Source organism: Micromonospora sp. RL09-050-HVF-A (assembly GCF_019374995.1).
Lineage (GTDB): Bacteria > Actinomycetota > Actinomycetes > Mycobacteriales > Micromonosporaceae > Micromonospora > Micromonospora antibiotica.
On the sequence record NZ_JAGKQP010000002.1, the window covers coordinates 403,701 to 518,228 of the forward strand.

Annotated in this window: 97 protein-coding genes and 8 pseudogenes (2 of these 105 running past the window's edge); 57 read left to right on the top strand and 48 right to left on the bottom strand. The window is 73.3% G+C overall.

All coding sequences use genetic code 11. The features are described from left to right. The 3 genes and pseudogenes from J7462_RS02060 to J7462_RS02070 form a co-directional block, all read left to right on the top strand. Positions 1-1,068: pseudogene (locus tag J7462_RS02060) on the top strand (ATP-binding protein); its annotated part reaches 471 nt to the left of the window's first position; the annotation flags it as partial. A gap of 167 nt (positions 1,069-1,235) precedes the next feature. Then, positions 1,236-3,656, top strand: a complete 2,421-nt coding sequence (locus J7462_RS02065; protein ID WP_374197498.1) for an ArnT family glycosyltransferase — start codon at positions 1,236-1,238, stop codon at positions 3,654-3,656. A gap of 25 nt (positions 3,657-3,681) precedes the next feature. Next, positions 3,682-4,908 carry a glycosyltransferase gene (locus tag J7462_RS02070; RefSeq protein WP_219460979.1) on the top strand — a complete coding sequence of 409 codons (1,227 nt, stop codon included), beginning with the start codon at positions 3,682-3,684 and terminating at the stop codon, positions 4,906-4,908. 184 nt (positions 4,909-5,092) lie between these two features. On the opposite strand, the gene J7462_RS02075 is transcribed toward J7462_RS02070, so the two are convergent. Genes J7462_RS02075 through J7462_RS02120 form a run of 10 tightly spaced genes read right to left on the bottom strand, consistent with a single transcriptional unit; the run spans position 5,093 to position 14,792 of the window. Next, positions 5,093-6,163 (bottom strand): LacI family DNA-binding transcriptional regulator, encoded by a 1,071-nt coding sequence (locus tag J7462_RS02075; RefSeq protein ID WP_219460982.1) that lies wholly within the window; start codon positions 6,161-6,163, stop codon positions 5,093-5,095. Between the two features lie 39 nt (positions 6,164-6,202). Continuing rightward, positions 6,203-6,865 (bottom strand): SDR family NAD(P)-dependent oxidoreductase, encoded by a 663-nt coding sequence (locus J7462_RS02080; protein ID WP_219460985.1) that lies wholly within the window; start codon positions 6,863-6,865, stop codon positions 6,203-6,205. After that, positions 6,862-7,644 (bottom strand): HpcH/HpaI aldolase/citrate lyase family protein, encoded by a 783-nt coding sequence (locus J7462_RS02085; protein WP_208566338.1) that lies wholly within the window; start codon positions 7,642-7,644, stop codon positions 6,862-6,864. Before J7462_RS02085 ends, J7462_RS02080 begins: the two co-directional genes overlap by 4 nt. Continuing rightward, a complete protein-coding gene (locus tag J7462_RS02090) occupies positions 7,644-8,741 on the bottom strand; it encodes an ABC transporter substrate-binding protein (RefSeq protein ID WP_219460988.1) in 1,098 nt (365 codons plus the stop codon). The genes J7462_RS02085 and J7462_RS02090 overlap by 1 nt, the downstream gene beginning before the upstream one ends. Beyond that, a complete protein-coding gene (locus J7462_RS02095; protein WP_208566336.1) occupies positions 8,738-9,598 on the bottom strand; it encodes an ABC transporter permease in 861 nt (286 codons plus the stop codon). Before J7462_RS02095 ends, J7462_RS02090 begins: the two co-directional genes overlap by 4 nt. Beyond that, positions 9,595-10,386 carry an ABC transporter ATP-binding protein gene (locus J7462_RS02100; RefSeq protein ID WP_255597548.1) on the bottom strand — a complete coding sequence of 264 codons (792 nt, stop codon included), beginning with the start codon at positions 10,384-10,386 and terminating at the stop codon, positions 9,595-9,597. The genes J7462_RS02095 and J7462_RS02100 overlap by 4 nt, the downstream gene beginning before the upstream one ends. Positions 10,387-10,388: 2 nt before the next feature. Continuing rightward, positions 10,389-11,327: a polysaccharide deacetylase family protein gene (locus J7462_RS02105; RefSeq protein WP_219460995.1), complete on the bottom strand. Its 939-nt coding sequence runs from the start codon at positions 11,325-11,327 to the stop codon at positions 10,389-10,391. Then, positions 11,321-12,757 carry an MmgE/PrpD family protein gene (locus tag J7462_RS02110; RefSeq protein WP_219460997.1) on the bottom strand — a complete coding sequence of 479 codons (1,437 nt, stop codon included), beginning with the start codon at positions 12,755-12,757 and terminating at the stop codon, positions 11,321-11,323. The genes J7462_RS02105 and J7462_RS02110 overlap by 7 nt, the downstream gene beginning before the upstream one ends. Then, complete coding sequence (locus J7462_RS02115) at positions 12,754-13,785, bottom strand: zinc-binding dehydrogenase (protein WP_219461000.1); 1,032 nt, start codon at positions 13,783-13,785, stop codon at positions 12,754-12,756. The genes J7462_RS02110 and J7462_RS02115 overlap by 4 nt, the downstream gene beginning before the upstream one ends. Then, complete coding sequence (locus tag J7462_RS02120; protein ID WP_219461002.1) at positions 13,782-14,792, bottom strand: asparaginase; 1,011 nt, start codon at positions 14,790-14,792, stop codon at positions 13,782-13,784. Before J7462_RS02120 ends, J7462_RS02115 begins: the two co-directional genes overlap by 4 nt. A 220-nt stretch (positions 14,793-15,012) precedes the next feature. Between J7462_RS02120 and J7462_RS33145 the strand changes: the two are divergent. Then, a pseudogene (locus J7462_RS33145) lies at positions 15,013-15,204 on the top strand (AraC family transcriptional regulator); the annotation flags it as partial. A gap of 194 nt (positions 15,205-15,398) precedes the next feature. Then, positions 15,399-15,677 (top strand): helix-turn-helix domain-containing protein, encoded by a 279-nt coding sequence (locus tag J7462_RS33150; protein WP_308290696.1) that lies wholly within the window; start codon positions 15,399-15,401, stop codon positions 15,675-15,677. A 1,119-nt stretch (positions 15,678-16,796) separates the two neighbouring features. Here the strand turns inward: J7462_RS33150 and J7462_RS02130 are convergent. Further along, positions 16,797-17,195: a VOC family protein gene (locus J7462_RS02130; protein WP_219461008.1), complete on the bottom strand. Its 399-nt coding sequence runs from the start codon at positions 17,193-17,195 to the stop codon at positions 16,797-16,799. Between the two features lie 184 nt (positions 17,196-17,379). Between J7462_RS02130 and J7462_RS02135 the strand changes: the two genes are divergently transcribed. The 4 genes from J7462_RS02135 to J7462_RS02150 all read left to right on the top strand — a co-directional run bounded on the left by J7462_RS02135 (position 17,380) and on the right by J7462_RS02150 (position 22,656). Beyond that, positions 17,380-17,670 (top strand): hypothetical protein, encoded by a 291-nt coding sequence (locus J7462_RS02135; RefSeq protein ID WP_219470885.1) that lies wholly within the window; start codon positions 17,380-17,382, stop codon positions 17,668-17,670. 15 nt (positions 17,671-17,685) lie between these two features. Beyond that, on the top strand, positions 17,686-19,107 hold the full coding sequence (locus J7462_RS02140) for a bifunctional 2-polyprenyl-6-hydroxyphenol methylase/3-demethylubiquinol 3-O-methyltransferase UbiG (RefSeq protein ID WP_219461010.1): 1,422 nt from the start codon (positions 17,686-17,688) through the stop codon (positions 19,105-19,107). Beyond that, on the top strand, positions 19,100-21,148 hold the full coding sequence (locus tag J7462_RS02145) for a sulfatase-like hydrolase/transferase (RefSeq protein WP_219461013.1): 2,049 nt from the start codon (positions 19,100-19,102) through the stop codon (positions 21,146-21,148). The genes J7462_RS02140 and J7462_RS02145 overlap by 8 nt, the downstream gene beginning before the upstream one ends. A gap of 224 nt (positions 21,149-21,372) precedes the next feature. Continuing rightward, positions 21,373-22,656: a citrate synthase gene (locus tag J7462_RS02150; protein ID WP_219461036.1), complete on the top strand. Its 1,284-nt coding sequence runs from the start codon at positions 21,373-21,375 to the stop codon at positions 22,654-22,656. 85 nt (positions 22,657-22,741) lie between these two features. On the opposite strand, the pseudogene J7462_RS02155 reads toward J7462_RS02150, so the two are convergent. Continuing rightward, positions 22,742-24,147, bottom strand: a pseudogene (locus tag J7462_RS02155) (glycosyltransferase family 4 protein). Between the two features lie 325 nt (positions 24,148-24,472). Between J7462_RS02155 and glgX the strand changes: the two are divergent. From glgX to treZ, 3 genes are read left to right on the top strand one after another with little or no spacing between them, the layout of a single operon-like run. Beyond that, positions 24,473-26,593, top strand: a complete 2,121-nt coding sequence (glgX, locus tag J7462_RS02160; protein WP_219461039.1) for a glycogen debranching protein GlgX — start codon at positions 24,473-24,475, stop codon at positions 26,591-26,593. Between the two features lies 1 nt (position 26,594). Then, positions 26,595-28,937: a malto-oligosyltrehalose synthase gene (gene treY / locus J7462_RS02165; protein WP_219461044.1), complete on the top strand. Its 2,343-nt coding sequence runs from the start codon at positions 26,595-26,597 to the stop codon at positions 28,935-28,937. Next, complete coding sequence (treZ, locus tag J7462_RS02170; protein WP_219461048.1) at positions 28,934-30,667, top strand: malto-oligosyltrehalose trehalohydrolase; 1,734 nt, start codon at positions 28,934-28,936, stop codon at positions 30,665-30,667. The genes treY and treZ overlap by 4 nt, the downstream gene beginning before the upstream one ends. 346 nt (positions 30,668-31,013) lie before the next feature. Here treZ and J7462_RS02175 read toward each other — a convergent pair whose 3' ends face one another. Next, complete coding sequence (locus tag J7462_RS02175; protein WP_219461053.1) at positions 31,014-31,250, bottom strand: winged helix-turn-helix domain-containing protein; 237 nt, start codon at positions 31,248-31,250, stop codon at positions 31,014-31,016. 314 nt (positions 31,251-31,564) lie between these two features. Here J7462_RS02175 and J7462_RS02180 point away from each other — a divergent pair, with 314 nt between their 5' ends. Beyond that, positions 31,565-32,746, top strand: coding sequence for a helix-turn-helix transcriptional regulator (locus tag J7462_RS02180; RefSeq protein WP_308290698.1), 1,182 nt, complete (start codon positions 31,565-31,567; stop codon positions 32,744-32,746). Between the two features lie 193 nt (positions 32,747-32,939). On the opposite strand, the gene J7462_RS02185 is transcribed toward J7462_RS02180, so the two are convergent. Beyond that, positions 32,940-34,562, bottom strand: coding sequence for a cellulose-binding domain-containing protein (locus J7462_RS02185; protein WP_219461057.1), 1,623 nt, complete (start codon positions 34,560-34,562; stop codon positions 32,940-32,942). Positions 34,563-34,804: 242 nt separating this feature from the next. On the opposite strand from J7462_RS02185, the gene J7462_RS02190 reads away from it, so the two are divergent. The 5 genes from J7462_RS02190 to J7462_RS02210 all read left to right on the top strand — a co-directional run bounded on the left by J7462_RS02190 (position 34,805) and on the right by J7462_RS02210 (position 39,849). Further along, entirely contained in the window at positions 34,805-35,731 is a 927-nt protein-coding gene (locus J7462_RS02190) for a hypothetical protein (RefSeq protein ID WP_219461060.1), read from the top strand. Continuing rightward, a complete protein-coding gene (locus J7462_RS02195) occupies positions 35,728-36,186 on the top strand; it encodes an ABA4-like family protein (protein WP_219461063.1) in 459 nt (152 codons plus the stop codon). Before J7462_RS02190 ends, J7462_RS02195 begins: the two co-directional genes overlap by 4 nt. A gap of 52 nt (positions 36,187-36,238) precedes the next feature. Continuing rightward, positions 36,239-37,492, top strand: a complete 1,254-nt coding sequence (locus tag J7462_RS02200; RefSeq protein ID WP_255597549.1) for a sensor histidine kinase — start codon at positions 36,239-36,241, stop codon at positions 37,490-37,492. Continuing rightward, a complete protein-coding gene (locus J7462_RS02205) occupies positions 37,489-38,115 on the top strand; it encodes a response regulator transcription factor (RefSeq protein WP_219461069.1) in 627 nt (208 codons plus the stop codon). Before J7462_RS02200 ends, J7462_RS02205 begins: the two co-directional genes overlap by 4 nt. Before the next feature lie 162 nt (positions 38,116-38,277). Beyond that, entirely contained in the window at positions 38,278-39,849 is a 1,572-nt protein-coding gene (locus J7462_RS02210; protein ID WP_219461072.1) for a pentapeptide repeat-containing protein, read from the top strand. A 44-nt stretch (positions 39,850-39,893) separates the two neighbouring features. Here J7462_RS02210 and J7462_RS02215 read toward each other — a convergent pair whose 3' ends face one another. From J7462_RS02215 to J7462_RS02230, 4 genes are all read right to left on the bottom strand, one after another. Continuing rightward, a complete protein-coding gene (locus J7462_RS02215) occupies positions 39,894-40,049 on the bottom strand; it encodes a hypothetical protein (protein ID WP_219461075.1) in 156 nt (51 codons plus the stop codon). Beyond that, entirely contained in the window at positions 40,046-40,267 is a 222-nt protein-coding gene (locus J7462_RS02220) for a helix-turn-helix transcriptional regulator (protein WP_208566316.1), read from the bottom strand. Before J7462_RS02220 ends, J7462_RS02215 begins: the two co-directional genes overlap by 4 nt. Then, on the bottom strand, positions 40,267-40,746 hold the full coding sequence (locus J7462_RS02225) for a DUF2975 domain-containing protein (RefSeq protein WP_219461077.1): 480 nt from the start codon (positions 40,744-40,746) through the stop codon (positions 40,267-40,269). The genes J7462_RS02220 and J7462_RS02225 overlap by 1 nt, the downstream gene beginning before the upstream one ends. 68 nt (positions 40,747-40,814) lie before the next feature. Further along, positions 40,815-42,293: a glutamate--cysteine ligase gene (locus J7462_RS02230; protein WP_208566314.1), complete on the bottom strand. Its 1,479-nt coding sequence runs from the start codon at positions 42,291-42,293 to the stop codon at positions 40,815-40,817. 163 nt (positions 42,294-42,456) lie between these two features. Here J7462_RS02230 and J7462_RS02235 point away from each other — a divergent pair, with 163 nt between their 5' ends. Beyond that, complete coding sequence (locus J7462_RS02235) at positions 42,457-42,792, top strand: DUF3817 domain-containing protein (protein ID WP_219461080.1); 336 nt, start codon at positions 42,457-42,459, stop codon at positions 42,790-42,792. 130 nt (positions 42,793-42,922) lie between these two features. On the opposite strand, the gene J7462_RS02240 is transcribed toward J7462_RS02235, so the two are convergent. After that, a complete protein-coding gene (locus J7462_RS02240; RefSeq protein WP_208566486.1) occupies positions 42,923-43,465 on the bottom strand; it encodes a hypothetical protein in 543 nt (180 codons plus the stop codon). Positions 43,466-43,640: 175 nt separating this feature from the next. On the opposite strand from J7462_RS02240, the gene J7462_RS02245 reads away from it, so the two are divergent. The 4 genes from J7462_RS02245 to J7462_RS02260 all read left to right on the top strand — a co-directional run bounded on the left by J7462_RS02245 (position 43,641) and on the right by J7462_RS02260 (position 49,527). Next, positions 43,641-44,759, top strand: a complete 1,119-nt coding sequence (locus J7462_RS02245; protein ID WP_219461083.1) for a Vms1/Ankzf1 family peptidyl-tRNA hydrolase — start codon at positions 43,641-43,643, stop codon at positions 44,757-44,759. Continuing rightward, positions 44,752-46,515, top strand: a complete 1,764-nt coding sequence (locus J7462_RS02250) for a thiamine pyrophosphate-binding protein (RefSeq protein WP_219461088.1) — start codon at positions 44,752-44,754, stop codon at positions 46,513-46,515. Before J7462_RS02245 ends, J7462_RS02250 begins: the two co-directional genes overlap by 8 nt. A gap of 134 nt (positions 46,516-46,649) precedes the next feature. After that, the gene (locus tag J7462_RS02255; RefSeq protein WP_219469929.1) at positions 46,650-48,053 is read left to right on the top strand and encodes a hypothetical protein; all 1,404 of its coding nucleotides are present in this window, start codon (positions 46,650-46,652) and stop codon (positions 48,051-48,053) included. 334 nt (positions 48,054-48,387) lie between these two features. Continuing rightward, positions 48,388-49,527, top strand: a complete 1,140-nt coding sequence (locus J7462_RS02260) for a SigB/SigF/SigG family RNA polymerase sigma factor (RefSeq protein WP_219461092.1) — start codon at positions 48,388-48,390, stop codon at positions 49,525-49,527. Positions 49,528-49,607: 80 nt separating this feature from the next. Here J7462_RS02260 and ctaD read toward each other — a convergent pair whose 3' ends face one another. The 5 genes and pseudogenes from ctaD to J7462_RS02280 form a co-directional block, all read right to left on the bottom strand. Continuing rightward, entirely contained in the window at positions 49,608-51,614 is a 2,007-nt protein-coding gene (gene ctaD, locus J7462_RS02265) for a cytochrome c oxidase subunit I (protein WP_219461095.1), read from the bottom strand. A gap of 89 nt (positions 51,615-51,703) precedes the next feature. Next, positions 51,704-52,129 (bottom strand): ATP-binding protein, encoded by a 426-nt coding sequence (locus J7462_RS31690; RefSeq protein WP_308290699.1) that lies wholly within the window; start codon positions 52,127-52,129, stop codon positions 51,704-51,706. Positions 52,130-52,233: 104 nt separating this feature from the next. Further along, positions 52,234-52,431 (bottom strand): annotated as a pseudogene (locus tag J7462_RS33545) (STAS domain-containing protein); the annotation flags it as partial. A 112-nt stretch (positions 52,432-52,543) separates the two neighbouring features. Beyond that, complete coding sequence (locus J7462_RS02275; RefSeq protein WP_219461098.1) at positions 52,544-53,701, bottom strand: glycosyltransferase; 1,158 nt, start codon at positions 53,699-53,701, stop codon at positions 52,544-52,546. 100 nt (positions 53,702-53,801) lie between these two features. Next, positions 53,802-54,782: a glucosyl-3-phosphoglycerate synthase gene (locus J7462_RS02280; protein WP_308290700.1), complete on the bottom strand. Its 981-nt coding sequence runs from the start codon at positions 54,780-54,782 to the stop codon at positions 53,802-53,804. Positions 54,783-55,034: 252 nt separating this feature from the next. Between J7462_RS02280 and J7462_RS02285 the strand changes: the two genes are divergently transcribed. Further along, complete coding sequence (locus tag J7462_RS02285) at positions 55,035-56,069, top strand: Gfo/Idh/MocA family protein (RefSeq protein WP_219461104.1); 1,035 nt, start codon at positions 55,035-55,037, stop codon at positions 56,067-56,069. Continuing rightward, positions 56,062-57,150, top strand: coding sequence for a zinc-binding dehydrogenase (locus J7462_RS02290; RefSeq protein ID WP_219461106.1), 1,089 nt, complete (start codon positions 56,062-56,064; stop codon positions 57,148-57,150). The genes J7462_RS02285 and J7462_RS02290 overlap by 8 nt, the downstream gene beginning before the upstream one ends. A 66-nt stretch (positions 57,151-57,216) precedes the next feature. Here the strand turns inward: J7462_RS02290 and J7462_RS02295 are convergent, their stop codons facing one another. Then, positions 57,217-59,103: a KedN5 family methylcobalamin-dependent radical SAM C-methyltransferase gene (locus tag J7462_RS02295; RefSeq protein WP_219461112.1), complete on the bottom strand. Its 1,887-nt coding sequence runs from the start codon at positions 59,101-59,103 to the stop codon at positions 57,217-57,219. A 32-nt stretch (positions 59,104-59,135) separates the two neighbouring features. Continuing rightward, positions 59,136-59,744: a LysE/ArgO family amino acid transporter gene (locus J7462_RS02300; protein ID WP_208566302.1), complete on the bottom strand. Its 609-nt coding sequence runs from the start codon at positions 59,742-59,744 to the stop codon at positions 59,136-59,138. A gap of 648 nt (positions 59,745-60,392) precedes the next feature. Here J7462_RS02300 and secA2 point away from each other — a divergent pair. The 4 genes from secA2 (at position 60,393) to J7462_RS02320 (ending at position 65,183) form a co-directional block, all read left to right on the top strand. Continuing rightward, on the top strand, positions 60,393-62,684 hold the full coding sequence (secA2, locus tag J7462_RS02305) for an accessory Sec system translocase SecA2 (protein ID WP_219461115.1): 2,292 nt from the start codon (positions 60,393-60,395) through the stop codon (positions 62,682-62,684). Positions 62,685-62,860: 176 nt separating this feature from the next. Then, positions 62,861-63,601 (top strand): GAF and ANTAR domain-containing protein, encoded by a 741-nt coding sequence (locus J7462_RS02310; protein ID WP_219461117.1) that lies wholly within the window; start codon positions 62,861-62,863, stop codon positions 63,599-63,601. Between the two features lie 215 nt (positions 63,602-63,816). After that, positions 63,817-64,320 carry a DUF2231 domain-containing protein gene (locus J7462_RS02315; RefSeq protein ID WP_219461121.1) on the top strand — a complete coding sequence of 168 codons (504 nt, stop codon included), beginning with the start codon at positions 63,817-63,819 and terminating at the stop codon, positions 64,318-64,320. Between the two features lie 101 nt (positions 64,321-64,421). Further along, positions 64,422-65,183 (top strand): class I SAM-dependent methyltransferase, encoded by a 762-nt coding sequence (locus J7462_RS02320; protein WP_219461124.1) that lies wholly within the window; start codon positions 64,422-64,424, stop codon positions 65,181-65,183. 160 nt (positions 65,184-65,343) lie between these two features. Here J7462_RS02320 and J7462_RS02325 read toward each other — a convergent pair whose 3' ends face one another. Further along, complete coding sequence (locus J7462_RS02325) at positions 65,344-65,736, bottom strand: ankyrin repeat domain-containing protein (RefSeq protein WP_208566297.1); 393 nt, start codon at positions 65,734-65,736, stop codon at positions 65,344-65,346. 179 nt (positions 65,737-65,915) lie between these two features. Here J7462_RS02325 and J7462_RS02330 point away from each other — a divergent pair, with 179 nt between their 5' ends. The 10 genes from J7462_RS02330 to J7462_RS02375 all read left to right on the top strand — a co-directional run bounded on the left by J7462_RS02330 (position 65,916) and on the right by J7462_RS02375 (position 72,405). After that, positions 65,916-66,368 (top strand): cysteine dioxygenase family protein, encoded by a 453-nt coding sequence (locus J7462_RS02330; RefSeq protein ID WP_219461128.1) that lies wholly within the window; start codon positions 65,916-65,918, stop codon positions 66,366-66,368. A gap of 94 nt (positions 66,369-66,462) precedes the next feature. Next, positions 66,463-66,954, top strand: a complete 492-nt coding sequence (locus tag J7462_RS02335; protein ID WP_208566295.1) for a rhodanese-like domain-containing protein — start codon at positions 66,463-66,465, stop codon at positions 66,952-66,954. Positions 66,955-67,005: 51 nt separating this feature from the next. Continuing rightward, positions 67,006-67,596 carry a winged helix-turn-helix domain-containing protein gene (locus tag J7462_RS02340; protein ID WP_219461132.1) on the top strand — a complete coding sequence of 197 codons (591 nt, stop codon included), beginning with the start codon at positions 67,006-67,008 and terminating at the stop codon, positions 67,594-67,596. A gap of 282 nt (positions 67,597-67,878) precedes the next feature. Beyond that, positions 67,879-68,487 (top strand): winged helix-turn-helix domain-containing protein, encoded by a 609-nt coding sequence (locus J7462_RS02345; RefSeq protein WP_219461137.1) that lies wholly within the window; start codon positions 67,879-67,881, stop codon positions 68,485-68,487. A 24-nt stretch (positions 68,488-68,511) separates the two neighbouring features. Further along, positions 68,512-69,180, top strand: coding sequence for a uridine kinase (locus tag J7462_RS02350; protein ID WP_219461142.1), 669 nt, complete (start codon positions 68,512-68,514; stop codon positions 69,178-69,180). Between the two features lie 174 nt (positions 69,181-69,354). Continuing rightward, the gene (locus J7462_RS02355; RefSeq protein WP_219461145.1) at positions 69,355-69,753 is read left to right on the top strand and encodes a TraR/DksA C4-type zinc finger protein; all 399 of its coding nucleotides are present in this window, start codon (positions 69,355-69,357) and stop codon (positions 69,751-69,753) included. A gap of 291 nt (positions 69,754-70,044) precedes the next feature. Further along, on the top strand, positions 70,045-70,236 hold the full coding sequence (locus tag J7462_RS02360) for a hypothetical protein (RefSeq protein WP_219461148.1): 192 nt from the start codon (positions 70,045-70,047) through the stop codon (positions 70,234-70,236). A gap of 4 nt (positions 70,237-70,240) precedes the next feature. Continuing rightward, complete coding sequence (locus J7462_RS02365; protein WP_208566289.1) at positions 70,241-70,669, top strand: DUF2267 domain-containing protein; 429 nt, start codon at positions 70,241-70,243, stop codon at positions 70,667-70,669. A 153-nt stretch (positions 70,670-70,822) separates the two neighbouring features. Next, a complete protein-coding gene (locus J7462_RS02370) occupies positions 70,823-71,128 on the top strand; it encodes a hypothetical protein (protein ID WP_208566288.1) in 306 nt (101 codons plus the stop codon). Between the two features lie 8 nt (positions 71,129-71,136). Beyond that, positions 71,137-72,405: a JmjC domain-containing protein gene (locus J7462_RS02375; protein WP_219461152.1), complete on the top strand. Its 1,269-nt coding sequence runs from the start codon at positions 71,137-71,139 to the stop codon at positions 72,403-72,405. 67 nt (positions 72,406-72,472) lie between these two features. On the opposite strand, the gene J7462_RS02380 is transcribed toward J7462_RS02375, so the two are convergent. From J7462_RS02380 to J7462_RS02400, 5 genes and pseudogenes are all read right to left on the bottom strand, one after another. Continuing rightward, positions 72,473-73,132, bottom strand: coding sequence for a hypothetical protein (locus J7462_RS02380; RefSeq protein WP_219461155.1), 660 nt, complete (start codon positions 73,130-73,132; stop codon positions 72,473-72,475). Beyond that, positions 73,129-75,812 (bottom strand): annotated as a pseudogene (locus tag J7462_RS02385) (FtsK/SpoIIIE domain-containing protein). Before J7462_RS02385 ends, J7462_RS02380 begins: the two are co-directional and overlap by 4 nt. Next, positions 75,805-76,896: a hypothetical protein gene (locus J7462_RS02390; RefSeq protein WP_308290702.1), complete on the bottom strand. Its 1,092-nt coding sequence runs from the start codon at positions 76,894-76,896 to the stop codon at positions 75,805-75,807. The pseudogene J7462_RS02385 and the gene J7462_RS02390 overlap by 8 nt, the downstream one beginning before the upstream one ends. Before the next feature lie 9 nt (positions 76,897-76,905). Beyond that, positions 76,906-77,166 carry a hypothetical protein gene (locus tag J7462_RS02395; RefSeq protein WP_208566284.1) on the bottom strand — a complete coding sequence of 87 codons (261 nt, stop codon included), beginning with the start codon at positions 77,164-77,166 and terminating at the stop codon, positions 76,906-76,908. Positions 77,167-77,368: 202 nt separating this feature from the next. Further along, on the bottom strand, positions 77,369-77,746 hold the full coding sequence (locus tag J7462_RS02400; protein ID WP_208566283.1) for a hypothetical protein: 378 nt from the start codon (positions 77,744-77,746) through the stop codon (positions 77,369-77,371). A gap of 122 nt (positions 77,747-77,868) precedes the next feature. Between J7462_RS02400 and J7462_RS02405 the strand changes: the two genes are divergently transcribed. The 3 genes from J7462_RS02405 to J7462_RS02415 are packed head-to-tail and all read left to right on the top strand — an operon-like array spanning position 77,869 to position 80,943. After that, the gene (locus tag J7462_RS02405; RefSeq protein ID WP_219461175.1) at positions 77,869-80,421 is read left to right on the top strand and encodes an ATP-dependent Clp protease ATP-binding subunit; all 2,553 of its coding nucleotides are present in this window, start codon (positions 77,869-77,871) and stop codon (positions 80,419-80,421) included. A gap of 13 nt (positions 80,422-80,434) precedes the next feature. Beyond that, positions 80,435-80,599, top strand: coding sequence for a hypothetical protein (locus J7462_RS02410; protein WP_208566281.1), 165 nt, complete (start codon positions 80,435-80,437; stop codon positions 80,597-80,599). Beyond that, a complete protein-coding gene (locus J7462_RS02415; protein WP_219461179.1) occupies positions 80,599-80,943 on the top strand; it encodes a DUF3140 domain-containing protein in 345 nt (114 codons plus the stop codon). The genes J7462_RS02410 and J7462_RS02415 overlap by 1 nt, the downstream gene beginning before the upstream one ends. A gap of 145 nt (positions 80,944-81,088) precedes the next feature. On the opposite strand, the gene J7462_RS02420 is transcribed toward J7462_RS02415, so the two are convergent. The 3 genes and pseudogenes from J7462_RS02420 to J7462_RS02430 all read right to left on the bottom strand — a co-directional run bounded on the left by J7462_RS02420 (position 81,089) and on the right by J7462_RS02430 (position 83,048). Further along, positions 81,089-81,325: a hypothetical protein gene (locus J7462_RS02420; protein ID WP_208566279.1), complete on the bottom strand. Its 237-nt coding sequence runs from the start codon at positions 81,323-81,325 to the stop codon at positions 81,089-81,091. A 19-nt stretch (positions 81,326-81,344) separates the two neighbouring features. Then, positions 81,345-82,342, bottom strand: a pseudogene (locus tag J7462_RS02425) (LysR family transcriptional regulator). An 85-nt stretch (positions 82,343-82,427) separates the two neighbouring features. Continuing rightward, the gene (locus tag J7462_RS02430; RefSeq protein ID WP_208566277.1) at positions 82,428-83,048 is read right to left on the bottom strand and encodes a hemerythrin domain-containing protein; all 621 of its coding nucleotides are present in this window, start codon (positions 83,046-83,048) and stop codon (positions 82,428-82,430) included. Positions 83,049-83,338: 290 nt separating this feature from the next. On the opposite strand from J7462_RS02430, the pseudogene J7462_RS02435 reads away from it, so the two are divergent. Together J7462_RS02435 and J7462_RS02440 are read left to right on the top strand one after the other, a co-directional pair. Next, positions 83,339-84,666, top strand: a pseudogene (locus J7462_RS02435) (M20/M25/M40 family metallo-hydrolase). Between the two features lie 47 nt (positions 84,667-84,713). After that, entirely contained in the window at positions 84,714-85,376 is a 663-nt protein-coding gene (locus J7462_RS02440) for a hypothetical protein (RefSeq protein WP_208566275.1), read from the top strand. A 209-nt stretch (positions 85,377-85,585) separates the two neighbouring features. On the opposite strand, the gene J7462_RS02445 is transcribed toward J7462_RS02440, so the two are convergent. From J7462_RS02445 to J7462_RS02465, 6 genes are all read right to left on the bottom strand, one after another. Further along, positions 85,586-85,777: a DUF5703 family protein gene (locus J7462_RS02445; protein ID WP_088646215.1), complete on the bottom strand. Its 192-nt coding sequence runs from the start codon at positions 85,775-85,777 to the stop codon at positions 85,586-85,588. Between the two features lie 155 nt (positions 85,778-85,932). Beyond that, positions 85,933-86,502: a DUF3105 domain-containing protein gene (locus J7462_RS02450; RefSeq protein WP_219461182.1), complete on the bottom strand. Its 570-nt coding sequence runs from the start codon at positions 86,500-86,502 to the stop codon at positions 85,933-85,935. Further along, entirely contained in the window at positions 86,499-87,707 is a 1,209-nt protein-coding gene (locus J7462_RS02455) for a PqqD family protein (protein WP_208566273.1), read from the bottom strand. Before J7462_RS02455 ends, J7462_RS02450 begins: the two co-directional genes overlap by 4 nt. Beyond that, positions 87,704-88,807, bottom strand: a complete 1,104-nt coding sequence (locus J7462_RS02460) for a ThiF family adenylyltransferase (protein WP_208566272.1) — start codon at positions 88,805-88,807, stop codon at positions 87,704-87,706. Before J7462_RS02460 ends, J7462_RS02455 begins: the two co-directional genes overlap by 4 nt. Positions 88,808-88,877: 70 nt before the next feature. Continuing rightward, positions 88,878-89,000, bottom strand: a complete 123-nt coding sequence (locus J7462_RS31695) for a hypothetical protein (protein ID WP_255470009.1) — start codon at positions 88,998-89,000, stop codon at positions 88,878-88,880. A gap of 540 nt (positions 89,001-89,540) precedes the next feature. Further along, positions 89,541-90,512, bottom strand: coding sequence for an aldo/keto reductase (locus J7462_RS02465; RefSeq protein ID WP_208566271.1), 972 nt, complete (start codon positions 90,510-90,512; stop codon positions 89,541-89,543). Between the two features lie 400 nt (positions 90,513-90,912). Between J7462_RS02465 and J7462_RS02470 the strand changes: the two genes are divergently transcribed. From J7462_RS02470 to mshC, 6 genes are all read left to right on the top strand, one after another. Next, positions 90,913-91,965: an LLM class F420-dependent oxidoreductase gene (locus tag J7462_RS02470; RefSeq protein WP_219461199.1), complete on the top strand. Its 1,053-nt coding sequence runs from the start codon at positions 90,913-90,915 to the stop codon at positions 91,963-91,965. Next, a complete protein-coding gene (locus tag J7462_RS02475; RefSeq protein ID WP_219461202.1) occupies positions 91,962-92,798 on the top strand; it encodes an undecaprenyl-diphosphate phosphatase in 837 nt (278 codons plus the stop codon). The genes J7462_RS02470 and J7462_RS02475 overlap by 4 nt, the downstream gene beginning before the upstream one ends. 90 nt (positions 92,799-92,888) lie before the next feature. Continuing rightward, positions 92,889-93,593, top strand: coding sequence for a histidine phosphatase family protein (locus J7462_RS02480; protein ID WP_208566268.1), 705 nt, complete (start codon positions 92,889-92,891; stop codon positions 93,591-93,593). A gap of 103 nt (positions 93,594-93,696) precedes the next feature. Further along, positions 93,697-94,275, top strand: a complete 579-nt coding sequence (locus J7462_RS02485; protein ID WP_208566267.1) for a DUF3090 domain-containing protein — start codon at positions 93,697-93,699, stop codon at positions 94,273-94,275. Then, positions 94,272-95,087: an SCO1664 family protein gene (locus tag J7462_RS02490; protein ID WP_219461206.1), complete on the top strand. Its 816-nt coding sequence runs from the start codon at positions 94,272-94,274 to the stop codon at positions 95,085-95,087. The genes J7462_RS02485 and J7462_RS02490 overlap by 4 nt, the downstream gene beginning before the upstream one ends. A gap of 67 nt (positions 95,088-95,154) precedes the next feature. Beyond that, the gene (gene mshC, locus J7462_RS02495) at positions 95,155-96,393 is read left to right on the top strand and encodes a cysteine--1-D-myo-inosityl 2-amino-2-deoxy-alpha-D-glucopyranoside ligase (protein WP_219461210.1); all 1,239 of its coding nucleotides are present in this window, start codon (positions 95,155-95,157) and stop codon (positions 96,391-96,393) included. A gap of 175 nt (positions 96,394-96,568) precedes the next feature. Here the strand turns inward: mshC and J7462_RS33550 are convergent. Beyond that, a pseudogene (locus J7462_RS33550) lies at positions 96,569-96,637 on the bottom strand (Lrp/AsnC ligand binding domain-containing protein); the annotation flags it as partial. Here J7462_RS33550 and J7462_RS02500 point away from each other — a divergent pair. Next, positions 96,638-97,444, top strand: coding sequence for a LysE family transporter (locus tag J7462_RS02500; protein WP_308290704.1), 807 nt, complete (start codon positions 96,638-96,640; stop codon positions 97,442-97,444). 142 nt (positions 97,445-97,586) lie between these two features. Here the strand turns inward: J7462_RS02500 and J7462_RS02505 are convergent, their stop codons facing one another. Beyond that, the gene (locus J7462_RS02505) at positions 97,587-98,378 is read right to left on the bottom strand and encodes a GntR family transcriptional regulator (protein WP_219461215.1); all 792 of its coding nucleotides are present in this window, start codon (positions 98,376-98,378) and stop codon (positions 97,587-97,589) included. A 159-nt stretch (positions 98,379-98,537) separates the two neighbouring features. Continuing rightward, positions 98,538-99,407, bottom strand: a complete 870-nt coding sequence (locus tag J7462_RS02510) for a PAC2 family protein (RefSeq protein ID WP_208566261.1) — start codon at positions 99,405-99,407, stop codon at positions 98,538-98,540. A gap of 271 nt (positions 99,408-99,678) precedes the next feature. Between J7462_RS02510 and metH the strand changes: the two genes are divergently transcribed. After that, on the top strand, positions 99,679-103,182 hold the full coding sequence (gene metH, locus J7462_RS02515; protein WP_255598063.1) for a methionine synthase: 3,504 nt from the start codon (positions 99,679-99,681) through the stop codon (positions 103,180-103,182). Positions 103,183-103,238: 56 nt separating this feature from the next. Here metH and J7462_RS02520 read toward each other — a convergent pair whose 3' ends face one another. Together J7462_RS02520 and J7462_RS02525 are read right to left on the bottom strand one after the other, a co-directional pair. Continuing rightward, positions 103,239-103,772: a hypothetical protein gene (locus tag J7462_RS02520; RefSeq protein WP_219461221.1), complete on the bottom strand. Its 534-nt coding sequence runs from the start codon at positions 103,770-103,772 to the stop codon at positions 103,239-103,241. Positions 103,773-104,255: 483 nt separating this feature from the next. Then, positions 104,256-104,630: a helix-turn-helix domain-containing protein gene (locus tag J7462_RS02525; protein WP_219461224.1), complete on the bottom strand. Its 375-nt coding sequence runs from the start codon at positions 104,628-104,630 to the stop codon at positions 104,256-104,258. Positions 104,631-104,701: 71 nt separating this feature from the next. Here J7462_RS02525 and J7462_RS02530 point away from each other — a divergent pair, with 71 nt between their 5' ends. Together J7462_RS02530 and J7462_RS02535 are read left to right on the top strand one after the other, a co-directional pair. Continuing rightward, on the top strand, positions 104,702-105,112 hold the full coding sequence (locus J7462_RS02530) for a RidA family protein (protein ID WP_219461227.1): 411 nt from the start codon (positions 104,702-104,704) through the stop codon (positions 105,110-105,112). Between the two features lie 69 nt (positions 105,113-105,181). Beyond that, positions 105,182-107,560 carry an excinuclease ABC subunit UvrA gene (locus J7462_RS02535; protein WP_219461231.1) on the top strand — a complete coding sequence of 793 codons (2,379 nt, stop codon included), beginning with the start codon at positions 105,182-105,184 and terminating at the stop codon, positions 107,558-107,560. Between the two features lie 250 nt (positions 107,561-107,810). Here the strand turns inward: J7462_RS02535 and J7462_RS02540 are convergent, their stop codons facing one another. Further along, complete coding sequence (locus J7462_RS02540; protein WP_219461234.1) at positions 107,811-108,992, bottom strand: ROK family protein; 1,182 nt, start codon at positions 108,990-108,992, stop codon at positions 107,811-107,813. A 79-nt stretch (positions 108,993-109,071) separates the two neighbouring features. Here J7462_RS02540 and J7462_RS32885 point away from each other — a divergent pair, with 79 nt between their 5' ends. Then, entirely contained in the window at positions 109,072-110,409 is a 1,338-nt protein-coding gene (locus J7462_RS32885; protein ID WP_219461236.1) for a glycoside hydrolase family 43 protein, read from the top strand. 55 nt (positions 110,410-110,464) lie between these two features. Here J7462_RS32885 and J7462_RS02550 read toward each other — a convergent pair whose 3' ends face one another. After that, positions 110,465-111,496 (bottom strand): sigma-70 family RNA polymerase sigma factor, encoded by a 1,032-nt coding sequence (locus J7462_RS02550; RefSeq protein WP_219469930.1) that lies wholly within the window; start codon positions 111,494-111,496, stop codon positions 110,465-110,467. 80 nt (positions 111,497-111,576) lie between these two features. Here J7462_RS02550 and J7462_RS02555 point away from each other — a divergent pair, with 80 nt between their 5' ends. After that, entirely contained in the window at positions 111,577-112,407 is an 831-nt protein-coding gene (locus J7462_RS02555) for an alpha/beta fold hydrolase (RefSeq protein WP_219461240.1), read from the top strand. Positions 112,408-112,535: 128 nt separating this feature from the next. Next, on the top strand, positions 112,536-114,528 hold the 5' portion of the coding sequence (locus J7462_RS02560) for a VWD domain-containing protein (RefSeq protein WP_255597551.1). Its footprint extends 494 nt past the window's final position; only the first 1,993 of its 2,487 coding nucleotides appear in the window; it begins with the start codon at positions 112,536-112,538; its stop codon lies beyond the right edge, outside the window.

Below are 114,528 nucleotides of genomic sequence, written 5' to 3' on the forward strand. Positions count from 1 at the left end.
GTCGCACTCGGCGACCGCGGTGACTACCGGGCGGTGTCCCGCCGGCTCCCCGATGGCGACATCCTGATCTTCGCCATCCCGCTGCAGCTGGTGCAGGAGACGGTGTGGTGGATGGTCGTCGCCCAGGCGGGCGTCGCGGCCGCCGGTCTGCTCGTCGCCGGCAGCCTGGGCGCGTTGATCGTCCGGGCCACACTGCGTCCGCTGCACCGGGTGGCGGCCACCGCCGGACGGGTCGCCGAGCTGCCGCTGGACCGGGGCGAGGTGGCCCTGTCGGTGCGGGTGCCCGACGCCGACACCGATCCGCGTACCGAGGTGGGGCAGGTGGGAGCGGCGCTGAACCGGATGCTCGGTCACGTCGCCGCCGCGCTCGCCGCCCGGCAGGCCAGCGAGACCCGGGTACGCCAGTTCGTCGCCGACGCCTCGCACGAGCTGCGCACCCCGTTGGCCGCGATCCGGGGCTACGCGGAGGTGGCCCGCCGGGGCCGCGACCAGGTGCCGCCGGACGTCGCCCACGCGCTGCGCCGGGTGGAGTCCGCCAGCACCCGGATGACCAGCCTCGTCGACGACCTGCTGCTGCTGGCCCGGCTCGACTCCGGCCGGCCGCTGGCCACCGGGCCGGTCGACCTGACCGCGCTGGTGGTGGACGCGGTCAGCGACGCCCACGTGGCCGGCCCCGAACACCGGTGGCAACTCGACCTGCCCGACGAGGCGGTGGAGGTGCCCGGTGACGCCGTCCGGCTGCACCAGGTGGTGGCGAACCTGCTGGCCAACGCCCGGGTGCACACGCCGCCCGGCAGCACCGTCACCACCCGGCTCGCCCCGATGCCCGGCGCGGTGCAGATCAGCGTCACCGACGATGGCCCCGGGGTGCCGGCGGAGCTGCGCGACGAGGTCTTCGAACGGTTCGCCCGGGGGGACAGCTCGCGGTCCCGGGAACACGGCAGCACCGGCCTCGGCCTGGCCATCGTCGCCGCCGTGGTCGAGGCTCACCACGGCACCGTCGCGTTGGAGAGCCGACCGGGCCGCACCGTCTTCACCGTACGGCTGCCGGACTCCACCGCCCCCGCGCCCCCGGCCTCGGACCCGCCGACACCGGCACGTCCCGCCGCCCCCGCGCCGCAGGTTTCCGTCGCGCCCGCGCGGTCGGACGGCGACGGGCCCGCGTCCCCGGATTCCACAGCGCACGCATAGCCAGGGCACGGGATCGACCCAACCAGCCCGGCCAGGCTGACCGCATGGACAGAACCGAGAGCCTGCTGACGACGCCGGCCAGCCCGCCGGACGCCGCGACCGCACCGCCGTCGGGCCCGCCCGACGCCGCGACCGTACCGCCGGCCCGGTCGGCGACCCTCCACCCGGACGCGGGCGACACGCCCCCACGACGGGACCCGCGCTGGGTCAGACCCGCGCTGGCCGTGCTGCTGCTCGGCACCGCCCTGCTCTACCTGTGGGGCCTGGGGGAGTCCGGCTGGGCGAACTCGTTCTACTCGGCGGCCGTGCAGGCCGGTGCGGAGAGCTGGAAGGCGTTCTTCTACGGCTCCTCCGACGCGGCCAACTCGATCACCGTCGACAAGACGCCAGCCTCGCTGTGGCTGATGGCCCTGTCGGTACGGATCTTCGGGCTGAACAGCTGGGCGATCCTGGTGCCGCAGGCGCTGCTCGGCGTCGCCTCGGTCGGCGTCCTGTTCGCCACCGTCCGCCGCTGGTACGGCCCGGCCGCCGGCCTGATCGCCGGGACGGTCCTGGCGCTCACCCCGGTCGCCACCCTGATGTTCCGGTTCAACAACCCGGACGCGCTGCTGGTGCTGCTGCTCGTGCTCGGCGCGTACGCCACGGTGCGGGCGGTGGAGACGGCCAGCACCCGGTGGATCGTGCTGGTCGGGGTGCTGGTCGGCTTCGGCTTCCTCACCAAGATGCTCCAGGCGTTCCTGGTGGTCCCGGTCTTCGCCGGGGTCTACCTGCTGGCCGCGCCGACCGGTTTCTGGCGGCGGATCCGGCAGCTGCTGCTGGCCGGCGTGGGCCTGGTCGTGGCCGCCGGGTGGTGGGTGGCGACGGTGGAGCTGGTCCCGGCCAGCGCCCGGCCCTACATCGGCGGGTCGCAGGGCAACAGCATCCTGGAGCTGACCCTGGGCTACAACGGCCTCGGCCGGATCACCGGTGACGAGGAGGGCAGCGTCGGTGGCGGCGCCCGGATGGGCGGCGGCGGTGGTCCGTTCTCCGGGCAGACCGGCTGGTTGCGGATGTTCGACACCGAGGTCGGCGGCCAGATCTCCTGGCTGTTGCCGGCCGCGTTGATCCTGCTCGTCGCCGGCCTGGTGCTGGCCGGGCGGGCGGCCCGCACCGACCGCCGACGCGCCGGGCTGCTGCTGTGGGGCGGTTGGCTGCTGGTCACCGGGCTGATCTTCAGCTTCATGTCCGGCATCTTCCACGCGTACTACACGGTGGCCCTGGCCCCGGCGGTCGGCGCGCTGGTCGGCATCGGCACCGTCCTGCTCTGGCGGGAACGCCGGGCCGCCGCCCGATCCGCCACCCCGGTCACCGGTACGGCGACGCCCGCCGCGCCGGTCACCGCGTCGGCTGTCCACCCGGGACCGACGCCGGCGGCCGACCTCGGCCCGGCACAGCCTGTCGCCGGTGCGGCGCAGCCTGTCGCCGGCGCCGTGCCGACTGCCGCCGGTGCCGCGCCGGGGGCCGGTGGTCGGCGGTCCGCCCGGTGGCGGGGGGTGTTCGCCACCGTCGTCCTGGCCGGCACCCTCGCGGTGACCGCCTGGTGGTCCTGGACCCTGCTCGGGCGCAGCCCCGACTTCCACCCCTGGCTGCGCCCGGCCGTGCTGGTGGTCGGCCTCGCCGTGGCGGTGCTGATCCTGGCGGCCCGACTGCTGCCCCGGCGGCTGGTGCCGGTGGCGCTGGCCCTCGGCGCGTCGGCCGCGCTGGCCGGCCCGGCGGCGTACGCGGCGCAGACCACCGGCACCCCGCACACCGGGTCCATCCCGAGCGCCGGCCCGGCCGTGCAGGGCGGCTTCGGCCCGGGGCGTGGCGGACCCGTCGGCCGGATGGGCAACGGTATGGAGTTCCCCGGTGGCGGCTTCCCGGGCGGCAACCGGCCCGGCGGCGCCGGCCAGAACGGTCAGCCTCCGGGCTTCCCCGGTGGTACCGCCGACGGCGGCCCGGGCCAGTTCCCCGGCTTCCCCGGCGGCACCGGCCAGAACGGCGGCCCGGGGCAGGACGGCGGCACCGGCCGCAACGGTGGCACGGGTCAGGACGGTGGGCGTACCGGAGGTGGCCAGGGGCGCACCGGCGGCGGGATGGGCGGGCTGCTCGACTCCCGCGAGCCGAGTGCCGCGCTGAAGGCGCTGCTGACGGCCGACGCCGACGACTACACCTGGGTCGCGGCGGCCGTCGGCTCCAACAACGCCTCCGGATACCAGCTGGCTACCGGTCGTCCGGTGATGGCGGTCGGCGGCTTCAACGGCAGCGACCCGTCGCCCACCCTGGCCCGGTTCCAGGAGTACGTGGCCGCCGGGAAGATCCACTACTTCGTCGGCGGGGGCGGCTTCCGGGCCAACGGGGCAGCTCCGCCTCCCAGGAGATCGCCGCCTGGGTCGCCGAGACCTTCACCGCGCAGACCGTGGACGGGGTCACCGTCTACGACCTGACCAGTGCCGGACAGGAGGCACAGGGATGACCACGATCGGCAGCCCCCGACCCGCCGTCGAGACCCGGACCGACACCCCCACCGCCGTGCTCGACGTGGTGGTGCCGGTCTACAACGAGGAGACCGACCTCGGTCCCTGCGTACGTCGGCTGCACGAGCACCTCAGCGCGCACTTCCCGTACCCGTTCCGGATCACCGTGGCGGACAACGCCAGTGTCGACGGCACCCTCGGGGTGGCCGAGGCGCTCGCCGCCGAACTGCCGCACGTCGAGGTGCGGCACCTGAGCGCCAAGGGTCGGGGCCGCGCGCTGCGGGCCGCCTGGTCGGCCTCGGACGCCCCGGTGCTGGCCTACATGGACGTGGACCTGTCGACCGACCTGGCCGCGTTGCTGCCGCTGGTCGCCCCGCTCATCTCCGGTCACTCGGACCTGGCCATCGGCACCAGACTGGCGCGGACCTCCCGGGTGGTGCGGGGCGCCAAACGGGAGGTGATCTCCCGGGCCTACAACCTGCTGCTACGGGGTGCCCTCGCGGCCCGGTTCTCCGACGCGCAGTGCGGTTTCAAGGCGATCCGCGCCGACGTGGCCCGGGAGTTGCTGCCGTTGGTGCAGGACACCGGATGGTTCTTCGACACCGAGTTGCTGGTGCTCGCCCAGCGGGCCGGGCTGCGCATCCACGAGGTGCCGGTGGACTGGGTCGACGACCCGGACAGCCGGGTGGACATCGTGGCCACCGCCCTGGCCGACCTGCGCGGCATCGGCCGGCTGGGACGGGCCCTGCTCACCGGGGCGTTGCCGCTGGCCACCCTGCGCGCCCAGTGGGGCCGGGCGCCGCTGGCCGGGCAGCCGGCGCGGGTGCCGGTCGGGCTGCCCGGCCAGTTGGCCCGCTTCGCGCTGGTCGGGGTGGTCAGCACCGTGGCGTACCTGGTGCTGTTCGTGGCGACCCGGGGGGTGCTCGGCGCGCAACCGGCGAACCTGGTGGCGCTGCTGGTGACCGCGGTGGGCAACACCGCGGCGAACCGGCGGCTCACCTTCGGCATCACCGGTCGCCGGTCGGTCGGTCGGCACCACCTCCAGGGCCTGCTCGCCTTCGCCCTCGGGCTGGCGTTGACCAGTGGTGCGCTCGCCGCGCTGCACGCCGTCGGCACCCCGGCCCGGCCGGTCGAACTGGCGGTGCTGGTGGCGGCGAACCTGGCCGCCACGGCGCTGCGGTTCCTGCTGCTGCGCCTGGCGATGCACCACCGCCGGCGCTGACCGGCCGGGCGGCGACGCGTCATGGCCGCCGTACCCCGCACGACCGGCCCCCGGCACCGGACCGGGCGGCGCGGGACACGGGCGGATCCGGTCCGGGCGGACCCGGACCGGGCGGCGGGGGCACGGGCGGACCCGGTCTGTGCGGCACGGCGGGTGCCGGCCGACCGGGTCCGCCGGGCGGCCGTCAGTTCGCCGGTGTGCCCACCCGGGACACCGCCGGCAGCGCGGCGGTACCCGCCACCGCCCTCGTCGTGTCGGGGAGGAAATCGGCGGTGGTCGCCCGGACGACCAGCTCCGGGGCCAGCCGCACCGACGTGGTGCTGCCCGAGTCGAGCAGGGTGAGCAGGGCGTGCAGCGCCTGCGAGCCCATGTCCCGCAGCGGGGTACGGATCGAGGTGAGCGGCACCAGGAGCTGGGCGTCCACGTCGATGTCGTTGTACCCGACCACCGCCACCTCCCGACCGACCCGCAGGCCGTGGTCGCGCAGGGTGCCCATCGCGCCGATCGCGGCGAAGTCGTTGACCGCGAAGACCCCGTCGGGACGACCGGAGCCCAGCAGCCCGGCCATCGCCGAGGCCCCACCGGCGACGTCGAAGGTGGACGGTGCGACCCACCGGGGGTCGACCGGGACGCCCTGGGCCTTCGCCGCGGCGAGGAAGCCCGCGACCCGGTCGGCGGAGGTGCTGGCGTGGCCGGGGCCGGCGATCACCGCCAGTCGCCGGCAGCCCACGTCGATCAGGTGCTCGGCGGCGAGCCGCCCACCGAGGCGGTCCCGGCCGGTCACCGACGGGAAACCCCGGGAGGCCCGGCTGACCAGCACGAACGGCACCCCGTCGGCGGCCAGCCGGGCCAGCATCGGGTCGTTGCGGCGGGCGTCACCGATGATCAGCCCGTCCACCCGTTCCCCGATCAACCGCTGGATGCGCAGCGCCCGCGCCTCGTCGTCGTCCCAGCTGCTGCTGACCACCGCCTGGTAGCCGGCGGCGGCAGCGGCGGCGTCGATGCCCTCGAAGACGGTGGCCAGCACGATGTCGGTGATCCGGGGGACCAGCACGCCGATCACCCCGGTCTTGCCGCTGCGCAGGCTGGCCGCCCAGCGGTCCCGGTGGAACCCGAGCTGCTTGGCGGCCTCCACGATCCGGGTCGCGGTCGCCGGGGCGACCCGCACGTCGTCGCCGCGCAGCACCCGGGAGACCGTGGAGACGTGCACCCCGGTGAGGCTGGCGACATCGCGCAGGGTCACCCGTTTGTTCACTGTGCCTCCCGTGCCGGACCGGTACCCGTACCCGGCAACCTAGCTGAGATGACTGCCCCCGTTCACATCGAAGGTCATGCCGGTGACCGTGGCGCAGGAATCGGAGAGCAGGAACAGCACGATGTCGGCGATCTCCTGTGCCGAGGAGACCCGGCCCAGCGGCATCCGGGCCCGCAGACCCGCCTTCTGCTCGGCGGTGAGCCGGTCGTGCATCGGGGTGGCCACCGGGCCGGGCGCGACGGCGTTGACCCGTACCCCCTGCGGTCCGAAGTCGACGGCCAGGTGCCGCATCAGGCCCAGCACCCCCGCCTTCGCCGCCGCGTACGCCGTGCCCGACAGCCGGGTGCCGCCGTCACGGGCGTTGAGGCTGCTCATCAGCACCAGCGACCCGCCGCCGGCCGCCGCCATCCGGGGCACCACGGCCTGGCTGACGACGAACGCGGCGGTGAGGTTGTTGCGCAGGGTGCGTTCCCACTCGGCGAGGCTGGTCTGTTCGATGCCACCGGAGCTGACCACCCCGGCCAGGTGGGCCACCCGGCGCAGGGTGCCGATCGCGTCGACGAACTCGCCCACCGCGACCGGGTCGGCGGCGTCCACGCCGGTTGCGACGTCCAGCACGTGCACCGTCTCGCCCCGGGCCCGGGCGGCGGCGACCACCGCCGCGCCGATGCCGCTGGCCCCGCCGGTCACCAGCAGGCTCACGACGTACCGCCGAGGATCTCGTCGCGGGCCCGCCGGTAGGCGTCGGAGAGCAGCATCTCCGGCTGGGAGTAGACGACGAAGCGGACGCCCCGGTCGATCCAGCGGCGGGCCTCCTCGGCGGAGTAGGCCAGCATGCCGGCGACCCGGCCGGCGGCGACGACCCGCTCGACGAAGTCGACCGCGTGCTTCTCCACCTCCGGGTGTGTGGGCTGGTAGCCCAGGCCCAGCTTGACCGACAGGTCGGCCCGCCCGAGCATCAGCACGTCGAGGTCGGCGGCGAGGATGTCGTCCAGGTTGGCCAGCCCGGCAGGGGTCTCGACCAGGGCGACGACCGTGGTGTTCTGCCCGGCCCAGGTCAGGTAGCGGTCGAAGTCGCCCCGGGCGGTGCCGTGCCCGGCGGCCCGCGCCGCCGAGCACAGCGTCCGGTCACCGACCGGCGGGTAGTGGGTCAGCCGGGCCGCCTCGACGGCCTGCGCGCCGGTCTCCACCAGCGGCAGCACCACCCCACCGGCGCCGCTGTCCAGGGACCAGAGCAGGTCCTTCTCCTCGATCCGGCGCAGCCGGACCAGCGGGGTGGTCCCCGCCGAGCCGGCCGCCCGGACCATCGCCAGCACGCTCTGCTCGTCGGCCGCGGCGTGCTCGGTGTCGACGACCAGGAAGTCGTAGCCGAGGGCGCCGAGGATCTCGCCGATCGCCGGTTCCTGGAGCAGGGTCAGGCTGCCGAGGGCGACGCCACCGTCGCGCAGCACCTCGGCCAGCCGGCTCGGACGGGGATACATCAGGACTCCAGCTTCTGCACGCCGCCGCAGTCGCGGTTGGCCGGCACCTCGCCGACGATCTTCAGGGCGGCGTCGACGACGGAACCGTCGTGCCACTCACCGACCTCCGGCAACTTTTCGATGATCTTGTTGTCGAGCAGCCACTTGCCGTCCTCGGCGGTCACCGTGGCGGTGTCCACCCGACCGTTCGGGTCCATGTACGGCCACTGGTCGGTGCCGTACAGCTTGGTGATCGTCTCCGCCGGCACCTTGGTCCGCTCGGCCACGATCTTGATGACGTCGTCCTTGTTGGCCGGGTCCTGGTAGTAGCGCACGCCCTCCAGCCAGCCGGCCATCCACCGGGCCGCGACCTCGGGCCGCTTGCTGATGAAGTCCTGCGACATGGTGATCAGGCCCTGCTCCTGGTTGGGCGCCACCTCGTTCATCGCCAGCACCCGCTTGGCCTGCCCGTCGGTGATGAGCTGGTACGCCAGCGGCTGCACCACGAAGCCGGCGTCCACCGCGCCGCTCTTGAGCGCGTTGGCCGTGTCCGGGTAGCTCAGGGTGACGATCTGCGCCAGGTCGGACTGCTTCAACCCGACCTCACCCAGCGCCCGGTCCAGCCAGTACTCGGTGGTCGAACCCTTGGCCAGGATGGCGACCTTCTTGCCCTTGAGGTCGGCCACGCTCTTCAGGCCGCCGTCGAAGGCCTGGGTACGGGCCAGCAGGAGGTTGTCCGACGCACACCGGTACTGCTGCCGGTCGGCCACCGCCCGCACCCGCAGGCCCTGGTTGACCGCGTTGAACAGCGCGCCACCGGTGCCCGGGATGTTCACGTCGAGCTTGCCCTGACCCTGCACCGCCAGCCGGGAGTAGATGTCGGCGTTGCTGAACTCCACCTCGACCTGGTGCTTGCCGAAGAAGCCCTTCGCGTCGGCCACCATCATCGGCGCCAGCGAGAGGATCTCCAGCGAGTTGACCGTCACCTTGTCGGTGCCGTCGGCGCCCTTCGACTCCGTGTCGTCACCGCAGGCCGCGGTGCCGAGCAGCAGGCTCGCCCCCAACAGCGCGGCGATGACACCTTTTTGCTTGATCGTCGTGATCCGCTTGATTGTCATGATTGGCCCTCCGTCCAGCTGAAGAAGCGCCGCTGCACGCGCAGCGTCACCGTGGTGAGGAAAAAGCCCATCGCCGCGATCACCGCGAGCGTGGCGTACATGTTGTCGATCTGATAGATCTGCCAGTACCGCCAGGTCATCGACCCGACGCCGTCACTGGCGGCGAGGAACTCACCGGCGATGGTGCCCAGCAGGGCCAGCCCCGCGGCCAGCCGGATGCCGGCGAAGATGGACGGCAGGGCGCCCGGCAGGACGATCTTCCAGAGGATCTGCTGCCGGCCGGCGCCCAGGTTGCGGGCCATCAGGATCAGCCGCTCGTCGACCTGGAGCACCCCGGACATCGCGTTCACCACGGCCGGGAAGAACGAGATGATCCCGGCGAGCACCACGATCGGCCGTCCGCCGGTGCCGAAGATGACCAGCAGCAGCGGCAGGATCGCCACCACCGGGATCGGGTACGTGATGGCGATCAGCGGGTCGATCAGCACCCGAACCCACCGCGACCGTCCCATCGCGATGCCCAGCAGCGTCGCCGGGATCACCCCGAGCAGGAAGCCGAGCAGGATGCGCTGGGCGGTGATCCCGACGTTGGGCAGCAGCTCCCCGGAGGAGAAAAGCTCGACCAGGGCCTGCACGCACTCCGACGGGGCCGGGAAGAAGGTCTTGTCGATCAGCCCGGCCATGCTGCCGCCCTGCCACAGCGCCAGCACCACGACCACCGGCACCATGCTGCCCAGCCCGCTGCTGAGCAGCTTGAATCCGCGACCCGGCGGGCGTTCCGCGCGGGGGTCCACCGCGTAGCGGACCACGGGTTCGTCGGGCGCCCGCTCCCGGGTCGGCACGCTCTGCTCGCTCATCGGTCCCCCTTCGCTTCCGCCCACTCGGCCGCCAGGGTGGCGTCCCGCAACTGCGCCCACAGGTGGCGTTTCAACTCGGTGAACCGCGGGTCCAACTCGACGTCGCGGGTACGCGGCCGGGGAAACGGCGCCCGGATCTCCTCGACCACCCGGGTCGGCCGGGGCCCGAGCACGATGATCCGGTCCGCCAGCAGCAGCGCCTCCTCGATGCTGTGCGTGATGAACAGGACCGTCTTGCGGTGCTTCGACCAGACCTGGAGCAGCTCGTCCTGCAACAGGGTCCGGGTCTGGGCGTCCACCGCCGCGAACGGCTCGTCCATCAGCAGGACCTCGGGGTCGCTGGCCAGGGCCCGGGCGATCCCGGCCCGCTGGCGCATCCCGCCGGACAACTCGTGCGGCTTGTTGTCGGCGAACGCCTCGATGCCCATCATCGTCAGGTGCTCCCGGGCCACCTCGCGCCGCCGGGCGGCGGGCACCCCGCGCAGCTCCAGCCCGAAGCCGACGTTGTCGGCGATGGAGCGCCAGGGGATCAGCGCGTAGTCCTGCCAGACGATCGAGGTGAGCGGGCCGGCGGCGGTGCGCTCGCCGACGAAGCGGATCTCCCCGTCGTCCGGCCGGCGCAGCCCGCCGAGCAGGCCGAGCAGCGTCGACTTGCCGCATCCGCTGGGCCCGATCACGCAGACGAACTCCTGCGCCTCGATCGTGGTGCTGAGGCTGCCGACCACCGACAGTCGGCTCCCGTCGGCCCGGGGATAGCCCTTGGCCACGTTGTCGATCTCGATGCGCATGGTCACTGCCCTCCGTGGGCCGGCAGGTCGGAGTAGTTGTGGTGCCACCAGTCGGCGATGTCGCGCCGCCTGGCGAACCAGACCCCGGGCAGGTCCTGCGCCCAGGCGATCAGGTCACGCAGCGCGGAGGCCCGCCCGGCCTGGCCGATCAGCCGGGCGTGCAGCCCGATCGAGATCATCTTGGGGGAGGTCTCGCCCTCCTCCCACAGGTACTCGATGCCCCGCCGGCAGTTCTCGAAGAAGTCCGTCGGGTTGCCGTAGCCGGGGCTGAAGGCGAACCGGCCGTCGTTGTAGGTGTGGGTGTACGGCACCACCAGGTGCCGCTGGTCGGCCACCTGCACCCAGTACGGCAGGTCGTCGTTGTAGGCGTTGGAGTCGTAGCGGAAGCCACCCTCCTCGACCAGCAGCCGCCGAGTCCGGTCCGACGGGGCGTAGCGGGAGTACCAGCCGACCGGGCGTTCCCCGCACAGCTCGGTGATCGTCGCCACCGCCTGCCGGATCTCCGCGCGTTCCTCGTCCTCGGTCATCCCCGACGGCTCCCGCCAACGCAGGCCGTGCGAGCAGATCTCGTGCCCGGCGTCGACGAACGCCTTGGTCAGCGGCCGGTTACGGGCCAGCGCCTCGGCGCAGCCGTAGACGGTCACCGGGGTCTGCGTGCGGTCGAACAGCCGCAGCAACCGCCACGCCCCGGCCCGGCTGCCGTACTCGTAGACCGACTCCTGGGACAGGTCCCGGTGTTCCGCGCTGGTCGGCGTGTAGGAGATCTCGCCGACCCACTCGTTGACGCTGTCGCCGTCGAGGAGGCTGTGCTCGGCCCCCTCCTCGTAGTTGAGGCACAGGCTCACCGCCACCCGGGCGCCACCGGGCCACTCGACGCGGGGCAGGTCCGCGCCGTAGCCGATGAAGTCCCGCGCGGTGCCGGGTTCGACTCTGATCACCATGACGTCATGTCCTTTCTGCCGGATGGGCCGGGCCCAGCGGGAACCGACGGCGGGCCGCCGTGCGGATTCGGTGCCCCACCCCGGACCAGCGCGGTGAGGTCTCGCAGTCGGGTCGCCCCGGGGGCCCGGGTCAGCCCGTACAGCAGCTCGGCCGCCCCCGCCGGTACGCCCGGCGTACGCAGCAGCGCGGCGTCCACGGCGGCCAGCTCGTCGGCCGTCATCGGGTCCTCCCGGTCGCCGTGGTGGAACCGGGCCCGCCCGGTCAGCCGGGCCCCGCTGCGGGTGGTCACCTCCACCACCGCCGGCCGGCCCGCCGGATATCCCTGGTCCAGCCCGGGGTCGTGGCGTACGGTCACCCGCTCGGCGAGCCGGGCCGCGCGGGCCCGCCGGTCGTCCGCCGGCCCGTCCGGGGCACCCGGGTCGGTGCCGACCAGCCCGCAGGCGACCACCCACGGGATGCTGAACTGGCGGGCCAGCCGGCCGACCGGACGACGCTCGGCGAGCAGGGCCGCGCCCGCGTAGGTGTCCACGGTCACCGTCGCCACCTCGTCGGCCGTCAGGTCCCGGGCCATCGCGCGGGCCACCGTCCACCCGGTCAGGGTGTGCGCGCAGACCCCCACCGGTTTGAAGTAGGCCTCCGGCAGCAGCGGTCGGGATCCCAGCGCACCGTCCACGGGCCGGTCGGTTCCGCCGTGGTGGACGGTCCGGGCGAGGTGCGGCAGCGCCGGACCGGTGGCCGGGAACCCGGCGTCGGCGAGCCGGGCGACGGTCAGCCCGTTGGCGGTGCCGAGGGCGGGCAGCAGGTAGTGGGCGGCGTGTCCCCGCCGGGTGTCGGCTTCGGGCCCGGCCAGCGCCACGGTCAGCGCCAGGTTCACCGTGTCGGTGACCCCGGCGGTGTCCTGACCGGTGACGATCCCGGCGGCGGCCGCCGCCGCGCCGGTGCCCCACCCACCGTGCGGGTGCACCCCGGGGCGGGGTGCGCCGAGGAGCAGACCGAGCCGGGCGCCCACCTCCCAGCCGACCGCCAGCGCCCGCAGGAACACCCGCAGGCTGCGACCGTCGGCTTCGGTGGCGGCCAGCGCGGCGGCGTACGCGTGCAGCCCGGGGTGCCCCCGGGATTCGCGCAGGCCCTCGTCGCACTGGCTAACGGTGATCGCCGTCGCCGTCACCGCCGCCGCCCGTGCCGGCTCGTCCGTCCCGCCCGGGGCGGCCAGCAGGGTGCACCGGCCGTGCGGGTCGCCGGGGGTGTCGAGCCCGGCGGGCAGGTGCCCCCGGGCCGCGACGGCGTTGGCGGTCAGCCGGGCTGCCACCTGCCGGACCAGCACCTGTCCAGCTCCGGTGGCCAGCAGCGTGTCGGCGGCCTCGACGGCACCGGCGACGAGCGTGGCCAGCACGTCGCCGCGGGCATCCCCCCGCCGGTGGTCGGTCACGGTGTGATCACCTGCTTGCCGAGCACCCGCCGGTCGGCGAGCGCCTGGTGGGCCCGGCCGGCGTCGGCCAGCGGGAGGACCGCGTCGACCCGGGGGGTGAGTTGTCCCGCCGCGACCAGGCCCAGCACCCGGGCGATCTCGTCGGGGCGCTGGCTGCGCGACCCGCGCAGCTCGTACTCGTTGCGGAAGGTCTCGATGAGGTCGAGGTGCGGGTGCTCCCCGGCGTGGCCGCCGCCGACGATCAGCCGGCCGGTGGGGGCGAGGGTGCCCAGCGCGGCCTCGAAGACGTCGCCGCCGATGTGTTCGACGATCACGTCGAAGCCCGCACCCCCGGTGATCTTCCGGGCCTCGGTTGCCCAGTCGGGATCGCGGGTGCTCAGCACCGCGTCGGCGCCGAGGGAGGAGACGAAGTCGGCCTTCGCCGGGTCGCCGACCAGGCCGACCACCCGCGCGCCGCCGAGCTTGGCGAGCTGCACCACCGCGTGCCCGAGCCCACCGGCGGCACCCGGGGCGAGGACCCACTCGCCGGGCGCGAGTCGGCCGATGGAGTACAGGGTGCGCCAGGCGGTGCCGAAGGAGATCGGGGTGGAGGCGGCGACCACCGGGTCGAGGTCGCCGATGTCGAGCAGGCCGCGCGCCGGGGCCACCGCGTGCCGGGCGTAGCCGCCCCACCTGGTGATGCCGGGCATGTCGGCGTTCGGGCAGAGGTTGGCCCGGCCGCCCAGGCAACGGGGACAGGTCCCGCAGGGCGTGTTGGGCAGCACCAGCACGCGGTCGCCCGGGGCCCGGTCGGTGACCCGGGAGCCGAGCCGTTCCACCACGCCGACGACCTCCCGGCCGAGCACGTGTGGCAGCCGCAGCGGCATCCGGGACACCCCGCTGCGCAGGTCGGCGTCGAGGTGGTTGACGGCGACCGCGAGCACCCGCAGCAGGACCTCGTCGGGGCCGGGTTCGGGCAGGTCGACCTCGGTGAGGGTGAGCGTCTCGGGGCCGCCGTACCCGTTCATGGTCACTGCTTCGGTCTTCACGCGTGACGTCCTTCCACCATGGTGCGCAGGGCTGCCGGCACGGCGCCGGGTTCTTCGACGGCCAGGGCGAGGGCCAACGCCACCCGGGCCTGGGTGCCGGTGAGGTCACCGGCGAAGAGCGCGCCGGCGCGGGCGAGGGTCGCCCCGCCGCCGGCGTAGACCGGGCGGACCCGGCCCGCCCCGGTCCGGCTGGTGATGACCACGGGTACGCCGCGTCGGCCGGCCTCCGCGACGGCCTCGGCGACCGCGGGTGGGGCGTTGCCCGCGCCGAACGCCTCGACCACGATGCCGGCGGCACCGGCGCGCAGCGACGCGTTCAGGTGGGTGCCGTCCACACCGGCGACGAGCTTGACCAGGTCCACCCGGGGAAGTGCGGTGGGGACCGGTCGGTCGGCGTAGTGGCTGCCCCGGGCGGCGGTGGAGACGCGGAGCACGCCGTCCGGGTCGACCAGGGCCAGCACCCCGGCCGTTCCGCCGGAGAACGCCGACACCGCCGAGGTGTGCACCTTGCGGCTCTCCACCGCGGCGTAGGCGACCCCGCCCATGACCGTCGCCGCGCCGACCGGCTGCGGGGCGGCGACGATCCGGATCGCGTCGGCGAGGTTGCGTCCGGCGTCGGAGTCGGGCTCGTCGGCGCTGCGTTGCGCGCCGGTCAGCACGACGCGGGCGTCGGGGCCGGTGAGCTGCCCGGTCAGGTAGGCGGCTTCCTCCAGCGTGTCGGTGCCGTGGGTGACGACGACGCCGGAGAACCCGTCGGCGAGCTTGGCCCGGACGGCCCGGACGGTGCCGAGCATGTCGTCCAGGGAGAGCGCGAAGCTCGGCCGGCAGGACAGGTCGAAGCCGTGGATTTCCACGCCGGCCGGGACGGTGACGTTCTTCAGCAGGTCCGTGACGGAGTCGGTCACGGCCAGGCCCTCGTCGGGGTCCCACCGCGACGCGATCGTCCCACCGGTTGCCAGAACCGCGATCCGCACCAGCCACACCCCCTTGCGCAAACGATTGCTCAACTGGGTGATGACAGTTGCACAAACGTTCGCCCTGCACAAGAGCTGCGGGAACGCGGAAGCGAGGAAGTTATGCGATGGCGATCTGCCAGGTGACGGCCCGATGTCCGGCCTGTTTCGGTGTCCGTCGTCGTCCGGTTCGGGCCGGTGGCCGGTGGCGTGGCGCGGTCCCCGGCCGGTGGCGTGGCAGGCTGGGTCCGTGTACCGGGAACGGCCTGCCGAGATGATCGTCGGCGCGGTGCTCTGGGCGAGCGAGAGTCGACCGGACGCCGCGCCGACGCGGGTGCTGCCCGATGGCTGCCTGGATCTGCTCTGGTCGAGCCGGGCGGGCCTGCTGGTCGCCGGGCCGGACCGCACGGCCTACCTGAGCCTGTCCCGGCAGGGGGAGCGGTGGCGTGGTGTCCGGCTACCGCCCGGGCTGGGCCCGGCCGTCTTCGGCGTCCCCGCCGACGAGTTGCGCGACCGTCGGGTGCCCCTCGACGCCCTCTGGGGGCGGACCGCCCTCCGGCTCGCCGACCAACTCGGCGCGTCGCCCACCGCCGCCGATCTGGCCACGGTGGCGGCCGACCGGCTCGCCCGGGTGGGCGGCGCGGACCCGCTGGGCCCCGGGTGGCCGCCCTGCTCGCCGCCGGCGCCACGGTCACCGCGACCGCCGCCGAGGTCGGCCTCGGCCCGCGCGCCCTGCACCGACGCAGCCAGGCCCTCTTCGGGTACGGCCCGAAGACCCTCGCCCGCATCCTGCGGCTGCGCCGCGCCCTCACCCTGGCAGGTCGCGGGGTCGGCCTGGCCGAGGTGGCTGCCCGTGCCGGCTACGCCGACCAGGCCCACTTCACCCGCGACGCCCGGGACCTGGCCGGAGTCCCGCCGACCACCCTGCTCGCCCGGTGACCCCGCCCCGTCGGCAGTGGTGCCCCTTGACCCGCGCTGTCCGTTGCCCGGTAGTGCCCGTTGCCAGGGTGTTGCCTGTCGCTGTCCGTTGCCCGGTAGTGCCCGTTGCCGTTACTCGGGGCTGCCCGTCATCGGGTGCCTTGGCAGCCGTGGGCGGCTCCGTCGACATCGGCGCGACGACGGACGGGGCAGTCGGTCGTCAGTCACGTCGTGGTCGCCGTGGGCCGGGTGCTGGGCAAGCGTGGCCGGGCGATGGCCCGGAAGTCCGTTGCGGAAGGGCCGCCAGCGGACGCCGGGCCACGGCGGGCATCGTCGGGCTGATCGAGACGATTCCGGTGCTCCGGCCGGCGCACTGAGCGCCGGGCCGTCGCCCGGGCCATTACCCGGGCCGTCGCCCGGTCGTCGGACAGCCCGGCTGACCATGTGCTGTCCGGGCCCTTTCGAGCTGATGACCCAAACGACTCACCACCCTGCCTCCGCCCCGGTCGTCCGGAGTCCTCGTCGGTCACCACCCTGCTTCCGCCCCGGTCGTCCGGAGTCCTCGTCGGTCACCACCCTGCTTCCGCCCTGGTCGTCCGGAGCCCTCGCCAGTTTCTCCAGGACCTTCCACGCCCGCCGGTCGGCGTCGGAGGGGAGGGCTGATGACGCCACCGACCGACGATGTCGGCTCGGGGATGAGAGGGTGGCGGGCCGGTTCTGTCCTCGTTCTCCCCGCTCCGCCTGCCCGAACCGGCCCGGCAGCGGCGAAGTCGGTGGGCGGGCCGGTCGAGTGAATCGTTGACGTCATCAGCTCGAAAGGACCCGAATAGCACCACGCCTGGTCCCGCTCCCGGCAGGATCCTGCGTCCGGGTGGCATCCCGGGCAGTGTGGCGCGCGGGCGCGGGCTGTGGTGGTGCGGGGGAGTGGCCGCGCGGGCTGTGGTGGTGCGGGCTGTGGTGGTCGCGCGGGCTGTGGTGGTGCGCGGGCTGTGGCGGGGCAGGCGGTGGCCGCGCGTGGCTGTGGCCCCGTGGGGCGGTGGCGCGGGCAGTGGTGGCGTGAGCCGGGTCTTCTCGGTCTCGGTTACCACGCCGTCCCGCCGGCAGCAGGTGGGAATGCCGGCAAATCCGTGGCCGCCGTGGTCAGCTCGGGTCGAGCGGGGCGAAGAGGTCGACACCGTTGCCGTCCGGGTCGTGCAGGACGGCGTACCGCTGGCCCCAGAAGGCGTCCCAGGGGGCGACCTCGCCGTGGAAGCCCGCGTCGGTCAGCGCGGTCCAGTACCGGTCCACCTCGGCCGGGTCGGCGCAGCGGAAGGCGAGGCTGGCGCGCGGGCTGCCGCTGGGTGGCGTCCAGTCGGGGTGGAAGCCGCGCAGCAGCGTCACGGTGTCCCAGGCCAGCCGCAGCCCACCCGGCAGGGCGACCTCGACGTGGTCCTCGTGGTCGGCGTCGGCGGGGATGTCGAGCCCGAGCCGGCGGTAGAAGTCCAGGGTGCGGGCCATGTCGTTGACCGCGGTGCCGATGAGGTCGAAGCGGGGCGTCATGGGTTCAGGCTAGGTCGGTGCCCGACCCGGGGTCTTGAACGGAACGGACCGAGGAAACCATGTGCCCCTCGCGCGGGGACCGGACGACGTACGGTGTCAGGGGAGAAACCCGCCTTTCAGGTTCAAATGCCTCGTAACGGCGTGCCTGTCGGCGGTCCATGACGGCGAGGGAAGGGAGCGGCCGATGATGCACCTGGCCTACCTGGACGCGGGATCCGGCAGTCTGATCGTGCAGGCGGTGGTCGGCGGAACAGCGGGCGCAGCGGTCGCCGCCAAGCTCTACTGGCGGCGGGTGGCGGCCCGCTTCCGGCGCCACCCCACCGAACCCGTCGAGGCCCGCCCACCCGGCCAACCCGCCGGGCAGGCCGAGGCCACCGCGACCGGGCGGCAACCGGTCGCGACCGGGCGGCACCCCTCCGTACCGGCCGAGGCCACCCGGACCGACCGGCAACCGCGACAGCCCGCCGGCAACTGACGGGCCGGCGCACGGATGACCACCGCCGACCTCGGGATCCGGGCCGAACCCGGCTCCTTCCGCGACCCCGCCAATCGGGTCTTCCACCTGGGCGAACAGGTGCTGCGCGGGCTCGGCCCGCAGGGCACCGCCGACTGGCAGGCCCTTGCGGCCAGCGGGTTCTTCGCCGCGCTGCTCGCCGAGGGCAAGGTCTGCGCCACCTCGGCGGTGGACCCGGCGACGCTGCCGGACACCGGGTGGACCACGGTGCTGCGGCACGAGCGCATCCCGTTCGTCTCGCATCCGTACGAGTGGTCGTTCGGCATGTTGCGCGACGCCGCCCTGCTGCACCTGGAGATCCTGCGTCGGGCGCTGGAGGCGGGGTTCACCGTCAAGGACGGCTCGGCCTACAACCTCCAGTGGCGGGGGGCCACCCCGGTCTTCATCGACATCGGCTCGTTCGCGCCGCTGACCGAGGGCGAGCCGTGGGCCGGCTACCGGCAGTTCTGCCAGACCCTGCTCTATCCGCTGCTGCTTCAGGCCCATCTCGGGGTGGACTTCCAGCCCTGGCTGCGGGCCCGGGTCGACGGCATCACCCCCGACCAGCTCCGACCGTTGTTCCGGGGCGTGCGCCGGCTGCTGCCCGGGGTGCCCACGCACGTGCACCTGCACGGCGCGATGCAGGCCCGCAACGCCGACGCCAGCAGCAACGCCGTCGCCGCCCAGCTGCGCGACGCGGGCTACTCCCGCCAGCTGGCCCTGGCCACCGTACGACGGTTGACGCGGCTGGTCAGTCGGCTGGACCGTCGGGTGGCCGGCAGCCACTGGGTCGACTACCCGCGCACCTGCGGCTACACCACGGCGGACCGGGCGGCCAAGGAGAGCTTCGTCGAGGCGGCGGTGGCGGCGGGCGGCACCCCCCGGCTGGCGCTCGACCTGGGCGCCAACGACGGCCGGTACGCCCGGATCGCCGCCCGGCACGCCGCCCAGGTGGTCGCCGTCGAGCAGGACCCGGCCGTGGTCGACGCCCTCTACCGGGCGCTGCGTGCCGAGGGTGACCGGCGGATCCTGCCGCTGGTGATGGACCTGGCCGACCCGTCACCCGGCGGCGGCTGGCGGGGCGTGGAACGGGCCGGGTTCGCCGCCCGGGCCCACGCCGACGTGGTGCTCGCCCTCGCCGTCGTGCACCACCTGGCGATCGGCCACAACGTGCCGCTTCCCGAGGTGGTCGACCAGCTGGTCGGGTACGTCCGACCCGGTGGTCGGCTGGTGGTGGAGTTCGTCGATCCGCAGGACCCGATGGCGCGGCGGCTGCTGGCGAACAAGCCGGCCGGGATCTTCCCCGACTACCGGCGCGACGAGTTCACCCGGCTGCTGACCGCCCACTGCCGGATCGAGCGTCGGTGCGAACTGCCCTCCGGCACCCGGACGCTCTACCAGGTGGTGGTGGGTGACTGAGCCGACCCTCACCCGGACCGAGCCCGTCGCGCCGCCCGCGCCGGATGAGCGGAGCGCGCCGTCCACCCGCCGGGTCGAGCTGCGCCGGGCGGCGGAGCTGGTCGCCCTGGTCGGCCTGGTGGTCACCCAGCCGTTGCTCGACGTGCTCGGGCGCAGCCCCGACTTCTTCCTGTTCCACCGGGCCGGCAGCGGGGACGTGCTCGCGCTGGTGGCGTTGGTCGCGGTGGTGCCCGGCCTCGCCGTGGTACTGCTCGGGGCGGCGACCCGGCTGGCCGGGGCCCGGGTCCGGGCCGGTGCCCACACGGTGCTCGTCGGGCTGCTGCTGGCCGGGCTGGCCGTGCAGGTGGGCCGGCAGGTGACGGCGCTGCGGGGCGTACCGCTGGTGGTGGTGGCGGTGCTGGCCGGGGCAGCCGGGGCGGTGGCACACCGGCGCTGGTCGCTGCCCGGCCGGGTGTTGCGGGTGGCCGCCGTCGGACCGGTCGTCTTCGTCGGGTTGTTCCTGTTCGCATCGCCCGCCTCGGCGGTGGTGCTGCCCCGCGCGCACGAGGGTGCCGCCGGGGTCGCCGGCCCGGGCTCGCACCCGCCGGTCGTCATGATCGTCCTGGACGAGTTGCCGCTGGTGTCGCTGCTCGGTCCGGACGGACGGATCGACGCGGCCCGCTACCCGAACTTCGCCGAGCTGGCCGGCGGCTCCACCTGGTACCGCAACGCCACCGGCGTCAGCGGGTGGACGCCGTACGCGTTGCCGGCGATGTTGACCGGCCGCTACCCGTCGACCCCGGCCGCCCCGCACTACTCGCAGTACCCGGACAACCTGTTCACCGCCCTCGGCGGCCTGTACGACATCCGGGCCCAGGAGAGCATCACCCGGCTCTGCCCGCCCAGCCGCTGTGACCAGCCGGTCGCCCCCGAACAGGGGCTCGGCGTGCTGGTCCGGGAGAGCGGGGCGCTGCTGGGCCGCATCGCCGCCCCGGTGGACAGCCGGGTCGACCCGCAGGAGTCGTACCGGGAGCAGACCGCCGCCGAGGTGGGCCTGGACGCCGCCGAACCGGTCCCGGCCGACCCGAAGTTCCGTTGGGACAGCCTGAACGACAACCAGCCGGCCCGGTTCACCGCTTTCCTGGCCGGGCTGCGCCCGTCCGACCGGCCGACCCTGCACTTCCTGCACCTGCTGATGCCGCACGCCCCGTGGGTGTACCTGCCGTCCGGAGCGCGTTACGACGCACCGGACGACCTGCCCAACGACGGCGCGGGTTGGGCGGAACTGGCCCGGGCCCGGCACCTGGCCCAGTTGCGGTACACCGACCGGCTGGTCGGCGAGACGCTGCGCACCCTGCGCGCCTCCAGCCTGTACGACAGGTCGCTGGTCGTGCTCACCGCCGACCACGGGGTGAGTTTCGCCCCGGACTGGCAGGGGCGGGGGATGGGGGCCATCACGCACGCGCCCGGCGAGGTGGCCTGGGTGCCGCTGTTCGTCAAGGAGCCCGGTCAGCATGCCGGTCGGGTCGACGACCGCAACTGGGAGCACGTGGACCTGCTGCCCACCATCGCCGACGAGGTGCACGTCCGGGTCCCGTGGCGGCTCGACGGCCGGTCCGCGCAGCAGCCGCCCCGGGAGCGTGCCGAGAAGTTCTTCTACGACCAGCCCGGTGAGCGGGTGGTCCTTCCCGGCGGGGTGCCGGCCCGTCCCGCGCCGCCCGTCCCGCATCCGCTGGTCGGCACGACGGTGGGGGAGAAGCCGTCGGGTGGTACCGCCTCGGTGGCGCACCTGGGCGCGTTCGACCACGTCGATGCGGGGGCGGGGGAGCTGCCGGCCCTGGTGTGGGGGACCGTGCCCGGGCAGGTGCCCGACGGCACGCTGCTCGCGGTGGCCGTCAACGGCCGCATCGGCGCGGTCGTCCCGGTGGTGCACCCGGACCGGGGGGGTCGCCGGTTCGCCGCGTTCCTCCCCGACGACCGGCTGTTCCGGGCCGGGGCGAACCGGTTGGACATCTACCGGGTGGGCAGCGGCGGCGATCTGCGTCGATTGACCCTCTCCTAAGCTGTAGTGCAATTTCCTGGCATTTCGCCGCTTTTCTGCGTCCCGTCGCCGGTGTCCGGCTCCGGCCGTACCCCCGGGCCCGGCGGGGTTTCCGCGCCGCTGGGTCGGGAATCGGGTGACGCATACCTCACCGCAGAACCACGGGGGGCGGTATCCCCGCGACCGCGATTACGGTAAAAGCGAAGGCAATTCAACGAAGATTCGCCGGCGAAGCGAGGAACCACATGACGGAAGTCAAGCTCGACCACCCCGGTGGGCAGCTTTCGATGCCGGTGCAGGGCGCGGTCGAGGGCCCTGCGGGCATCGGGGTCAGTAAGTTGCTCAAGGAAACCGGGATGACAACATACGACCCCGGTTTCGTGAACACCGCATCCTGTTCTTCCGCGATCACCTACATCGACGGTGACGCGGGCATCCTGCGGTACCGCGGCTACCCGATCGATCAGCTGGCCGAGAAGTCCTCCTTCCTGGAGGTCTCCTACCTGCTCATCTACGGTGAGCTGCCGACCCAGCAGCAGCTGGGCGAATTCAGCGAGCGGATCCGGCGGCACTCCCTGCTGCACGAGGAGATGCGCCGGTTCTTCGACGGCTTCCCCCGGGACGCCCACCCGATGGCCGTGCTGTCCTCGGCGGTCAGCGCCATCTCCACCTTCTACCAGGACAGCCTGGACCCGTTCGACTCCGAGCACGTGGAGATGTCCACGGTCCGGCTGATGGCGAAGGTCCCCACCATCGCCTCGTACGCCTACAAGAAGTCCATCGGTCAGCCGCTGCTGTACCCGGACAACTCCCTGGGTTACGTGGAGAACTTCCTGCGGATGAACTTCGGCGTGCCCGCCGAGCCGTACGAGGTCGACCCGGTGGTGGCGCGGGTGTTGGACATGCTGTTCGTCCTGCACGCCGACCACGAGCAGAACTGCTCGACCTCCACCGTCCGGCTGGTCGGCTCCAGCAACGCCAACCTCTTCGCCTCGGTCTCGGCCGGGGTGAACGCCCTGTTCGGTCCGCTGCACGGCGGGGCGAACCAGGCCGTGCTGGAGATGCTGGAGAAGATCGAGGCCGACGGCGGTGACGTCGCGTCCTTCGTCCGCAAGGTCAAGGACAAGCAGGACGGCGTCAAGCTGATGGGCTTCGGGCACCGGGTCTACAAGAACTACGACCCCCGGGCCGCCATCGTCAAGAAGGCCGCCCAGGACGTGCTCGGCCGGATGGCCAAGCCGGACCCGCTGCTGGACATCGCGATGCAGCTGGAGGAGATCGCGCTCGCCGACGACTTCTTCGTGTCCCGCCGGCTCTACCCGAACGTGGACTTCTACACCGGGTTGATCTACAAGGCGATGGGCTTCCCGACCAAGATGTTCACGGTGCTGTTCGCGCTGGGCCGGCTGCCCGGCTGGATCGCCCAGTGGCGCGAGATGATCAGCGACCCGGAGACCAAGATCGGCCGGCCCCGGCAGGTCTACACGGGTGCGCCCGAGCGGGAGTTCACCGCGATCTCGCAGCGCTGACCCCGGTCACGACGAAGGCCGCCGACCCCGCTGGGGGTCGGCGGCCTTCTCGCGTACGGGAGACCGGGCGTCGGGGCCCGGTGGATCAGCGCAGGCCGGCGGCGACGAGCAGGTTGCCCGCCGGGATCGGGGCGGTGACCCGGCCGGTGGCCATCCGCTGCTCGGCCCGCTGCGCGGTGAACGCGGCGTCCCCGGCGATCGCCGAGGCGTACGCCGTCGCGGTGCGGGCGGCGATCGCCGACCAGCCGTACTGCTCGTGGACCATGGCGCGGGCCCGGCGGGCGAGCACCCGGGCGCGTTCCCGGTCCGACAGCAGTGCGTGCACGGCCTCGGTGAGGTCGGCCGGGTCCTCCGGGGCGAAGGTCATCCCGGTCACCCCCGGCTCGACGATCTCGGCCAGCCCGCCGGTCTCGGCGACCGCGAGCGGTGCGCCGGCCGCCGCGCCCTCCAGGGCGACCATCCCGAACGGCTCGTAGATGCTGGGCACCGCGAAACAGTCCGAGGCGGCCATCACGGCCGGCAGGTCGGTGCCGCCGAGGAAACCGGGCATGGCGACCGTGCCGCCCAACCCGAGCCGGCGCACCTCGGCCTCCAGCTCCGCCTTGTACGGCCCGTCGCCGACGATCACCGCGCGCAGGCCGGGGTGCCGCTCGCGCAGCCGGGCAGGCCGGCGAGGAGGTGCTGGACGCCCTTCTCGTAGACCAGCCGGCCGGCGAAGGTGACCAGCGGCCCGTCCCCGGCGAACCGGGCGCGGGCCGCGGTGACCGCCGAGGTCGGCACCTTCCACCGGTGCGGCTCGACCCCGTTGGGGACCACGTCGACCCGGGCGGTCGGCACGTCGAACAGCGCGCCCACCTCGTCGCGCATGTACCGGGAGCAGACGATGACCCGACCCGACTCGGCGGCCAGCCACTGCTCGACGCCGTGGATGGTCCGGTTCATCTCCCCCGGCAGCCAGCCCTGGTGCCGGCCGGCCTCGGTGGCGTGGATGGTGGTCACCAGCGGCACGTCCAGGTGGGCGCGCAACGTCATGGCGGTGTGCGCGACCAGCCAGTCGTGGGCGTGGATCACGTCGTACGCGCCGGACTCGGTGGCCCGCAGGGCGGCCCGGGTCAGGGTGTGGTTGAACGCCATCGTCCAGGCCAGCAGCGAGTCGGTGGCCAGCGGGAAGGTGACCGGGTCCTCGGCGGCCCGGACGATCCGCACGCCGTCGGCGTACTCCTCCAGCGCCGCGCCCTCGGTGTGCCGGGTGACGACGGTGACCTCGTGCCCGGCGGCGGCCAGGGCCACCGACAGGGCGTGCACGTGCCGGCCGAGCCCGCCCACCAGCACCGGCGGATACTCCCAGGAGAGCATTAGGATGCGCCGGGTGCGCGGGGGCACGCCGGAGCCGCCGCCCTGCTGGGGGAGCTGGGGCCGGAAGGTGGGGGTGGGCCGGCGGGTCCGGTCCACAGCGGTCGCGAGCTGGTCGCTGACCCGCAGGGTGGTCACATCAATCTCCGTCCATGCGCACGCGATCACGCCGGCAGCGGTGACGGCGGGAGGGGGCGGTGGTGGGTGTGGCCGAGGGCCGAGTGGCGACGTGCCCGCGCGGGCGCGTCGCGTCTAGCAAAGGGCATCGGGCGGCTCGGCGCATCTCGAAAGGGCCTATCGTGACGGACGACACCTGACGGTGGGTGATCCCTCGGACGGGTGGAAATCGGGTGCCGTCCGAACGGGTGGATTGGTCGGCCCGGCCACGGGGCATCAGTGGCGTGCGCATCGGCCGGTCCCCGACTCGGTAGGTGTGCTCATGATCATGGGCCGAAGGAGCGACATGCAGGTCTGGCCGGGTGAGCGTTATCCCCTGGGCGCCACCTACGACGGGATGGGCACCAACTTCGCGATCTTCTCGGAGGTCGCCGAGAAGATCGAGTTGTGCCTGTTCGACGAGTGGGACACCGGCGCGGAGCGCCGGGTCGAGCTGCGTGAGGTCGACGCGTACGTCTGGCACGCGTACATCCCCGGGATCGAGCCGGGCCAGCGGTACGGCTACCGGGTCCACGGCCCGTACGACCCCGCCAACGGTGTCCGGTGCAACCCGCACAAGCTGCTGCTCGACCCGTACGCCAAGGCGGTCGACGGGGAGGTCAGCTGGGACCCGGCGGTCTACGACTACGAGCTGGGCGGTGACCCGGACCGGATGTCGCAGACCGACTCGGCCCCGTTCATGCCCAAGTCGGTGGTGGTGAACCCGTACTTCGACTGGGGCAACGACCGGCCGCCGCGCATCCCCTACCACCACTCGGTGATCTACGAGGCACACGTGCGCGGGCTCACCATGCGCCACCCCGGCATCCCGGAGGAGCTGCGCGGCACCTACGCGGCGATCGCCTCCCCGGTGATGATCGACTACTTCCGGCAGCTCGGGGTGACCGCCATCGAGCTGATGCCGGTGCACGAGTTCGTGCACGACCACCGGCTGGCCGACCTCGGCATGCGCAACTACTGGGGTTACAACAGCATCGGCTTCTTCGCCCCGCACCACGGCTACTCCGCGCTGGGCCGCCTCGGCCAGCAGGTGCAGGAGTTCCGGGGCATGGTCAAGGCGCTGCACGCCGCCGGCATCGAGGTCATCCTCGACGTGGTCTACAACCACACCGCCGAGGGCAACCACCTGGGCCCGACGTTGAGCTTCAAGGGCGTCGACGCCCCCAGCTACTACCGGTTGTCCGAAGAGGACCGCCGGTACTTCGTCGACTACACCGGCACCGGCAACAGCCTCAACGTGCGCAGCCCGCACTCCCTCCAGCTGATCATGGATTCGCTGCGCTACTGGGTGACCGAGATGCACGTCGACGGGTTCCGCTTCGACCTCGCCGCCACCCTGGCCCGCGAGTTCTACGAAGTCGACCGGCTGTCCACGTTCTTCGAGGTGGTGCAGCAGGACCCGGTGGTCAGCCAGGTGAAGCTGATCGCCGAGCCGTGGGACGTCGGCCCCGGCGGCTACCAGGTCGGCAACTTCCCGCCACTGTGGACGGAGTGGAACGGCAAGTACCGCGACACGGTCCGCGACTTCTGGCGCGGCGAGCCGGCCACCCTGGCCGAGTTCGCCTCCCGCATCTCCGGCTCGGCCGACCTCTACCAGGACGACGGCCGCCGCCCCTTCCACAGCATCAACTTCGTCACCTGCCACGACGGGTTCACCCTCAACGACCTGGTGTCGTACAACGACAAGCACAACGAGGCCAACGGTGAGGAAAACCGCGACGGCGAGGGCCACAACCGGTCCTGGAACTGCGGCGTCGAGGGGGAGACCGACGACGCCGGCATCACCGCACTGCGGGCCCGGCAGCGCCGCAACTTCCTCGCCACCCTGATGCTCTCCCAGGGCGTGCCGATGCTCGGCCACGGCGACGAGCTGGGCCGTACCCAGCACGGCAACAACAACGCCTACTGCCAGGACAGCGAGCTGGCCTGGGTGGACTGGGAGCACGCCGACGACGACCTGCTGGCCTTCGTCCGGCGGCTCACCGACTTCCGCAACCGGCACCAGGTGTTCCGTCGCCGCCGGTTCTTCACCGGCCTGCCGGTGGGTGGCCGCAACGCCGAGGCGGGGTTGCCGGACCTGGCCTGGTACACCCCCGACGGCCGGGAGATGACCGGTGAGGACTGGGGCAACGACTTCGGCCGGTCGGTGGCCCTGTTCGTCAACGGCGACGGCATCCCCGAACGCGGCCAGTACGGCCAGCGGCACCGGGACTCCTCGTTCCTGCTCTGCTTCAACGCCCACGACGCGCCGCTGGACTTCACCCTGCCCGGTGCGGAGTTCGGGCAGCGCTGGGAGTTGGTGATCAGCACCGCGGAACCGGATCCGGAGAAGCCGACGGTGGTCGAGGCGGGCGGCGCGGTCTGCGTGCCGGACCGTTCCCTGGTGGTCCTGGAGAGGACGGTCTGACATGCCCGCTCAGCCCGCACCCGACTCGACGGCGACGGTCGGGTCGACCTACCGCGTCCAGGTCCGACCCGGGTTCGACCTGGACACCACCGCCGGGCTGGCCGACTGGCTCGCCGACCTGGGCGTCACCCACCTCTACACCGCGCCGCTGCTCACCGCGACCCCCGGCTCCGCGCACGGCTACGACGTGGTCGACCACCGCGCGGTCAACCCGGAGCTGGGCGGGGAGGCCGGCCGGCAGCGGCTGGTCCGGGCGTTGCGGGCGGCCGGGCTGGGACTGGTCGTCGACATCGTGCCCAACCACGTCGGGGTCGCCCAGCCGGCCGCCAACCCGGCCTGGTGGGACGTGCTGCGCCGGGGCCGGGACTCGGCGTACGCCGACTGGTTCGACGTCGACTGGGAGCGGGGGCGGCTGCTGCTGCCGGTGCTCGCCGACAGCCCCGACGCCCTCGACGACCTCAAGCTGGTCGACGGGGAACTGCGCTACCACGAGCACCGGTTCCCGGTCGCCGACGGCACCGCCGACGGCAGCCCCCGCGACGTGCACGACCGGCAGCACTACGAGCTGGTCTCCTGGCGGCGCGGCGACGCCGAGCTGACGTACCGCCGGTTCTTCGCCGTGTCCGACCTGGCCGGGCTGCGGGTGGAGGACCCGGCGGTCTTCGACGCCACCCACGCCGAGGTGCTGCGCTGGGTGGCCGCCGGTGAGGTCGACGGCATCCGCGTCGACCACCCCGACGGCCTGCGCGACCCGGCCGGCTACCTGACCCGGTTGCGGGCCGCCGCCCCGCACGCCTGGCTGGTGGTGGAGAAGATCCTGGAGTACGGCGAGGAGCTACCGGACTGGCCGGTCGACGGCACCACCGGCTACGACGCGCTGGCCGCGGTCTGCGGGCTGTTCGTCGACGGGCGGGCCGAGGGCGACTTCACCGCCCTCGACGCCCGGCTCACCGGCCGGCACACCTCGTGGCAGGACCTCACCCACACCACCAAGCTGGAAGCCGCCACCCGGCTGCTCGCCGCCGAGTTGGGCCGGCTCGCCTCCCTCGCCCCCGACCTCGACCGGGACGCCACCCGGGCGGCCCTGGCGGAGTTGGCCGCCTGCTTCCCGGTCTACCGGGGCTACCCGCCGCACGGGGCCCGGCACCTGGCCGCCGCCCGCGCCGAGGCGGGCCGCCGCCGGCCCGATCTCACCGCCACCCTCGACGCGGTGACCGCGCTGCTGCGCCGTCCCGAGCACGAGCTGGCCGCCCGGTTCCCGCAGCTCACCGGTGCGGTGATGGCCAAGGGGGTGGAGGACACCGCCTACTACCGGTGGAGCCGGTTCGTCGCGTTGAACGAGGTCGGTGGCTCGCCGGCCCACTTCGGGGTGCCGCCGGCGGAGTTCCACCGGTTCGCCGCCGCCCGGCAGGTCCGCTGGCCGACCAGCATGACCACGCTGTCCACCCACGACACCAAGCGTGGCGAGGACGTCCGGGCCCGGCTGGCCGTGCTCGCCGAGCTGCCGGCCCGTTGGGCGGAGCAGGTCGGTGACTGGATGGCCCGTGCGCCGCTGGCCGATCCGGCCTTCGCCCACCTGCTGTGGCAGACCGCCGTGGGTGCCTGGCCGATCGACCGGGAGCGGCTACACGCGTACGTGGAGAAGGCCGCCCGGGAGGCGTCGACCTCCACCAGCTGGGCCGACCCCGACCCGACCTTCGAACACGACCTGCACGCCCTGGTCGACCGGCTGTACGACGACCCGCTGCTGCACGACGAGGTCAGCGCGTTCGCCGCCGAGCTGACCCCGGCCGGCTGGTCCAACGCGCTCGGCCAGAAGCTGGTCCAGCTCGCCATGCCGGGGGTGCCCGACACCTACCAGGGCACCGAGTTGTGGGAGAACTCGCTGGTCGACCCGGACAACCGCCGCCCGGTCGACTTCGCCGTACGCCGGGAGCTGCTGGCCCGGCTCGACGCCGGCTGGCAACCGGCGGTGGCCGCCGACGGCGCGGCCAAGCTGCTGGTGGTCTCCCGCACGCTGCGGCTGCGCCGTGACCACCCGGAGCTGTTCGCCGGCTACCGGCCGGTGGCCGCGCACGGGCCGGCCGCCGCCCACGTGGTCGCCTTCGACCGGGGTGGTGTGATCGCGGTGGCGACCCGGCTGCCGGTGGGGCTGGCCCGCGACGGCGGCTGGCGTGACACCCGCCTGTCGATGCCCGGCAACAGTGTTACCGACGTGTTCACCGGACGGGTCTACAGTGGTTCTGAGCTGCTCCTTCATGATCTGCTGAGCACCTACCCCGTCGCGCTCCTCGCGCCCACCGCCCTGCTGGCTCCCACCGACCCCGTGGAGGCTGCCGCATGACCGAGTTCACCGTCTGGGCGCCCGACGTCGCCCGGGTCCGGCTGCACCTGCCCGGCGTCGCCGACCGCGACATGCGGGCCGGGCCGGACGGCTGGTGGCGGGTCGAGGTGCCCGCCGCCGGCCCCGGCACCGACTACGCGTTCCTGCTCGACGACGACGACACCCCGCTGCCCGACCCGCGCTCGGCCTGGCAGCCGACCGGGGTGCACGGGCCGAGCCGACGCTACGACCACGCCGCCTTCGCCTGGACCGACCAGGGCTGGCCCGGCCGGCAACTGCCCGGCAGCATCCTCTACGAGCTGCACGTCGGCACGTTCACCCCGGAGGGCACCTTCGACGCGGCGATCGACCGCCTCGACCACCTGGTCGACCTCGGCGTCGACCTGATCGAGTTGCTGCCGGTGAACGCCTTCAACGGCGAACACAACTGGGGCTACGACGGGGTGTGCTGGTTTGCCCCGCACCAACCCTACGGCGGGCCGGACGGGCTGAAACGCCTGGTCGACGCCGCCCACGCCAGGGGGCTGGGGGTGATCCTCGACGTCGTCTACAACCATTTCGGGCCCTCCGGGGCCTACGCGCCGAGGTTCGCGCCCTACCTGACCGAGCAGGACAACTCCTGGGGCCGCACGGTCAACCTCGACGGCCCGCACTCCGACGGGGTGCGCCGCTACATCGTCGACTCGGTGCTGATGTGGCTGCGCGACTACCACGTCGACGGCCTGCGGCTGGACGCCGTGCACGCGATGCCCGACTCCCGCGCGGTGCACGTCCTGGAGCAGGTGGCGGTCGAGGTGGAGGCGCTCGCCACCCACCTGGGCCGGCCGCTGTCGCTGATCGCCGAGTCCGACCTCAACGACCCCCGGCTGATCACCGCCCGGGAGGCGGGCGGCTACGGCCTGCACGCGCAGTGGAACGACGACGCCCACCACGCCCTGCACACCCTGCTCACCGGGGAGCGGCAGGGCTACTACGGCGACTTCGGCTCGCTGGAGTGCCTGACCGACGTGCTGACCGGGGCGTTCTTCCACGCCGGCACCTGGTCCAGCTTCCGCAACCGCAGCCACGGCCGGCCGGTGGACCGGCACGCCACCCCCGGGCACCGGTTCGTGGCGTACCTGCAGAACCACGACCAGATCGGCAACCGGGCCACCGGCGACCGGATCTCCGCCGGGTTGTCGCCCGCGCTGCTGCGGGTCGGGGCGATGCTGCTGCTGACCGCGCCGTTCACCCCGATGCTGTTCATGGGGGAGGAGTGGGCGGCCAGCACGCCGTGGCAGTTCTTCACCAGCCATCCGGAGCCGGAGCTGGCGGCGGCGGTCGCGACCGGCCGGCGGCGCGAGTTCGCCGCGCACGGCTGGCCGCCGGGCGACGTGCCCGACCCGCAGGACCCGCAGACCTTCCTGCGTTCCCGGCTCGACTGGGCCGAGCTGGACAAGCCCGAACACCGCGAGATGTACGACTTCTACCGGCGGCTGATCGCGCTGCGCAAGGCCCGCCCCGACCTGTCCGACCCCCGCCTGCACCAGGTGGAGGTACGCCACGGTGACGAGTTCCTGGTGGTCCGCCGGGGCGGATGCCTGGTGGTGGCGAACCTCGCCGGTCGACGCCAGCGGATCACCCTGCCCGGGGTGGCCCGCCGGGTGCTGCTCACCACCGGAGAGGGCGTCACGGTGATGCGCGACCGGGTGGAGCTGCCGGCGGAGACCGCCGCGATCGTGGCTCTCTGAGCGCCGCGCCCGGCTGTGCCACGGCTGGCTGTGCGCGGCAGCGGTCGTGGCCCGGGGTCATCTGCGCGGGCCCGCGCGTTTCTCGGGTGACACGGGCGGTGCGGCGGGTAGCGGCGGGCCGCTGCTGCCCGCTGCTGCCCGCGGCAGCATCGGGGATCGCGAGGGTGCATGTCCCCGCGAGGGGTCGTCACGCTGGGTCACGGGTGCGGCGGGAGCCAGTGTGCGCGCAGAGCAGTATGCCTGTCCGTCATATTTATGCCTGTGTGTCATAAGCCCGATCGGACCATGACACTCCAGACCCGACCTCGCGCCGCCCGCTGACGGGCGACGAGCATCAGCCCGCAGCTCAGGACTCCTCGAACAGCTTCCCGGTCACGTAAGTGCCCTTGCCCTGGCGTCCCTGAAGCTCGCCGGTGATCTGGAGATGTTCGATCGCCCGCCGCACCGTGCCGATGGAGCAGTCGTACCTCTCGGCAAGTTCAGGCAGCGACGGGAGTTTGTCGCCTTTCTTGAGCTGCCCCGAGGCGATCGACGTCCGGATGTCGTTGATGACCATCCGGAAGGTCGGGACGTAGCCACTCATGGAATTCAGTAGATCAGTCGGCCCAGCTAGCCATGTCCAGTATGTCTTTTGTTTCAACATTGCTTACACTGTCTACTCTGCTAGTAGAGTTGGACCCCGGTCAGTGATGAAGAGGGGTGTCATGCCGAGACGAAAGTGGTACCAGCATCCGGTCTATTCGGTTCAGGACGATCCGTCCCCTCCAAGGAACCGGGGTGAGCGGATTGATGCAGCTGAGCAGGAGGCGGCTCGGTGTCGCCTGCTCGCGCAGGCCGAGGCGGAGCGGGTACCCGTGGAGGACACGACGCGCGCCGTGCCGGATCGGCGGTGGCGGCGTGGGCTCTGAGGAACTGCCGGTCGGACGGCGGGTGGCGCGCTGGCGGGTACGGCGGCGGATGACCCAACAGATGCTCGCCGACCGGCTCGGCAAGTCGAAGAGCTGGGTGGACAAGGTCGAACGCGGGGTCCGCACGTTGGACAGGTACTCGGTCATCCAGGAGATCGCCGAGGTGCTGCGGGTCGATCCGGCGGTGCTGCTCGGCACCCGGCTGCCGTCGGCGGGCGGGACCGGCGTGGACGGGGTGGACGGGCTGCGCGCCGCCCTCGCCCGTTACGACGTCACGGTCGGGGTGGTGTCACCGGCGGAACTGCGGCGGCATGTCGGGCACGCCTGGTTGACCTATCAGCACGCGCACTACGCGCAGGTGCTGCGGGCACTGCCGGGGTTGCTCGACGCGGCCCGCAGCCGGCACTCGACCGCCCCGGAGGGCGCGGCGGAGGCGCTGGTGCAGACGTACCGGATCGCCTCGGCGGTGCTGGTGAAGCTCGGCGAGGCCGACCTCGGGTGGTTGGCCGCCGACCGGGCGGTGGCCGTGGCCGGCGACGACCCGGTACTGGCGGGTACGGCGGCGGTCGCGGTGGGGCAGGCGTTGCGGGCCCTGGGCCGTGGCCGGTTGGCGCTCGCGGTGGCCGTGGCCGCCGCGCGTCGCGTCGCCCCGAGGCCGGTACGCGACGCCCCGGCGGGCCGGCAGGCGCTCTGCGGGACGCTGCTGCTCCAGGCCGCCCTTGCCGCCGCCGAGCACGGCGACACCCACCGGGCCGACGAGCTGATCGACCTGACTGCCGGGATCGCCACCCGGGCCGGGAGCGGTGACGATCCGCACCGGATCTGCTTCGGGCCGGTCGCCGTCGAGCTGGCCCGGGTGGTGGCGGCGATCGAAGTGGGCGACGGTGGGGAGGCTGTCTACCGGCACGAGCAGGTGGTCCGTCGGGAGGGGTGGCAGCTGCTGCCGGCCGAGTACCGGGCCGCCTACCTGGTCGACGCCGCGCGGGCGTACCTCCAGGTCGGTGACCTGTTCGGGGCCGGTCGGGTGCTCGTCGACGCGGACGGCATCGCGCCGGCCGAGGTGCGCTGCCGGCCGGCGGCGCGTGCGGTGATCGCCGAGATCGCCCGGGGCCGGCCTACTGTGGCCGGTGTCGCGCGACTGGCCACGCTGGTCGGCCTCACGACCCGGTGACCGGTCGCCCTCCGCCTGCCCCGCCCGCCTGCCCCGCCCGGCCGGGTCCGCCGCCTCCGCCTGCCCGGCTTGCGGCCCGCCCTTGGCCGTCGCCGCCGACGGGCCGCAGGCCGCGCCGGCCGTGCCGACCGGGCTGCCCGTGGTGGTGGCCCGGCCGGTCGGACCGGCCGGGCCACCACCCGCAGGCCGGCGGTTACAGGGTGACCTGCCGGCCGCCGAGGGTCACCACGAGCCGCCCGTCGGAGGCGAAGGACCAACCGATCGCCCCGGTGTACGACGCGCAGCGGGAGCCGTTGGCGCCGTTCCAGAACTGGTTGGAGCTGTCGGCGTTGCCGACGATCTTGTCGTTCGAGCCGCTGCCGCTGCGGCACGAGGTGTTGCTCCGGAACACCGAGCTGCCACCGTCGAACGAGAAGTTGCGCTCGGTGTTGTCGATGCTCAGGTTGTTCGAGATCGACATCGAGCCGAGGTTGCGGTTGTAGGTGAACCCGTGCTTGCCGTTGCGGAAGGCGATGGTCCGCCGCACGACGTGGTTGACGCCGATGTCCTCGCCGCCGAGCTTGAAGCCGTTGCGGTCACCGTTGCCGTTCTGGGTGCCGTTGCTGAGCGTGCCGTTGTTGTAGGCGAGCGAGTCCTCGATGGTGACCACGCCGATCGGGCCGGTGTCGGTCTTGGTGTAGAGGTCCCACCCGTCGTCGATGTTGTTGTGCGACACCGCGTACCGGAAAATGTTGCCGCTGCCCACGGTGAGCTTGGCGGCGAAGCCGTCGGCGTCCTCCCCGTCGGAGTCGGCGTTGTCGTGCGACTCGGCGCTGAGCACCAGGTTGTTGGCAGGCCACTGGTCGCGCGGGGTGCTGGAGGCGATCCGGGAGAGTTGCAACCCGCTGTCGCGGTTGAAACGGGTGACCGTGCGCTCGATGATGTTGTTGCTGCCCCCGACGAAGATCCCGTTGTCGCCGGCCCGCTCGACGACGAGGCCCTGGACGTGCCAGTACGACCCGTTCAGCGCCAGTCCCCGGTTGGCCGGGTCCTCGCTCATCGCCGAGAAGTTCAGCACCGGCTTCTCACCCGGGTAGGCGAACAGCTTCTTGCGGGCGCTGGCGGTGCCGTTGTTGCCCGGTTCGATGGTCACGGTCTGCGCCAGGTTGTACGTCCCGGCGCGGACGTAGATCGTCCCGCCGGCGGTGACCCGGGTGATGGCCGAGGCGAGCGTGGTCGGGTTCGTCTGGGTGCCGGCCGCACCGGCGCTGCCGTTCGGTGCCACGTACAGCGTGCTGCCCGACGGCGGGGGTGTCGTGGGCGGTGGGGTGGTCGGCGGCGGCGTGGTGGGTGGGGGTGTGGTGGGCGGGGGTGTCGTCGGGGGCGCGCTGGTGGGGGTGCCGGTGGTGGGGGTGACGCCGCCGGTGCAGGCCACCCCGTTGACCGCGAAGTTCGTCGGGACCGGGTTGCTGCCGGTCCAGGTGCCGTTGAAACCGAACGAGACCGTGCCGTTGGTGGCGACCGCCCCGTTGTAACCGGCGTTCGCCGCGCTGACCGTGCTGCCGCTCTGGCTGAACGTGGCGTTCCACCCCTGGTCGACGCGCTGCCCGGCACCGAACGTCCAGGTGGTCGTCCAGGCGCTGAGCGGGTCGCCCAGATTGGTGAGGTTGACGCTCGCGGTGAAACCGCCGGACCACTGGGTGGACACCGTGTAGTCGATCCGGCAACCGGCGGCGGCCTGGGCGGCGTTCGCGGTGATCACGACTCCGGTCGCGGTGAGCGTCGTCGCCGCCACTGCGGACATCCACAGTGCCGTCCGACGCTGTCGGTAGATCATGGTCTTCTCCTGGGGGTTGGGGTACGAAGCCCGCCCTGCCCCGGGGCCGCTCCGGGAGGTGGTGGGTCGGCGCGTCAGTCGAGGTAAGCGCTTTCCAAGGTACTGAGCATCGTCTATGCCGTCAATCCGCCCGTCCGCCCCGGCACCCCTCCACCCTGGGGAGGAGGCGGCCTCCGACCGGGGGCCGTGACCGGGGCTTCCGGTCGGGCGCGGCCGGGCCGGCAGCCGGCGAGGCTCGACACATGACTGAACTGATGTCCCGGGCGGCCGGCCGGCACCGCCCCCTGATGGTGCTCAGCGTGGCGGCGGCGGTGCTCGCCGTCGTCACCGCCGTCGGTGTGGTCGTCGACGGGCGGGTGCTCACCGGCGTGCCGATCTGGCTCAAGCCGTTCAAGTTCTCGGTGTCCTTCGCGCTCTACGCCGCCACCCTCGCCTGGATGCTGGCGCAACTGCCGCGCCGCAGCCGGATCGCGGAGTGGTCGGCCGGCGTGGTGGTGGCGACGGCCCTGGCCGAGATGGTGGTGATCGTCGGGCAGGTGCTGCGCGGCACGACCAGCCACTACAACCAGACCACCCCGCTCAACGCCGCCCTCTGGCAGGTGATGGGAATAGCGATCATGGTGTTGTTCGCCGCGCACCTGATCGTCGCGGTGGTGCTGCTGGTACGGCGGCCCACCGACCGGGCCACCACCTGGGCGGTGGCTCTGGGGCTCGGCCTGTCCGCGCTGGGGATGCTGGCGGCGTTCCCGATGGTGGCCCAGGACCGGGCCGGGCCGGACGGGATCGCCGGGGCGCACAGCGTGGGCGTGCCGGACGGCGGGCCGGGCCTGCCGATCGTCGGGTGGAGCACCACCGGGGGCGACCTGCGGATCGGGCACTTCGTGGGGCTGCACGCCATGCAGGCGCTACCGATCCTGGCCTACCTGCTGCGCCGCTACCTGGGTCACTGGCTCGACGAGCGGAGCCGGGTCCGGCTGCTGGTCGTCGCGGGGGCCGGGTACGGCGTACTCACCGTGCTGTTGACCTGGCAGGCGCTGCGCGGGCAGCCGCTGCTGCGGCCGGACCTGGCCACCCTCACCGCGCTGGCCGCCCTGGCTGCGGCGACCACGGTCGCCGCGGTGGCGGTGGTGGCCCGGCGACGTCGCCCGGAACTGGCGCTGGCCGCGTGACCGCCACCTGGTTCACGCTGACCTTCGCGCTGGCCGCACCGTTCTGGGCGCTGATGATCCTGCTGCCGGGCTGGTCGTGGACCATCCGGATCGTCCGGTCGCCGTTGATCGTCCTGCCGGTCCTGGTGATCTACGCGGTGCTGGTGCTCCCGGCGCTCGGCGCGGTGCTCCCGGTGGTGACCTCGCCGACCCTGACCGGGGTACGGGACCTGTTCGGCACCGACGTCGGCGCGGCGGCAGCCTGGGCGCACCTGATCGGGTTCGACCTGTTCGTCGGCCGGTGGGCGTGGCTCGACAGCCGGGACCGTGCCGTGCCGGCGCTGATCATGGCCCCGGTGCTGGTGGCGACGATCCTGCTGGGACCCCTCGGCCTGGCCGGTTACCTGGTGCTGCGGACCCGCTGGACCCACCCGAGTGGGGCAGCTGCCGCTCCCACCTCCCGATCCGTAGGCTGACCCCGTGGGTTGGGTCGGGCGACTGTTCGACGCACGGGACACTCTCGTGCGGATGCTGCTGCTCGATCTCAGTGGCCTCGGTTACCTCGTCTTCGGCACGCAGGCCGGTAAGCCGCCCACCGACGCCCAGTGGGCGCTGGCGGTGGTCGCGTTCGCCGTCGCGTTGCTCGCACACCGCCAGCCCCTGGTGAACCTGACGGTGCAGACCGGACTGCTGGTGGTCGCGGTCGTGGCCCTCGACGACACCACCATCAACCAGGTCGGGGCCAGCTGGGCGCTGCTCGAACTGACCATGCGGTCCCGTCGGCCGCGTACCGGTTGGCTGGCCGCCGGCGGGCTGGCCGTGGTCACGGCGTTCGGCCCGTCCCCGTCGGGTCACGGGGCCCGGGGCATCGTCGGGACGGTGTTCGGGGTGCTGGTCTACGTCGGGCTGCCGCTGCTGGTCGGCACGGTGGTGCGTACCAACCGCGAACTCGCCCGGCAGGCCGAGGAACGGCTCCGGGCGGAACAGTTGCGACGCGAGTCGGACAACAGGGCGGCGCGCGCCGACGAACGCAGCGCCATCGCCCGCGAGCTGCACGACGTGGTCGCGCACCATGTGGCGTCGATGGTGCTGCGTGTCGGTGTCGCCCGGCACGTCCTGACCGACCTCGGCCCCGGGGTGGGCGCGGTCTTCGACGACGTGCACGCGACCGGGACGGCGGCGTTGGCCGACCTGCGGGGGCTGGTCGCGGTACTGCGTGATCCCGACGTGGCGCACGGGGACGCGGCACTGATCTCGATCGAGCCGGCGGCGTTGCCGACCGCGCTCGGCGCGGCGATCGACCGGGCCCGGCAGGCCGGGGTGACGGTGGAGGCGGAGGTCGATCCGGCGGTGGGCGCACTCGACGCGGTACGCGGGCTGGCGGTGCTCCGGTTGACCCAGGAGGCGCTGACGAACGTGGTGAAGCACGCCGGCACGTCCACGCGGGCACGGCTGTCGGTGTCGGTCGTCGAGGACGCCGTCCACTGGGAGGTGTCCGACGACGGTCGGGGCTGGGCTCCGGCGGCGGTGCCGCCCGGTGGTGGACACGGTCTCACCGGCATGCGGGAACGCGTGGAGGTCCTCGGTGGGCGGTTGGACGCCGGGCCGGCCGGCACCGGCTGGCGGGTCCGGACCGTGCTGCCTGCCGGTGCGTCCCCCACCGGGGCGTCGCCCGGTGCCGGTGCGTCGCCGGCCGGTGCGGGGACGCCTCGGGCCGGGTGGGCCGGCCCGGCGTCCCCGCCGCCCGGTTCCGCCGGGCCGTACGCGGCGGGGCCGGCGTGATCCGGGTGCTGCTGGTCGACGACCAGCACCTCATCCGTGCGGGCCTGCGCATGCTCTGCGAGGCACAACCCGACATCGAGGTCGTCGGGGAGGCCGACAACGGCCGCGACGCGGTCACCCTGGCCGCCCGGCTCGTCCCCGACGTCGTGGTGATGGACCTGCGGATGCCCGGTGTCGACGGGATCACCGCGACCGGGCGCATCCTCGCCGACCGGCCCGGCACCCGGGTGCTGGTGTTGACGACGTTCGGCGACGACGACCATCTCTATCCCGCCCTGACCGCCGGTGCCTGCGGGTTCCTGCTCAAGGACGCCCCGCCTGCCGACCTGGTCGACGGGGTCCGGCGGGCCGCCGCCGGAGCCAGCCCGTTCAGCGAAGAGGTGTTGCAGCGGTTGGTCGGTCGGGCGGTGCGGGCCCGCGTGCAGCCGCGCACACCGGTGACGGGCCTGACCGCCCGCGAGCGGGACGTCCTCGACCTGGTGGCCGAGGGGCTGTCCAACACCGAGATCGCCGACCGGCTGCACATCGGCGTGACCACCGTCAAGACCCACATCACCAGTCTGATGACCAAGACGGACAGCCCGAACCGGGTTCGCCTGGCGCTGTTCGCCCGAGGCGGCTGACCGGGCCCACCGGGGGCGGCTGACCGGGCTCCACCGGGGGCGGCTGACCGGGCCCACCGGGGGCGGCTGACCGGGCCGCCCGGCTGGGGTGGCTGCCTGTCGGCCCGGCTATCCTGCGCGACGCCGGGGGCGTCCCCGGCGAGGGCTCGGGTGGGAGGTCGGGTGACGGTCGGGGAGTCGGACTCGGTGGCGTTCCAGGTAGCCGTCCGCGCGGTGGCGCAGGAGACCGGCGCGGGCCGGATCGTCGCCCTGCGTGGCCTCGGCGAACTGGTGTCCGGCTGCCCCGGGCTGCGACCCCGGGCGGTCGCGGCTCTCGCCGACGGGCTGCGGGCACCGGTGGGGGCCGACGGGTGGGACGCCGACGCCCGGCGGGAGGCGGGCCGGGTGCTGGCCGCGCTGTTGCGCCCGGCGGCGGAAGCCCCGGCCGGGCCGGCGGACCCGACCGCCGATCCGGAACCGCCGCCCGCCGTCGACCTCGACCTGCGGGGGGCCACCCTGGTCGACCTCGACCTCTCCTGCGCGGTGCTGGGCGCGGCCCGGTTCGCCGACGCCCGGTTCCTCGGGGCCACCTCGTTCGCCGACGTCCGGTTCACCGGCGACGCCGACTTCGCCCGCACCGTCTGGCCCGGCCCGGCCCGCTTCACCCGGGCCCGGTTCCTCGGCCACGCCGCATTCGGTCGGGCCCGGTTCCGCGCCGACGCCGACTTCACCGGGGCCCGGTTCGCCGCGTTCGCCTGGTTCGGCCGGGGCGAGGACGAGCTGTGGGAGGACGACCCGGCCTGGGAGACCATCGAGGAGACCTCCCCGGCACCCTGGGACGAGCCGAACGAGGACGACCCGCACTGGCCCGTCGCCGTACTGATGGGTGACTACCAGGAGTGGAGGGAGGGCGGCGACGGTGCCCGGTTCGTCGGGCCGGTGTCGTTCCGGCAGGCCAGCTTCGCCGGTCCGGCCTGGTTCTTCAAGGCGCGGTTCGGGGCCGCCGCGACGTTCCGACGGGCCCGGTTCGGTGGGCCGGTCCACCTCGACCAGCCCAGCGTGGACCTCACCGGCGCGACCTGGGCCGGTACGACCGACGACGGGCCGGTGTGCTGGCCGCTCGGCTGGACGCCGGCACCGGCCGGGCCGGACGGGGCGCAGTTGGTGCCCGACGACGCCGTCCGCCCGTATTCGGGTCAGCTCGCCGACGCCGACCCGGACGTGCGCCGGGCGGGGCTGGCGGTCCTCGCCGACCTGGGTGACGCCCGGCCGGAGCTGCGGCAGCGGGTGGTGGACGCGGTCTGCGGCTACCTGCGTACCCCGCTGTCGTTCGACCTGGCCGGGCCCCGCACCGACGGGCAGGCCGCCGAGCTGGAGCTGCGGCGCACCGCGCAACGGATGCTCGCGGCGCGGCTGCGTCCGTCGACGCCCGCCCCGGGCGAGCCGCCGCACTGGCCGGGAACGGACCTCATGCTCTGCGGGGCCACCCTGGTCGACCTCGACCTCGGCGGTTGCCACGTCGGCCACGCCGATTTCACCGGCGCCCAGTTCCACGGCGACACCGGGTTCGTGGGGAGCGTCTTCACCGGGGCGACCTTCCGGCTCGGCGGCGGCGACGGGCAGGCGACGTTCCACGGTCCCGTCAGCTTCGCCGGGGCACGCCTCGACCGCCGACGCCGTGTGCGCGAGGTCCTCGGCGCGGTGGCGGGTAACGCCGGGATGGTGGTCGACGAGACGGCGTCTCCCCCGGCGTGAGCGCCACCGCGCGGCGCCCTTGAACGACCTGGCCCCGGCGGGCGCTACCGCAGGACCCGTACGCCGATGGCGATCGCGCCGATGACCAGCAGGCCGCCCAGGAACTGGAGCCCGGGGGAGTCGTCGGACTCGCCGAGTACGACGCCGGCCACCCCGACGGCCAGGAGCACGACGGCGACGAGGGCGGACAGGTACCTCACGGCGTCGGCTCCTCGTCGTCGACGAATTCGAGCAGGTCGCCCGGCTGGCAGTCGAGCACCCGGCAGATCGCCTCCAGCGTGCTGAACCGCACCGCCTTGGCCCGGCCGTTCTTCAGCACGGCCACGTTGGCCGGGGTCAGCCCGACCCGCTCGGCGAACTCGCCGACGCTCATCTTGCGTCTGGCCAGTTGCACGTCGATGCGGACGACGATGGGCATCAGATCACCGCCTCCAGGTCGGTGCGCAGTGCGGTGGCCTGCCGCAGCAGCGCCCGCATCACCACCATCAGCAGCCCGAGCACGGTGACGCCGACCGACAGGAGGAACAGCAGCATCGGCAGCCCGGGGTCGTCGGCGTGGAACCCGACATAGCCGAAGACGGCCACCAGCACCAACCAGCCGGCGGCGACGGCCCAGACGATGGCGTCCACCCAGGCCAGTGCCGACTCACTGAAGATCCGGTCGTTTCTGACCAGGGTGAGCAGCCGCCAGGTGGCGACGATCACCACCTGTACGCAGAGCACCCAGAACACCGTCACGGCGGTGGCCGGCCAGCGCAGGTAGGCCTGCTCGGGTGCTTCGCGCGCCAGGTGGGCGAACTGGCCGGGCAGCGACATGGTCTGGAACAGCACCAGCACCGCGAACAGGACCACGAGGAAGCCTCTGAGGGCGGTGACCGCCCAACGCGCTGTCGTCATATATCGACTATCGCTCGTAAGCTATCGAAAGTCAATCGACTCGGCGGGTGGGCGGTGACCCGACACCGTCAGGGGACCGGCCACTCGTGGACCGGCTGGTTGCTGTGCATCAGCTCGACGTAGTGGCGGACCACCTCCCGCAACGCCTCCGGCCGGTCGAGATGGTCGGCGGACTCCAACCGGTGCAACGTCGCCACCTGCCAGCTCGCGCCGTTGCGTCCGGTCAGGCAGCGCTGCTCGATGATGCCGAGCAGCCGGTCACGTTCGGCCGGATCCACCCCCCAGCCGTCCAACCCCTGGTGCGCCAACGGCAGCAGCCGGCGCAGCACCAGCTCGGTCGCCGGCAGATAGCCCAGACCCGGCCAGTAGACCTGCGCGTCGATGCCGTGCCGGGCCCCGCTGGTGAAGTTCTCCTCCGCCGCGCTGAACGACATCTGCGACCACAGTGGCCGGTCCGACTCGGCCAGCGCCCGGACCAGCCCGAAGTAGAACGCGCCGTTGGCGATGGTGTCCACCACCGTCGGCCCGGCCGGCAGCACCCGGTTCTCCACCCGCAGGTGCGGGCGGCCCTTCCACACGTCGTACACCGGCCGGTTCCAGCGGTAGATGGTGCCGTTGTGCAACCGCAGCTCGGCCAGCCTCGGCACCCCACCGGCAGCCAGCGTCTGCGCCGGGTCCTCCGGGTCGCAGACCGGCAACAGCGCCGGGAAGTAGCGCACGTTCTCCTCGAACAGGTCGAAGACGCTGTTGATCCAGCGCTCACCGAACCAGACCCGTGGGCGTACCCCCTGGGCCTTGATCTCCTCCGAGCGGGTGTCGGTCGCCTGCTGGAACAGCGGCACCCGGGTCTCCCGCCACAGCTCCCGGCCGAAGAACAGCGGGGAGTTCGCGCCCAGCGCCACCTGGATCCCGGCGACCGCCTGGGCGGCGTTCCAGTAGGCGGCGAAGTCGACCGGGCTGACCTGCAGGTGGAACTGGGTGCTCGTGCAGGCCGCCTCCGGGGTGATGGTGTCGGCGGTGGTCGCCAACCGCTCCACCCCGCTGATCGCGATCCGCAGGTCCTCCCCACGGGCGGCGAAGATCTGCTCGTTGAGCAGTGCGTAGCGCGGATTCGCCGACAGCGCCCCGGCGGTCAGGTGCCCCGGCTCCAGGGTCGGCAGGATGCCGATCATCACCATGTGGGCGTCGACCGTGCGGGCCTTCTCCTCGGCGGCGTTCAGGCTGGCCCGCACGTGAGACTCGAACTCGGCCGTGCCGGTGCCGACGAGTCGTCGGGGCGCCACGTTGATCTCCACGTTGAACTGGCCCAGCTCGGTCTGGAAACTGGGATCGGCGACGGCGGCCAGCACGTCGGCGTTGCGCATCGTCGGCCGGGAGTCGTCGTCGACCAGGTTCAGCTCGATCTCCAGGCCGGTCATCGGCCGCTCGACGTCGAACCGGGACTCCCGCAGCATCTCGGCGAAGACGTCCAGACACCGGCGGACCTTCTCCCGGTAGCGGGCCCGGTCCTCCCGGCTGAACGTGCGCGCTCCGACTTCCTCACCCATGGCCACCCGCCCTGTCACCGTTGGTCCTGTCAACCTCGCACGTCCCCGGACGGACCGGGAAGACCCGAAGGACCCCTACGTACCCACCGGGGACCCGGGTGATCCCCGTCGCCCCCCGGTCGTCACGCGCCGGCCGCCGACGGCGGCTGGCTACCATGACCCGATGCGCGAGAAGGTGACCCGGTTGTTCGTGGCGGCGGCGATCGCCGAGGCGTGCTCCTGGCTGGCCCTGCTGGTCGGCATGGCGGTCAAGTACGGCCCGCCGGGCAACGAGATCGGCGTCAAGGTCTTCGGGCCGATCCACGGCGCGCTCTTCGTCGCGTACGGCCTCCTGGTGCTCGCCGTCGCCCGGCTGCACCGGTGGTCCCTCGGGGTCACGTTCGTCGCCCTGGTCTGCGCGGTGCCGCCGTTGGCCACCCTGTTCTTCGAACGCTGGGCCGCCCGCCGGGGCCTGCTGCGGGTCACCGGGGAGCAGCGCCCGTTGACCCCCGTCGGCTGACCGCCCCGCGTGCGCGCCCGGCGGGACACCCCGCGACGGGCCGACGCCGGGAGTCGACCGGGCCGGAACCCACCCACCCACGACCGGGCCGCCCGGCCGTCGGGGCGGGTGACGATCGGACGGGTCGCCGTCAGGTGAGGACCACGGCGGCGGCGACCAGCAGCACCAGCACCGCCCCCAGCACCGCCTGGATCAGCAGCGGCGGGCCCAGGTGGCTCCACACCGTGGCGGTACGCGGGGTGAGCAGCTGACCGGTGGTCAGGTTGACGATCCGTTCGATGCGCGGCGGCAGGTCGACGTCCTGCGGCTGCAGGGTCAGCTGCACCCAGTCGGACGGGTGCACCGCGCTCTGCGGCAGGTGCCCGTGCAACTCCACCTCATAGAGCAGACCCTTGTCGTCGCGCACCCGCAGCGGTGTGACCAGGAACTCCGGACCCTTTTTCAGGTCCTTCCAGGTGCGGCGCGCGCCCCCGCCGGCCCGGGAGAGGGCGGTCCGCACCAGCAGCACCAGCAGACCCGCCACGCTCGCCGCGGTCAGCACCGCCACCAGCACCGGCTGGCCGATCCTGACCTCGCGGGGGTAGCCGTCCATGAACCGGACCACCCGTCCGGTGAGTATCCGCTGGGTGGGGCGTACCACCCGATTTCGGAGATCGCTGTCCATGTTCACCACCGAGAGTCCCTTTCCGTTCACTGATGGTATCCAGCAAACGGGTCGAACGACGTGAATGAACCGGAGAGTCACGACACGGACGACGGTGGGTGAGGCGCTTCGGCTGGTGGTCGGGCCGAGGTGACATCCCGGGCAGCCCGGGTAAGCGGGCGGCCGAGCCGGAAAGGGGTCGAGCATGCAGCTGTCCTTCCTGCGCCCGCTCTATGACCGTCCCGGGCCGTGGTGCTCGGTCTACCTGGACGCCTCCCGGGACACCCAGGACGCGCGTCCGGCGTTGGACCTACGCTGGCGGGCCCTTGCCGAACAACTCGCCGCCGACGGCGCCGACGAGCCGACCATCGCGGCCCTGGACCGGGTGGTCCGGGGTCACGACCCGATGCCCGGCGACTACGGGCTGGCCGCGTTCGCCAGTCGGGGCCGGGTGGTGCTGTCCGAGTACCTCGCCGCGCCACCACTGCGCGACCTGGCCGCGTACACGCCGCTGCCGCACGTGATGCCCCTGCTGGCGCAACGCGGGGAACAGGTGGCCTGGGTGCGGGTCCTCGCCGACCGCACCGGCGCGGACGCGGTCGCGGTCAGCGCCGGTGGGGTGCCCCGACGGGCCCACGTCAGCGGCCGGCAGACCTACCCGCTGCGCCGGGTGCAACCCGGCGGCTGGTCCCAGTCCCGCTACCAGCGGGCCGCGATGGAAGCCTGGCACCACAACGCCGGGGACGCCGCCGCGGCCACCGCCGAACTGGCCGACCGGGTCGGCGCGGACGTGGTGGTCGTCGCCGGGGACATCCGGGCCACCGGGATGATCACCGCGCAGCTGCCGGCCCGCTGGCAGGACGTGGTGGTGCGCACCGACGCCGGCTCCCGGGCCGGTGGCGCCGACCCGGCCGCGATGGACGACGTCACCGTGCAGACCATCGCCGAGGTCGCCGACCAGCACGTCACCGCCGCGCTGGACCGGTTCGGCACCCAGGAGGACGTCGGTGCGGGGCTGGCCGCCGTGGTGGCCGCCCTGCAACGCAACCAGGTCGACACGATGCTGCTCGTCGACGACCCGTCGGCCGTCGGTGAGCTGTGGATCGGACCCCGCCCGACCGACATCGCCACCGCACCCGGCCAGCTCGCCGCCGTGTCCGACCCGCAACGGGTCCGCGCCGACGCGGCACTGGTCCGGGCGTTGGTCGGCACGGACGCGGACCTGACCGTCCTCGGGCCGGACGAGGCCCCCGAACTGGCCGACGGGATCGGTGCGGTGCTGCGCTACGTCGACCCGGCCACGCCGGGACGCGACCATGGCTGACCGTACGGTCGCGCAGCTGGTGGTGGACCGGTTGCGGGCCTGGCGGGTGCCCCGCGCCTTCGGCTGCCCGGGGGACGCGATCGCCCCGGTGGTCGAGGCACTGGACACCGCGGGCGGGGACCCGGAGTTCGTCCCCGCCCGGCATGAGGAGGCCGCCGCCTTCATGGCGACCGGGCACGCCAAGTTCACCGGCGGCATCGGGGTCTGCCTGGCCACCCAGGGCCCCAGCGCGGTGCACCTGCTCAACGGTCTGTACGACGCGAAACTGGACAGCCGGCCGGTGGTGGCGATCCTCGGGGAGGACGTCACCGGACCGCTCGGTGAGGTGCACGAGGAGATCGGGCTGAGCCGGCTCTTCGGCGACGTCTGCCACCAGTTCGTCCGCTACGGCCGTACCCCGGCCCAGGTGCCCGCCCTGCTCGACCAGGCGTTGCGCACCGCCGCGGCGACCCGCAGCCCGACCTGCGTGGTGCTGCCCCGCGCGTTGCAGGTCGCCGTGGTGCCGGACCTGCAACCGGACACGGTGGGGGTGCTCAACGCGACGCCGGGCGAACCGCTGGCCCGGGTGCTGCCCCACCAGGCGGACCTGGACGCCGCCGCGGCGCTGCTCAGCGTCGGAGCGCGGGTGGCGATCCTGGTCGGGCAGGGCGCCCGGGGTGCCGCCGGGCAGATCGCGGCGCTGGCCGACCGGTTGGGTGCCGGCGTCGCCAGCTCACTGCCGGGCAAGCCGGTGCTCGACGAGCGGCTGCCGTTCCACACCGGGGTGCTCGGTGCGGTCGGCACCACCGCCGCCGCCCAGCTGATGGGTGGCGCGGACACCCTGCTGCTGGTGGGCACCAACGACCCGTGGACCGACTACCTCCCGATGCCCGGTCAGGCCCGCACCATCCAGATCGACATCGACGGGCGACGGATCGGCAGCCGGTACCCGGTGGACGTGCCGCTGGTCGGCGATGCCACCGAAACCCTGCGCGCGCTGCTGGCCCAGGTCGCCGACCGGCCCCACCGGCAGTGGCGGGCCACCGTCTCCGGCTCCGTCGAGCGGTGGCGCGCGGAGGCCGCCGCCCGCGCCGCCGAACCGGCCGAACCGGTCAACCCGCAGCTGGTGCTGCACGAGCTGTCCACCCGGTTGCCCCGCACCGGGTCGGTCGCCGTGGACGTCGGTTCGGTGCTCTACTGGTACGCCCGCCACCTGGAACTGCCGCCCGGGGTCGACGCGCAGCTCTGCGGCGCACTCGGCTCGCCGGGCTGCGCCGTGCCGTACGCGCTCGCCGCGAAACTGGAGCGCCCGGACGAGCCGGTGATCGCCTTGCTCGGTGACGGCGCGATGCAGCTCAACGGGCTGGCCGAGCTGATCACCGTGGCCCACCGCTGGCAGGGGTGGGCCGATCCCCGGCTGGTGGTGCTGGTGCTCAACGACCGTGACCAGCGCGGTCTGGACCACCGCGGGTGGGTGCCGGGCGTGGCCGGGCGGCGGGCCGACGTGCCGTACGCCGGTTGGGCCCGGCTGCTCGGGCTGCACGGTGTCCGGGTGGACCGGCCGGAGCTGGTCGGCGCGGCCTGGGACGAGGCGCTCGCCGCCGACCGCCCGTGCGTGCTGGAGGCGGTGGTGGACCCGGGCGTGCCGCTGCGGGTGCCGGAACCGGCCCTGGCCGACCTGCGGGGCCTGTTCGCCGACGGCGACGCCGCCCGACGCGTCCGGGACCGGATGATGTCGGCCGAGCGGTCGGTCGTCGAGGCCGAGGACCTCGTCTAGCACCGTCGTCGCCGGTGCACCCCCGGGGTCGGGGATTGCGCCCGACGGGGCGGGATGCCCCGTTTAGACCCCAGAGGGAGGGGAAGCCGGGCTGCGTGGTGAGTGATCGAGGCGGGGTGGAGCCGGCGTCGGTGGTGCCGGCGGGACCGACGGCCCAGGGTGCGGGGCTGGCCGGCGACCGGGTCGTGGCGGTGGGCAGCCCCGCGCGGGTGCTGGTGGCCGCCGCCGCCCGGGCCCTGCGCGGGGTGGACTGCGCCGACCTGGGCCAGCCGAGCCCGCCGTCACGGTTCACCCCCGCGCCGAAGCCGGTGCGGGGGGCCGTCGCCGGGCGGGTCGCCGGCAAGGTGGCGCTCACCGCCGCACAGGCCGGCGAGGTGGACGGGGAACGGGTGGCCCGGTGGATCGTCGACCAGTACCCCCGGGAACGGTATCCGGCGCTGGTGCTGGGCTCCCCGCACGCCGCCGCGGTGCACCTGGCCGTGGCGCTCGGGGTGCCCTGGCTGCCCACCGGGTTCGAGATGACCGCGCACTGGACGCGCGGCGCGGTGGACCGGCCCGGTGCCGCCCTGGACCAGGGTGCCGCGTTCGCCGCCCGGGTCCTCGCCGGCAACCCCGACCTGCACGTCCGCCAGGTGCACTGCCCGGCGAGCCGGGGCACGCTGGCCGGCGTCGCGATCAGCCTGGTGGCCCGGTGGCGGGCGTTGCCGGTGGCGTACGCCCGGTTCCTGGCCGACCGGCTGACGCCCCGGGCGGTGCTGCTGCTGGTCGGTGACGGCCGTCGGTGGCCGGTGTCGGACTCCGGGCAGGGGCACAGCTTCCAGCTCGGCTCCCCGGCCAGCGGGCTGGAACCGGTGGACTTCCACACCGACTCACCCACCCTGCGTCAGGTGCTGCGGGCGGTCGGCGGGACCGGGCAGGGCTGGGAGCCACCGGCGGTCACCGCCGCCCGCGAGCCCGCCGAGCACGGGGTGGAACCGGGCTTCACCCGCACGCTGGACCACTGGGCCCGCAGCCGGGGGCACGAGCTGCGTCAGGTGCAGACGCCGCACCCCGGGGCGCTCAGCGCGGCGACCGCCGACCTGTACCGCCGGTGGCTGCGTCGGGCCGGCAAGACCGGCGACCGGTTGGTGGTCGAGTGCGGCCGGCTGTTCGACCCGTGGCAGGTGGTACGGGCGGGACTGGTGCCGTACTGGTGTGAGAACGCGACCCGACGCAGCGTCGAGGAGGTGGAGTGGTGGCTCGCCGGCAGCGAGCCGTTCAGCTCGGTGGACGTGCTGCCCGAGTCGCCGGGGATGCGCTCACCGGCGCTGGCCGGGCTGCCGCAGTGGCTGGCGGTGGCGGCGTTCGGCCGTCGTCGCCGGGCCCTGGACCGCACCGCCGCCCGCGGCTACCCGGTCGCCTCGGTGGCCACCCGGCGGGCCACCGAGGTGCTGCGCGGTCAGCCGTACGACCTGCCGACGCCGCCGCCGCTGAGCGTGGCCGACGCGTTGGCCGGGCTCCGGGACGCGGGTGCCCCGCTGGGGTTGGCCGTGTCCTGACCGGCCTGCCCGTCCGGCACCGACACCGCCCGCTCCGGCGGGCGACGGGCAGCCGGTAACCCGGAAAGGGGACGCCGGGGGTGTCCGCGCCGTCGGGCCGGACCGGGCACACCGAAACATCCTCGCGAACCCGGGGCCGCGTGGTTGAGTACCTGGGGAGCGGGAAGACCGCTCGCCGCGACGGTGCGATCACGCCGGGTGGCGACCGGTCATCGCCTCCGCGCGTCCGGCGATCCCGGCGCGGCACGTGACCCCACTTCCGACCCGGTGCGTGGTGCCACCACGCGCACGACCGGCTCGATCCGGGCGGGGGACCTTCCTGAGGGAGGCGCGGATGTTCGGACAGACCACCACGACCACACCACCTCCGACCGAACGGGGTCTGGAGGATCTGGACGCCGCCGCGCTGGCGTACGCCGCGCGGATCGCCGGCCTGCCACCGGAGCGTCGGGGCGAGGCCCGCGAGGACCTGGTCCGGTTCGCCCTGCCGTTCGCCGGCCGGCTGGCCCGCCGCTACCGGGGGCGGGGCGAGCCGTTGGAGGACCTGGAGCAGGTGGCCCGGCTCGGCCTGGTCAACGCCGTCGACCGGTACGACCCCGAGCGGGGTTCGTTCACGGCGTACGCGGCGATCACCATCGTCGGTGAGATCAAGCGGCACTTCCGGGACCGCACCTGGGGGGTGCACGTGCCCCGGCGGTTGCGCGACCTGATCCTGGAGGTCGGGCAGGCCACCTCGGCGCTGACCAGCGAACTGTCCCGGGCGCCGAGCGTGGCCGAGCTGGCGGCCCGGCTGGAGACGCCGGAGGAGGAGATCCTCGCCGCCCTGGAGTCGGCGGCCGGCTACAGCCCCGCCTCGCTCAACGCGCCGGTCGGCGGGGAGAGTTCCGCCGAGTTCGGTGACCTCGTCGGCGAGTCGGACAACGCGTTGGAGTCGGTGGACGACCGGGTGACGGTCAGCGGGCTGCTGCACCGGCTGCCCTGGCGGGAACGGCGCATCCTGGCGATGCGCTTCTACGGCAACCAGACCCAGGCCGAGATCGCCGCCCGGTTCGGCATCTCCCAGATGCACGTGTCCCGGCTGCTGTCGCGGGCGTTGACCTGGCTGCGTCAGGCGATGCTCGCCGACACCCCGCCGCCCTGGCAGAACGGCACCGCCGAGACGGAGACCGGCCGGAACCGGATCGCGGTCAGACGCACCGCGGAGCGGACGGTGGTCGAGGTCGGGGGAGAGATCGACCGCGACGGCGCGGACCAGTTGCGCCGGACGATGCTGGAGGCGGTCGCCGGGCAGCCCCGCGAGCTGGTGGTGGACCTGGACGGAGCGGGCGGGGTCGACGCCGGTGGCATCGCCGCGCTGGTGGCCGGCCGGGACGCCGCCATCCGGACCGGGGTGCCGCTGCGGCTGACCCGGGCCCAGCCGGCGGTACGGCGGTCGCTGGCCGCCGCCGGCCTGCCCGCCACCGTGGACGCCTGACCCCGGCTCCGGCCGGCGCAGGACGGCCGTCGGGCCGGCACCCCCGAACGGGGGGGTGCCGGCCCGACGGCCGTTGCGGGTCAGCGCCGTCCGGGGTCGTCGTCGTCCGTGCCGTGCGGGTGCCGCCACCGCTCGGGGGTGTCGGGGTTCGCACCGCCGGGGCCGTCGTCGTCCGGGGCGTCGGAGTGCGCGAAGCCGGGACGGCGGACGTCCTCCGGTTCGGGCACCTCCACCGGGCGGGCGCCGGACTGCGGGGCGGGTTGGTACTCCACCGCCTCCCGGGCCCCGTGCGCGCCCTCGGCCGCCGGTGACTCGGGGACGTGCCGCTCGTGGTGCAGCTCGTCGTGCAGGTGCTGCGGTGGCCGGGTGGTGCGTTGCGGCAGGTCCCGGCCGAGGTCGGCGACGAGGGGGCCGTACTTGGCGTCGAAGGCGGGCCGCTCGGAGCGGATCCGGGGCATCCGGTCGAAGTTGCGCAACGGGGGCGGGCAGGTGGTGGCCCATTCCAGGGAGTTGCCGAAACCCCACGGGTCGTCCACCGTCACCAGCGCGCCGTAGCGCCAGGACTTCCACACGTTGTAGAGGAAGAACAGGGTGGACGCGCCGAGCACGAACGACCCGACGGTGGAGATCATGTTGAGCGTGGTGAAGCCGTCGTCGGGCAGGTAGTCGGCGTACCGGCGGGGCATCCCCTCGTCGCCCAGCCAGTGCTGCACCAGGAAGGTGGCGTGGAAGCCGATGAACATGGTCCAGAAGTGCAGCTTGCCGAGCCGTTCGTCGAGCAGCCGGCCGGTCATCTTGGGAAACCAGAAGTAGACCCCGCCGAACGCGGCGAACACGATGGTGCCGAACAGCACGTAGTGGAAGTGCGCCACCACGAAGTACGAGTCGGTGACGTGGAAGTCCACCGGCGGGCTGGCCAGCAGCACCCCGGTCAGGCCGCCGAGCAGGAAGGTGACCAGGAATCCGACGGCGAACAGCATCGGCGTCTCGAAGGTGAGCTGCCCCTTCCACATGGTGCCGATCCAGTTGAAGAACTTCACCCCGGTGGGCACCGCGATCAGGTAGCTGAGGAAGCTGAAGAACGGCAGCAGCACCTGGCCGGTGGCGAACATGTGGTGCGCCCAGACGGTCATCGACAGCACGGTGATCGCGACGGTGGCCAGCACCAGGCCGGTGTAGCCGAAGATCGGTTTGCGGCTGAAGACCGGGATGATCTCGGTGATGATGCCGAAGAACGGCAACGCCACGATGTAGACCTCGGGGTGGCCGAAGAACCAGAACAGGTGCTGCCACAGCATCGGCCCGCCGGTCGCCGGGTCGTAGACGTGGGCGTCGAGCAGCCGGTCCGCGCCCAGCGCCAGCAGCGCGGCGGCCAGCAGCGGGAAGACCAGGATCACCAGGACGGCGGTGAGCAGCATGTTCCACGTGAAGATCGGCATCCGGAACATGGTCATGCCGGGCGCGCGCAGGGTCAGCGTGGTGGTGATCAGGTTGACCGCGCCCAGGATGGTGCCCAGGCCGGAGACGACCAGGCCGACCACCCACAGGTTCCCCCCGATGCCGGGGGAGTGCGTCGCGTCGCTGAGCGGGTTGTACGCCGTCCAGCCGAAGTCGGCCGCACCACCGGGGGTGAGGTAGCCGCCGACGACCATCGTGCCGCCGAACAGGTACAGCCAGTACGCGAACGCGTTGAGCCGGGGGAACGCCACGTCCGGTGCGCCGATCTGCAACGGGACGATGTAGTTGCCGAAGGCGAACACCAGTGGGGTGGCGAAGAGCAGCAGCATGATCGTGCCGTGCATGGTGAACGCCTGGTTGTACTGCTCGGGGGAGAGGAACTGCATCCCGGGCCGGGCCAGCTCGGCCCGGATGAGCAGGGCGAGCACGCCGCCGATCAGGAAGAACACGAACGACGTGGCCAGGTAGAGCAGGCCGATCTGCTTGGCGTCGGTGGTGCCGAGCAGCCGCAGCAGCTTGTTCCCGGGCAGTGCCGGGCGGACCGGTCCGGGGAAGCCACCGAACCGGGCCGGGGCGAGGATCGCCGGGCCGCGGTCTCGGGCGGGTTCCGTGGTTACCCGTCTGGGCATGGCTCTCTCACCCCGTCGTGACGACAGAAAGGACGGGCGCGACTACCCGTCCCTCCGCCCATGTAACCAGGCGAGAGAGGGAATTTCGGTCAATTCGCGGGCAGGAGTGCCCAAACCACTTTGCCGTCGGCCAGCGGGGAACTGCCCCAGCGCTGCGCCATGTCCCGGATCAGCAGCAAACCCCGGCCGCCCTCGGCGGTCACGTCCGGGCTGGCCGCGCGCGCCACCGCCCGGCTGCCGTCGGCGACCGCCACCCGCAGGTACGGCTGGTGCAGGGTCAACGTGATCCGCATCGGGGTGTGGGCGTGCCGCACCACGTTGCCGACCAGCTCACTGAGCACCAGCGACGCCGGTTCCACCAGGTGCGGGACGTTCCACCGGGCGCAGGCGTCACCGACCAGCTCACGGGCCCGCCGGCAGGCCCCCGCCACCGGATCCAACCGGACCCGCAACCGGGGTGCGGCCCTCGCCCCGGCCAGCCGGGCCGCCTCGGCGCAGTCCTGCCGTACCGGCACCACCCGGCAGGTGGTGGAGGTGGACAGCCAGGCGGCGGCGTCCGGCGGGGGGAGCAGAGCACCACCGGCACGGCCGGCCAGTCCGCGGCCTGCCGGGCGGTGGCGGCGAAGACCGACAGCGCCAACCGGTCGGCGACGGTCACCCCGCCCAGGTCGACCACCAACGCGTCCGGCAGCGTGGCCAGGCAGCGGTCCAGCACGGTGTGTACGGCGCGCATGGTGCCCAGGTCGAGTGCGCCCGCGAGGCGTACGACGGTCACGGGTGACTCGTCGTGGACCTCGCAGGTGATCCGGCTGGCCATCGGCCCCTCGATTCCGCTCGCGGTGCTGGGCAGAACTGCCAGGTACCCGCGGTCCCGGGGAACGAAACCGGGCCCGGACCGAGGACGGGCCGGACCCGGTCGGGTCGGTGGTTCAGGCGGCCTGGAGCTGCGGCTTGCGGGCCCCGGCGCGGACCGTCTCGTAGAGCGTGACGTACCGCTGCGCCATCACCGCCGGGGTGAACCGCTCGGCGGCCTCCCGCCGGCACTCGTCCGGATCGAGCCGGCGTGCCGCCAGCAGCAGCTCACCCAGCTCCTCCTCGTCGTCGGTGAGCAGGCCGGTCCGCCCGTGCGCGATCAGCTCGGGCAGGCAACCCCGACCGGTCGCCACCACCGGCGTGCCCAACGCCAGCGACTCCACCACGGCGGTCCCGCCGGGTTCCTCCCAGCGCAGCGGGAACAGTGACGCCCGCGCCCCGGCCAGCAGGTCGTCGCGCTCCCGGCCGGCCACCGTGCCCACCCAGCGGACCAGGTCACCGTCGACGTGCGGGGCGACCTGGTCGTAGAAGAACCGCACGTCCGGGTTCTGCCGGGCCTCCTCGCCCGCCGCGGCCAGGTCCGCCGGCCGGTGGTACGGCCCGACCGGGCCGGCGAGCACCAGCGGCACCCCGGTGCGCCGGGCCAGCCGGGCGCCGACGTCCTGGCCCTTGCCCGGGTTGATCCGGCCGAGAATGATCGTGTAGTCACCCTTGGCCGGCCGGGGCGCCCGGTCGGCGTGCACGGCCAGCGGGGTGGACAGGTGCACGTGCCCGACCGAGTGCGCCCGCAGCGCCCGGGGTGCGCGGGCCAGTTGGGCGGCGGAGACCCCGTTGACCCGGACCCGCGCCCCGGCGTCGAGGTTGCCGTACAGCTCGGGGTGCTTGGCGAGGTCCCAGTGCAGGGTGTGCAGCACCGGTGGGGCGGCCGGCCCCATCGCCGCGAGGGTGGCCAGCCCGACGGCTTCCACGTGGTCGTGCACCAGGTCGATGTCGTCGCGGCCGTGTACCTGCCGGACCACCCCGGCCAGGTGCGCCTGGGACACCCCGCACACCTGGTTGTAGGGCCGTTGCAACGCCGCGAACTGCCCGTCGTCGTAGACCGAGAACCTCTCGTCCACCGGCAGGGTGCTCGACCCCACCGAGGCCAGCACCACCTTCACCCCGAGCCGACGCAGCTCCGGCACCAGGGTGGCGATGACGTTCTCGATGCCGCCGTAGCCGGGTGGGGGCACGGACAGCCAGGGGCCGGCGTTCATCAGCACGGTGAGACTCATGATCGGGGAATCCTCTCGGGACGGTGGGAGTCCCGGGCGGGTGTCGACCCCGCGCGTCGGGTGGCACTGCCGGTGTCGCGTCGGAGGGTCCGCCGCGTCGTCACGCGGCCACCCGCCGGCGCGGCAGCCGGGGCCGCAGCTCGGCCAGGGGTGGACGTTCCTGCACCGAGACGTCGTTGACGACGATCTCCCGGTCGAGATTCGGCAGCGCCTCCGAGCCGCCCCGACGGAACTGGGTCAGCAGCGCTCCCGGGCTGGTGCCCGGGGCGGCCCAACCGCGCCGCTGCAACCGCGTCCAGGCGGTGTGCATGATCTGCGCGGACATCCGGCCCAGGGCCGCGGTGTCCTGGTGCCGGTGCTTGCGCTCGCCCAGGTCGACCTGGGCCAGCGCGTCCAGGCCGACCAGTTCCAGCAGATCGATCAGCATGGCCGTCTCGACCCCGTAACCGGTGACGAACGGCACCCGCTCCAGCACCTCGCGCCGGCCGGCGTACTCGCCCGCCAGGGGCTGCACGAAGCCGGCGAGCTCCGGCCAGAACAGGTTCAGCAGCGGCCGGGCCATCAGCTCCGTCACCCGTCCGCCGCCGTCGGTCTCGACGCTGGTCGTGCCGACCAGGGGCCGGTGGTAGAAGCCCTTCACGAACTCCACCGACGGATCGACCAGCAGCGGACCGATCAGGCCGGTCACGAAGTGCGGCCGGAACTCCCGCAGATCGGCGTCGATGAACGCGACGACGTCGCCCTCGGCGGCGGCCAGGCCGGCCCAGAGCGCGTCACCCTTGCCGGTCAGCCGGGGCAGCCCCCGGGTCATCTCGTCCTGACCGACCACCTCAGCGCCGGCGGCCCGGGCCACCTGTGCGGTCCGGTCGGTCGACCGGGAGTCGACCACGATCAGCTCGTCGACCAGGGGAACCCGGTCCATCAGGTGTTCCCGGATCGTCGCGACGATCGCCCCGACGGTGGCTTCCTCGTTGCGGGCGGGCAGCACAACGCTGACCCGGTTCTCTCCCTTCGCCCGCATCAGCCGTCGCGTGGGCCAGTCCTGCGCCGACGTCGTTCGATAGGTGGCCCACGCCTCCACGACAGGAGAGACGATCGGTGTTGTATCCCGCACTGGCAAACCCCCAGATCCATGGCGGAAAACCCGGATGTGGTTTTCCCACCCCCGCACAACCGCTAACCGGATAATCCCTAACAGCTTGATCACGTCGGTTCCACCGGCCGGTTCCCGGCAGGTGAACGCTGTGTTGCGCGACGACCCCGGGGTTTCGCCCCGGCCCATCGGGGGGAGTGCTGACGGCGTTGGTCATGACCGCGTCGAGAGGGCCGAAGAATGCGTACGTGCCGGGTGGGGCTGGTCGGGGCCGGCGGGGTGGCGCAACGCCACGCCCGCGTGCTGGGGAGTTTCGCCGACGTGGAGTTGCTCGGCGTCACCGACGTGGCCCGGGACGCGGCGACGGAACTGGCCGCCGCGCACTCCGCGCACGTCTTCGCCGACGTCGACGAACTGCTGGCCGCCGGCCCGGACGCCGTCTACGTCTGCGTGCCCCCGTTCGCCCACGGGCCGGTGGAGGAAGCCGTGATCGCAGCCGGGGTGCCGATGTTCGTGGAGAAACCGGTCGCCGCCGACCTGGACACCGCCGAGCGGATCGCCGCCCTGGTCCAGGAGAAGCAGCTGCTCACCGCCGTCGGACACCACTGGCGTCACCTGCACGTGGTGCAGCGGGCCCGGCAACTGCTCGCCGACCGTCCGGTACGGATGGTCAACGGAGCCTGGCTGGACAAGGTGCCCCCGGTGTCCTGGTGGGCGGTGCGGGACCGCTCCGGTGGCCCGGTCGTCGAGCAGGCCGCCCACGTGCTGGACCTGATCCGCGTGCTGGCCGGTGAGGCCGTCGAGGTGACCGCGTACGGCGACGGCAACCCGCCGCCGGTCGACGACGCCGACATCGACGCGGTGACCGCTGCCACGCTGCGCTTCGCCTCCGGGGCGGTGGGCACCCTCGCCACCGCCTGCGTGCTCGGCTGGAAACACCGCGCCGGCCTGGAGATCCTCGCCGACGGGCTGGCCCTGTCCCTGGCCGAGGACGGCCTGACGATCCGCGACGCCGACGGGGAACGCCACCTGGCGGCCGACCCGGACGACGCCCGGGTCGCCGTCGACCGGGCCTTCGTCGACGCGGTCACCGGCGTCGGCGACGACATCCGGGTGCCGTACGCGGAGGCGTTGCGCACCCAGCGACTGGCGGTCGCGGTCGCGCAGAGCGCCCGCACCGGTCGCCCCGTCACCCTGCCCACCGGCCCGGCCGCCCTGACGTCGGTGGCCGGCGGCGTGCCGGCGAGGCCCGCGGGGGCGACCGTCGATGCGTGACACGGTGGTGGTGGTCAGCGGACCGGGACGGGTCGAGCTGGCCGAGCAGGAGGCCGGTGAGCTGCGCGACGGCACCATCCGGGTGCGGACCCGCTACAGCGGCATCTCCGCCGGCACCGAGCTGAGCTTCGTCAAGGGCACCAACCCCTACCTCAACGTCACCTTCGACACCGGCCTCGGCCTGTTCCGGCCCGGAACGGCCAGCACCCCGTACCCGGTCACCCGGCTCGGCTACATGCAGGTCGCCGAGGTGGTGCAGAGCCGTACCCCGGCGATCGCCGTCGGCACCGTCGGTGCGATGACCTACGGCCACCGCACCGGGTACGTCGCCGACCCGCTGGCCGAACGGTTCGTGCCGCTGCCCGACGACCTCGATCCGCTGCTCGGCGTCTACGTGGCCCACATGGGCCCGATCTGCGCCAACGGGCTGCTGCACGCCGCCGCCGACCTGTATGGCACCGACGTCCGCTCGCTCGGCGACGGGGTGCGCGGCCGACGGGTCGCGGTGGTCGGCGGTGGGGTGGTCGCCCTGCTCACCGCCCTGTTCGCCAGGCAGCACGGTGCCGCCTCGGTGGTGGTGGTCGACCCGACGCCGCAGCGCCGCCAGGTCGCCGAGGCGCTCGGCCTGCAGACCCTGGACCCGGACGCCGACGACCCCGCCGTGGTGCTCAAGACCCGGTGGCATCACAGCGCCGGGGACCGGGGCGCCGACGTGGTGTTCCAGTGCCGGGGTCAGGACTGGGCGCTGCACCTGGCGCTGCGCCTGCTGCGCCCCCAGGGCACCGTGATCGACCTGGCGTTCTACCAGGGCGGCGCGGACGCCGTCCGGCTCGGTGAGGAGTTCCACCACAACGGGCTGTCGCTGCGCTGCGCACAGATCGGCCGGGTGCCCCGGGGTCTCGCCCCCACCTGGGACCGGGAACGCCTCTCCGCCGAGACGATCGACCTGCTGCGCCGGTACGGCGACCTGATCCGCACCCACCTGATCTCGGCCGTGGTCCCGTTCGCGCAGGGACCCGCCCTCCTCACCGAGCTGGCCGAACGCCGTCGCCAGGAACTCCAGGTGGTGCTCACCGGCTGACCGGCACCGCACCGGGGGCCGGTCGCGTGCGATGGGCCGGCCACCGCACGCGACCGGTACCGCAGGTCACCGCGCGGCGGCGGTCACCTGCGGCACGGCCCGGGCGAAATAGTGCGCCCCGGTCTCGTGGTTGTCCAGGTGCTGGTAGAACCCGCGTGTGCTGCGGAACTCGTACGTCGTCACCGCGGCGCGCGGGGCGGTCAGGTCCCCGTCGGCCAGGGCGGCGAGCACCTCCGCGACCGGCATGGGGAAGGTGACCGGGTCACTGGCGTACTCCTCGCCGTCGACCCGCCAGCCGGCCGGCCGGGTGGCGCCCGGTGGCTGGTAGACCGGGCGGCTCCAGCGCTCGAAGCGGTACAGCTCCCGGCCGAACTCGGCCCAGTCGGCCGGGAAGCGGCTGACCACGGCGTCGTTCCACCACCGTTCGATCTGCTCGTCGAGCGCCGGCTCGCTGTAGAGCATCCGGTGCCCCGCCGCCACGGCCGGCGACTCGGCGATGATCGGGAAGCTCTCCCGGAACGCCACCACCGCCGGGTGGGCCGACGCCTCGATGAAGTCCCGCAGACTGTTGATCACCTGGCTCTGGGTGAGCCCGGCGAGTAGGCGGGCCGGTCGCCACAGCCGCCGGAAGTACTGGTTCTCGCCGAGGATGCGGGCCAGGTACATGAAGCGTTGCATGGCGAAGTTCTCGGCCAGGGTCGAGGTGCGGTTGGCCAGCACGTACTCGAAGTCGTCGTGCTGGCCCCGGACAGTCACGAACCCGTGGAGCTGGCGCTGCTCGCTGTAGCCCGTGTTCGGCAGCAGCAGCAACGGGTAGACCGCGATCCGGGGGACCTTCTCGGCGAGGCGGTCGTAGCCGTCGAAGAACGAGGCGGTGGTCTCACCGGGCGCTCCCCAGATCAACTCGACGAACGCCTCCATCTTCTCCTGGGCCAGCCAGTCGGCGAGCGCCTCCCACTGGTTGAGCTTCATGTTGCGCCGCTGCATGTCGCCCAGCGCCTCGTCGGACAGCGTCTGGAGGGCGAGCGTGAACGAACTCTTGAACCCCCGGTCCCGCAGGGTCCGCACGATGCGGTGGAACCGCTCGGACTTGTTCTTGGCCCAGTTGGCCTCCAGCGCCGTCGGGAAGCCGTACCGGGCGTTGGTGCTCAGCAGGTCCTCGGTGAACTCCTCGTCGGCCTCCAACATGCCGAAGTTGGCGTCGCAGAGGAAGACCGTGGGCACCTGGTGGAAGCCGAACAGGTCGAGTTCCTCGGCGAGGCGTTCCCGGGAGAACGAGCGCACCCGCTGCCCGGTCGCCCCGCCCCAGTAGCAGAACGAGCACTTGTACGGGCAGCCCCGGTTGGTCTCCAGCAACGCGAACTCGTACGGGAACGCTCCGTTGCGGTCGACCAGGGGGATGGCTCCGGTGAGGAACGGCGAGGGGATCACGTCGAGGTTCTCGATCCGTGGCCGGTCCTCGGTGGTGTGGCAGGCCCCGTCCGGGTCCCGGTAGGAGACCCCGGCCACGGTGTCGAGCGCCGGGTCACCGGGGCGGGCGAGGATCGCGGCGGTCAGGTCACGGAAGGTGAGTTCCCCTTCCCCGTTGACCACCACGTCGACCGCGGGGTGTTCGCGGAACACCCGGGGCCCCTGGTGGCTGACGTGGTTGCCGCCGAAGACCACGGTGCCGCCCGGCTTCAGCTGCTTGTAGAGGTCGGCCAGGCAGGCGAAGTTCCGGTAGTTCCAACCAAGCACCGAGAACGCGAGAATGTCCGGCGGCTCACTGGCGAATATCCTTCGGGCCATTTCGGTGATCGACCAGCCGCCGCGCAGGTTGTGGATCTGCACGTCGGTCTCGGAACCGAGGTCGGGATCGGCGTCGAGGATCGCCTTGAGATATCCCGCCGCCAGTGGCATGGAATCGATGGGCAGGTCCCATGCGCTTTGTTGCACCAATCCGATCTTGAACATGGTGCGGTGTCTCCGTTCGCGAATAGGAGGGACTAACCGCGTACCGCTTCGATGGCGAACAGTGCTGCGAACAGGAGCAGCAGCGAACCGGAGAGCCAATCGATCCATTGCCGACGCTGCGGGGTCAACCAGCGCCGCAGGGAGGATGCCGCGGAGGTGAGGACGATGAACCACACCCAGGAGGCGCTGACCGTGCCGGCGGCGAACACCGGTCGGTCGTCCGGGGTCTGGGTGGCGATGGCGACGCCGAGTACACCCACCACGTCGAGCACCGAGTGGGGGTTGAGCACCGAGACCGAGGCACACCGGGCCACCACCCGGGTCCAGGGCAGACCACCCGTGGCCAGGGCGTCCGGCCCGCGGGTGCTGGTGCGGAAGCACTGCACCCCGAGGTAGCTCAGGAAGCCGACCCCGACGACGAGCAGCACCGTCTTGAGGCCGGGGACGCTCTGCAGCACCGCCGAGGCGCCGGCGCCGCCCAGGACGATGAGGACGGTGTCGCAGACGCCCGCGGCACCGACCGCCACCCAGGCCCGTGGCATGCCCACGCTGAAGCCCTGGTTGATGAGGAAGATGTTCTGTGGACCGATCGGCGTAATCATGGCCAGCCCGAGCAGCAGGCCGGCGAAGAAGATGTCCATACTCCTACCCGTAGCCCCCCGGCGGAATAGTGAGAGTAATGATCGTAGCGGTTCGGGTGCGGCGAATCGCCAACCGTCTTCGGCGTGCCGCACCGGGGTTGCTCGACCGCCCGTCGCGGGCATTTGACAGCGGATCCAGCGGAAGTCGGGATGGCATTCTCCTCCCCCTGGGATGCCTGCCCGGGAGCAACAGCAGTCAATGTACCGGGTGTCCGCCAGCACCCGCGCCCCCGACGCCGGATAATTGCGGCACCCGTGGTGGCGGCCGGCGTCCGGATCGCGTCGCCCCGGCGGTTGTGCGGTGGCGGTGGGGCGAACTGACCTGCGACTACGGAGGGCTATGGGAGCTTCGCCCCCGTCGCCGTGGGCCCGCCGTCCGCCGCCGAATCCGCCGCTCACACGTCCCATAAAGTGGGAATTGTGGATCGGGGGTGCTCCGGCCACCGAGCCCCGCCCGGCGGGCCGGACCGGCCCCCCGGATCGACGCCCGCCAGTCCACCGCGTCGGTCGCCGCCGGTCGGCCGGTGGCCACCCGGACCCGCCGGCACCCGCGTTGACCTGCCCGCACGGGTGGGGAACGGGACACCGGGCCCGCGTCGGGCCAACCGGGCAGCCTTTTCCGCGCTGGTTCGCGTACCGTTGCCGCTCATGGGTGTGTCGCAACGGTTGAAGAGCAGGTTCCGCCGGTTCCTCCAGCGCCCCGGGACGACGGTCGACCTGGCTCCGCTGGAGAAGCTGCTGCCGCGGATCGCCGCGCGCGAGGATGACCTGTCGGCGCTCGACGACGACGCGCTGACCGAGGCCGCCGGTGCGGCCACGGAGTACGCCGAGATCTGTGCCGTCGGCCGCGAGGCCGCCCGCCGGGGCCTCGACCAGCGGCCGTACGACGTGCAGCTGCTCGGCGCGATGGCGCTGCTGTCCGGCAAGGTCGCCGAGATGGCCACCGGTGAGGGCAAGACGCTCACCGCCACCATCGCCGCCTACGGGCACGTCCGGCTGGGCAACGGGCCGGTGCACGTGCTCACCGTCAACGACTACCTGGCCCGCCGGGACGCCGAGTGGATGACGCCGGTCTACCGGCTGCTCGGGCTGAGCGTGGGCTGGGTCAACGAGGCCTCCACCCCGACCGAGCGGCGGGCCGCGTACGGCTGCGACGTCACCTACGTCTCGGTCAGCGAGGCCGGGTTCGACTTCCTGCGCGACCAGCTCGTCACCGACATCGCCGACCGGGTCCAGCCGCCGCTGGCCACCGCGATCGTCGACGAGGCCGACTCGATCCTGATCGACGAGGCCCGGGTGCCGATGGTGCTGGCCGGCTCGACCACCGGCGAGCAGGACCCGGTGCACGCCTCCGCCGCACTCGTGCGCGGCCTGCGCAGGGGCCGGCACTACACGGTCGCCGAGGACGGCCGCAGCGTCGCCTTCACCACCGAGGGCCTGGCCGCCGTCGAGGCCAAGCTGGGCGGCATCGACCTGTACGACACCGAGCACGTCGGCCAGCTCTCCGCGGTGAACGTGGCGCTGCACGCGCACGCCCTGCTGCACCGCGACGTCGACTACATCGTCCGTGACGGTTCGGTGGAGCTGATCGACGAGATGCGCGGCCGGGTCGCCCAGCGCCGCCGCTGGCCCGACGGCCTCCAGGCCGCCGTGGAGGCGAAGGAGGGACTGGACGCCACCGCCGAGGGCGAGGTGCTGGGCACCATCGCCGTGCAGGCGTACATCGCGCGCTACCCCAAGCTGTGCGGCATGACGGCGACCGCGGTGCTGGTCGGCGACCAGCTCCGCGAGTTCTTCGGCCTCGAGGTGGCGGTGATCCCGCCGAACACCCCCTGCGTCCGCGAGGACGAGCCGGACCGGATCTACGCGACCCGGGCGGAGAAGGAGGAGGCGCTGATCGACGAGATCCGGCGCTGCCACGAGGCGGGCCGCCCGGTGCTGGTCGGCACCCTCGACGTCAAGGAGTCCGAGGGGCTCGCCGCCGGCCTGCACGCCGCCGGGGTGCCGTGCGTGGTGCTCAACGCCAAGAACGACGACGAGGAGGCGGCGATCATCGCCGAGGCCGGCGCGTACGGCGCGGTGACCGTCTCCACCCAGATGGCCGGCCGGGGCGTGGACATCCGGCTCGGCGGCAGTGAGCAGGTCGACCAGGAGCGGGTGGCCGAACTCGGCGGCCTCTACGTGATCGGCAGCGGCCGGCACGACAGCCGTCGGGTCGACGACCAGCTGCGTGGTCGGGCCGGCCGGCAGGGTGACCCGGGCGGTTCGGTCTTCTTCACCAGCCTGGAGGACGACCTGGTCGTGCGGCACGCCGGCGACACCATCCCGGCCTCGCCCCGGATGAACGCCGACGGCCTGGTCACCGACGAGCAGGTCGACTACGCGGTGGAGCACGCCCAGCGGGTCGCCGAGGGCGTCAACCACGAGATCCACCGCAACACCTGGCGCTACAGCGTCGTCATCGAGCAGCAGCGCATCGCCCTGGCCGAGCGCCGGGAGCGGCTGCTCACCTCGGACGTGGCCGCGCTGATGCTGCTCGACCGGATGCCCGACAAGGCCGGGGAGATGGACGAGGACCTGCTGGCCCGGGTGGCCCGCTCCATCGCGCTCTACCACACCGACCGGCTCTGGGCGGAGCACCTGGCCGAGTTGTCCGAGGTTCGCGAGGGCGTGCACCTGCGGGCGCTGGGCCGGCTCGACCCGCTCGACGAGTTCCACCGGGCGGCGGTGCCGGCGTTCACCAACCTCATCCCCGAGATCGAGACGCGGACCCTGGCGACCTTCGAGGAGACCGAGTTCGCCGAGGATTGGGAGCCGGACGCCGCCAAGCTGGTGCGGCCCAGCGCGACCTGGACGTACCTGGTGCACGACAACCCGTTCGGCTCGGAGCTGGACCGGTTGATCGCCTCGGTCGGTCGTCGGCTCGCCGCCGCCCGCTGAGCGGCCCGGGAACCCCTCCGGCGCGAAACGCGCCGGAGGGGTTCCTTTACGCGGTTTCGATCCGGTTTTGCCAGGGTAGTAGCCCGGGGCCCACGACTCGGGGGAGAGATCATCACGATGACACAGGCAACGACGCCGGTGCCGGGCGGCAGCTGTACGACGGAGCCCGTGGGCCGGTGAACCTGGACATGCGGGAGCTGACCATCGACACGCTCGGGGTACTGGAGACGGCCGCCCTGCTGCGGGAGCTGACCGCGGGGCTGATCGCGGTCGACGACTTCGACGAGGCGCTGACCGAGCTGGTCCGGATCGCCGCGGACGCCGTCCCGGGGGTGCTCTGGTGCGGTTTCACCGCGCTGCGGGCCGGTGAGCCCGCCGGGGTGGCCGCGTCGGACCCCCGGCTGGCCGAGCTGGACGACCTGGGGCACGGTGCGGAGTCACCAGCGATGAGCGCCATCCGCCGCCGCGAGATGATCATCGCGACGGATCTGACCGTCGAGGACCGGTGGGCGGCCTGGACCGACCGCGCCCGCCGGCTCGGCGTGCGCGGGGTGATCTCCGCCCCGGTGGACGTGGACGAGCGGGCGATCGGCTCGATCAACCTGTACGCCGGCCGGCACGGCACGCTGGGCACCCGGCACCAGCTCACCGCGATGCTGCTCGCCGAGCACGCGGGACTGCTGCTGGCCGCCGTACGGGACCGGGCCAGGCGGGCCGAGCGGGACAGCGAACGTGACGGCGCGCTGCTCGGGGAGAACGTCGTCGGCCAGGCCGTCGGGGTGATCATGACCCAGCGGGGCTGCCCGGCGCCGGAGGCCCTCGACGTGCTGCGCAGCGCGGCGTCCTCACTGGACATCCCGCTACGGGAGGTGGCCGAACGGCTGGTCACCACGGTCTCCCGCCCCCGCGAGTCCTGACGACCGGCCGGTTCGGTCGACCCGCTCGCCGGGGCCGACGTAGCAGTATCGACGTATGGCGATGCCGCCATGTCGCCGATGCTGATCCCGGTACGGCGTCAGCCGACGGTGTCGTTTCTCTCCGGACCCGCGAATCACGGCCCGACCGTTTCGTCGCAGCGGCGTGCGGGTAGCACCCTGGACCGGTGAGCTGAGCCGATCCCGGGGAGGAAACGATGGAGAGCCGCCTGAGGGTGCAGGGGCATCCCATCCAACCGATGCTCGTGACGTTCCCGTTCGGGCTCTTCGTCAGCGCCACCGTCTTCGACCTCGCCGACGTGGCCGGTGGTCCGGCCTTTCTCGGTGAGGTCGGCTACTGGACGGCGGTCGCCGCGCTGGTGGCCGCCGGGCTCGCCGCAGTGGCCGGCATGATCGACCTGTGGGACGTACGGCCGGGGCCGCACCGTCGCACCATGATCACCTTCAACATGGTCAACGCCGGCATGGCCGCGCTCTTCCTGCTGGCCTGCCTGATCCGGGCGGACGCCCCACAGCGTGGTGCGACCGGGGTGCTGCTGGTGACCGAGCTGGTGGCGCTGACGGTCGGTGCGGTCGGCGTCGGGCTCGGTGCCCGGCTGATGCGCCAGTTCGATTCCGGCCTCCCGGAGCCCACCGGCTTCGACGCCTTCGACGCCCTCCCCGCCGGCTCCACCGTCGAGATCGTCCGTCCCGCCCCCTGACCGCTGTCCCCGCCCCGGCAACGCGCCGGGCGGCGATCCGGGTGGGGTCCGGCGCGGACAATGGGGTTGCTGCTCGCGCCGGGGTGCCGCAGGGTGGGCGGATGGTCGGTCGGAGCTGTGCCGAGTTGATCGCCGAGGCGGCGGTGGCCCCCGTCGACGGCTGGGGGTTCGACTGGCTGGGCGGCCGGGCCACCGAGGAACGCCCACCGTGGGGTTACGCCCGCCTGTCGGCCGCCCGGATGGCGGCGGCCCAGTCGGCGTTGGACATCGACACCGGTGGTGGTGAGGTGCTCGCCGAGGTGCCGCAGCCGCCCCCGCTGCTGGTCGCCACCGAGGCGTGGCCGCCGAACGTCGCGGTCGCCCGGCGGACGCTGGAACGGCTCGACGGGCGGGTGGTGCAGGTCGACCCCGACGCGGGCCTGCCGTTCCGGGACGCCGCCTTCGACCTGGTGACCAGCCGGCACCCGGTGCACACCCCGTGGGCGGAGATCGCCCGGGTGCTGCGGCCCGGCGGCCACTACCTGTCCCAGCAGATCGGCGCCGGCACCATGCGCGAGCTGAGCGAGGCGGTGCTGGGGCCCCTGCCGCCGCCGGCCACCCGGCACACCGCCCAGGCGGTGGCCGCCGCCCGGGCCGCCGGCCTCGACGTGGTGCGCCTCGAGCGGGCCGTCCTGCGGGTGGAGTTCCACGACGTCGGTGCCGTGGTCTGGTTCCTGCGTAAGGTGGTCTGGACCGTGCCGGACTTCGACGTCGAGCGGTACCGGCCGCAGTTGGAGCGGCTGCACGCGCGGATCCGGGCCGACGGTGTGTTCGTCGCCCACTCCCGCCGCTTTCTGATCGAGGCCGACAAGCCGGCCGGGTGACCCCGACCACGCCGACCGGTCGGGCGGAAGGTCCACTCCGGGGGGTCGCCGACGCGGTGTCCGCCTGCCAGGACACCGCACCGTCGACCGGGCCGAGTCGACCGGGCCCGGAGGCCGCCGCGCCCGTCGCGGCTGGCCGGTGTCCCCGCCGGAGCCGGGGTCAGCGGGTGGCGAGCAGGGTGAGCATCTCCGGCAGGTCGAAGAAGCGGGCCGTCTCCACCGCCGACGGGGTGCCGTGCTCCGGGTCGGCTCCGGCGTCGAGCAGGGCACGTACCGTCTCGGCGTCGCGCCGGAACACCGCTGCGGCGAGCGCCGTCTGCCCCCGGTCGTTGACCCGGGTGTGGTCCGCGCCCCGGGCCAGCAGCACCGCCACGGTCTGCGGGTGGGCGTGGTAGGCGGCCAGGATGAGCAGGGTGTCGCCCCTGTCGTTGGTCATGTTCACCGGTAGCCCGGCGTCGACGTGGCCGCCGAGTTCGGTGGCCTCGCCCAGCCGGGCCAGGTCGAACATGCGGTGGGCGAAGGCCAGCGTCTCGGCGTCCAACTCCTCGGTCACCGGTCCAGCCTAGAGGTCCGGGCGCGGGCGGGGGCGTGGTCGCCGGGTGCCCGCTGTCACCCGTCCGGATGCCGGAGCGGGCCGGCCCGCACCGCCTGTCCCAGCATGCGGTATTACCTACTAAACCTATAGGCTTTACAGCTTAGAGTGGTGCGGGACGTTTCACCACGGGAGTGACCATGACCAGCATCCACACCGCCGACCTGCTCGCCGTCGCGGGCCGGTACACCGACCCCACCACCTGGGCGGTGCCGCTGTGCTTCGACCGCGCCGAGCGGTGGTACGCCCGGCTCGTCTCGGCCGACGACCACGAGGTCTGGGCGCTGAGCTGGCTGCCCGGTCAGGGCACCGACCTGCACGATCACGGTGGCTCCTCGGGCGCCTTCCTGGTCGTCGCCGGTGAGTTGACCGAACAGACGGTCTCCGGTGGACGGCTGCGCCCGCACCGGCTCGCTGCCGGGGCCGGGCGACGGTTCGGCCCCCGCCACGTGCACGTGGTGACCAACCGGGGCGACCGGCCCGCGGTCAGCGTGCACGTCTACCGGCCCGCACTGCGCCACATGACCCGGTACCACCTCGTCGACGGCCGGCTCCAGGTGGCCGAGGTCGCCCTCGCCGGCGTCTCCTGGTGACGCCCCCGCCGCCGCTGTCCCCGTCCCTGCCGCTGTCCCCGCCCCCGCCCCTGTTCCGCCCGCCCGTCGGCTCGCCCATGGAAGGACCGCGACGATGCCGCAGCACCTCACCCTCACCGAGAGTTGTCCGGCCCCGCCACCGGGTTCGCGTGGCATCGACGAGATCCTCGCCGAGGCCCGCACCCGCCTGCGCCGGCTCGACCCCGAGCAGGCGCACCTGGCCCACCGGGGCGGATCACTGATGGTCGACATCCGGCCGGCCGCCCAACGGGCCGCCCACGGCACCGTGCCGGGCGCTCTGGTGATCGAACGCAACGTGCTGGAGTGGCGGCTCGATCCACGCTGCCCGGCCCGGCTACCCGAGGCGGCCGGCTACGACCTGCCGGTGCTGGTGATCTGCCAGGAGGGCTACACCTCGTCGTTGGCCGCCGTCGCGTTGCAGGATCTCGGGCTGCACCGGGCCACCGACGTGGTCGGCGGATTTGTCGCCTGGCGGATCGCCGGACTGCCGACCCTGGGGCCGGCGCCGTCGCCCCGTACCCCCTCCCTCGCGCCGCCGGTGACCGCCGGCCGGACGCCGCACTGACCGTCGCGCCCCACCGGGCGTGGCGGACGCACCGCCACACAGGAGGCTCCCATGTCCCTCGTCACCCTCACCGCGCGTCCGCACCCACCGGGCCGCCCCGACCGGGTGGCGCCGGGTCGGCCCCGGTCCACGCCGTCGGTGACCATCACCCTGGACCTGGCCGCCGGGCCGCTGACGCCCCGGCTGGCCCGCCTGGTCGACCTGCTCGGCGAACTGGTCGAGACGGGGGAGGGGGCGGTCCGGCTCAGCGAGCCGACCGCCCCGCGCCTGCTGTCGTCGGTGCCGCCCCCGCGCCCGTCGCCGGCCACGATGGACCCCTCGCCGGCCGGTGACGACCCGCAGACCCTGCGGATCTTCGCCGGGACCCGGGTGGTGCGCCAGGGCGAGCGGGAGATCTCGCTCACCCGCATCGAGTTCGACCTGCTGCTCTTCCTCGCCGAGCACCCGCACCGGGTCTTCACCCGGCTCCAGCTGCTCGGCAGCGTCTGGGGGTACGAGCACGCCGTCGCCCGTACCGTGGACGTGCACGTCCGGCGGCTGCGCGCCAAGTTCGGCGTGGACACCCCGCTGGTGACCACCGTGTACGGAGTGGGTTACCGGCTCGCCGACGAGGCGAGGGTCCGGGTGGACCGCTTCCGCTGACCGTCGGACCCATTCGCGACGCACCCGGCTCAGCCGAGCGGGTGCGTCGCGTCGTCGTGGTGGTGCCCTGACGCGCAGGCACCCCCCGTTTTGGGACACGTCGGCGCTTCTGCTGTAATCATCTGGCTCGTACGCAGAGCGAGGGACCGGCTGCGAACTGTTCGTCAATTGTCACATTCATGCAACGCGGTCGCCCCTTGACCCCCGTCCAGGGGCCGGGAAGCATCGATGCAGCGGCGTCCCGGGCCGTGCGGAGTTACCCGGACCAGCCCAAGGAGGACCATGTCGGTCAGCCCCGCATCGTCGCGCGCCGGATGGCATACGTCCCAACCCTCGGTCCCGGGTCGACCCCCCGGCGGCCAGCGTCGGCCGGCCAACGGCGTGACCCCCGTGCTCACCGTGACCCTGTCGATCCCGCTGGCCAGCGAGGAGTCGCTGACCCCGCCGGCCCGCCGGCTGCTGGAGGCCGCCCGCGAGATGCTGGAACGCGGCGAGGGCACCATCACCACCACCGGCGTCCCCGCCGAGCGGCGACCCGACCAGGTCCCGGCCGGCCGGTCCCCGGGTCGGTCCCTCGCGGCCACCATCCCGATGCTGCACATCCTGGCCTCCTCCCGCTCGGTGCTGCGCGACGGCGAGCCGCTGCCGCTGACCCGACTGGAGTTCGACCTGTTGCTGCACCTGGTGGCCCACCCCCGTCGGGTGTTCACCCGGTTGCAACTGCTCAACGCCGTGTGGGGCTACGAGCATGCCGGGGTACGCACCGTGGACGTGCACGTCCGTCGGCTGCGCGGCAAGGTCGGCATCGACGTCCCGCTGGTGACCACGGTCTACGGGGTGGGCTACCGGCTCGCCGACGACGCCCGGGTCACCGTCGACCGCACCGGCTGAGGGCCCGCAGGGCACCATGGGGGGATGCGTGTCCGTCCGATCTCGCCCGACCGGCTCGTCGCCGAGTTGACCGAACGGCTCCTCACGGTCGCGTCCGCACCGGCCTCCGCCGGATCCGCTGCGCCGGCCCATCTACGGGTCGCGGTCGACGGCCCACCGGCTGCGGCTCCCGAGCGGCTCGCCGCCGCCCTGATCGACCCGCTGCGCGCCGGGGGTCGCCCGGCGGTGCACCTGCGTGCCGGGGACTTCCTCCGGCCCGCCTCGGTCCGCTACGAAACCGGCCGGACCAACCCCGACGCCTACTACGAGAGCTGGACCGACGAGGCCGGCCTGCGTCGGGAGGTGCTCGACCCGGCCGGCCCCGGTGGCACCGGGCGGGTGCTGCCCTCGCTGTGGGACGCGGCGGCCGACCGGGCCAGCCGGGCGGCCTACCGGGTCCTGTCCCCGGGTACGGTGCTGGTGGTCAGTGGGGCGTTCCTGCTCGGTGGGGGACTCCCGTTCGACGTCACCGTGCACCTGGTGCTCTCGCCGGGCGCGCTGGCCCGGCGCACCGAACCGGCGCAGCGGTGGACCCTCCCGGCCTTCGCCCGGTATGCCGACGAGGTCGCCCCGGCCTCCTTCGCCGACGTGGTGGTCCGGGTCGACGACCCCCGCCACCCGGCTTGGGTGCAGCGGGACGAGGCGACCGGCTGAGCCCTCGGCGTGGCTCGCGGGAGGCGGCGCTCACCGGACCGGGAAACCCGATGGTTTGCTGGATCGGGAGAGTGGGTAATCGCGGGGCTCATCCGGCACGGGTGATCTCAACCGTGCCGTCCGAGTCCGGAGCGCGCCGTTCGGCCGCGCCGGTCCCAGGAAAGGCAGGCAGCGATGCTCGTCCACGACACCGTCGGCACCGCCCGTACCACGGCGGAGGCCGACCAGATCCGGACCTCCCTGCGGGCCCGTTACGACGAGTTGTCCGCGGAGTACGAGCAGGCCGTCGCGCAGAGCCAGGTGCTGCGGCTGGTGGAGGTCGGCGACACCGCCGGCGACGACCAGGCCGACAGCGGCACCAAGACCGCCGAGCGGGACACCGCCCAGTCCCTGCTGCGCACCATCCTCGACCGGCGGGCCCAGTTCGAGCACGCGCTGACCCGGCTGGACGAGGGCACCTACGGCTTCTGCGAGGGCTGCACGGCGCCGATCCCGGTGGAGCGGCTCGAGATCTACCCCTCGGCCACCGCCTGCGTGACCTGCAAGCAGAACCGGGAGCGGCGGGCCGCCTGACCGCAGCCCTCCCGCCACCACGCGCCGACCGCCGTCCACCACGTGCGGCCGGCCGCTGACCGCGGCCCTGGTGCCGCCACCACCGGCCGGTGACCGACGCCGGTCACCTCCCCCCAGGTCGCCTGGTTTCACCTCGTCGGGGTGAGGACGACTCACCCCGCCACCGGGCAGCATCGAAGGTGCCGGCCGGTGCTGGCGGACCGGGGCGATGCTCCCGGCCGTGCCGGCCGGCAGGGCCGACCGGTCGCGTCGTGCGGCCGGACACCGAGAACGGGCACGGAGGTGACCGAGATGGCGGTGCGGGTGGTGGTGGACCCACGACGGGGCGCGGTGCTGCACGTCGTCGGCTCGGGTGGGGACACCCGTCGACCGGAGCGGATCGGCCGGGGCGGGAGTCCGGCCCGCCAGGGGCGGGGACCGTCGGGGCCACCCCGACGTGCCGACGACCGTCGGTGGGACGGCGAGCCGAAGGCCGGGAGGTGACCCGATGGCGGAGCAACTGATGTCGGCGTTCGAGTCGTCGGTGGACAAGACCAACCTGATCCTCAAGGACATCGAGCAGGCGTACGGGTGGCCCCGGGCGCGACGCAACCAGTCGTACGCGGCGCTGCGTACGGTGCTGCACCTGCTGCGCGACCGGATGACCGTGCAGGAGTGCGCGGAGTTCGCCGCCCAGTTGCCGGTCCTGGTGCGGGGCATCTACTTCGACGGGTGGCAGCCGGAGAACGTGCCGGTCAAGCTCAACCGGGACGACTTCCTCTACGAGGTCCGGCAGGGCTTCCCGTACGACGTCGAGGGTGGCCCGCAGCGGGTGGCGCAGGTGGTGCTGGACGCCCTGCGCCGGCACGTCACCCAGGGCGAGTGGCAGGACGTGAAGTCCGGCATGCCGAGGGACCTGCAACGGCTGATTCCCTGATCCGGGTCGCACGTTGCCCCCGACCCGGGCCCGGCGATCCGTCCCGCGCGTCGGACCGGGCGTCTACGGTGTGGTTAGAGAAGATCGTGTGGGGGGTACCACCCGCACGACAGACCCCGCCCGTGGCGGGGCGGCACACCCGAGGGAGCACCCATGGCACTGAACGACGACGACATCCAGACCACCAGCGGCGGCGGCCTCGAAGGTCCGGCCGACGGCGGCGCGACCCCGGGTCAGCACGACGGTGGCGCGGACGGCAGCGCGGAGGGCCCGGCTGACGGCGGGGCCACCCCGGGTCAGCACGACGGTGGCGCGGACGGCGGGGCCGAGGGCCCGGCTGACGGCGGCGCGACCCCGGGTCAGCACGACGGTGGCGCGGACGGCAGCGCGGAGGGCCCGGCTGACGGCGGGGCCACCCCGGGTCAGCACGACGGTGGCGCCGACGGCAGCGCCCGCTGACCGGCACCGTGACGATCATCGACCCGCCGGGCGGCTACGGCCGCCCGGCGGTCCCGTCTGCGGCGCCCCGGGCGTTGGCGCGCTGCGTCAGCGTCGAACCGGCCAAGTTCGCCGCGGCCCACTGGGGCCGCGCGCCACTGCTGTCCCGCGCCGCCGAGCTGCCCAACGCCGCCGGGTTCACCGATCTGCTCAGCCCGGACGACGCCGACGAGCTGCTCAGCCGGCGCGGTCTGCGTACCCCGTTCCTGCGGGTGGCCCGCGACGGCCAGTTGGTGCCGGCGGCGCGGTTCACCGGCGGCGGCGGCGCGGGCGCGGAGATCAGCGACCAGGTCCTCGACGAGCGCATCCTGGAGCTGTACGCCGGTGGTGCGACGCTGGTGCTCCAGGGACTGCACCGGCTCTGGCCGGCCCTGGTCGACTTCGCCCGCGACCTCGGTGCCGCCCTGACGCAGCCGTTGCAGGTCAACGCCTATCTCACCCCACCGGGGAGCCAGGGCTTCGCCACCCACTACGACACCCATGACGTCTTCGTGCTCCAGGTCGACGGCCGTAAGCGCTGGCGGATCCACCCGCCCGTGCTGACCGACCCGTTGGAGCGTCAGCCCTGGGGCGGTCGGGCCGACGAGGTGTCCGCCACCGCCGACGGCCCGGCCGCGCTGGACGTGGTCCTCGAACCGGGCGACGCGCTCTACCTGCCGCGTGGTTGGCTGCACAGCGCCCAGGCGCAGGAGTCCCGCTCGCTGCACCTGACCGTCGGCATCCGGGCGCTGACCCGGTACGCCCTGGTCGAGGAGCTGCTGGCGCTGGCCGCCGAGGATCCCCGGCTGCGGGCCGGGTTGCCCTTCGGCACCGACGTCGCCGACCCGGACGCCATCGAGCCGGAGCTGACCGAGACCGTCGAGGCGCTGCGCGACTGGCTGCTGCGGGCCGACCCGGCTGCGGTCTCCGCCCGGCTGCGGGACCGGGCCTGGCCGGCCGCCCGGCCGGCCCCGATCCGGCCGCTGGCCCAGGCCGCCGCACTCGACGGCCTCACCGCCGACAGCCGGATAGCACCCCGGGGCGGCCTGCGCTGGCAGCTCACCGCCGACGCCGACCGGGTGGCGCTGCGGCTGGTCGACCGCACCGTCACCCTGCCCGCCCAGTGTGCGGCGGCGCTGCGTGCCCTGCTCGGGTCCACCGGTCTGCGGGTGGGCGACCTGCCCGGTCTCGACGACGACGCCGACCGGTTGGTGCTGGCCCGTCGATTGCTACGCGAGGCGGTCGCCGTACCGCTGTGAGCGCCGGCCCGGGCCGGGGTGGCGAGTGGTCCGACCTGCGCCCCGGGCCGGGCGGTCCGGGGCGTGGTCAGCGGGTCGACACCAGCAGCAGGATCGTGGTCAGCACCCCGGCGGCCAGCACGACCGCCAACGGGCGGGGGCCGAGCAGCGCATGCCGGCGGTCGGCGAGCCGCTTCGCCGGTGCCAGCCCGGCCACCGGGCCGAGCAGCGTCACCACCAGCGCCAGTACCGGCATCCCGACGGCCAGGTCACCACCGTAGCGCTGGCCGACGGCCCGGGCGCCGGCGCCGAGGGCGTACGCGACGACCGCCCCGGCCACCCCGCAGAGGGCGAGCAGCGGGTTCACCGACCCGGGCAGCTCACCTCGTTGCCCGGTCCGGTCCAGCAGCTCGCGTACGCCGTGCAGCAGCGGCACCGGGTCGCCGGTGACGTCCCGGGCCGGCCCCGGCGGGTCGCCGAGGCGGCGGGTGCCCAGCAGGGAGCGCAGCTCGGCCCAGAGGTGACCGACCTCGGTGTCGACCCGCTCCAGCATCGACCGAGCGTCGGTGGCCTCCTGCTCGGCGTCCCGCAGTTGGGCGCTCGCCTGGGCCACGGCCCGTTGCGCGGCGGCGCACTGCTGGTCGTGCCAGGCCTGCGCCTCGGCCCGCTGGGCGGCCACCCGGCCGGTCAGTTCGGCGAGCCGGCGCACGTGCGCGGCGTAGGTGTCACTGGCGACCGGTTCGTTCATCGGGACGGACCATAAGGGATGATCACCTGTCCGGTGCGGTGCACCGCCCGGTCGAAGAAGAGCCCACGCCACGGACGCGGGTACCAGTCCGGCCCGCCGGAGCCCGGGTAGAGCGCCGAGCCCAGCTCGCCACCCTGCACGTCCAGGGCCACCCAGGCGCCGATCTGGTCGGTGCGGGCGGCCGGCCCGCCCAGGTCCGCCCGCATCCGGGCCACCCCCCGCCACCAGGCCAGCACGTGGGTACGCCGTTCCGGCCCGTCGTGCAGGATGCGGCGCAGCCGGTCCAGCCCGGTCGATCCGGGTGAGCCGGTCGCCAGCGCCCCCGCCGCCGCGTCGACGGCGAACAGCAGCAGGTAGTGCGGGGTGGACGGGGTGCCGGGGCGGGTCAGCGCGGTCGCCGTCTCGGCCATCAGCTCGGCCACCGTCTCCTCGTCGTACCAGGCGGCGTCGTCGGCGAGGTCCTCGTAGAGGGCGCGGGCCGCCGGGTCGGCGTCCGGGTCGAGGCAGGCGATGGAGAACCGGGCGCTACCGGGGCGGTGCTGCCGGGCCAGGGAGCGGGCGGCGGCGTCGAGCACCGCGCACGCCTCGTCGACCCGGGTGCCCAGGACGGCGAGGTTGCGCCCGGGCGCCCGGGGCAACCGCAGCGCCGCCGACCGGGACTGCACGTCGATGATCTCCCCGAGCACGGCGACCGGGCCGCGCGGCGGGAGGTCGTCCTCCGGCGGGGTGAGGGCCCGGAAGTCGGGTGCCTCGGCGAGCCGGGGGATGGCGTCGCCGTCGAAGAGCCGTGCCGGGGCGGCGTCGGCGGGCCGCATCCGCCACAGCCGGTGCTGCAACTCGCTCCAGGTCTCCCAGTCGCTGGCCGACGGGATGCGGGCCACCTGGTTGCCCTCGGTCATCCCCGACTCGGCGTTGACCACCGCGTGGTGGCGGGGCAGCGCCTGCGCGGCGTCGTTGCGTTCGGCGAGGATGCGCAGCGCCTTGGGCAGGGCGATCCGCAGGGTGAACTGGGCGACCAGGGCGGGCCGCCCCCACAGCGCCTCGATGCCCCGGACGTCCTGCGAGGCGAGTACCAGGTGGATGCCCTGCGACCGACCGCGTCGGGCCAGGTCCTCCAGCAGGTCGGCGGCCTCCCGGGCCACCACGTCCCGACCGGCCAGCAGCGCCTGGAACTCGTCGACCACCGCGACGATCCGGGGCCAGTGCCCGGTCGGGTCCACCGCGCGCAGCTCGGCCAGCTTGGTCACCTCGTGTTTCTTGGCCGCGTCGGCGCGTCGGCGCAGCTCCTCGGCGAGGAAACGCAGCAGGGCCAGGCCGAACTCCCGGTCGGTGTTCACGTTGATCCCGACCAGCCGCATGTGCGGCAGCCAGCTCGGGTCACGGCGGCCCTGGGCGAACCGGGCGAAGGACACCCCCTCCTTGAAGTCGAGCAGATAGAACTCCAGCTCGGCGGGGGAGTAGCGGGCGGCCAGCGCACCGATCCAGGCGAAGATGAGGTTGGTCTTGCCGGTGCCGGACGGCCCGCCGATCAGCGCGTGCGGGGGATAGTCGCCGAGGGTCAGCAGCACCGGCCGGCCGTGCGGTCCCTCGCCGATCGGGGCGGTCAGCCCGTGCGCCGAGTCGTCCTTCCACATCTGCTCCGGCGGGGGGAGCAGGTCGGTGAAGGGGGTCGGTGGCGGCCCGGCGTTGACCCGGGTGGCGACCTCCCGGCAGGTCTCGGTGACCAGGGTGGCCGGTGGGGGCGGGTCGAGGCGTACCGGGGGGCCGGGTGGGTCGCCGATGCGGACCCCGCCCGGCCCGGTGACGATCCGGGTGAGGCTCGGGTCGTCCGGCAGGTCGATGCCGCGTGTCACCAGGTGCACCCCGCAGGCCGCGCCGGTGCGGACCACCCGGTCGAGCTGGCCACGTTCGTGCCGGGACAACTCGTCCCCGCCGAGCAGTACCGCCACCCGCCACGGTTCGGGGCGTCGGCCGGTGGCCACGGCCAGGGCGCGCAGCGTGCCGTACTCGCCGGCCAGCACCGTCTCGTTGATCCGGCGGATCTGTTCCACCAGATCGTCGAGGAGCCGGGCCAGCCCGCCCGGCCCGACGAAGGTGAGCAGCCCGGCGGTGCCGAGCGGAGCGAAGCCGGCCAAGCCGCCACCGAGGTGTTCGGGGTCGTAGCCGTAGAGCCGGACCGCGCCCGGCTCGGCCCGGCCGACCCCGCGCAGCAGCAGCGCCGACACCACCGCGTCGGCGCCCTCCCGGTCGTCACCGAGCAGCTGTACGTGACCGGCGTCGAGCAGCGGCACCAGCGCCGGGACGGGTTCCGCTCCGGGCACCCGCAGGGTGCCGACGCGCAGCGGGCCGGGGCTCTCGCCGCGTCCCGCCGGGGTGACCCGCCACCCGGACCACGGCATGCCGGCCGCCCCGGGGCCTCCCGCCGGGCGGCCTCGGTCGCCCGGTGGGCCAGTTCGGCGAGCCGGGCGGCGTGTCGTCGGTCGATCTCGACGAGTCGTCGGTCACGTTCCGCGCCGACCCGCTCCGGTACGGCGGTGGCGGCCCGCCGGACCCGGGTCAGTCGGTCCCGGGCGGCGGTCAGCTCCACCTCCGCCGAGGCGAGCCGGGTACGGGTGACGCCGAGCGCCTCGGAGAGCATCCCCCGCACCCGCGCCGCCACCTGGGCGCGCAGGTCAGCCACGGGGCCCACCGTCCGCCCACGGACTCCTGCGGCCCGGCGCGGGAAACCCGGTGGGTGGCCCCGCTCCCGGCGGCGGGCCCGGCTCGGGTCGGCGGGGTGGGGCCGGCTCGGGCCGGCGCGGTGGGCGTGGCTCGGGGTGCCGCTCGGCGAGCGGACGCGGGCGGGAGCGGTCGGCCTGCGGTGTCCGCTCGGGCGGCTGCGGGGCCGGCTGCCGCGACGGGTCGTGGTCCTCGCGGGGCAGCTCCCGGCCGAGCCGGGCCAGCAGCACACCGGTGAGCACGCCTGCGGTGACGGCGGGGTCGGCGGCGTGGGGTTGCGCGTCGTCCCCGTCACCCCGGCGTGGTGGGGGCATCCGGCAGACCCGGGTGAGCAGGGTGTGCAGCACCGGTGGGGGCAGGCCGGGCAGCAGGTCGCGGACCCGGCCGTCCAGCTCCCGGCGCAACCGGGGCAGGTCGTCGGCGCGGGGCGGGTGGCCGAGTAGTTCCCCGGCGAGGTCGCGCAGCAGCGGCGGGGCGATCGCGGCCAGGCCGAGGCCTACGTCGGCATGGGCGGCGCGCAGCTCCCGGTGCAGCCGGTCCCGGTCGCCGGAGCGGATGCCGGCCACCACCCGACGCAGCAGCTCACGCGAGTCGGCGACCCGCTCGTCCGGCTGCTCGGCGGGGCCTTCCCGCCCGCCGGTCAGCTCGGCCACCCGGACCGCCCACCAGCGTTTGACGGTGGGGTCCTCGTCGGCGGCCGGTGCCGGTGCGGCCGGCGGTGCGGTGCTCTCGCCCCTGGGCCCGTCGTGGCGTGGCGCGGGACCGTCGGCGCGGGCCGGGGGCGGGCCGTCGGGGGCCAGCCCGATGGCGGCCAGGTATCCGGAGAGCTGCTCCTGGGCGACCCGCAGGGCGTGCCCGGCCGACTCGGCGTGCTCGGTGGCGGCGGCGAGTTCCGGCACCCCCATCGGGTTGGCCGACTCCTGACGTACCCAGCGCAGCCGCTCGGTGGCCTGGCCGAACTTCTCCAGGGCCAGGGCGAGCTGGGCCAGCGGGAACTCCTCGGCGGCGGCCCGTACCTGGGCTCCGACGTCCTCGACGATGGACACGACGCCCCGCTACAACGACGACACGTAGAGCTGTGCCTGTTCCACCGCGACGAGTGTCGCGGCGAGACATTCCTCCAGCTCCTGGCCGGCCTGGGTGAGGGAGGCCTGGGCCGCCTCGACGGTCTCGTGCCCGCTGCCCTCCAACGCCCCGGCGAGGGTCTGCTGCGCCTCGGAGAGTTTCTCCCCGGCGGCCTGCACGGCGCTCTGCCCGTCACCGATCTGTTGGAGGGCGATGTCGATCGCGGCCTTCAGCTCGGCGACGCTCGCCACGGTGACCTCCTGGGGGCGGGGAGATCTCCATTACAACGTATCCCCGACGGGGAGAGAACATCCGCCCTGTCGGTGTTGCTGCCCGGGTGTCCGGTTACTGCCCTGACGTGCGGGAAAGCCGTCGCGGGGTCCCGCAAGCAAGACGCCTGATCCCGTCGGCGGGACTGGGTGGGGGTGGTCCCGGACCCCGGACCGCCCCGGATCAGGAGGGCAACCAGCGGGGGCCGTACACCTCGGCGCCCAGCTCACCCACCCGGCCGCGCAGCTCCCGGTCGGCGGTGACCACCAGCCGACGCCGGTCCGGCGCGTCCCGGACCAGGTCGACGATGGTGTCGTCGCCCGAGCCGGGGGCCGCGACGGTGCGTACCCCGGCCACCCCCGGCACGTCGCGGGCCGCGCCCTCGACCACCAGCACCACCTCGACGGGCGCGGGCAGCTCCGGGGGTACGCCGGCGTCGGCCACCGGGACCAGCCGGTCGCGCAGCCGGGCCGCCGCGCCGGCCCGGTCGTGCCACCAGCCGTCCGGTCGGGAGCCGACCACGTTCGCACCGTCGACGATCAGCAGCGGGTTGGTGTCCATGCCCCCCACCCTGCCACCTGCGGGCGTTTGTCGGGGCGACCGTCGGGTAGCCACCGGCGATCGTGTCGCGCCTACGTGTCGCCCTCGGCGACCCTGCCGCGCCCGAGGAGCGGAGGACAGACATGATGGGACCCGGTGACTTCGGCTCCGACCCGTGGGACGAGTTCCTGGCCCGGTACTTCGGCCGGGGTGAGGGCGGACGCCGGCCGGCCCATCGGGTCGACATCACCCGGCTGATGACCGCCGACGCCCGGGAGATGCTGGCCGACGCGGCCCGCCGGGCCGCCCAGAAGCACAGCACCGACCTGGACACCGACCACCTGCTCTGGGCGGCGTTGCAGCGTGACCCGCTGCGGGACCTGGTCCGCCGCGCCGGTGCCGACCCGGACACCCTGGTCAACGCGCTCGGTGGCCGCGCCGACGGCGCCCCGGGCGGCGAGGTGCCACCCAACCTCTCCCTCACCCCGGCGGCGAAACGGGCGTTGCTCGACGCCCACCAGCTGTCCCGGGCGATGGGGGCGAACTACATCGGCCCCGAACACATCCTGATGGCGTTGCCGCTCAACCCCGAGTCGCCCGCCGGTCGGATGCTCGCCGCCGGCCGGATCCAGCCCGAGTCGCTCCAGGCGGCCGGCGCCGAACGCGGCCCGATGGCCGGCCCGAAACCCGACCGGGGCACCCCCACCCTCGACCAGTACGGCCAGGACCTCACCGACCTGGCCCGCAACGACCAGATCGACCCGGTGATCGGCCGCGCCGACGAGATCGAACAGGCCGTCGAGATCCTGTCGCGGCGCACCAAGAACAACCCGGTGCTCATCGGTGAGGCCGGCGTCGGCAAGACCGCCATCGTGGAGGGCCTGGCCGAGCGGATCTGCGACGGCGACGTGCCACAGACCCTGCTCGGCAAGCGGGTCGTCCAGCTCGACCTGGCCGGCCTGGTCGCCGGCACCCGCTACCGGGGCGACTTCGAGGAGCGGCTCAAGAAGGTGATCGACGAGATCCGGGCCCACCGGGACGAGTTGATCATCTTTCTGGACGAGATCCACACCCTGGTCGGCGCGGGCGGCGCCGGCAGCGAGGGCGGCATGGACGCCTCCAACATGCTCAAGCCGGCCCTGGCCCGCGGCGAGCTGCGGGTGATCGGGGCGACCACGCTTGACGAGTACCGGCGCAGCATCGAGAAGGACGCCGCCCTGGCCCGCCGGTTCCAACCGGTGCTGGTGCCCGAGCCCGACGTCGAGGACACCGTGGCCATCCTGCGCGGCCTGCGGGACCGCTACGAGGCCCACCACCAGGTCCGGTTCACCGACGAGGCGCTGGTCGCAGCCGCCGAACTGTCCGACCGGTACGTCACCGACCGGTTCCTGCCGGACAAGGCGATCGACCTGATCGACCAGGCCGGTGCGCGGGTACGGCTGCGCACCCGGACCCCCGCCTCGGACGTCCGGGAGTTGGAGCAGCAACTGGAGGACGTCCGCCGGGACAAGGAACAAGCCGTCGCCGACGAGCAGTACGAGAAGGCGTCCGCCCTGCGCGACCGGCTCGCCGAGGTGGAGGCGCAGATCGGGCGGGCCCGGGGCGACGGCGGGGACAGCCAGGTCCCGTCGGTCGACACCACGGAGATCGCCGAGGTGGTCTCCCGCTCCACCGGCATCCCGATCAGCCAACTCACCGAGGAGGAACGCGACCGGCTGCTGCGCCTGGAGGGGCACCTGCACCAGAAGGTGATCGGCCAGGACGACGCGGTCACCGCGATCGCCGAGGCGGTCCGCCGCTCGCGTACCGGGCTGGCCGACCCGAACCGGCCGATGGGCAGCTTCCTGTTCCTCGGCCCGACCGGCGTCGGCAAGACCGAACTGGCCCGCGCCCTGGCCGAGGCGCTGTTCGGGGAGGCCGACCGGATGGTCCGGGTGGACATGAGCGAGTTCCAGGAACGGCACACCGTGGCCCGGCTGGTCGGTGCGCCCCCCGGCTACGTCGGCTACGAGGAGGCCGGTCAGCTCACCGAGGCGGTACGCCGCCGCCCGTACGCGGTGGTGCTGCTCGACGAGATCGAGAAGGCCCACCCGGACGTGTTCAACATCCTGCTCCAGGTGCTCGACGACGGGCGGCTCACCGACAGCCAGGGCCGCACGGTCAACTTCAAGAACACCGTACTGATCATGACGAGCAACCTGGGTTCGGAGCTGATCACCGGTGCCCAGCGTACGGTCGGGTTCGGGGTCGGCGCGCAGGGCGACCAGCAGGAGGCCGACGAGCTGCGGGAGCGGCTGATGCGCCGGCTCCAGGAGAACTTCCGGCCGGAGTTCCTCAACCGGATCGACGAGACGATCATCTTCCAGCGGCTGGAGGCCGAGCAGCTACGCCAGATCACCGGCCTGCTGCTGGAGGAGACCCGGCGTCGGCTGCACGCCCAGGACATCCAGGTCGACGTCACGGCGGCCGGCACCGACTGGCTGGCCGAGCACGGCTACCAGCCGGAGTTCGGGGCCCGCCCGCTGCGCCGGGTGATCCAGCGGGAGGTGGACAACCGGCTGTCCCGGATGCTGCTGGAGAACCAGCTCTCACCAGGGCAGAAGGTCACCGTCGACGCGCGGGACGGGCAGCTCACCTTCGACGTGTCCGCCGGCGACCGCGACTACGCGCCCGCCACCACCTCGCATCCCCGATGACCGGAGGGCGGAGATGACCGAACCCGAGGAGACCGAGGAGTACGCCGAGCAGACCCCACCCATCCTCGCGGCCCCGACGGCGAACCCGGGGCGGGTCCAGGTGCCGCCGGAGGGACTCAAGCAGTGGACCGACGACGGGGACCCGGCACCACCCGGGGCACCGGAAGAGGAGGCGTGATGGCACGCGAACAGCGACTCGACCCCGAGGTGGAGGTGCTCTGGGAGGACTTCCACGCCGAGGTGAACGTCCCCTCCGAGCAGCTGCGGCAGTGGCTGCTGACCCGGGGGTCGGGGGAGGAGGCGTTCGGCCCCGACCCGGATCTCGACCTGCCCGAGCCCGGCCGGCAGATCCTGGCCGTGCTGCGCAAGCGCAAGGTCGACCTCACCCCGGCCGACGTGGCGGTGATGCGGACGGCGATCGACCGGATCCGGTCGTTGGTGGACGAGAAGCCCGGCGACGTCGACGACGAGTGGCGGTACGCCCTGCTCGACCTGGGCCACGACGTCCTCGTCGAACGCTGACCGGGACCGTCGCCCGCCGACCCGGTTCGGATGCCGACCCGGTCCGGCGGGCGGACCGGTCCGGCGGGGCCGGGCGGCTCCGAAGGCTGGTCGACGATGGCGCGGGCACCCGGGACGCCGTCCCGGGTGCCCGCTCGTCGGTGGGCTACTCGGACCCGAGGCTGGGCAGTTGCAGGCCGGCGGCGTCGGCGGCGTCCTGCCGCTCGGCCCGGGTCTGCTCCTCCCGGGTGAGCAGCGTCGCGTACTCGGTGATGTCGGCCGGGTCGGGCACCTCGGGCAGGCGACGCAGGAACGTCTCGACGTCGCGGGCGGCAGCGGTGTGCGCGGTGGCCGCCCGGCGCAGCAGTTCCCGCTGGTCGGCGGCCGGATAGAGATCGGTCATGCAGGGCTGATACCCGTCGTCACGCCGTTCGCACCCGCCCGGCCGGGCGGGCCGTGCCGGTGTCCCGGGCCCCGAACTCGGGATGCCGCAGCAACCAGGCCAGGTAGTCGGGATGCGCGGCCAACGAATCGGTGTACGCGGCCACCGCGTCCTCCAGCACCGCCTCGGCGACCCGGGCCGCCGGGGATTCGGGGTGCCAGCCGAGCAGCAGCCGCCAGCGCAGCGGGATGCCCGCGAGCCGACGGGTCACCAGCCCGGCGACCGGACGGAAGGTGGCCTGGCACAACGCCACCGCCTCCCCGGCGTCGACCAGGTCCATGCAGCCGCGCACGTCGGTCTCGTACACCTTGCGGGGGGTGAACCCGGCGCGGGCGCACGCGGCGGCGAAGCAGTCGCCGAAGCAGCCGTCGCCCGGGGCGGCCACCCACTGCTCGTGGCGCAGTTCGGCCAGGCCGACCTCGTCCTGGCCGGCCGTCGGGTGGCCGGCGGGCAGCAGCACCAGCACCGGGTCGACCGCCACCTCCTGCCAGGTCAGGCCGAACTCCGCCGGTGGGGTGGCATCGCCGCAGATCCCGGTCAGTGCGAAGTCGAGCCGGCCACCGGCGACGAGGGCGGCCAACTCGTCGGCCGACCACGACGCGTAGGTGGTGATCTGGGCGTGCGGCTGCTCGGCGGCGAGCCGGTGCACCAGCCGGCCCAGGATGGGACTGTTCACCCCGCCGAAGCGGTACCGGCCGAGGGCGTCGTCGGCGCCGGCCAGTCGGGCCGCCTCGTCCTGTAGGCCCTTCATCGCCGGCAGCAGCACCCGGGCCCGGGACAGCACCAACTCTCCCAGGGCGGTCGGCCGGGCCCCCGGCGGTCCCGTTCGAACAACGGACCGCCCAGCGTCCGCTCGATGCGCTGAAGCTGGGCGGTCAGGGCCGGCTGGGCCAGGCCGAGGGCGGACGCGGCCTTGGTCACGCTGCCCGTCTCGGCGATCGCGCAGACCACCCGCAGGTGGCGCAGCTCCAGATTCATATGGTGACGGTATGGCCACTCGTCGATAGACGGAAGGCCCTGAACGCAACCGGCTGGCCGAGCTGAACGGATCGGAGTCGACCGGTCACCGCCGCGCGCGGCGGGTGAGGTCGCTCAGCTGGGTACGCCGGCCGGTCACCGCGTCGCGGAGCTTGTCCACCACTCCGACGGCCGGCTCGACGATCCGGTTCCACGGCGGGGTGGCCGGGGTGCCCGGGTGCGGCCGGGTCGGGGCCGCCTCTTCGGCGATCTCCCACCGGTTGCCCAACCGGATCAGCTCGGCGTCGGTGGCCACCTCGCGCAGCGGGACGATCAGCGCGCCGACTGCGGTGACGTGCCGCCGGATCTGGACCACCACGTCGGCGAGCGTCGGGTCGTCCGGGCCGCGCAGGGCCTTCAGCACGGTGAGCAGCGCCGCGTCCGCCGCGATCTCCCGGTCCACCCGGGCACCGGCGTCGGGCAGCGCGGCACGGGCGCTGGGCAGCAGGTACTGCTCCTCCGCCGACAGGTGCCGCGACACCGTGGCGGTGAGCACCTGGAGCACCTCCCGCCGACGCTCGACCGCCAGGGTGGGGTCGGTGACCTGCTCGACGAGGTCGAGCAGTTGCCGGTGCTCGGTGTCGGCGAGATCGGCCATGCTCCGCCCACCCGGGCGGTAGGCGTCGTCGGCGGCCGGGGGCAGCGGGGGCAGGGGAACGGCGGACATGACGCCCTCCTCGACGGGGCCGGCACGGGTCGCCGGCCGGTGCGACGGGCGAAACGGGGACGCCAGCGCCGGTACCCGTACCCGGTGACCGGCAAACCCCGGCGGCCGGTGCGGGCACCCCGGCCCAGGTCGTCCGGCGCTGTCGACCGGGCCGTCCGGCGCTGTCGACCGGGCTCGGCGGCGCAGGCCGGCCCGGCCCGGCGGGTGGTCCCGGTGCGGTCGGCGGGGCGGGACGTGCCAGAGCCGGCCGGGCCGTTCGCGGCGGGACCGGCGACTGGTAGAAAGAGGCGATGACGAGCGATGCCGCCTCCGCCCCGCCCGATCCCACCGTCGAGGTCGTCGACCTCTGCCGTGACCTGCTGCGCATCGACACCACCAACACCGGTGACAACGCCACCAGTGCGGGGGAGCGCCGGGCCGTCGAGTACGTCGCGGAGAAGCTCGCCGAGGTCGGCGTGGCCGCCGAGATCCACGAGTCCGCGCCGGGCCGGGCCAACCTGGTCGCCCGCATCCCCGGCGTCGACCCGAGCCGGGACGCCCTGCTGGTGCACGGGCACCTGGACGTGGTGCCCGCCGACGCCGACGAGTGGTCGGTGCACCCGTTCTCCGGGGAGATCCGCGACGGCTACCTGTGGGGCCGGGGCGCGATCGACATGAAGGACTTCGACGCGATGGTCCTGGCGGTGGTACGCCACTGGCAGCGCACCGGTGTCCGTCCGCCCCGCGACATCGTGCTGGCCTACACCGCCGACGAGGAGGCGGGCAGCGACTACGGCGCGCACTTCCTCGTCCAGCAGCACCGGGACCTCTTCGACGGCTGCACCGAGGCGGTCGGCGAGGTCGGCGGCTTCTCCTACTCGATCAGCGACGCCCAGCGGCTCTATCTGATCGAGACGGCCGAGAAGGGGCTGGACTGGATGCGGTTGCACGCCAAGGGCCGCCCCGGGCACGGCTCGTTCGTCCACGACGACAACGCGGTCACCGCGCTGGCCGAGGCGGTCGCCCGGATCGGCCGGCACCGCTTCCCGATCACCGTCACCCCGACCGTCCGGGCCTTCCTGACGGAACTGTCCGACGTGCTCGGCGTCGAGCTGGACCCGGACGACCCGGAGACCGCCATCGCCAAGCTCGGCCCGATCGCCAACATCATCGGGGCGACCATCCGCAGCACCGCCAACCCGACCCGGCTCGCCGCCGGCTACAAGGACAACGTCATCCCCGGCCGGGCCACCGCCACCATCGACTGCCGCAGCCTGCCCGGCCAGTCGGAGCTGCTGGAACGGCAGCTGCGCGAGCTGGTCGGCCCGGACATCGAGATCGAGTACATCCAGCGGCAGCCGGCCCTGGAGACCACCTTCGACGGGGACCTGGTCGAGGCGATGTCGGCCGCCCTGCGCGCCGAGGACCCGGGGCGCGGCCGGTGCCGTACATGCTCTCCGGTGGCACCGACGCCAAGGCGTTCGCGCAGCTCGGGATGCGCTGCTTCGGTTTCGCCCCGCTGCGGCTGCCGGCGGACCTCAACTTCTCGGCGTTGTTCCACGGCATCGACGAGCGGGTACCGGTGGACGGACTACAGTTCGGCGTGCGGGTGCTCGACCGGTTCCTCCGCAACTGCTGAGCAGCACCGGTGCCGCACCTTCCCCCATTTGTTGAAGGGACTGCCTCATGACCGACCAGCACGGTGAGCTGGACGCCGCCCTGGAGCGCGTGATCGACGCGGCCCGCGCCCACCTGACGGCCGTGCGTGCCGCCCAGGGGCGGATCGACGACGACGACGTGTGGCAGGCGTACGTGGCGTTGAACAACGCCTCCTTCGCCTACGACGAGCAGCTGCTCGACGCGTTCGGCGAGGTCACCCCCTGGGACGTGGAGTCGATCGACCCGGACGAGGCCGACGAGCGCTTCGGCGGCGCGGCCGAGGGCGCCGAGGCCACCGATCCGCACCCCCAGGTCATCTCGGTGCGGCAGCGCCGCGACTACCGGGTGCCCAGCGTCTCGGCGCTGCTGCGGGTCGCCGAGGTGGCCCGCCGGGAGGGCACCCCCGAGGACGACGAGCCGGCGCCGGTCGAGGGGGTCGGCGAGGCGGTGCTGGAGCTGTTGCAGAGCGGCGACGGTTCGCTCAGCGCCCTGGACGTGCCGGAGCTGGAGCCGCTGGACGGCGTGGTGATGGTCAGCGAGGTGGGCACCCCGGTCGACCTGGAGTCGTTCGACGACGACGACCCGGTGGGCCCGTTCTCCCCGGCCGCCGACGACCGGCTGGTGGGCCGGCTCGACGAGCACCCGTTCCTCGACGAGGACGACCACGACCACGCCGGGCACCAGCACTAGGTGTCGGGCGTGCCGGCCCGGGCTCATCTGACCCGGGCCGGCACGGTGTCCCCCCCCCCCCCCCCCCCCCCCCCCCCCCCCCCCCCCGCACCCGCCGCGTCGGTGCCGACGGCCAGCCTTCGGTGCCGGCGGCCAGCCTTCGGTGCCGGAGGGCACTGCCGGGTGCCGGTGGCCTCTGCCGGTGCCGGTGGTCAGCGTCGTGCCGGTGGTCAGTAGGACAGGCCCGGCTGCGGCTGGTTGACCCGGCGGCGACGCAGCACCACCTTGCGGGTGCCGTCGCGGAACAGTTGCACCCGGGCCAGCTCCCAGCCGGAGAACTCGGCCTGGATGGCCAGCTGCGCCGCAGCGGTCAACCGGTCGACGTTCGGCGGCAACCGCAACGGCGCGTATTCGTAGTCCATGGCATCCATGCTGCCCAGCCCGGCGGCCGGGCGCCACCCCCCGCGCGGTGCGCCGCGCCACCACCGGGGGTGACCCCGCCCTCGTCGACCCGGCCCGTCAGGTCCGCCCGTCGGCCCGGACCGTCAGGTCGCCCTGCTGCGCTCAGCCCCACCCGTCACCCCGACACACAGTCGGTCGCCCCGTGCTGCCAGGAATGGTCGTAGCGGCCGGCGATCCGCTCGATGAACTCCTCGACCGCCCGCTCGTCGAGGGTGTCCAGCCGGTCCAGCCGCTGCCAACCGGTCAACCCGATGCCGTGACCCAGCGGTGGGTAGGGGGCCACCACCACGTCTCGGGGATGCCGGCGGCCGAGCCGCTCCAGCTTCTCGACATCGCCGGGCGGGACGTCCGGGGCGTACTGCACCAGCACGTGGCCGTGTTCCAGCGCGTGCACCTGGAGTTCCTCCGGCACCGCGTCGCGGTAGATGCCCGGCACCACCACCCGGGGCGAGTGCGGCCCCGACGTCGGCGGGAGCGTCCGGTACGGCTCGTGCGGCGCCCCCTCGTACGCGATGTGCCGGTCGCCCTCGAACGGTTGCGCGGTGCCGGGCAGCCGGTCGCAGGGCAGCGCGGTGTCCCCGCCGACCAGGTTGATCAACACCCCCACCCCGAGGCTGGACATGGTCGCCACACTGAGCACGGTGACCACCACGCTGACCACCGGGCCGAGCCATCTGCGGTTCACGTGGCCAACCTTCCGGCGCGGTAACGATTACGCACGATCACCCCGAGTGGAAGCAGAATGTTGAGCGAGGCGAAAGCCGCCAGCGCAATTCCCTCCCACCAGTAGGCACTGCCGAACGGTGCGCCGGTCAGCACCCCGGCGGCCCACCCCAGGGTCACTTTCGCCCCCGGTAGCAGAAAATGGATGGCGAACCAGACCATCCAGATTACTCCGGCGACATACAACAATCGGTACCAGCGGGACACCCGCAGATCCCGGGCGTGTGCGTCACGCAGCACGGCGCGTTCGGCCGGGGTCAACCGGCGAATCCATTTCTTGACGCTGAGCCGGGTCACCTCGTGCAGGTTGCGGCAGCCGGTCGCGGTGGCCATCACCAGGTACATGTCGGTGCGCAGATAGGCAAGCGTCTGGAAGGCCAGCTTGACGGCCTGACTGAACACCACCATGGCGAGGAACCGCACCATCCCCGGCGGCAGTTCCAGCCAGCCCCGCGACCAGGCGAACCGTGGGGCGACGGCGGCGAACAGCAGGATCCCGTCGATGGCCATACCGGCGAGGAACGGGCCGTAGCGGCGTTCCGGCGGCAACGCCCAGAGCCCGGTCAGGTCGGTCTCCAGCACCGGGAAGATTCCCCGGCGTTCCAACCGCAGCTGCGACCGTACGCCGACGGCCGCCCCGGCGAACGCGTGCCACGCCTCGTGCACCACCGTGAGCAGGGCCACCGTGACATTGGTGATCAGCAGGCTGAGCACCACGTCGGGAAAGATGAAGGTGTCCTCGTAGGTGGGCAGCAGCGACGGCTCGGCGACGAACATCGCCAGGGTGGCCAGCAACGCGCCGACGTAGATCGTCCAGGCCACCCGGCCGAACAACGGCCGGACCAGCCGGGCCGGGATGCGCGACACCGACCAGGGTCGGGCCGGTGCCGGTGGCGGCCCCTCCTGCACCCGGATGATGCCCGCTTCGACCAGCACCTCGACGAAGTCCAACGCGTCGACCGGTTCACCGGTCTCGCGTTCCACCTCGTCGGCGGCCTCGGCGACGGTCCGGCCGGCGGCGAACAGCGCCACCAGCCGCGCCCCCACCTCGGGCACCACCACGAAGTTTCCGCTGGCCAGGTCGCCGACGACGTACTCGTCGTCCTCCTCCTGGCGGACCACCAGGTGGGTCACCGGAGGGTGGCTGTCCAACCCGAGCACGGTCACCGTTCCTCCTGGAACCAGCCGCAGGTGTCGCACTTCACGCCGGGCCGGGGATTGACCACGTAGTGATAGGTCAGGTCGGTCAGGCTCAGGTGGAACATCCGGCCCCGGGTGGTCGTCGGGATGCCGGCGAGGTGGTAGACGACGTCGAGGGCGGCCAGGTGCCCGGTCAGGTTGGCGGTGGGGGCGATCACCGCGTGCCCGGTGAATCCGAACAGCTCCTCCGGCTCGGTGCCGTGCTCCTCACGCAGCCGGTCGGTGACGCTCGGCAGGCACGCCTCGCAGCAGGTCTGACCGGGCACGAAGAGACCGATCACCGCCATCGGGCCGGCGTACTGGGCGAGCATCCAGGGGGTGCCGGTGGCCAGGGCCGCCCGGTTGGTCCACTCCCGGATGGCGTGCCGGGGCTGGTCGGCGCAGAGCACCAGCAGGTCGCGGTCGCGCATCAACGCCGCCACGTCCGCCGTCGAGTCGACCCGGGCCTCCTCGCCGGTCACCGTGACGTGGGAGTTCATCAGGCGCAGCCGGGCCACCGCGGTGTCCACCTTGGCGGCGCCGATGTCGTCCTCGGTGTAGAGCAGTTGCCGGGTCAGGTTGCCCGTCTCGACCACGTCGAAGTCGACGCAGTGCACCGTGCCCACCCCGGCGGCCACCAGCGAGGCGGCCACCGCCGAACCGGAGCCGCCGAGCCCCAGCACCACCACCCGGCCCGCCTTGAGCCGGGCCTGCACCTCGTAGCGGGAGGTACGCGGGGTGAGATCCACCCAGGCGTGGTAGGTGAACGCCCGGTCGTAGCGGTCGATCTCCGCCGGGCTCAGCTCGGGCGGGGGCGGCGCGGCGGCGTCCTCCACGTACCCGGCGTCGATGATCGTCTCCAGCGCGTCGGTCGCCTCGTCGGCCGTCATCTCCGGGTGCCCGGCGAGCAGCGCCGCGACGATCTCGGCCCGGGTGCGGGTGCCGTCCATCAGACCGAGCAGCGCCCAGAGGCTGCCGTCCTCGTCGTCGATCTCCGCGCCGATCCCCAGCTGCCGACCACCGATGTTGATCAGGGTCGGGCGGAGCCGTACCGGCTTGTGGATGCCCTTGATCCGGGGCCGCTGCATCGGGCGAAGACCTCCTGGAAGATGGCCGGCCGGGGCGCGGCACGCCGCGCCCCGGCCGAAACGGGGTGGGTCAGCCGCAGACGTCGTTGCGGCAGCCCGGCTCGCTGATGATGGCGACGGTGGTCTCGAGCCGCTCGAGCTTGCGCACGACGACCTTGGCGGGCTTGCGCTTGACGTCGGTCTTACGGTCCACGGGTCCTCCAACGAAATGGGAGAAACGGCGCGGCGGGGGTCGCTCGCGCCGCAATCATTAGAGCACCGCCATTGGTTCGCCACAATGTTTTCGGGGGCCGGATCAGGTGGCCCGCGAGGGCGGTAATCCCTTTTCGGGCAGGGCCGCCGGAAAGCGGACGAACAAAGCCGGGCCAAAAGCGCGCCAGGGGCGTCGAAGTCCGCCTATTCGGGCGGAACACACACCAGCGGGTGGATCGAATTATGGGGGTGTGACAGTTGGTAAAGGATGATCGGCGGAATTGACGGGCTCCGGTGCGCTTTTGGGGCGTTCCGCTACCTTGTGCGGGGTCGCCGCCGGGGCCCGCTGCGGCCGGACTGCCACACCGTCGGCCCGCTGCGGGCACGGCAGCCGCCCGGCCGGCGTGAACGGGCGAGGACGGTCCGACGCCCGTCGGGGCACGGCGACGGCCCCACCGGCGTCCGGTGGCGGGCCGGGGTCAGCCTTCCGCGTTCCGGCACCGGGACGGTCCGGGTCAGCCCCCGCTCCGGTGCGGGCGGGTCAGCCCTCGCGTTCCGGGTAGCCGGCCGGCACGGCGGACACGTCGTCCAGGGCCGTGGTGATCTCCTCCGGCAGGGTCATCCGTTCCACCTGCAACGCGCCGAGCAGCTGGCCGACCGTGCGGGCACCGAGGATCGGCGCCGTCACCCCCGGCCGGTCCCGGATCCAGGCCAGCGCCACCTCCAGCGGCGACACGCCCAGCCCGCCCGCGGCGATGCTCACCGCCTCGACGATGCTGGAGCAGCGCGGCTCCAGGTAGGTGGCGACGAACGGCTCGAAGTGCGCCGAGGCGGCCCGGGAGTCCGCCGGGCGGCCGTTGCGGTACTTGCCGGTCAGCACCCCCCGCCCCAGTGGCGACCACGGCAGCACGCCCAGGCCCAGCGCGGCGCAGGCCGGCAGCACCTCCCGCTCCACCCCCCGCTCCAGCAGTGAGTACTCCATCTGGGTGGCGACCACCGGGGCCCGCCCCGGCCAGGCGGCCTGCCAGGCGGCGGCGCGGGCGGTCTGCCAGCCGGAGAAGTTCGACACCCCGACGTAGCGGACCCGGCCGGAAGCCACCGCGTGGTCCAACGCGGCGAGGGTCTCCTCCAACGGGGTGTCCGGGTCGTAGCCGTGCACCTGCCACAGGTCGACGTGGTCGGTGCCGAGCCGGCGCAGCGAGCCGTCCAGCGTCCGCAGCAGGTGCCCCCGGGAGCCGTCGCGCCGTCGGCCGCTGCCCGGCCGCAGACCCGCCTTGGTGGCGATCAGCACGTCCTCCCGGGGGACCAGGGTGCCCAGCAGCGAGCCGAGCACCGACTCGGCGTCCCCGTCGGCGAACACGTCGGCGGTGTCGACCAGGTTGCCGCCCGCGTCGAGGAAACTCTTCAGCTGGGCCGCCGCGTCGTCGGCGTCGGTGTCCCGGCCCCAGGTCATGGTGCCGAGCGCGAGCCGGGAAACCGCCAGCCCGCTTCGGCCGAGCGGTCGCTGTTGCATGGGTGAACCTTATTTCGAACCCGGCGCAACCGATATCCTTGCTCCCGGCATCTCTGCCTGTCGGGTCGCCGATCCGACCGTCACCGCCGCCCCCGGTGGCGCGTTGTGCACCCGATGCGCCGATCCGGTCGCTGGTTGTCGACCCCGCCCACCCGCCGCTGCCCGTCCGACGTGGGCCGCCCGTCGCCACCCCGTCCGACGTCGGTCGCCCGGCCGACCCGACCGGCCGTCACCGCCCGTCCCGCACCGGTCTACGTCGGCGTACCCGCGACCGGCTCGGCCCGACCGGCTCGGCCCGCCGGTGTCGGCGGACGCGGTGCCCGGGGGTGAGCCGGTCTCCGACGGGACCCATGGCATTGCGTAACCTGATGCGACCTGTGGTGCGGGATGGGGAGGATCAGTGCGACTCGGGCTCAGCCTCGGATATCAGACAGCGTGGAGCATGCCGGCGGACCACCTGGCGCTCGCCCAGGAAGCGGACCGCCTCGGCTACTCGGTGGTGTGGGCGGCGGAGGCGTACGGCTCGGACTCCCCGAGCATGCTGGCCTGGATGGCCGGCCAGACCCAGCGGATCGACGTGGGCAGCGCGGTGATGCAGATCCCCGCCCGTACCCCGGCGATGACCGCGATGACCGCGGCGACCATCGACGCCCTCTCCGGCGGCCGGTTCCGGCTCGGCCTGGGCGTCTCCGGCCCGCAGGTCTCCGAGGGCTGGCACGGCGTCCGGTTCGCCAAGCCGCTCGCCCGCACCCGCGAGTACGTCGACATCGTGAAGCTGGCGGTGGCCCGCAAGGAGGTCGCCTACGCCGGTGAGCACTACACGCTGCCGCTGCCCGACGGCCCCGGCAAGGCGCTGCGACTGGGTTTCCACCCGCCACGCGAGCACATCCCGATCTACCTGGCCGCCGTCGGCCCCAAGAACCTGGAACTGGCCGGTGAGATCGCCGACGGCTGGCTGGCGGTCTTCTACGCCCCCGAGTTCGCCGAGGAGCAGCTCGCCTCGGTGCGGGCCGGACGGGCGAAGGCGGGCAGGGAGCTGGCCGGCTTCGACGTGGTGCCGTCGGTGCCGGTGGTGGTCGGCGACGACGTGGCCTCCTGCGCCGAGCTGGTCCGCTGGTACGCCGCCCTCTACGTCGGCGGGATGGGCAGCCGGCAGCAGAACTTCTACAACCAGCTGGCCACCCGGATGGGCTACGGCGACGCCGCCCGGCAGGTCCAGGATCTCTACCTGGCCCGGCAGCAGCGGGACGCGGCGGCGGCGGTGCCGATGGAGTTCATCGACCGCACCTCGCTGCTCGGCCCCAAGGAACGCATCGCCGAGCGGATGCGGGAGTACGCGGCCGCCGGGGTGACCACCCTGTCGGTCACCCTGTTCGTGGCCGACCGGGACAGCGGCGTGCAGACCCTGCGTACCGTCGCCGAGGCCCTCGACCTCTCGGGAGTCGGCGAGTGACCTGGGTCGAGGCCATCGTCCTGGGCATCGTCCAGGGGCTCACCGAGTTTCTTCCGGTGAGTTCGTCGGGGCATCTGCGGATCACCTCGGCGATCTTCTTCGACCGGGACGCGGGCGCGTCCTTCACCGCGGTGACCCAGCTGGGCACCGAGGCGGCCGTGCTCATCTACTTCGCCAAGGACATCTGGCGGATCACCCGGACCTGGCTGGTCGGCATCCGGGACGCCTCGGTCCGCTCCAGTCTCGACTACCGGATGGGCTGGTACGTGATCGTCGGTTCGATCCCGATCGGGCTGTTCGGTTTCCTGTTCAAGGACCAGATCCGCACCGCCGGGCGCAACCTGTGGGTGGTCTCCACCACGTTGATCGTCTTCGCCTTCGTGCTGGCCTTCGCCGAGTACTGGGGCCGGCAGACCCGTACCCTGGCGAACTTCCGGATGCGCGACGGCATCGTGATGGGCTTCGCCCAGGCCATGGCGCTGGTCCCCGGCGTGTCCCGCTCCGGCGGCACGCTCACCGCCGGCCTGCTGCTCAACCTGACCCGGGAGGCCGCCGCGCGGTACTCGTTCCTGCTGGCCATCCCGGCGGTGGTGATGTCCGGCATCTTCAGCGTCGGGGACGTCTTCGAGCCGGCCGCGCCGGGCACCTCGGTGCCCTCGGTGGCGCAGATGGTGGTCGCCACGATCATCGCCTTCGGCATCGGCTACGCGGCCATCGCCTGGCTGCTGCGCTATGTGGCGCACCACACCCTCTACGTCTTCGTCCTCTACCGGGTGGCGCTCGGCACCCTGGTACTGGCGCTGCTGCTCACCGGCACGATCAGCGCCACCTGACCCGCCGCCGGCCCGCCGGACCCGACGCCCCCGACACCACCAGCCGGTGTCGGGGGCCGTCGCCGTGCCACCTGCCCCTAGGGTGGGGGCGTGGCGACCCTTCTGCTTCTGCGACACGGCCGGACGACCGCGAACGCCGACGGCGGGCTGGCCGGCCGGCAGCCGGTCGAGCTGGACGACACCGGGCGGGCCCAGTCGGCCGCGGTCGGCGAGCGGCTTCGTGGCCTGCCGCTGGCGGCGGTGGTCACCAGTCCGCTGATCCGCTGCCGGCAGACCCTCGACCTGGCGCTCCCGCAGGCCGCGCCGGTGGTCGAGGAGGGGCTGATCGAGTGCGGCTACGGCGCCTGGGAGGGGCAGCCGTTGAAGAAGCTCGCCAAGGAGAAGCTCTGGCCGGTGGTGCAGCAGCATCCCAGCGCGGCCGTCTTCCCCGACGGGGAGTCGATGGCGCAGATGTCCGCGCGCGCGGTCGCCGCGGTGCGGGCCTGGGACGCCCGGGTCACCGCCGAGCACGGGCCGGAGGCGGTCTGGCTGGCGTGCAGTCACGGCGATGTGATCAAGGCCATCGTGGCCGACGCCCTCGGGGTGCACCTGGACCTGTTCCAACGCATCGTCGCCGACCCGGCCTCGGTCACCGCGATCCGCTACACCTCGCTGCGGCCGTTCCTGGTCCGGCTCAACGACACCGGCGGTGACCTGGCCGCACTGGTGCCGCCGCCGGCCCGGCGGCGGCGTCGGGCGACCCGACCGGCCGACTCCGACGCGGCCGTCGGCGGGGGTGCGGGGACCGCCGGCTGAGCCGGCGGTCCGACGTCGCACCCGGGTCGCGCCGTTTCGCCCTCGGCTGATTCGGCGTCGGTGCCTTGCGCGACCGTTCCACGCTCCGGATAGGGTCGTGGGTATGACCCACCAGGTGCACGCCTTCGAGCCGCCGGAGCGGTTCGTCGCCGGGACCGTCGGGCCACCGGGGGAGCGTACGTTCTTCCTCCAGGCCCGCGGTGGCGGTCGGCTGGTCAGCGTCGCGCTGGAGAAGGTGCAGGTCTCCCTGCTCGCCGAAAAGCTGGAGGAGCTCCTCTCCGAGGCGCAGCGCCGGTTCGGTGTCGAGCTGCCGGAGGCGCCCGTGGCCGTGGGTGACAACGACCCGTTGGACAACCCGGTCGACGAGGAGTTCCGGGTCGGCACCCTCGGGTTGGCCTTCGACGTGGACTCCGCCACCGTGGTGATCGAGGCGATCGCCGCCGGTGAGGGGGAGGCCGAGGTCGAGTTGGGCGACGACGACGAGGCCGACGAGGACGACGACGAGGAGCCGGACGAGGACCTCGACCGGCTGCGGGTGCGGCTGACCCCCGAGGCGACCCGCGAGTTCATCGAACGGGCCCGCCGGGTGGTCAACGCCGGCCGTCCGCCCTGCCCGTTGTGTGGGCAGCCGCTCGACCCGGCCGGGCACCTCTGCCCCCGGCACAACGGCTACCACCGGTGACCTCGTCGGAGGTGCGGCGTCAGGACGCCGACGCCGCGCTCCGGCTGCTGTGCGACGGTGAACTGGAGCTGGAGGGGCGGCTGGTCGACGCCTCCAACACCACCCTGCGGGCGATCCTGACCCTGGACGGCCGGACGGCCCGGTGCGTCTACAAGCCGGTGCGCGGCGAGCGCCCGCTCTGGGACTTTCCCGACGGCACCCTCGCCGGCCGGGAGGTCTCCGCCTACCTGGTCTCCCGGGCCACCGGCTGGGACCTGGTCCCGCCGACGGTGCTGCGGGACGGGCCGCTCGGGCCGGGGTCGTGTCAGCTCTGGATCGACGAGCCGGACGACGCCGATCCGCTGGTCGGGTTCGTGCCGGCCGAGGCGGTGCCGCCACGCTGGTTCCCGGTGGCCGCCGCCCGCGACGACGACGGGGCGGCGTACGCCCTGGCCCACGCGGACGATCCCCGGTTGGCCCGGCTGGCGGTGCTCGACGCGGTGCTCAACAACGCCGACCGCAAGGGCGGGCACGTGCTGGCCGGCGCGGACGACCGCATCTACGGGGTGGACCACGGGGTCTGCTTCCACGTCGAGGACAAGCTGCGGACCGTCCTGTGGGGGTGGGCGGGCCGCCAGCTCCCGGCGGATGCGGTGCAGGTGCTCGACGCCCTCGCCGGGCAGCTTGCCGGCGAGTTGGGTGAGGAGTTGGCGGAGCACCTGACCCTCGGCGAGGTCGCCGAGGTGGGGGCCCGGGTGGGGCGGTTGCGGGACACCGGTCGTTTCCCGTTGCCGCCGCAGGAGTGGCCGGCGATGCCCTGGCCGCCCATGTGAGCCGTTGTCGTGTTGATCACCCGGGCGACCGTGCCCGGCGGCGGGACGGCTCGTTAGGCTGACGGTCATGGAGTCTTGGGCGGGACACGAGGTGCCACGGCTGCCGGGCGACGGCGGGCCACTGAGCTTGTACGACTCGGCGCGGCGTGGTGTCCACCCGAGCAGCCCTGCCGGCCCGGCCACCATGTACGTCTGTGGCATCACCCCGTACGACGCCACCCACCTGGGGCACGCCGCCACCATGATCACCTTTGATCTGGTGCAGCGGATGTGGCGTGACGCCGGTCTGACCGTCCGGTATGTGCAGAACGTCACCGACATCGACGACCCGCTGCTGGAACGCGCCGAGCGTGACGGGGAGGACTGGAAGGTCCTGGCGATGCGGGAGACCGCGTTGTTCCGCGAGGACATGGAGGCGTTGCGGATCATCCCGCCGGCGTACTACGTCGGCGCGGTCGAGTCGATCCCGGACATCGCCGACCGGGTGCAGGAGTTGCTCAAGGGCGGTGCCGCCTACCGGCTCGACGACGGCACCGGCGACGTCTACTTCGACATCGCTGCCGCCCCCGCGTTCGGCTACGAGTCGAACCTGACCCGGGAGCAGATGCTGGAGATCTTCCCGGAGCGCGGTGGCGACCCGGAACGGGCCGGCAAGCGCGACCCGCTCGACCCGTTGCTGTGGCGCGGCGCGCGCGACGGCGAGCCGTCCTGGCCGGGCGGTGAGCTGGGCCCGGGGCGGCCCGGCTGGCACATCGAGTGCACCGTGATCGCGCTCAACCTGCTCGGTGACCGGCTCGACGTGCAGGGTGGCGGCAACGACCTGATCTTCCCGCACCACGAGTGCTCCGCCGCCCACGCGGAGCGGCTCACCGGCACCGCCCCCTTCGCCGACCACTACGTGCACGCCGGCATGATCGGCCTGGACGGCGAGAAGATGTCGAAGTCCAAGGGCAACCTGGTCTTCGTCTCCCGGCTGCGCGCCGACCAGGTGGATCCGATGGCCGTCCGGCTCGGCCTGATGTCCGGGCACTACCGGACCGACCGGGCCTGGACCGACGACGTGCTGACCGCCGCGCAGGAGCGGCTGGACCGGTGGCGGCGGGCCGCTACCGCGCCGTCCGGGCCGTCCGGCGCGGCCTTCCTCGCCGGGGTACGCGAGCGCCTCGGCGCCGACCTGGACACCCCTGGCGCACTCGCCCTGGCCGACGGCTGGGCGGATGCGGCGCTGGCCGGCACCACCGACGACCCGCAGGCCCCCGCCCTCTTCGCCACCACCGTCGACGCCCTGCTCGGCATCCGCCTCTAACCCCACCCGCCCCGACCACGGCACGGCCCCCGGCCGGACTCCGCGTGGCCCCGTCCGGCTCGTCGATCATGGAGTTGTGGTGGGGTTGAGCCCCGTTGCGGGGTTGCGGGGCGGGTTGGCGCAGCGCGACCCGCGTCTGGGTCTGCACCACGCCGCAGCTCTTCTTGAGCCGACGCAGCAACGCGTCCAGGGCGGCGGTGTCCCGTAGCCGGGCCCGCAGCAGATAGTCGTACGGCCCGGTCATGTGCACCGCGTCGACGATCTGCTCGATCGGGGCGATGGCATCGACGAACGCCTCGTAGTCGGTCCCGGCGTCGTCCGGGAGGGGATGCTGCGTGGCCACCGCAGTGGCCTGGCCGCCGCTTCCGGCGTCGCTACCGTCGACACCCTCTACTGCCTCGGCGCGCTGCTGACCGGGGCGGCGCTCGCGCCGGTGATCGCCTCGTGGGGCGACGCCCCCCGCTATCTGTCCGGGTTGGTGATCGTCGGGCTGGGCTGCCACCAACTGGTCACCCTGCGCCGCGCCCCGGCACGCCCCGCCGGTGCCGGAGCCGAGCGGAACGCCAGCGGCGGAGCCCGCCGGGACGGTGCCGGTGCCGAGCGGAACGCCACCGGTGGAGCCCCCGGGGACGGGACCGGTGCCGAGCGGAACGCCACCGGCGAGGCCTGGCGGAACGGCACCGGTGGAGCCCTGCGGGACCGGGCCGGTGCCGAGCGGAACGGCGGCGGTGGGGAGCGTCCGGCCCGGACCGCCGCCGGACCGGTCTACGTCCGCTTCGTGCTCCTCACTGCGGTCAACCCGTTGACCCTGGTGTACTTCTTCGCCCTGGCCGGGACGGTGAACGCCGTGCCGGGCAGTTGGACGGGGCCCGGGGTGTTCGTCGTCGCTGCCGGGCTGGCCTCCCTGCTGTGGCAGACCGGCCTCGCCGCGATCGGCGCGGCCCTGGGCGCCACCGTCCCGGTACGGGTCGCCGACCTGCTCGGGGTGGTCGCCTCCCTGATCGTCGTCGTGCTTGGGGCGGCCGTCGTCGTGGTCACCGCCGTCACCTGAGGCACGGCTGGCCCCGTGCGCCCGGTGCCGTCCCGCGAGCCGCGCCACCCCTGCCCGGCCTGCGGTACTGCCCCGCCCGGCCCCCGCGCGGTGCTGCCCGGCCGTGCGGGGGGCCGGGACGGCGGGCGGTGCCCGGTCGGGATCAGCCGAGGACCAGGCCGGGGTCGGGGTCGGGGTCCGGCGCGGGGGCGGGGATCTGGTACTCCTCGGTCAGCGTGGTCATCGGGCCGGGCCAGGTGGCCTGGGCGACCTCGATCGGCTTACGGTGGGCGTCGTAGGCGACGTGCAGCAGGTGCAGCACGGGCGTGTCGGGGCGGATCTGGAGGGTCTCCGCCTCCTCCCGGCTGGGCTGGCGGGCGCTGATGGTGTCGGCGGCGGTGGTGTACCGCCGGCCGGTCGCCTCCTCGGCCTCCTGGTAGAGCGGTCGACCGAATGCCTCGGCCCGTTCCAGGGAGGTGCCGGCGGTGTCCTTCGGCAGGAACCAGGACGCGCCCACCTCCACCGGGGACTCGTCGGTGCGTACCAGGTGCCGGCGGCAGAGCAGTTCGGTGCCGTCGGGGATCCCGAACGCGTCGGCCACCTCGGGCGGGGCGGGTGTCCGACCGACGGAGACGAGCTGCTGGCGGTACCGGGCGGCGAGGTCGGCGTGGTAGCCCCGGAAGCCGCCGTACCGGCCCCGGGAGAGCCGGTTGAGTCGCCGCCGGGTGCCCCGCACGTACGTACCGGAGCCGGGTTTGGTGATCAGGATGCCCTCGACCCGCAGCTGGTCGATGGCGCGCTGCACGGTCTGCTTCGCGACCCCGAACAGCTCGGCGATGGCCGGGATGGATGGCAGCCGCTCGCCCGGCCCCCAGTCGCCCCGGCGCACCTGGGCCTTGAGCTGCGCGGCGATCTGCCGGTGCGGGAACTCGGCGGTCCCCGGGTTGATCTGCACGCCCGCCTCCTCCTGGCAGCTAGGTTCCTAGGATGCCCTAGAGGGCGTGACGACGCCACCCCGGACACGCCGAAAGGCCCCGGACGCCGCGACGCCCAGGGCCTTTCGAAGACGACTGCCAGAAACCCGAAAGGCGACTACCAGGAATGCGAAGAACGACTACCAGGAGCCGGCGGTGGGGCCGGCGGAACCACCCCGGCGGCGCAGGTACTTCTCGAACTCCTGGGCGATCTCGTCACCGGTCAACGGCGTGATGCCCGCGTCACCGACCCGTTCCTCCAGCTCGCGGACGTACTCACCCAGCTCGGCGTCCTGCTCGGCGGCGCTGCGCACCCGCTGCTCCCACTCGGCGGCCTCCTCGGCCAGGTCGGCCATCGGGACCGGCAGGTCGAGCACCTCCTCCACCCGGTGCAGCAGGGCGAGGGTGGCCTTCGGGCAGGGCGGGTTGTTGGCGTAGTGCGGCACGTGCACCCAGAACGACACCGCGTCGACCTCGGCCCGGGTGCAGGCATCCTGGAGCACCCCGACGATGCCGGTGGGGCCGTCGTAACGGGTCGGGGTGAGCTGGTAGCGCTGGGCGGCCTGGGCGTCGGAGGCGCTGCCGCTGATCGGCAACGGCCGGGTGTACGGCACGTCGGCCAGCAACGCGCCCAACAGCACCACCCGCTCGACCTCCAGGCTGTGGCAGATCTCCAGCACCTGTTCGCAGAAGGTGCGCCACCGCATGCTCGGCTCGATGCCCCGGATCAGCACCACGTCGCGTTCGGTGCCCTCGGGGCTGGCCACCACGAACTTGGTGGTGGGCCACTCCACCCGGCGGGTCTCGCCGTCGGACATCGTGATGGTCGGCCGGCTGACCTGGAAGTCGTAGAACTCCTCCGGGTCGATCTCGGTGATCTGCCGGGCCTGCCAGACCTGTTCCAGGTGTTCCACGGCGGCGGTGGAGGCGTCCGCGGCGTCGTTCCACCCCTCGAAGGCGGCGATCGCCACCGGGGACCGCAGCACCGGCAGCCCGTCGAACTCGGTCACGCCGTCACCTCGCCCCGCTCGTCGCCGACGGTGCCGGGGGTCGACCCGGTCACCCGCCCGCCGTGCACGGTGGCGTCCCTGTTGTCCTTCACATCCGCCAGCCTACGTCCCGGCGCGGCGCGTGGCCCGTCGGCCGCGCCGGTCCGCCGACCCACCCCGCCCCCGAACCGGTACGAACCGACCCGATGAGCGGATGGACACATAGTGGGACGGGGCCGGGCGTCGACAATCGTCGGGATCCTCGCACTAACCTGAACCTGTGCGGACTTCGTTGCGGGATGTGCTGGCCGACCGGATCCTCATCGCCGATGGCGCGATGGGGACGATGCTCCAGGCGGCTGACCTGAGCCTCGACGACTTCGAGGGGCTGGAGGGTTGCAACGAGATCCTCAACGTGACCCGCCCCGACGTGGTGCGCGGTGTGCACGAGGAATACCTGGCGGCCGGCGCGGACTGTGTCGAGACGAACACGTTCGGTGCCAACCTCGCCAACCTCGCCGAGTACGACATCCCGGAGCGCATCCGGGAGCTGTCCGAGGCCGGCGCACGGATCGCCCGGGAGGCCGCCGACGCGTACGCCACCGCGGAGCGGCCCCGGTTCGTGCTCGGCTCGATCGGCCCCGGCACCAAGCTGCCCACCCTCGGCCACGCCCCCTACGCGACGCTGCGGGACGCCTACCAGGAGAACGCCGCCGGGCTGATCGCCGGCGGGTCGGACGCGTTGATCATCGAGACCTGTCAGGACCTGTTGCAGGTCAAGGCGGCCGTGGTCGGGTCCAAGCGGGCGATGGCCGAGCTGGGCCAGCAGGTGCCGATCATCTGTCACGTCGCGGTGGAGACCACCGGCACCATGCTGGTGGGCAGCGAGATCGGGGCGGCGCTGGCGGCCATCGAGCCGCTCGGGGTGGACCTGATCGGGCTGAACTGCTCCACCGGCCCGGCCGAGATGGGTGAGCACCTGCGCTACCTGTCGCAGCACTCCCGGATCCCGCTGTCGGTGATGCCCAACGCCGGCCTGCCGGTGCTGACCGCCGACGGGGCGTACTTCCCGCTGAGCCCGGTGGAGCTGGCCGACGCCCTGGAACGGTTCGTCAACGAGTACGGCGTCGGGCTGATCGGCGGCTGCTGCGGCACCACCCCGGAGCACATCCGGGCGCTGGCCGAGCGGTTGCACGGCGCCACCCCGGCGGCCCGAGGGCCCCGGCACGAGCCGGGTGTCTCGTCGATCTACCACCCGGTGCCGTTCGCCCAGGACGCCTCGGTGCTGATGGTGGGGGAGCGGACCAACGCCAACGGTTCCAAGGCGTTCCGCGAGTCGATGCTCGCCGCCGACTGGCAGGCGTGCGTCGAGGTGGCCCGCAGCCAGGCCCGCGACGGCTCGCACCTGCTCGACCTGTGCGTCGACTACGTCGGCCGCGACGGCACCCAGGACATGCGGGAGCTGGCCGGCCGGTTCGCCACCGCGTCCACCCTGCCGATCATGCTGGACTCCACCGAGCCGCAGGTCATCGAGGCCGGGTTGGAGATGCTCGGCGGGCGCTGCGTGGTCAACTCGGTCAACTTCGAGGACGGCGACGGCCCCGGCTCCCGTTACGCCCGGGTGATGCCGGTGATCGCCGAGCACGGCGCGGCCGTGGTGGCGCTGCTCATCGACGAGGAGGGTCAGGCCCGTACCCGGGAGTGGAAGGTCCGGGTCGCGGCCCGGCTGATCGACGACCTGACCGGCCGCTGGGGGATGGACCGGGGGGACATCCTCATCGACGCGCTGACCTTCCCGATCGCCACCGGCCAGGAGGAGACCCGCCGGGACGGCATCGAGACGATCGAGGCGATCCGGGAGATCGCCGCCCGCTACCCGGGGGTCAACTTCACCCTGGGCATCTCGAACGTCTCGTTCGGGCTCAACCCGGCCGCCCGGCAGGTGCTCAACTCGGTGTTCCTGCACGAGTGCGTGCAGGCGGGGCTGACCTCGGCGATCGTGCACGCCAGCAAGATCCTGCCGATGTCCAAGATCCCCGAGGCGCAGCGGGAGGTGGCCCTCGACCTGATCTACGACCGGCGGCGCGAGGGCTACGACCCGGTGCAGCGGTTCATCCAGGCGTTCGAGGGCGTCGACGCGGCCTCGGCGCGGGCCACCCGGGCCGAGGAGCTGGCCGGCTTGCCGCTGGACGAGCGGCTCAAGCGGCGGATCATCGACGGCGAGCGCAACGGCCTGGAGGCCGACCTGGACACCGCGATGGCGCAGGGCCGCAGCCCGCTGTCCATCATCAACGACATCCTGCTGGACGGGATGAAGGTCGTCGGTGAGCTGTTCGGTTCCGGGCAGATGCAGCTGCCGTTCGTGCTCCAGTCCGCCGAGGTGATGAAGACGGCGGTGGCCTACCTGGAGCCGCACATGGAGGCGGTCGAGGACGGCGGCAAGGGCCGGATCGTGCTGGCCACCGTGCGCGGCGACGTGCACGACATCGGCAAGAACCTGGTCGACATCATCCTGTCCAACAACGGCTACGAGGTCGTCAACATCGGCATCAAGCAGCCGATCAACGCGATCCTCGACGCCGCCGAGGAGCACCGCGCCGACGCGATCGGGATGTCCGGGCTGCTGGTCAAGAGCACCGTCATCATGAAGGAGAACCTCGCCGAGATGGCGTCGCGCGGGGTTGCCGAGCGGTGGCCGGTGCTGCTGGGCGGGGCGGCGCTGACCCGCGCGTACGTCGAGGACGACCTGCGGGCGATGTTCCCCGGCCAGGTGCACTACGCCCGGGACGCCTTCGAGGGGTTGGCCCTGATGGACCGGGTGATGACCGCCAAGCGCGGTGGCGCACCCGTGATCGACCCGGAGCGGGAGGCCGCGTTGGCGGCCCGGCGGGCCCGCCGGGAGAAGCAGCGCACCATGGTCACCGAGGTGCTGCCGGAGCTGGACGACGCCTCGGTCCGCTCGGACGTGGCGACCGACGTGGCCGTGCCCACCCCGCCGTTCTTCGGCACCCGGGTGGTCAAGGGGGTGCCGCTGGCCGACTACGCGTCCCTGCTGGACGAGCGGGCCACCTTCCTCGGCCAGTGGGGGCTGCGCGGGTCGCGGGGCGGCCAGGGCCCGTCGTACGAGGAGTTGGTGGAGACCGAGGGGCGGCCCCGGCTGCGCTACTGGCTGGACCGGCTCATCGCCGACCAGGTGCTGGAGGCGGCCGTGGTGTACGGCTACTTCCCGGCGTACTCCGAAGGCAACGACCTGGTGATCCTGGACGAGAACGGCAACAGCGAACGGGCCCGGTTCTCGTTCCCCCGGCAGCGGCAGGAACGCCGGCTCTGCCTGGCCGACTTCTTCCGCCCGAGGGGTGACGGGCTCGACGTGGTGGCGCTGCAGCTGGTCACCGTCGGCCAGCCGATCAGCGAGTACACCGCGAAGATGTTCGCCGCCAACGAGTACCGCGACTACCTGGAGGTGCACGGGCTGTCCGTGCAGCTCACCGAGGCGCTCGCCGAATACTGGCACCGGCGTATCCGCTCCGAGCTGACCCTGCCGGGCGGCGGCACGGTCGCCACCGGCGACCCGACCGACCTGGCCGGCCTGCTGCGCAACGACTACCGGGGCTGCCGGTACGCGTTCGGCTACCCGGCCTGCCCCGATCTGGAGGACCGGGCCAAGATCGTGGAGCTGCTCGGGGCGGAGCGGATCGGCGTGCAGCTGTCGGAGGAGTTCCAGTTGGTGCCGGAGCAGGCCACCGACGCGATCGTGGTGCACCACCCGGAGGCCAACTACTTCAACGCCAAGTGACGCCCTGACCCGGACCGGTGGGGGCGGCCCAGACCACGGGCCGGCCCCACCGCAGGTCACTCGGGGATGACGAACTGGGCGGTGCTGGTGGCGTCGTAGTTGACGCCGTTCTTCTCGGCGTGGTGGGTGCAGCGGACCGTGACGGTGCGGGACTGGACGGGGACCCCGGTGACCGGGACGGTCGGAGACCAGAAGGTCACGTCGACGAGCGCCCCGTTGTTCTCGGAGTCGTAGTCGTTTGAGACGTAGGCGAGCACGGTGGCGGAGCACCGGACGTTGATGTAGTTGGCGTCCACCCGGTCGTTGCCCCAGGTGGCGAGCCGGGAGTAGCCGCGGACCTTGATCCCGCCGACGCGCAGTGGCCAGTTTCCCTCGTGACCGACGCTCTCCAGTTGGATGACGCCCTGCAGGTTGTACGCAGGTCCCGGCGGAGACGTGGGCGTGGGCGGGACGGGGTCGCCACCGCTGCCGCCGCCGTCGCAATTCAGGGAACACTCCGGTTCCGAGGCGTACGCCGGAATGGCCACCGCGCCGGTGCCTGCAATGCAGGCCAGCAGGGTGATTGCGACCGTTGCAACGCGTTTGAGCACGTCATCTCCTGTCAGTGGACTCCGAGGAAATTGACCGGGGTGGGTGATCCGATGCGTAGGTTATCCCTGTCATTTTCAGAAACGCAATGGATACCGGTCGGTACGGTCGAGCCGGCATTGGTCCGCTCGTCGAATCAGGGGCACGGTCGGGTGTTATTCCTGCTCACAGGCTTTTGGGGGCCCCAATTCGCTGGAGAAGAACGACCGGAGTCCAGCTATATCGGCAGATGCTGGCCGAGGCGTGCGGTGTGCGGTGGTATCAGGCGTGTGGCGAACTGGTGGTGATTGTCTGAGGTGGAGGGTTTTGCGGTTAGCCGACTGTTTTATCCATGCCGTCCGGCCGACCATTTGCCACCTGGCCCCATTAATTGACTGGCTTGCGTGTAATTGCCACCGAAAGGGGTGTGGTGTGGGGCGGAAGTCGCGATATCGGCGACACCGGTCGGTCGCGAAGCGTGTCCCACGCCCACGCCGGCGGTGGCCCTACGTGGTCTGGTCGTAGGCCCGGCGCGCGGCCTCGATGGCGGGTAGGTGCTGGCCGGCCCAGTCGAGCAGCACGTCGACCGGGTTCCGGAGGGTCTTGCCCAGCGGGGTGATGCGGTACTCGACGGCGACCGGCCGGGAGGAGAGGACGTGTCGCGCGACGATGCCGTTGCGTTCGAGCCGGCGCAGGGTGGCGCTCAGCGACTTCTGGGACACGGCGGGGATGGCGTGGCGCAGTTCGTTGAACCGGGACGGCCGTTCGCAGAGCTGGTGGAGCACCTCCAACGACCACTTGTCGAGGACCTGGTCCAGGAGTTCACGGTGCGGCGGGGTGATCTGGAGGCGTTCTGCCGCGAGGGGGTCGGTAACTGCCATGACACTTAGTCTCGTTGAAGTTTCCTTGGCGCACCAGGTATCCATGAGCTACCCAAGAGGAAGGAAGTCAGATGGGTGTCCAGCTTTTCTCGCCGCAGGGCATGATGCAGCCCGTCCCCTATCACCACGTCGCAGTCGCGTCGGGGTCACGCCACGTCCACGTGGCCGGCCAGATCAGTCGGGACGAGGCTGGCCGGCCGGTCGCCACCGGCGACCTACGGGGTCAGGTCGCCCAGGCGCTGCGCAGCACGGGACACGGCCTGGCCGGTGCCGGCGCGGGCTTCGCGGATGTCGTCCGCCTGACGTTCTACGTGACGAACTGGTCGCCGGAGCGGATCGGCGACTTCATGGCCGGGGTCGAGGATGTCGCGGGGGAACTCGGCCTGCCGCAGCCGCTGCCCCCGTCGTCGCTCATCGGCGTCGACTACCTCTTCGAGCCCGACGTCCTCGTCGAGGTCGAGGCGACGGCGATCCTGGACTGAGCGGCCAGCTCAGGGGCGTCGTGCCGGCTATGATCCGCCGGTGGCCCGTCCGATGGTGGGAGAGACGCGATGACGGACGACCGCTCGCCCGGGCCGTACGGTGCCGACAGCCACGATCTGATCCGGGTGCAGGGCGCGCGGGTGAACAACCTGCGCGACGTCGACGTGGAGATCCCGAAGCGCCGGCTGACCGTGTTCACCGGGGTCTCCGGGTCGGGCAAGAGCTCGTTGGTGTTCGGCACGATCGCCGCCGAGTCCCAGCGGTTGATCAACGAGACCTACAGCGCCTTCGTGCAGGGCTTCATGCCGACGTTGGCCCGACCCGAGGTCGACGTGCTCGACGGGCTGACCACGGCGATCATCGTGGACCAGGAGCGGATGGGGGCGAACGCCCGCTCCACCGTCGGCACCGCCACCGACGCCACCGCCATGCTGCGCATCCTGTTCAGCCGGTTGGGGCAGCCGCACATCGGCCCGCCCAACGCGTACTCGTTCAACGTCCCCTCGGTCCGGGCCAGCGGCGCGATCACGGTCGAGCGGGGCGCGGGCCGGACGAAGACCGAGAAGGCGACCTTCCACCGTCTCGGCGGCATGTGCCCGCGCTGCGAGGGGATGGGCGCGGTCACCGACATCGACCTGTCGGCGCTCTACGACGACAGCAGGTCGCTCAACGAGGGTGCGCTGACCATCCCCGGTTACAGCATGGACGGCTGGTACGGCCGGATCTTCCGGGGCTGTGGCTACTTCGACCCGGACAAGCCGATCCGCCGGTACACGAAGACCGAGCTGCACGACCTCCTGCACCGGGAGCCCACCAAGATCAAGATCGACGGCATCAACCTGACGTACGCCGGGCTGATCCCGCAGATCCAGAAGTCGTACCTGGCCAAGGACGTCGACACCCTGCAACCGCACATCCGGGCGTTCGTGCAGCGGGCGGTGACCTTCACGACCTGTCCCGACTGCGCCGGCACCCGCCTCGGCCCGGAGGCCCGGTCGTCGAAGATCGGCGGGAAGAACATCGCCGACGTCTGCGCGATGCAGCTCAGCGACCTCGCCGGCTGGCTGCGCGGCCTCGCCGAACCCTCGGTGGCCCCACTGCTGGCCGGGCTGCAACGGCTGCTCGACTCGTTCGAGGAGATCGGCCTCGGCTACCTGTCGCTGGACCGCCCCGCCGGCACCCTGTCCGGCGGGGAGGCGCAGCGGACCAAGATGATCCGCCATCTCGGGTCCTCGTTGACCGACGTCACCTACGTCTTCGACGAGCCCACCGTCGGGCTGCACCCGCACGACATCCAGCGGATGAACGGTCTGCTGCTGCGGTTGCGGGACAAGGGCAACACGGTGCTGGTCGTGGAGCACAAGCCGGAGACCATCGCGATCGCCGACCACGTGGTCGACCTCGGCCCGGGTGCCGGCTCGGCCGGTGGCGAGGTGGTCTTCGCCGGCACCGTCGCCGGGCTGCGCGACAGCGGCACCCTGACCGGGCGGCACCTGGACGACCGGGCCGCCGTGAAGCCGGCGGTGCGCACCCCGTCCGGCGTGCTGGCGGTACGCGGCGCGGACACGCACAACCTGCGCGACGTCGACGTCGACATCCCGTTGGGCGTGCTGGTGGTGGTCACCGGGGTGGCCGGGTCGGGCAAGAGTTCCCTGATCCACGGTTCGGTGGCGGGGCGTGACGGGGTGGTCGTGGTCGACCAGGGGGCGATCCGGGGTTCGCGGCGCAGCAACCCGGCGACGTACACCGGGCTGCTCGACCCGGTCCGCAAGGCGTTCGCGAAGGCCAACGGGGTGAAACCCGCCCTGTTCAGCGCCAACTCCGAGGGGGCCTGCCCCGGTTGCAACGGCGCCGGTGTCATCTACACCGACCTGGCGATGATGGCCGGGGTCGCCACCGTCTGCGAGGAGTGCGAGGGCCGACGGTTCCAGGCCGCCGTGCTGGAATACCGCCTCGGCGGTCGGGACATCAGCGAGGTGCTCGCGATGTCGGTGACCGAGGCGGCGGAGTTCCTCGGTGCGGGCGAGGCGCGTACCCCGGCGGCGAGCGCCGTCCTCGGCCGGCTCGCCGACGTCGGGCTCGGCTACCTGCGCCTCGGCCAGCCGCTCACCACGCTCTCCGGCGGTGAGCGGCAGCGGCTCAAGCTCGCCACCCGGATGGCCGACAAGGGCGGCGTCTACGTCCTCGACGAGCCGACCACCGGGCTGCACCTGGCCGACGTGGCGCAGCTGCTCGGCCTGCTCGACCGGCTGGTCGACGCCGGCACCTCGGTCATCGTCGTGGAGCACCACCAGGCGGTGATGGCACACGCCGACTGGATCATCGACCTCGGTCCCGGCGCGGGCCACGACGGCGGGCGGGTCGTCTTCGAGGGCACCCCCGCCGATCTGGTCGCCGCCCGGTCCACGCTCACCGGCACACACCTCGCGGCCTACGTCGGCCGCTGACGCCGCCCTGCCCCCCGCCGGGACCACCCCCGGCCGGCTCGCCCTGCGCCCGCCGGGCCGCGCGTGACCGGGGCCTGCCGGGCTGGGTCGCGGGGACGGCCCGGCCGGTGCGGGTCGCGGGGACGGTCCGGCCGGGGCGGGCGGGGCGCGGACCCGACGGCGCCGGGGGCGGCGGGGAGCAGCCGCCTCCGGCACCGGGGGCGTCAGGGCATCGACGGACCTGGTCGACGCGGCGTCGCCGCGCGGCGGGCTAGCGTCCCCTGGTGAGGAAGCCCTCCAGGGCGAGGGTGGCCGCGCCGAGGCTGACGGGGTTGCCGGCGACGGGGGAGCGGACGATTTCGGTGGCGGCGAGCGGGCGGCGCAGCGCGTGCTGGGCGACGACGGTGCGGACCTCGTCGCGCAGCCGGTCGCCGAGCCGGTCGGCGACCCAGCTGCTGAGCACGACGACCTCCGGGTTGATCAGGTTGACCAGGTCGGCGACGGCGACGCCGAGGTAGCGGGCGGTCTCGGCGACCACCTTGGCGGCGGTGGGATCGTCGGCGGCCAGTGCGGCGGCGAGGGCGTCGAGGGTGGCGGTCTGGTCCTCGGGGTGCAGCAGCGGGCTGGTCGGGGCCAGGTCGCGCAGGGTCTGCATGATGCCGGGTGCACCGACGTACGCCTCCACGCAGCCCCGGCTGCCGCACCGGCACAGCCGCCCGTCGAGGACCAGGGTGGTGTGCCCCCACTCGCCGGCGCTGTTGCTGCCACCCCGGTAGAGGGTGCCGCCGAAGGCGAGGCCCGCGCCGACCCCGGTGCCCAGGTTGATCACGGCGACGTCGTCGCGGCCCCGGGCGGCCCCGGCCCACAGCTCGGCGAGCACCGCCGCGCGCAGCGGGTTGTCCAGGTGCAGCGGCAGTGCCAGGCCGTCGGCGAGCAGGTCCCGCAGCGGTACGTCGTGCCAGTCCCAGTTCGGTGCGAACACCGACACGCCGCCCTCCCGGTCGACCTGCCCGGGGACGCTGACGCCGACGCCGAGCACCCGGGCGTCGGTGCCGGCCAGGACGGCGTCGACACCGCTGACGATGTGCCGGACCACCTGGTGGGGGCGGCGTTCCAGCGGGTGCAGTGGCTCCTCGGCCCCGGCCAGCCGGGTCAGCGTGGTGTCGAAGAGGTCGACGTGCACGTACGTCTCGGCGACGTCGACGCCGACGAGCAGTCCGCCGTGCGGGTCGGCGGTGACCAGGCCACGGGGCCGGCCGCCACCGGAGTCCTCCCGGCCCGCTTCGGTGAGCAGCCCGAGGGCGGTGAGTTCGCCGACCAGGGTGGCGACGGTGCCGAGGCTGAGGCCGGTGTCGGCGGCGAGGCGTTGCCGGCTGGTGGTGCCGGCGGCGACGACCTGCTGGACGACGGTGAGGCGGTTGGCGGAGCGGATGTCGCGGGAGGTCCGGGCCATGGCTTATCGCAACACTTACGAAAACCCTTGGCAATAGTGCAGGATGACAACCGTCGATTTATAGGGAAGAGGTGTGTCGATGGGACGTCTCCGGTACGCCGCTCTGGCGGCGGTGCTCTGCATGCTCGGTGGCCTGCTGGTCGCCGCACCCGCGCGGGCCAACGCCGCCGGGCCGGTCCCGCACTACCTGATGACCGCGTTCACCAACAGCAGCGAATCCAACATGTACGTCTACGACTCGGCCGACGCCACCCGGTTCACCCTCCAGCGGGCCAACGCCTACACCCCGCCGTCCGGGCTGGTCCGCGACCCCAGCGTCATCCGGCACACCGACGGCTACTACTACCTCGTCTACACCACCGGCTGGACCGGCAACACCATCGGCATCGCCCGCAGCAGCGACTACCTGACCTGGACGTTCCAGCGCAACGTCACCATCTCCGTCGCGCCGGCCAACGGCAGCACCTGGGCCCCGGAGTGGTTCGTCGACAGCGACGGCAGCGTGCACGTCGTCGTGTCCGTCTCGCAGACCGGCACGGCCGGGCAGTTCCAGCCGTACCGGATCACCGCGACGAACGCGGCGCTGTCGGCGTGGAGCGCCCCGGCGGCACTCGCCGGCATCGGCACCAACCACATCGACAGCTTCATCGTCAAGGTCGGCAACACCTACCACAACTTCATGAAGAACGAGACCACCAAGTACATCGAGCACGCGACCGCCCCCGCGCTGACCGGCCCGTGGAGCTGGGTCGGCACCGGCAACTGGGCCGGTTGGGGCTCCGGCCTGGAAGGCCCCGCCCTGGTCCGGCTGCCCGACAACCGGTGGCGCATCTACTTCGACCAGTACGGCGCCGGCCGCTACTACTCCGCCGACAGCAGCGACCTGTACGGCTTCACCGGCAAGACCGAACTGGCCGGGCTGTCCGGCACGGTGCGCCACTTCACCGTGCTGAGGGAGAGCGTCGGGGACAGCTCCGCCCCGCCCACCGGCAACCGCTCGCTGCGCTCGGCGAACTTCCCCGACCGCTACGTCCGCCACCGCGACAACGTCGCCCGCATCGACGTGCTGGGCAGCGGCAGCCCGCTCGCCGACCGGCAGGACGCCACCTTCCAGATCGTCCCCGGGCTGGCCAACGCGTCCTGCTACTCGTTCCGCGCGGTCAACGGCTCCTACCTGCGGCACTGGGACTTCACGATGCGGCTCGCCGGTAACGACGGCAGCGCCGTCTTCGCCGGGGACGCCACCTTCTGCAGCCGCACCGGGCTGGCCGGGGGCGGCAGCTACTCGTTCGAGTCGTGGAACCACCCCGGCCGCTACCTGCGCCACTACGACTACGTGCTGCGGGTCGACCCGTACGCCGCCGGCAGCACCTTCGCCGGGGACGCCTCGTACACCCTCACCACGCCGCTGGCCTGAGCCCGGCGCGGGGCCGGCCGGTGGGCGCAGCCACGTCCACCGGCCGGCCCGGCCGTCAGCGGGTGGCGGGCAGGCCGAACGCCGGGAACAGGGTGTCGTCGAGGAACGAGACGAGCTGGGCGATCCGGCCGTCGCGCACCGTCAGCACCGTGATCGACCACGGCAGGTAGGGGCCGGTGTCGCCCGTGCGCAGATAGTTGGCCACCGCCGGTTGCCCGTTGGCCGCCACCGACACGTGTCGCCAGCTGCCACAACTGCCCAACGGCATGGTCCGGGCGAAGTCCAGCACCGCGTCGCGGCCGGCGTACCAGTGCGGCAGCGGTGGCATCGACCAGGTGACGTCCTCGGTGAGCAGGGCGACCAGGGCGTCGGCGTCGCCGTTCTCCAGGGCGGCGGCGTAGCCGGCGGCGACCTCCCGCAGCCGGGCGTCACCGAGCGTGCGGAGGGTCCGCTGCTGGCTGCGGGCCGGCACCCGCTCGGCGACGACCCGGCGGGCCCGCGCCAACGCCGAGTTGACCGAACCGGTGGAGGTGCCCATCATGGCGGCGATCTCGGCGGCGGTGAAGCCGAGCACGTCGAACAGCAGCAACGCGGCGCGCTGGTTGCCGGGCAGGTGTTGCAGCGCGGCGACGAACGCCAACTCGACGGCCTCCCGCTGCTCGTAGCGGGCGTCGGGGGCGGCCGGGCCGGCGACCAGGGCGGCGTCGGGATACGGGCCGAGCCACCGGACGTGGTCGGCGGCGGCGCTGCCCGGCACGGCGTGTTCGCTGGCCGGCCCCAGGTCGACAGGCAACGCCCGCCGGCCCCGCCCGGTGGACAGGTCCAGGCAGGTGCGGGTGGCCACGGTGTAGAGCCAGGTCCGCAGCGAGCTGCGCCCCTCGAACCGGGGCAGCGCCCGCCAGGCCCGCAGCAGCGCCTCCTGCAACGCGTCGTCGGCGTCGTGCGGGGAACCGAGCATCCGGTAGCAGTGCGCGTGCAGCTCCGGCCGCAGCGGCGCGACGAGCGCGGTGAACGCGGCGTCGTCCCCGCCCCGGGCCCGGGTCAGCGTCGCCTCGTGGTCGTCGGCCGTGATGTCGGCGAGAATCATGCTCACGACCGACGATTCTGCCCCACGCCGGGAGTCTGCACCGTGTAAGAGCCGCACGTCACGACCCGGAGGACCCGATCATGAGCAGTCCCACCACCATCCCGGTGACCACCGCCACCCTGTCCGTCCCCGACGGGACCCTGCACTTCGAGGTACGCGGCCAGGGCCCCCTGGTGGCGCTGGTCGCCGCCCCGATGGATGCCCGGGCGTTCGCCCCGCTGGCCGACCTGCTCGCCGCCGACCACACCGTGCTCACCACCGACCCGCGCGGCATCCGCCGCAGTCGGCTGCACGACCCGGAGCAGGACTCCACGCCCGAACTACGCGCCGACGACCTGGCCCGGCTGCTGGCCCACCTCGACGCCGGCCCGGCGACGGTGCTCGGCTCCAGCGGCGGCGCGGTCACCGTGCTGGCGCTCGCCCACGCCCACCCGCAGGCGGCGCACACCGTGATCGCCCACGAACCGCCGCTGCTGCTCCTGCTCGACGACCGCGAGGAACTCCTCGCCCGGGAGGACGACATGGTCGCCACCTACCGGCGCGGGGACCGGCTGGGCGCCTGGCGGAAGTTCCTCGCCAACGCCAACATCGCCATGCCGGAGGAGATGATCCAGGGCATGTTCGGCCGCGACCCCGACCCGCAGGACGCCGCCGACGAGCGCTACCAGTACCTGCACACCCTGCGCGGCACGACCCGCTACCAGCCGGACGTCGCCGCGCTGCGCGACGGACCCACCCGGGTGCTGGTCGGCCTCGGCGAGGAGTCGGCCGGGGAACTGTGCGACCGCAGCTCCCGGGCGTTGGCCGCCGCGCTGGGGGTGCCACCCACGATGTTCCCCGGCGGGCACATCGGCTTCACCGACGACCCCGCCGGCTTCGCCGCCCGGCTGCGCGAGGTGATCGCCTCGTGACGGTGGAGCGTCCGTAGGTCGACGGTCCGGCCGGAGTGACCCGCGTACCGTAGGACCGGCCGGGGCGGCGGCGACCGATGCACGACAGTGGCGCGGGCGGTGGGCGTCGCGGTCCTAGAGTGCCGCGCATGAAGCTGATCGTGCGACTCGCCGGCGGGTTCGCCGTCCTCGTGGCGGCGTTGGCGGCGGGGCCGGGGGCGGCCTGCGCCGCGCCGGCCGACGGAGGTCTCGGGCTGGACCTGCGGACCACCGCCCCGCGGTACGCCCCGGGCGAAGCGATCCGGTTGACGCTCACGGTCACCAACGCCACCGGCGCGGCCTGCGGCCTGGCCACCGTGGCCGACGGCACCGTGCAGGTGACCTCGGTCCGCCGCGACGGTCAGGAACTGGTGCCGGCGCTGGGCCGCAGCTTCTACGGCGACGGCATCGGTGCCGCCGCCACCGCCGGCACGACGACCGTGGAACCCGGTGCGAGCGTGGCCGTGCCGCTGGCCGGCACCCGGATGCACGACGGCACCGACGCCGGTGCCGTCGTGCTGCGGTCGGTGGCGGCGACCCCGGACGGCGGCGGGTTGGACACCCTCTGGCCGGTCGGGGCACCCGGGGTTTACGAGGTGACGGCGAGCTGGACGGCGCTGCCGGTGACCGGTCTCGACACCCCGTGCACGGGCGCGACGGCGCTGCGGACCATCAGCTTCACCGTCGGCGACGACCCGGCCGGCCGGGGGTGGTGGCCCTGGCTGCTCGGCGGGGCGGTGCTGCTGCTGGTCGTCGTGGGCGGGCTGGCCGTCCTGCTCCTGCGGCGTGGTCGCCGTCGCCCGACGCTCGTCGTGGCGCTGCTGCTCGTCGGCGTCGGGACCGCCGTCGGGGGCACCGGTGGGCCGGCCCGGGCCGACTACCAGGTCGACCCGAGCGCCGGGGTGCCGGTCAGCGGCGTCGACTTCCAGGCGGCGGTCGACGGCTGCCTCCAGGGGTTCGCGGCGGCCGGCGGTGACCCGGCGGGCATCCTGCCCCGGCTCAAGGACACCAAGACCCCCCGGGTGCGGATCATCCCCACCCCCGGTGGGTCGGGGTCCTTCGAGACTCCCACCAGCAAGGACGGCAAGGGCTCGTCCACGGTGACCTGGAACCCGACCTCGGTCGACCCGTACGGCGACGGGATCGCCCGGGACCCGTGCGCGGCGCTCTACCACGAGCTGAACCACTCCGACGACATCTCCCGCGACGCGGTGCCGCAGGGCGACTGCGGTGGCACCGGGATCAAGACCGCCGAGGTCAAGGCGACCCTGGCGGAGAACAGGTACCGGGCGGCCAAGGGTCTGCCGGCGCGCACCGAGTACGACGGCAAGACCCTCCCGAAGAGCCTCGACGAGTGCAGGAAGCCCGCGAAGAAGACTCCACCGCCGAAGGGCCCGGTCAAGCTCTGCGAGGACGGGGGCGACTGCGGCGGCACCAACGGCGACCCGCACCTGGTCACCTTCGACCGGCACTACTACGACTTCCAGGCCGTCGGCGAGTTCGTGCTGGTCGGCTCCACCTCGGGTGCCCCGCTGGCGGTGCAGGTCCGGCAGACGCCGATGGGCGACTCGCGGACGGTGTCGGTCAACACCGCCGTCGCCGTCCGGATCGGCGCCCACCGGGTCGCCCTCACCCTGGTCGACGGCGACACCGAGGTACGCGTCGACGGTGCCGTCCGCGTCCCGCCGCCGGGGGAGACGGCCCTGCCCGGCGGTGGCACGCTCACCCGCCGTGACTCCGACACCGGTGCCGCCGACGGCTACGACCTGGGTTGGCCCGACGGCTCCGCCGCCGCCGTCGACCAGATCGGCCCCTACGGCTACCGGGTGCTGACGAAGCTGGCGGCGAGCCGGGCGGGGAAGGTCCGGGGACTGCTCGGCGACTTCGACGGCGACCCGACCGACGACGTCGCCGCGCCGTCCGGTGCCGCCCTGCCCCGACCCGCGCCGTTCGCGAAGCTCTACCCGTCGTACGCGGACAGTTGGCGGGTCACCCGGGACAGTTCCCTGTTCAGCTATCCCGACGGCCAGGACACCGGGTCGTTCACCGATCGCGGCTTCCCGGAGCGGGCGGTGACCCTCGACGACCTCGACCCGGCCCGGC

What these genes read in the sequence shown, in the direction of transcription:
- J7462_RS02065 (WP_374197498.1), top strand. Translation starts at nt 1,236, where the DNA reads ATGGACAGAACCGAGAGCCTGCTGACGACGCCGGCCAGCCCGCCGGAC.
- J7462_RS02070 (WP_219460979.1), top strand. Translation starts at nt 3,682, where the DNA reads ATGACCACGATCGGCAGCCCCCGACCCGCCGTCGAGACCCGGACCGAC.
- J7462_RS02085 (WP_208566338.1), bottom strand. Translation starts at nt 7,644, where the DNA reads ATGTATCCCCGTCCGAGCCGGCTGGCCGAGGTGCTGCGCGACGGTGGC.
- J7462_RS02090 (WP_219460988.1), bottom strand. Translation starts at nt 8,741, where the DNA reads ATGACAATCAAGCGGATCACGACGATCAAGCAAAAAGGTGTCATCGCC.
- J7462_RS02095 (WP_208566336.1), bottom strand. Translation starts at nt 9,598, where the DNA reads ATGAGCGAGCAGAGCGTGCCGACCCGGGAGCGGGCGCCCGACGAACCC.
- J7462_RS02100 (WP_255597548.1), bottom strand. Translation starts at nt 10,386, where the DNA reads ATGCGCATCGAGATCGACAACGTGGCCAAGGGCTATCCCCGGGCCGAC.
- J7462_RS02105 (WP_219460995.1), bottom strand. Translation starts at nt 11,327, where the DNA reads ATGGTGATCAGAGTCGAACCCGGCACCGCGCGGGACTTCATCGGCTAC.
- J7462_RS02130 (WP_219461008.1), bottom strand. Translation starts at nt 17,195, where the DNA reads ATGACGCCCCGCTTCGACCTCATCGGCACCGCGGTCAACGACATGGCC.
- J7462_RS02135 (WP_219470885.1), top strand. Translation starts at nt 17,380, where the DNA reads ATGATGCACCTGGCCTACCTGGACGCGGGATCCGGCAGTCTGATCGTG.
- J7462_RS02140 (WP_219461010.1), top strand. Translation starts at nt 17,686, where the DNA reads ATGACCACCGCCGACCTCGGGATCCGGGCCGAACCCGGCTCCTTCCGC.
- J7462_RS02150 (WP_219461036.1), top strand. Translation starts at nt 21,373, where the DNA reads ATGACGGAAGTCAAGCTCGACCACCCCGGTGGGCAGCTTTCGATGCCG.
- glgX (WP_219461039.1), top strand. Translation starts at nt 24,473, where the DNA reads ATGCAGGTCTGGCCGGGTGAGCGTTATCCCCTGGGCGCCACCTACGAC.
- treY (WP_219461044.1), top strand. Translation starts at nt 26,595, where the DNA reads ATGCCCGCTCAGCCCGCACCCGACTCGACGGCGACGGTCGGGTCGACC.
- treZ (WP_219461048.1), top strand. Translation starts at nt 28,934, where the DNA reads ATGACCGAGTTCACCGTCTGGGCGCCCGACGTCGCCCGGGTCCGGCTG.
- J7462_RS02175 (WP_219461053.1), bottom strand. Translation starts at nt 31,250, where the DNA reads ATGAGTGGCTACGTCCCGACCTTCCGGATGGTCATCAACGACATCCGG.
- J7462_RS02185 (WP_219461057.1), bottom strand. Translation starts at nt 34,562, where the DNA reads ATGATCTACCGACAGCGTCGGACGGCACTGTGGATGTCCGCAGTGGCG.
- J7462_RS02190 (WP_219461060.1), top strand. Translation starts at nt 34,805, where the DNA reads ATGACTGAACTGATGTCCCGGGCGGCCGGCCGGCACCGCCCCCTGATG.
- J7462_RS02200 (WP_255597549.1), top strand. Translation starts at nt 36,239, where the DNA reads ATGCTGCTGCTCGATCTCAGTGGCCTCGGTTACCTCGTCTTCGGCACG.
- J7462_RS02220 (WP_208566316.1), bottom strand. Translation starts at nt 40,267, where the DNA reads ATGCCCATCGTCGTCCGCATCGACGTGCAACTGGCCAGACGCAAGATG.
- J7462_RS02225 (WP_219461077.1), bottom strand. Translation starts at nt 40,746, where the DNA reads ATGACGACAGCGCGTTGGGCGGTCACCGCCCTCAGAGGCTTCCTCGTG.
- J7462_RS02230 (WP_208566314.1), bottom strand. Translation starts at nt 42,293, where the DNA reads ATGGGTGAGGAAGTCGGAGCGCGCACGTTCAGCCGGGAGGACCGGGCC.
- J7462_RS02235 (WP_219461080.1), top strand. Translation starts at nt 42,457, where the DNA reads ATGCGCGAGAAGGTGACCCGGTTGTTCGTGGCGGCGGCGATCGCCGAG.
- J7462_RS02245 (WP_219461083.1), top strand. Translation starts at nt 43,641, where the DNA reads ATGCAGCTGTCCTTCCTGCGCCCGCTCTATGACCGTCCCGGGCCGTGG.
- J7462_RS02250 (WP_219461088.1), top strand. Translation starts at nt 44,752, where the DNA reads ATGGCTGACCGTACGGTCGCGCAGCTGGTGGTGGACCGGTTGCGGGCC.
- J7462_RS02260 (WP_219461092.1), top strand. Translation starts at nt 48,388, where the DNA reads ATGTTCGGACAGACCACCACGACCACACCACCTCCGACCGAACGGGGT.
- ctaD (WP_219461095.1), bottom strand. Translation starts at nt 51,614, where the DNA reads ATGCCCAGACGGGTAACCACGGAACCCGCCCGAGACCGCGGCCCGGCG.
- J7462_RS02275 (WP_219461098.1), bottom strand. Translation starts at nt 53,701, where the DNA reads ATGAGTCTCACCGTGCTGATGAACGCCGGCCCCTGGCTGTCCGTGCCC.
- J7462_RS02285 (WP_219461104.1), top strand. Translation starts at nt 55,035, where the DNA reads ATGCGTACGTGCCGGGTGGGGCTGGTCGGGGCCGGCGGGGTGGCGCAA.
- J7462_RS02290 (WP_219461106.1), top strand. Translation starts at nt 56,062, where the DNA reads ATGCGTGACACGGTGGTGGTGGTCAGCGGACCGGGACGGGTCGAGCTG.
- J7462_RS02295 (WP_219461112.1), bottom strand. Translation starts at nt 59,103, where the DNA reads ATGTTCAAGATCGGATTGGTGCAACAAAGCGCATGGGACCTGCCCATC.
- J7462_RS02300 (WP_208566302.1), bottom strand. Translation starts at nt 59,744, where the DNA reads ATGGACATCTTCTTCGCCGGCCTGCTGCTCGGGCTGGCCATGATTACG.
- secA2 (WP_219461115.1), top strand. Translation starts at nt 60,393, where the DNA reads ATGGGTGTGTCGCAACGGTTGAAGAGCAGGTTCCGCCGGTTCCTCCAG.
- J7462_RS02315 (WP_219461121.1), top strand. Translation starts at nt 63,817, where the DNA reads ATGGAGAGCCGCCTGAGGGTGCAGGGGCATCCCATCCAACCGATGCTC.
- J7462_RS02320 (WP_219461124.1), top strand. Translation starts at nt 64,422, where the DNA reads ATGGTCGGTCGGAGCTGTGCCGAGTTGATCGCCGAGGCGGCGGTGGCC.
- J7462_RS02330 (WP_219461128.1), top strand. Translation starts at nt 65,916, where the DNA reads ATGACCAGCATCCACACCGCCGACCTGCTCGCCGTCGCGGGCCGGTAC.
- J7462_RS02335 (WP_208566295.1), top strand. Translation starts at nt 66,463, where the DNA reads ATGCCGCAGCACCTCACCCTCACCGAGAGTTGTCCGGCCCCGCCACCG.
- J7462_RS02340 (WP_219461132.1), top strand. Translation starts at nt 67,006, where the DNA reads ATGTCCCTCGTCACCCTCACCGCGCGTCCGCACCCACCGGGCCGCCCC.
- J7462_RS02345 (WP_219461137.1), top strand. Translation starts at nt 67,879, where the DNA reads ATGTCGGTCAGCCCCGCATCGTCGCGCGCCGGATGGCATACGTCCCAA.
- J7462_RS02350 (WP_219461142.1), top strand. Translation starts at nt 68,512, where the DNA reads ATGCGTGTCCGTCCGATCTCGCCCGACCGGCTCGTCGCCGAGTTGACC.
- J7462_RS02355 (WP_219461145.1), top strand. Translation starts at nt 69,355, where the DNA reads ATGCTCGTCCACGACACCGTCGGCACCGCCCGTACCACGGCGGAGGCC.
- J7462_RS02360 (WP_219461148.1), top strand. Translation starts at nt 70,045, where the DNA reads ATGGCGGTGCGGGTGGTGGTGGACCCACGACGGGGCGCGGTGCTGCAC.
- J7462_RS02365 (WP_208566289.1), top strand. Translation starts at nt 70,241, where the DNA reads ATGGCGGAGCAACTGATGTCGGCGTTCGAGTCGTCGGTGGACAAGACC.
- J7462_RS02370 (WP_208566288.1), top strand. Translation starts at nt 70,823, where the DNA reads ATGGCACTGAACGACGACGACATCCAGACCACCAGCGGCGGCGGCCTC.
- J7462_RS02380 (WP_219461155.1), bottom strand. Translation starts at nt 73,132, where the DNA reads ATGAACGAACCGGTCGCCAGTGACACCTACGCCGCGCACGTGCGCCGG.
- J7462_RS02400 (WP_208566283.1), bottom strand. Translation starts at nt 77,746, where the DNA reads ATGGACACCAACCCGCTGCTGATCGTCGACGGTGCGAACGTGGTCGGC.
- J7462_RS02405 (WP_219461175.1), top strand. Translation starts at nt 77,869, where the DNA reads ATGATGGGACCCGGTGACTTCGGCTCCGACCCGTGGGACGAGTTCCTG.
- J7462_RS02410 (WP_208566281.1), top strand. Translation starts at nt 80,435, where the DNA reads ATGACCGAACCCGAGGAGACCGAGGAGTACGCCGAGCAGACCCCACCC.
- J7462_RS02415 (WP_219461179.1), top strand. Translation starts at nt 80,599, where the DNA reads ATGGCACGCGAACAGCGACTCGACCCCGAGGTGGAGGTGCTCTGGGAG.
- J7462_RS02420 (WP_208566279.1), bottom strand. Translation starts at nt 81,325, where the DNA reads ATGACCGATCTCTATCCGGCCGCCGACCAGCGGGAACTGCTGCGCCGG.
- J7462_RS02430 (WP_208566277.1), bottom strand. Translation starts at nt 83,048, where the DNA reads ATGTCCGCCGTTCCCCTGCCCCCGCTGCCCCCGGCCGCCGACGACGCC.
- J7462_RS02440 (WP_208566275.1), top strand. Translation starts at nt 84,714, where the DNA reads ATGACCGACCAGCACGGTGAGCTGGACGCCGCCCTGGAGCGCGTGATC.
- J7462_RS02445 (WP_088646215.1), bottom strand. Translation starts at nt 85,777, where the DNA reads ATGGACTACGAATACGCGCCGTTGCGGTTGCCGCCGAACGTCGACCGG.
- J7462_RS02460 (WP_208566272.1), bottom strand. Translation starts at nt 88,807, where the DNA reads ATGCAGCGGCCCCGGATCAAGGGCATCCACAAGCCGGTACGGCTCCGC.
- J7462_RS02465 (WP_208566271.1), bottom strand. Translation starts at nt 90,512, where the DNA reads ATGCAACAGCGACCGCTCGGCCGAAGCGGGCTGGCGGTTTCCCGGCTC.
- J7462_RS02485 (WP_208566267.1), top strand. Translation starts at nt 93,697, where the DNA reads ATGACCCACCAGGTGCACGCCTTCGAGCCGCCGGAGCGGTTCGTCGCC.
- mshC (WP_219461210.1), top strand. Translation starts at nt 95,155, where the DNA reads ATGGAGTCTTGGGCGGGACACGAGGTGCCACGGCTGCCGGGCGACGGC.
- J7462_RS02525 (WP_219461224.1), bottom strand. Translation starts at nt 104,630, where the DNA reads ATGGCAGTTACCGACCCCCTCGCGGCAGAACGCCTCCAGATCACCCCG.
- J7462_RS02530 (WP_219461227.1), top strand. Translation starts at nt 104,702, where the DNA reads ATGGGTGTCCAGCTTTTCTCGCCGCAGGGCATGATGCAGCCCGTCCCC.
- J7462_RS02535 (WP_219461231.1), top strand. Translation starts at nt 105,182, where the DNA reads ATGACGGACGACCGCTCGCCCGGGCCGTACGGTGCCGACAGCCACGAT.
- J7462_RS02540 (WP_219461234.1), bottom strand. Translation starts at nt 108,992, where the DNA reads ATGGCCCGGACCTCCCGCGACATCCGCTCCGCCAACCGCCTCACCGTC.
- J7462_RS32885 (WP_219461236.1), top strand. Translation starts at nt 109,072, where the DNA reads ATGGGACGTCTCCGGTACGCCGCTCTGGCGGCGGTGCTCTGCATGCTC.
- J7462_RS02550 (WP_219469930.1), bottom strand. Translation starts at nt 111,496, where the DNA reads ATGATTCTCGCCGACATCACGGCCGACGACCACGAGGCGACGCTGACC.
- J7462_RS02555 (WP_219461240.1), top strand. Translation starts at nt 111,577, where the DNA reads ATGAGCAGTCCCACCACCATCCCGGTGACCACCGCCACCCTGTCCGTC.